This is a genomic window from Aurantiacibacter sediminis, from assembly GCF_016019885.1.
Lineage (GTDB): Bacteria > Pseudomonadota > Alphaproteobacteria > Sphingomonadales > Sphingomonadaceae > Alteraurantiacibacter > Alteraurantiacibacter sediminis.
Map to the genome: position 1 here is coordinate 558,095 of NZ_JAEANY010000001.1, position 111,867 is coordinate 669,961.

Consider the following 111,867-nt stretch of genomic DNA (forward strand, 5'->3'; position numbering starts at 1 on the left):
TCTCACTCACCTCAGTGATGGCCAATGCACTGGTCGACTTCGGCGACGCGGACGAGGTGCAATTCGCCGCAGGCGGCGGAATCGGGCGCAGCTGGATGGATGTGGAGTCCGCCATTGTCGGCGCGAGCGTCGATCATCTCGATGCCAGCGACAATGAATGGGCGTGGCAATTGCTCGCTGAAGCGCGAGTGCCGGTGGCAGAGCGGGTCGATCTGGGCGTGCGCTATCGCTATTTCAGCACGCTGGAATTCGAGGTGGAGGACAGCGCTGGCCGCGCCACCGATTTCGAGCTGCGCACGCATACGCTGACGGCAACGCTGACGGTGCACCTTGGCGGGCGTTCGGATCCGCCCACAGAGCCGGTTAGCGTGCCGCCCGCGCCAGAACCTGCTCCTCCTCCGCCTACGCCGCCAGAAAGGCCGCGTGGGCATCCTCCAGGTTTTTATACCCCCTGTGAACAGGGCCCGTTCATCGTGTTCTTCGATTGGGATGAAAGCGAGATTACTCCCGAAGCCGCGGCGGTTTTGGATGTTGCAATTACGGCCTACAGCCGATGTAATGATGTTCGCGTCATGCTGGCCGGTCATGCCGATACATCAGGGCCAAGCGTTTACAATGTCCGTCTCTCCGAACGGCGCAACGCGGCGGTGCGCGACTACCTCACGAGAGGCGGCCTTCCCGCTTTTGACATCGCATCACAGGCCTTTGGCGAAAGTCGGCCGCGCGTTCCCACCGCCGACGGCGTGCGCGAATTGCAGAACCGCCGGGTGGAAATCACCTACGGTCCGGGCTCGGGCAATTAATCCAGCCGCTCCCGTTCCCAGCGAGCGCGGATCATGTCGGAGGTTTCGCGGCTGCCGTCATGGCTCCAGCCGGGCTCGCGCCATAGATAGGATAGCTTGTGCCGCCACGGCGCGCGCCACACGTCCTTCGCTATCGCCGACCATTCATGGAACACGGCCTTCACGATGTTGAATGTGCCTAGCTGGTTGACGATGCCATAGCGGATCCGGTCGCTGTCATCTTCCGGCGTGAACGTGCCAAACATCCGGTCCCAGATGATGAAAACGCCAGCATAATTGCGATCGAGATAGCGCGGATTGATCGCATGGTGGACGCGGTGATGTGATGGGGTGTTCATTATCGCTTCGAACCAACGCGGCATCCGACCGACGGATTCAGTGTGAATCCAGAACTGATAAATCAGATTGATCCCGCCGCAGGCGATAATCATTGCGGGCTCAAATCCCGCAAAAGCGAGCGGCAACCGGAAAATGAAGCTGGCAGCGAAGAAGCCCGTCCAGCTTTGCCGCAGGGCCGTTGAGAGATTGTAGTGCTGGCTCGAATGGTGATTCACATGGCTCGCCCAGAACCATCGCACGCGGTGGGCGCTTCGGTGAAACAGGTAATAGGCGAAGTCATCCAGCACGAAGCACAGCGGCCACGCCCACCATACCCAACCGATGTTTAAGGGGGTGGAGGCATGCGCCCAGAAAAGCATGGCTGCGAGTGCACCACCGGTGATCGCGCCGACGGCAGTGCTGCCGAGACCGATGAAAAGCGATGTCGCCGTGTCGCGCGATTCGTAGGCTTCGGGTCGGCGGGAACGTGCCCAAAGCACTTCGCCAATGATAAGCGCTACGAAGAGCGGTATCGCAAGGGTGACTGGATCGGGAATCATCGCTGGCTACTTAGCACTAGCCAAGCCTTTCACCCAGTCTGGAGCGCTGTTGTCGAATTGCAACACGAGCGAGCGAGGACCAATCGTTTGGTCTGTGATCGACAGCCGCTTCCCTTCCCAAGCGAAACTTGCCTCATCACCCAAAACCCGCGCGATGAAGGAGCCCCCATGTGCTAGCAGCACTGCCAGCCGACCGTTCGCATCACGTGCCAGCGCACCTGTCCGCTGGTCGTTGATCGCAATATCTAAAGGGGCGAAACCCCCAGCGGCCAAGCGAAAGAATCCCTCTGCATCGCTATCTGTCTGCAGTACTCCGCCGCGTGAAAAGCCAAGAAAATGCACCAGGGCGACGAGCGCCAGAATTGCGAGCAGCGACGCACCAATTGTGATGATCTCTGCGCTCATCTCATCCTCTTGCTCTTCGCGCTATCGGGCGGTCCGCTCGTCCCATTTCGCACCCGTCATTCAACTGCAACACTAAATTATTCGCATCGCCTTCAATTTACGGTTATAAGCCTGCAAAAGAAGTGGCGGGGGAAGTTCGTTGCTTCTGGTTGGCGGAGAGTTCGTCCGCGTCGTCAGCCTGAGTTACAGGACGGGATTGAAGGTTTTTTAGGTTCATGGGTTACGACAGAGGACGTCGCGGTAAGGGGCGCGACAAGCGTGATGGTTTCGGGGAAGACGGTTTCGACCCCTTCGTGGATGGCGGCCCTGCACCGATGGACGGTGGCGGCTGGCGCGATGGCGGCAATGACCGCTTCGGCGGCGGTGACCGTTTCAATGAGGATCGTGGCGGCGGCAACCGGGGCGGTGGCTTCGGTGGCGGCAATCGTGGCGGCGGCGGTGGATTCCGCGGCGGCGGCGGCGGTGGAGCACCGCGCGGTGGCGGTGGCGGCGGAATGCCGGCACAGGTCGTCGGCACCGGCCAGGGCAAGGTGAAGTTCTTCAATGCCCAAAAGGGTTTTGGGTTCATCCAGCGCGATGAAGGGGGCGAGGACGTTTTCGTTCACATCAGCCAGGTTGAGCGCGCCGGCCTCGAAGGTCTGGCGGAAGGCCAGGAGCTACAATTCAACCTCGTGGACCGTGGTGGCAAGGTGTCTGCTGCCGATCTTCAAGTCGTCGGTGACGTGATCGAAGTGCAAAAAGCAGCGCCGCAGCGCGAACTGACCGGCGAAAAGGCTGTCGGTACGGTGAAGTTTTTCAACTCCATGAAAGGCTTCGGCTTCATCACCCGTGATGATGGCAAGGAAGATGCCTTCGTGCATATCAGTGCAGTGGAGCGTTCGGGCCTGCAGGGGATCGAAGAAGGCGATCGTTTCGAGTTTGATCTCGAAGTGGACCGCCGCGGCAAATATTCTGCCGTCAATCTGGTCCCGGCACAGGGTTAAACCTACCGGTCCACAGCTTGGCGGCCTTATGTTTGACCGGCTGCCTGCACATGCATAGAGAAGCACAGATCAGGCGGTCGGACCAGCAAGGCCCGGCCGCCTCTCTCTTGTTCTGCGTTGAAGGATTTTCGCGATGACCATTACCCCGCTGATGCCCGTATACCCGCGCTGCGGCGTGCGTCCGGTGCGCGGTGAGCACTGCCATTTGATTGACGAGGACGGCACGCACTACCTCGATTTCGCATCGGGTATTGCGGTAAATCTGCTTGGTCACAGCCACGAGGGACTAATCAGCGCAATTCAAAAGCAAGCGGAAACGCTGATGCACGTTTCCAACCTCTATGGGAGTCCGCAGGGGGAAGAGCTGGCGCAGATGCTGGTCGATCACACCTTTGCCGACACGGTGTTCTTCACCAATTCCGGCGCCGAAGCTGTGGAATGCGCGATCAAAACCGCGCGCGCTTATCACCAGTATGAAGGCAATGAAGAGCGGTTCGAAATCATCACGTTCAAGAACGCGTTTCATGGCCGCACGATGGCGACGATCAGCGCATCCAACCAAGACAAGATGCACAAGGGCTTCCAGCCGCTGCTACCCGGTTTCAAATATGTCGAGTTCGACGATCTTGAGGGCGCAAAAGCTGCTGTAGGGCCAAATACCGCTGGTTTCCTGGTTGAGCCGGTGCAGGGCGAGGGCGGTATCCGTCCGGCCAGCCAGGAATTCATGCAGGGCCTGCGCACACTGGCCGATGAGCACGATCTGATGCTGGCGCTTGATGAAGTGCAGTGCGGCGTCGCCCGGACGGGCACGCTTTATGCGTACGAGCAGTACGGCATCGTTCCGGACATCGTTGCTTCAGCCAAGGGTCTGGGCGGCGGTTTCCCGATGGGTGCCTGCCTCGCCACGGAGAAGGCTGCGCGCGGTATGGTTTTTGGCACCCATGGCTCAACCTATGGCGGAAACCCTCTTGCCATGGCGGCCGGTGTCGCCGTGATGAAGGCTGTGGCCAATGATGAATTTCTTGCCGAAGTGCGCGCCAAGGGTGAACGCCTGCGCTCTCGCCTCGAGCAATTTATCGGCAATTATCCCGACCTGTTCGAAAGTGTCCGTGGGATGGGTCTGATGCTTGGCATTAAGATGAAGGGCGAACCGCGACCCTTCATGGTCCATCTGCGCGACCATCACGATCTCCTGACGGTTGCTGCGGGCGACCAGACTTTGCGCCTCCTGCCACCGCTGGTGATCGGAGATGCGGAAATGGACGAATTCTTTGACAAGCTTTCTGCCGGCGCTGCCGATTATGTGCAGGAAATAGTTTCCTGAGCTTATGGCGCATTTCCTCGATCTCTCGGATGCGGGTGGCAACGCGATAGCTGCGATGCTGGCGGATGCGATTGATCGTAAAGCCGCACGCATTGGGAAACCGAAAGGTGCTAGTGATATCGACGCGCCCTTGCAGGATCGCGTACTCGCCGTGGTGTTTGAGAAAAGCTCCACCCGGACGCGGGTAAGCTTCGATATCGCTATGCGACAATTGGGGGGGAGTACGCTCGTCCTCGATGCCGGAACATCGCAGCTTGGGCGAGGGGAGAGCATCGCGGACACTGCGCGTGTCCTCAGCCGGATGGCCGATGCGATCATGGTTCGAACCGATAATCACGCCAAGATCGAGGAGATGGCGCATCATGCCAGCGTGCCGGTAATCAACGGACTTACTGATCGTTCGCATCCGTGCCAAATCATCGCCGATCTGTTGACCATCATCGAAAAAGGCAAGCCGTTGCCGGGCCTCGAAGTGGGCTGGTTCGGCGATGGCAACAATGTGCTGCACTCTATTCTAGAAGCTGCCGCATTGATGAAGTTCAAAGTGCGCGTGGCGACGCCCGAAGGGTTCGAGCCCGAGGCTGAATTTGTGGAGATGGCGCGCGATGCTGGTTGCACCATCACATTGACGCAGGACGCTGCAGAGGCTGCGCGCGGTGCGGATGTACTGGTCACCGATACGTGGGTATCGATGGGGCAAGCAGATAGCAGTGCGAAGCTCACCGCCATGCAACCTTACCGTGTGAATGCGGAGCTTATGGGCAAAGCCAAGCCAGATGCGATATTTCTTCACTGCCTGCCCGCCCATGTGGGTGACGAGGTGAGTGAAGGCGTTTTTGAAGGCCCGCAGTCAGTGGTTTTCGATGAGGCGGAGAACCGCATCCATGCGCAAAAATCCATCCTACTGTGGTGCTTCGACAAACTGGGCTGATCTCTTTGATTTGCCTCGATCCGCACCCATATGGCGCGGATGGAAACTTCACACAGCCAGACATTTTCCGATCAGTTGCTCGGATTTACCATACCTGATCGTGATTGCCGCGGACGCGCAGTACGCCTCGGCCCCGTGCTCGACGAAATTTTGAGCGCGCATGACTATCCCGTCCCTCTGCGCCACTGCCTTTCAGAAGCACTTGTGCTCACCGCGCTGATGGGTGGTTTGCTCAAAGGCGAGGGTGATCAGCTGACCATGCAGGCGCAAAGCGAAGGCGGCTTGGCAAATTTGCTGGTCTGCGATTACCGCAATGGTGAGCTTCGCGGATACATCGAGCACGATCCGGCGCAGTTTGCGGACGGCGGTGCGAGTGCCAGCTTGGAGAAGCTTTTCGGCAAAGGCCATCTCGCGATCACTTTCGACATCGCAAAGACAGGCAAGCGTTATCAGGGCATCGTCCCGCTGGAAGGCGACTCGCTTCCGTCAGCAGTAGAAAACTACTTCGCGCAGAGCGAGCAAGTGCCGACCCGCATTCGCACGGCCATTTCTTCCGATTCCACGCGGACTATGGCTGCAGGCTTTCTCGTGCAGCATTTTCCGGATGGAGAAGAAGGGCGAGAGCGGTTGCATGTGCGCCTTGATCACCCTGAATGGGAGCACGTCTCAATTATGGCAGAGAGCCTCAGCCATGAAGAATTATCAGACGAGACGCTTCCGCTCGAAGATCTGATTTGGCGGCTTTACCACGAAGAACGCGAAGTTCGCGTGACCACCGGATACAAGCTCGGGAAAGGATGTCGCTGCACCGAAGCGCATTTCGAAGACGTTCTCGCACGATTTCCCAAGGAAGACCGGCGCGAAATGGCCAACGATGACGGGATCATTGTCGTCGATTGCGCCTTTTGTTCAAAGGCCTTCGCTATTCAAGACTGATCGCTCAAGTCGCGCGCGATTGGTTGTTCAGAATTGTTCTGGTATAGATGGCTGCATCGAAGGATCCGCTTATGCGAATGCAACATATTGCTAAGACACTCATCGCCGGCGCAGTCGCAGCCGTTACGTTCACGCCTGCTGTTGCGCAGGCGCCTGAGCTCGCAATGCTGGATAGGCTTGAGCCGGGCAGCTGGACCTTGCGCATCCGTGATGAAGACCGGACCTCGCGGATTTGTGTGCGTACCGGGCGTGAATTCATCCAGATCCGGCACCGTCAGGCAGGCTGCGAGCAATTTGTCGTGCAGGATGATCGCAACGAAGTAACCGTTCAATATACCTGCCGTGGCAATGGATATGGTCGTACCACGATTCGCAGCGAGGGCAGTGAACTGGTGCAGATACGCAGCCAGGGTATCCGGGCCGGCACGCCATTCTCTGTCGAAGGTGAGGCGCGACGTACTGGCGGCTGCTGACCGCCGCGCTCTTGCCGTAACCGTGCGAACTGCCTAGCGGGCTTCACATGAGCAAAGACAAGCCCATCGCCTCTATCCTGCTGTCCGGCGGACTGGACTCCATGGTCAGCGCCGCCATCGCGCGCGAGCAGGGCTTTCGCCTGCACTGCCTCACCATCAATTACGGTCAGCGTCACGTTCGGGAGCTCGAATCTGCAGAGCGGATCGCGGGCGAGTTGGAGGCGGAAAGGCACATCACACTCGCGCTCGACCTACGACAATTCGGTGGCTCCGCGCTGACGGACGATATTGCCGTGCCGAAAGGCGGCGTCGATGACAGCATTCCCGTCACCTATGTGCCTGCGCGCAACCTGTTGTTCCTAGCGATGACCACCGCATTTGCGGAAAGTTCGGGCTCAAGCGATATCTTTATCGGCGTCAATGCGCTCGATTATTCCGGCTATCCCGATTGCCGTCCTGAGTTCATCGAAAGCTTTGCGGAGACTGCGCGATTGGGCACAAAGCAAGGCGTTGAAGGCTCTCCCTTCCAAATCCACACGCCTCTTCAGCATATGTCGAAAGCGGATATTGCGCGCGAATGTGCGCGGCTCGGCCTCGACCCGGTCTGGAGCTGGTCGTGCTACGATCCGACCCCTGAGGGGCTGGCATGTGGCCTGTGCGACAGCTGCAGATTGCGCCGCAAGGGTTTTGCCGAGGCTGGCGTTACCGACACCACTGCCTACGCCAATCACGCGGGCTAGCTACGCGTAACGATCCCGCATGCAACGCGGCTTCCGGCCGCACCGGCCGGATCGGTGCTGTAATCGTCCGGTCCTTCATGAACCACCAGAGCCGTGCCATCCGCGTCGAAAAGTGCGGCTTCCACCATGCTCCGATTTCCTCGCAGAATGGAACTCACCGTGCCAGCACCGTCGCTCGCTATCGAGACGTTGGGCAAATCGCCGAGGTGAGCGCCGCGAGGATTGAGCGTACCGTGCTCCTGTCCACCGGGGTTGAGATGGCCTCCTGCCGACGTAAAATCATTCGCACTGCAATCGCCTGCCGTGTGCAGGTGGACAGCGTGCAAGCCTGTGGTCAGACCGGTAAAGGAGACATTGATTGTCACCTCCTCGCCAAGTGAATACATCCGCGCTGTTCCAACTTGCTGTCCGGATCGGTTCATGATGTCGGCTTCAGCGATCTGCGTAGCAGCGGCCTCGTAAGCCGTCGCGCATCCGCTTAGCGACAATAGGGCCATTGCGGGGACGGCGAGCTGCTTGAGAATGGTCATGGCGAGAAGTCCTCTGAGAATTGCCTTTACCGGTTAACTCTCCGAGCCTTCTTCGAGTTCCTCAGGCGTTGGGCAAGATTCCTGCTGTTTGCAAAGAGGCGATAAGCGCAGCAATTGCCGCGCGAGCTTCCGCATCCTGCGTGCTGCCGCCGCTGGGTGCCGAAATTGCTGCTGCATAGGTCCAACCATTGTCGAATCTGGCGCTAGCTGATGCCGCAGTATCGTAGACGATCATTCCGCCACTCGGATTAGCAAACAGCCAGTTGCCGGACTGGAAGGACGCGATAGCATTTTCGTGCCCAATCCAATCGCCAGTGGGGGCGGCGCCGACAATCCAGCTTTCGCCATCTGTAGGCGATGAAGGTGGAATATCGGAAACGCCCTCAACAACCGGATGCAGCAGCAAATCTATTCGCGCGAGCGCTTCATTTACGAACACTTCTTTCTGTGCCTGCGCGGCGAAAAGTTTGGGAAGCGAGAACCGTGGAGTGGCGGAGGAAAAGGAAATAGGGTCGGTCATCGAAAACCTCAGTCTATTGTGGTCAGGAGAAGCGGCAATGAGCGGGAGAATGTCCCGATCTGGCGAACCCATAGCGGCTGACCGGGATGGTTCGCCTGCAAGTCGCTGACGGTTGGGGGATCAAGGGTGAACTCGGGTGCCGCCATGGCCCAAACCTTCCGTGGGGTTTCAGGATCGCCAAGTCCGATTTCATAGCTTTCGCTTTGCTCAACAAGCGGTACTTCCACGGTGCCGGACCAGACCCACGAACCGCGCGCGCGGCGTGTCCAAATTAGTGACATGCTGCCATCCACATTGGTCCGCATCTCGCCATGGACGGGAGTCAGCGGGCGAAGCGAGCTGCCTTCACCCCCGATCTCAGCGATGACCGGGGCATCGTCCGCGAGCCCGATCGCGGCAATCCTGTGTGCTTGCGCTATCGCTGCATTATCCAAGCGAATGGGTCGATCATCGAGCAGGATGAATGGCGCGCCCTGAGTGTGGTCAGCGAAGGTCACATGCTCGCTGCCGCCGATGCCGCGCAGCAAGACGGAAAGCCGCCAGCGACCTGCACCGATGTTCTCAGCATTTGCGAATTGCACAATCTCTTCGCCAATGAGCGCGCGGTTTTTCCCGCTGACTAACTCCTCCAACGTGCAGCTTGCGAGCAAGAAATCAGTCGAATCGAGCTGAATTTCGATCGCGTTGTGTCGGTCGATTAGGGCAGGGTGGGCAGGCGAAAGGTCCGAGGTCAGTTCTCCAATAATGCTCCGCCGCGATCCGGTGGTGCCGATTGGTGAAAGCAATTCACCTTGCACCGCATAAAGCGCAGCACCGCTCCAGCCGGCCGAAAAAGAGGAAGCAGCTGCATAAACCCGGCGTTGGTCGGATGGCCCCATGCCATCCCAAGGAAGCTCATAGGCTTCGAGCGAAGTCGCAGTCGCGATGTTGTCGACCTTTGGCAGTGACCGGCCTGTATCGGTGCTGACAGTTGCGGCTTTTCGCTGGGGCATTCGCACGAGATCAAGTTCGATGCCCTGTTCGCGCCATTCCCAAGCATCGATACGCCATTTCCCGTTGCGAGCGGGCACGGAAATGACTTGGCCGGGTGTGAGAGCCGGATCGATCTCTGCAATCCGGTAGGACATACGATCTTGAGACCAGCGCGCCCGCTCTGCCGCATCATCGGCCAGCTTGCGCGCATTGGTGGCAAGGAGCGCTCCGGGAAATTCGATCAGGCGATTACGACCCGGCGTGGCTCTGCCACCCGCTCGCTGCAATCCGGTCTGGAAATCGCGATCAATATCGTAATAGCGCAGGCCTGCCGGGATGCGGGTTTCGTCCGATTTGCGGCGCTCGGTGCGGCCGCTTCGCGCGTCATCTCCGGAGATATCAACCACAGGTTCGGGGAGCGTTTGCAGTGTATCTTCCGTAGGTTCACCGCTTGAAATCGAGAGCAGATTATTCCCTGCATTGCTTGAGATCGGATATACACGGTCGATCGATGAAAGCGTTTCCAATATCGTCCCACCTTCGTCCGAATAGCCTTTCAAGCTTTCAAGCGGGCGACTGACAGTCAAATCGCCGGGGACCGGGCCGAGGATTTCTTCGAGAGCGACATCACGGTCATCCGCAAATATCTCGAAAGTCAGGCTTGGTATGCGGTTACCGAAATCGGCCAATTGCAGCTCTTCAAACACGCAATAAGCAAGGCTGCGATAGGCAGGGCATGCGTTGCCTTCGGCGCTTGCAATGAGGGGATCGGGCAGTTGGTCGCCCTCGCCATTGTAGACCCGCAATTCGCCGCCGACTTTCAAATCACCTGCGGCGCCCCGCAGAAGATTGCCGTCCGCCCAGATGCGTCCAATGCCATTGATGCGGCGGCTCGACAGGGCAACGGCGAATGATCCTGAATAGGAATATGTCGTGACTGTCGGCTGACCCTTCCCGCCGCTTTCTTCGCTTGTTTCTTTGAGATCTGTCGCCCAGATGATGGAGCCGGCAGCCCGTATTTTTCCGAAATGACGCGGTATCGGTGCGCCATAAGAAGAGGTTGTGACTTTCAGCTCTTGCAGCCGCGGTCCTTCGCGGTCCGGTGGGCCAAAGATCATCGCATCGATCTGGCTACCGATAACCGATCCAATGGTCGCGCCGATTGGGCCGCCAATCGCTGTGCCAGCTGCGGAGAGTATGAGAGTGGCCATAATGGCTCCTTGAAATCAGGCGAGGCGCCAGCGGCTCAGCTCTGGTGCAGCTGGCGTCCGCGGTGACTTGACGACGCGGCGCAAGCCCGCATGTGCGTGGATCAGGTGATGGTCGACACTGACTATGCCGATATGGAATTGCCCTGGTGAAGGGTGCAACAGAACCAAGTCGCCGGCCATGTCCGGCTCGTCGGTTCTGGCAAAGCCGAGCTGTGACAGCAGCGGCATGAAGGTTGCGAGCCCCACATTGCGCAAAGTGTAAGCGGGTACTGGCGGCGGTATGCGTTCGATCGCGAGCAACGCACAATGCACGAGGCCTATACAGTCTATGCCCGTCTGCGGGTCCCGGCCGCGAAGCCTGAATGGCGCTCCTATAAGCTGTTCTGCAGCCTCTGCTAGTGCAGCGCCAGCATCGCTCATGATGAGCTGGTCGGATAGCTCGTGAGGAGATCGTTGCCGGGCAAATGGGGTTCGCCCTGAAAGTTTGCGGCATTGCCGAATCGGGCGTTGCAGGTCGCCAAAGTATGATCGCAGCCTTCACGCAAGAAAGCGCGCGTGCCGGCGCCGATATCGCTGGAAATGGGGCGGTCAAACACGATGCCAGCCGCATCTGCATCTATTACTTGCATGGTCATCCCTGCATGCGGCCCGTCGATCCACTTGATGCTGCCATGCAGGATATTTGCCGGAGCAGGTGCTGCACTGAAGCTGACGCGATTATTCTCCAGATCGATGCTGCTGACCTCGACGATGTGGGTGAAGCGCGACGCGCTCAACTGGCATGCCGCATCGCAGAACGCAGCACGGCAGGTCGGGCTGGTGCGCGCCACGACATCCACTTCGAGACGCGCTTTTGCCGAGCGAAGCTCCGCCTCAAAGCTCCCATCGCGCTGCGAAATTGCGCCCAATTCCCCGTGAAAGAGCGACGTATGCTCGAGCGTCTCCCAATCGACCAGGCCAATAGAGATCCGCGCATTGTCGAAGCGGCCTTGCTCCATATCTTCTGCTGAAATCGAATCGTGGGCCAATACGCCTTCTACTTCGACCGTATCGCGCTCAAGCTGCGCTGTGCGCCGGATAGCGGACGGAATCATGCCCGGGGCGGAGCGATAGCGCACGCTGTCGATCACCAGATCACGATTGTGGCTGGTGAAGCCGAGGCACATCCCGTCCCGCCGCTTGATGCTCCAATAGGTGGCAACGCCTTCCAGCTCTGTGGTGAAAAAAACATGGCCGCTCATATGTCTTCGCGCACTTCGATAAGCGGGACGGAAGGAGCATCATTTGCGGCGAAAGTGGCGCCGCTGATGTCCAGCCGATCTTCCGCAAAGCGCACGGGCACATCGAAAAGGAAGCCAGCGCGGATGGCGGCGCCATCGGGCGGCGCATTGGTGAAAGTGATCCTGCCGCCGTCGCCAAGGAGCCAATCGGTTTCGGCCACGCCGTCTACACTGATCAGTATCGTATCGGCGCGAGGCCGCGTGATGTTGCGCAGCTGAGGCTCGTCGATCGCGCCATAGCTTTTGCTCAGCTGGAAAGTCGCGGTCAGGCCGTCGCCCGTGCCGATCAGCTGGTCCATCATGGTGGGTGTCCCGCTCAGCCCGTTGCTGCTGAAATCGAAGGGATCGGCGAGCCTAAATGCGCGTGCAGGGCCCCGGCGAGCGCGGAAAAATTCCAGCAAAACGCCCAATTCTGCCTGTGAGCGAATGCCCGGGCCGACATCGTAATTCAAACGCGCATCGCTCCACTGACTGTTGCGCCGTTCATGACCCGATGCAGTAAGCAAGATCGAAGTCGAAAATTCAGGTGCCACCGATGCATCGCGGCCGAGCGCAAGCGGGTAGAGCACATCATCGAATGATTGCACGTCATTCTCCTCATCAGGCAATCGGACATATCCATCGCGCACGATCTGCGGCAGCGCCCACACGAAAGTGCGCTCCACGCCGCGCGCCTTGGCTTCATCGAGCCCGCCATCAATCAGGCGCCAGTAATCTTCGGCATCCTCGGCATTAAGGACGAAGCCTGCGAGATAATGCTGGCGATCGACCGGATAAGCGAGGCGCGCATCGAGCGCGGCATATCCGCGCTTGCGTTCAGCCTCAGCGCCGGCGGTCAGCCAATCATAATCCTCGACTTGCAAGCGCGTGAAAGCGGGTGAGCTCCACCTGCTGGAAATATTGAGCCGCGCCGCCACGGGATGCGCCGGATCAAAAACCTGCGGAGTGAACAGCAGGATGTAGGTCGAGGTTTCAGACCCGCCCGCTTGCTGAGCCCGTCCGCGCATCGACGTCGCGGTAAAACCCAGCTTGAAAGCGGCGGCATCGATGTAGTCCGAAATAGCGGGGTCGTTCGGGTCGGAGCTGGCGGTGATCTGCGGAACTTGTGGCTGGGATGCGCGCATGTCTGCGTCATAGATGCACGGCTTGCCGCCGGGATTAATCCACCACCAAGGCTCGCCAATTTGAAAATGCGGATCGAGGCCGGTGGCGACTTGCAAAGATACAAGTTCTGTCGTCGCGTCGCGCAAAAAATGTACTGCGGCATTGTTCGCAGGGGAGACAAGCGTCGATGGCGGCACCCATCCGGTCAGCGCAGGATTGCCATCCCAATCCCGCTGCTTCCACGCTTCCGGGCAGTGCTCGTCGAAGAGCTCGAGGGAAAGCGAGAGGATAGGCGAAAGGCCAAGCTGAAGACTGGCTTCGAAAAGATTGCGATGCCATGCGATGCACGGCTCACAAAGCGGTGTGTTCGGATCGACCAAGAGTGTCTGCGTGGCATCGGGCTTGAGCCGGTAATAGTGGCTCATCCCGACGTAATGTACATAAGTTCCGCGATAGCCCAGATGCAGCACATTGCGCAGCATCCGCGCCGGGGTAAGATTGTAGCTGTCATCATAGGCCGTGCACATTCCGACATCGTGAGGCGGCAACAGTGCATCGCCAATCACCAGCATGGCGCGCTCGCCATCTGCCGAGATATCGGACAATTCCACCCATCCATCCGCTCGGGCAGGCAAAAGCTGCGAATTGGCAGGATCATAAGCGGGCGGGACAATCGATATGAACATGCGATCGATCGACGCCGGATGAATAAGAGTGCCATCGCCGGCCCACCCTTCGCGAAGGTCCGAGAAGGGGATGGTGATGCGCGCATCCTCCGGCGTGCCATCGGCGTAATTCCACAGCCGCACGAACCAGGTGCGCGCGGCTCCGGAGGCATCGCGGCCTTCGATCGTCAGTGTGGGGCCATGCACCGCGTCGAGCGGCAAAACGCCTGATGACTGCCAGCGAAAATTGAGCGTCAAGCGGCTGTAGTCACGCTCCGTATCGTAAGACAGCAGCGGATGATCGAACCGGTCTTCGCTTTCCCAGATCAGGCCCGCTAGCGCATCGTGGTGGTGGAACTCGCAATCCACCCGCAATGCGTCCGGCGCTGTCGTGATCACGCTCGCCATCATCGGTCGCGGGAAATCGACCGTCCAGAAAGGCGGATCGAAGCGTTGGATAAAGTCGATATCCTGGCCTTCGCGCTTCTTCGCCAACCAATATGCCATCTCGGATACCTCTCAGTAATCTCTCATGGAACGGGCGATGGCACTGGCGACCTGGCGCGATGATCGTTTGAGAATCACCGGGCTTTGCGTGCCGCGCGGCGTATTGAGATTGATCGACACGCGAACGTCGCGAGCACCGCCCATCTGTCCGTTCGCCTCGACTCGACCGGCGCTCGTCGGCACGAAAAGCTCCGGCCCTCGCTCGCCGACGACATAGGGTGTTCCCGGCGACACCGGCCCCCCGGTCGCGCGGCCGGGCAGTCCGAGGAAAGAGCTGAAAATGCCGTTCAGGATGGAGCCGAAATTGGTGCCGCCACCGATGGGAGACTGACCGCCGAAGATCGCTCCGATACCGCTTTGAAGGGCCTGCGCGGCGATTTCATTCATCGTGCGCAGGGCAATGGATTTCAGCTCGTCAAAGCCCAGCTTGCCGCGCCGGATGGCAGACAGCAGGCTGCGTTCCAGCACATCGCCTGCCTTGGCGAAGCCATCGAGCAGCGATGTGTCGAGCGCACCGCGCATGTCCTCGATATCGGAGCGAAAGCCGCTGGTGCTTGCACGTACCTCCACCATCAGGGTTTCGATTTCATCGTCCATTGTTGTCGCTTTCGATCATGTGCTCGATCTGGCTGCGGGTGATGCCGGGATCGGCCCCATTCGCTTCGTCGAGCAGGATTGCTGCCAGTTCTGCCGGGGTCGCACGCCAGAACCAGTGCGGGGGCCAGCCGAGCAGCCTGCCGCTCGCGCCCGCAAGCCGGCGTGCACCGTCAGCAAATTGCTTCGTCATTCGCCGCCCTGCAGGATCTGCGCGAGAAGCACGCGCAGAGGTGCTGTCGATTTCGCGAGGCCCAACGCCATTACGGCTTCGCCCACATCGTCCCGCGAAACCCTGCTTCGATCAGACAGGCAATGCCAGAACAGGGCGGCGATTTCGGTGAGGCGCAGCTGGCCTTCCGATGCCCGTTCGACCAACGCGAACAGCGGACCGAGTTCGTCCTCAGCCGCGACAAGCGCTGCAAAGCTGGGGCGCAACAGATGCTCCTCGCCAGCGATGCGCAAAACCGCTTCACCGCGGATAGCATTCGCAGTCATGCAGGCAGCACCGCGCCGGAGCTCTCGAGCTGCAGCGTGTAATTTCGCTCGCCATTGAAATCGCCCGCATAATCCAGCCGCTGGACAAGGAAACGACCGTGCAGCTTTTGCCCGTCTTCGAAGGACAATTCGTATTCCTCGATCGTCCCGGCAAGCGCATGGGCGCGGATGGCGGCTTCGGCATTGCTGCCAAGGAAAATGCCCGCCGCGCTGACAGAGACCGAACGCACGCCCGCTCCGGAAAGCAGGTCACGCCAGCCACCCGATTCCTTATGCGTGACGACTACGGCATCGCCATTGATCGACATTTGCGTGGTCCTGAGGCCAGCGACAGTTTCATAGGCAGGGGGCTGCGTGCCATCCCCGATTTTGAGGAGGAAGGCAGAGCCTTTTTGGGCAGTCATATGGGGGTTCTCCGAGTGATAAGCTGGGAATTCCCCTCCCGCTTGCGGGAGGGGCTAGGGGTGGGCATGGGCCCGCAAGGGCCCACCCCGCTGCGACTAGGCTCCTTCGTCACCAAGTCTCGCTCCCCTCCCGCAAGCGGGAAGGGTCAGGCGGCAAGCAATCTGAAACGATATTCGAGCAACACGGCCCGCGTGTTGCGTGGTCGCTGTTCGGCGCGAGCGCGCAGGAATTGACTGGTTACGAGGTGGAAGCCGGTTTGCGCGGCTGTTAGCGCCTCGATCCGGTTTTCGATAAGCGACACCAGCGATGCGGTTTCATCCGCCGCATCACCACGGGTGTGCAGCTCGATGGCGATGCGCACTTCGCGCCCTTTCGTGCCTTTCGTGCTCCAATCCGTGCTCGCGCTTGCGGCAATGCCGAGCCATGGCGGCGCGCTGCGGGATGGGGCTTCCTCGGTCACATCGTTCAGCGCGGCGGACAGCTGCGGGTCGCTCTTCAGCCAATCGACAAGGGCAGTTCTGAGAGTGCTTTCCATCATCAGACATCCCTGCTGGTGAGTGGCCAGAGCAGGCGCGGATTGCGCCAGCGTGATCCGTCCGTCACGCGGCGACGCGCGCGGTTCTCGGCGTAAGCGAGCGCCAGTAGCTTGGCGCGATTGGTCATGCACTGGGCGAAGTTGATGTCGCGCTTCATTTGCGGATCGATCACGCGATCACCATGCCGCGCCAGGGCTGCCACAGCGCCGTCACCGCGGCGGGGGGAGCATTGGAGCCGCCCTCATTGCGCTCGCGATAATGATGCGCGGCCAGCCGGATGATGCCATGACGGAGGCCTTCGGGAAGGCTTTCCCAATCGGGCGCAAGTCCGGCGGTAAAGCGCACCGCGATACGAACGTCAGCAAAGGTGCGCAGCAGGTTCACTCGCCCGCTGCCATTGGCGAGGATGTCGAACAAATAGTCGCCGGGATTGACTGCGCCGCGTGTGCCGTTAGCCGCAATCGTCTCCAGCGTGGTGATCGACTGCACGGGGCTGGTGGCGAGCGAATGCCAGCCTCGGGTAGCGGGCACCACCTCTTCACACAGCGCCTCGATCGGCATGGCGCGGGTGAAGCTCTCGCAGGTGTCGAGACTGGCGCGCAGCAAAGCGCTGAGCGCAGCATCGTCACGCGTCGTTGTGATCGCGAGCCATTCTTTAAGCTCATTAAGGGCCGCTTGTGGCAAGAATGCCGGCGCGACGATTTGCCGCTTCATAAGCGGTCTCCTTCTGGATGAAACAGGTAAGGGCACGCCCGCCCCGCGAGCGGGAAGGGGACTCCAGCGGAGCGGGCGTGCGGGGCAGCTAGCTTACGCCTGCCGCCCGGTTGAGGCGCCGGGGTTCAGCGCAATTTCGGGCGGCGGAGCCGACCGCAAGGCCGAATGGCCGCCCGAGCTTTTGCGAGGAGCCAAGCACACGGATGTGTGCGCCCGGCGCTTGAGGGCTCAAAATTAGACCTCGATTTTCAGCAGTTTGATCGCGTAGCTATCGAGCACCTGGCCGCCCACGCGCTTGGTAGCGTAGAAGTGGACGAAGGGCTTGTTGGTGAAGGGATCGCGGAGCACCTGCGTCGCGGAGCGTTCGGCGATGATGTAGCCCGCCTTGAAATTGCCGAAAGCAATCGGGAACGCGTCTGCCGCGATGTCCGGCATGTCCTCGGCTTCGACCACTGGATAGCCGAGCAGGCGATCGGGCTGGCCTTCGACGAGGCCCGGCTGCCAAAGGAAGGCGCCATCGCTGGTCTTGAGCTTGCGCACTTCGCTGAGCGTGGCGGAGTTCATCACCCAGCTTGCGCCCTGGCGATGTCCGGCCTTCATCGTGTGGACGAGGTCGATCAAACGGCTTTCCGGATTGGCATCGAAACCCTGCGCATCGCCCGAGCCGATATACTGCAGCGAGCCGAAGGGGCGAACCGCGTCTCCCGCAAGCGAGGTTGGCGAGGACAGGAAGCCGAGCGGCTGGTCCGTGCCATTGCCGCCGACGAAGGCGGAACCTTCGGCGCGGGCAAATTCCATTGCCACTTCGCTCGCCAGCCAGCTTTCAAGGTCGAATGCCGCATCGTCCAGCATTGCCTGGCTCGCTGCCGGATTTGCGTAAAGCTCGCCCGAGGGCGGGGCGATTTCGGCGAATTCAGGTGCATCGGTTTCGGGGCGACCGGCAGTTTCGCCCACCCAGCCCGACGCAGTGCCGCCGGTGGTGATGAGCTTGCGATAGCCGGCAGAGCCGACCTGCACGACCTGTGCAAGGCTGCGGATCGGTGAGATCTCCTTCAGCTCGCTGGCGATCATGGCGTCGATTTCGCGCGGGACGGCATAGCCACCATCCTGCGGCACCGCGCCGGAAATCGACTTGATCTCCGCTTCACGGCCACGGCGCAGATAGCCATCGACGAAGCCTTTGACTTCGGGGCTGGCTTCGCTGGTGGCCGAGGCGATTGGCCCAAGGATCGCAGGGCGCGAGGCGGCCTTGCTCACCCGGTCGAGCCGCGCTTTCACTTCATCGACATCGCTGCGCAGCGTGGCGATTTTCTCGTCCGCAGCATCCTGCCGCGCGACAATATCAAAGCTCTCCGTAAGCTGGTCTGTTTCGATCTGTACATCCATAGGGGTATTGGCCTTTCGGTTGGGGTGGGGGTGCTCAAGCGACGCGATGAACCCGGGCGCCGTGTTGCAGGGGGTGGGAGACAAGGCTCACTTCAAACAGGTCGATATCGTGCAGCACGCGGCCATCGGCGGTGCGTTCGTAGCCGCGCGCGCGGTAGCCGAAGCTGAGGCCGCTCACGCGTTTGGCGAGAACATCGGAGACAGCGCGGCTCTCCGGATTGTCGATGCTGGCGATGACACGCAGCCCGCGTGTGTCCTCTTCGGCGAGTTCGACAGTGCCGATCCGCTGGTCCGGATTATGCTGCCAATAGAGCGGGATCGGCTCTGCGCGTTCCGTCAGGGACTTGGCAAAGGCACCGGCGACGATCGTGTCTTTCGCGCCATCGGCAATATCGAACAGCGCGGCATACCCGGCGATCCTCATCGCACAAGCTCCGTCACGCCGAGCCGCACCGCGATGCCGATCAGCAGCAGCGCGCCGATCACTTTCACGATCCAGTCGACCGCAGCTTTCCAGGCGGAGGCTTTTGCAGTCCGCCATGCGCCAAGCAGGTCGCGCAATTCGTCGAGGTCTTCCTGTGCATCGTCATCGCCAAGGCCAAGCTTCTCGACCGCGCGCCGCGCGCCGACTTCGCTGGCTTCCTCGACAATGGCGCGCAATGTGACAAGGTCTGTGCCGCCCGCTTGGGCTTGGGCCATCAGCGCGGCGAGCATGTCTTCGCGGTTCATTGCGTTGCTCCATGATCGAGGCCGAGCAGCGCGCGCTTTTCGGCAGGTTCAAGGAAATCGGCCTCGCTCACCTGCTTCCACAGCCGCTCACGATCTTCGGAAAGTGCAGGCACGCGGTCGAGATCGACACTGAGCTTCGCCTCCGGGAACCACGGCGTAAGGCCTTCGGAAAGGCCCGACAGGATCTTGCCCGCCAGCGGCAGCAGTGTGAGCCGCCACAGCGCGCGATTGGCCTCGCGGTAATTGGCGTAGGTATTGTCGCCCGGCATGCCGAGCAGCATGGGCGGGACACCGAAAGCGAGCGCAATGTCGCGCGCGGCGGCGGCCTTCAGCTCGGCGAAATCCATATCGGCAGGCGAAAGCGAGAGGCTCTGCCACTTGAGCCCGCCTTCCAGCAGCATCGGCCGCCCGGCATTTCCGCCGCCCTGATAAGCCTGCGCCAGCTCGGCCTTCAGCCGCTCGAACTGGTCGGTGGTCAGCCCCGAAGTATCCGCCCCGCCATCATAGACGAGCGCTCCTGATGGCCGCGCCGCATTCTCCAGCAGCGCCCGGTTCCAGCTGGCCGAGGCATTGTGGATCGCCACCGCCTGCTCGGCCGCCGAAAGGCATCCCGCGCCATAGTGATCGTCCGCCGGGTGAAAGCTCTTCAAATGGATGACACAAGGCCAGCCATCCTCATCCTCCACCGGCATTTCCAGCGTGCGATCATTCAGCTTGTAGCGATAGGCGCGCGGCCAGCCATCCTCGCCCGGCACGACCGAAACCCGCTCGGGCCGCAGTGCGAACAGCTCGACCGGCTTGCCGCTGCCATCGCGAGCGACCTGCACGAAGCCGTTGCCATGCAGCAGCAGATGCGCGGCAAGCGTTTCCAGCAGCGACTGCCCGGCACTTGTCGCCTGCACCAGAGCGAGCAGGTCCGGCGCATCGGATTGCACCGGAGCGCCGTCCACTCCCTCCGCGACGATCCGCACCGCGCGCTGCGCCACCGGATTGTCGAGGAACGCGTGGCGAACGGAGTCCCGATACGAAAAAGGCGGCTTCGCGCCGCCATTTTCAAAGGTCCATCCCCAGGGTGACTGAAAGCTGCGCGCCAACGGCACACGAGCCCCGCCATCGCCCTTGAAGGCGGTGCGGAGCGTGTCGATGAAAGACATGCTTGTTTTCTCCTGAATGCGAGTCGTCATTCCCGCGAAGGCGGGAATCCAGCTTTGGATGTTGCCACAGCCACAAGAGCTGGACCCCCGCCTGCGCGGGGGTGACGAGGGTCTAGAAACTGCGAATTGAAGGATGCCCCTTCCGTCCCAGCATCAACTCCGTCAGAGCCCACACCAGAGCATCCGCGCGATCCGGCGACCTGCCCGGGCCTTCATACCCACCGCCGGTCATGATGCCGCAGAGCTGGTCTTCCAGCTTCGGCAGATGCCCGACATGCGCCACGCGGCCGCTTTCGTAGAGGGCTGCGACCGGCTCGGCGCGGGCCACCTTGCCGCGGCTCGCATGGACGAGCTTCACCGGCATCATGCAGTCCGCCGCGCGCAGCACGCTGGCGACCATATCGCCGCCCTGATTGGCTTCGGCGACCACGCGGTCGGCTTTCCATTTGCGCAATGTCACCGCCACCCGCCGGGCCCAGGCCTCCGGGCTGGGCTTGGTGAGCGAGGCGTCTTCTAGAACATAGGCTTTGCCTTCCGCATCCACCCCAGCAACCACGATGCCGCATTCATCGCCGCGCGACGAAGCGGGCGGATCGACGCCGACGACGATGCGCACCATGGTTTCCAGCGTTGCCGGCACCCGGCATTCCTCGAGTAGCAATCGGCTCCACAGCGCGCCTTCGACATCGGCCAGCAGCTCGCCTTCCAACTCCTGCCGACCGAGCGAAGAGCCGCCATATTGCCGCTTCATCGCGGCGAGGAATTCTGCAGGCAGGTTCTCGGCATTGTCGTAGGAGCTGCCGCGCGTCACCACGATGTCGGGATCGCTTCCATCGCCGATGAGCCTGCGCATGAGCGGGACCGCACGCGGCGTGGTCGTTGCCAGCACCTGCGGATGTTCGCCAAGTCGCAGGCCCATTTGCAAATTGTCCCACGCGGTGAGTGCCCGTTCGCCGGCATTGTCCCATTTCGCGATCTCGTCGCACCAGGCGTGCGAATGTTGAGGTCCTCTCAGGCTCTCCGGCTCACCTGCAGAATATAGCGTCGCCTGCGCCCCGCTTGGCCATGTGAGACGGCGGAGCGAGGGCTCGAAATAAGGCCGGTCCTCGCTTCCGTCGCAACACGCGAGAATGCCGCTTTCGCCTTCCACCATCACAGCGCGCGCTTCGCCGATGGACCGGGCAACGAGGGCAATACGCGCCTCGTCGTGCTCCTCTGCGATATGGCGCACCCATTCCGCCCCGGCACGCGTCTTGCCAAAGCCGCGCCCGGCGCAAATCAGCCAGAGCCGCCAATGCGCGGCGGGGGGCATTTGTTCGGCGCGCGCCCACAGCGGCCAGTAGCGTTCCAGAAGGTCGTTTTCGTCATCGCTCAGCTCGCCGAGAAATTTTTGGCGGCGGTCGGTATTCAAACGGAAGAGTGCCGCGCCGCGCTCAATTGCCGTCATGCGCATTGCTCTCCGCCGGCCGAATTCTCCGGTGGCTCGTCAGCTTCCAGCAATTTGTCGGCCGCAGCGCGTCGCTCGCGCATCTTGTCGAGCTTTGCATTCAGGCTGGCGAGCACCGTTGCCCGGTCCCGCTTGCCACGGCGCGCCTTCTCCCGCGCGGCGCTTTCCTTGTGTGCGGCGAGCAAACGCAGCGCGTTGGGAATGTCGAACTTCGCATCGCCCGGCGCGGTGCCAAAGCGCAGCCTTTCGAGCGTTTCCATCTCCAGATTCTCGTAACCTTCAAGGAGTGCGGTGCCCCATTTGCGGCGGAATTCGGGATCTTCCCGGCGGTGCTTGTAGACGTAGGATGTCATTGCGCCGCACTTCGCGGCAGCCTTGGTGACATTCGATGTTTCCGCCAGCTCTTCGAGGAAGATGAATTTCCAATTCTGGGGCAGGTTCTGGTGCTTTTGCTCTTTCCTCGGCTTTACTCTTTTCGCCATGCGTTCGATCCCGTTTTCCTGGCTCGTCCTGCGCTGCGCATCGGGCACGAAAAAGGGCGGCTCCCCTGCGGGACCGCCCTTAAAAACTTCGTGCTGCCGACTCGCTCTATCGCGATGTTCTGCTTCTCTAACCAAATAGTGTCACGATGTCAATATAAAAGTGCCAGATAGGTTATTTTGTTGGACTTGCGGGGAGCTTGCCTGACTGGCGCGGGTGGCATAGAGGCGGCTAAACTCTTCAGCGGGAGATTGACCTTATGATGCGTCTGCTGCGCGGGCTCTATGAATGGACGATGGAAAAGGCGGCCCATCCCAAGGCGGAATGGTGGCTGGCGTTTTTCTGCTTCATCGAATCGAGCTTCTTCCCGATCCCGCCGCATCCGCTGCTTGGTCTCATGTGCTTGGCAGAGCCGAAAAAGGCGATCCGTTTCGCCCTGATCGCGACCATCTCCTCGGTTCTGGGTGCGCTGTTCGGCTATGCGATCGGCTTCTTCCTGTATGAGACTGTAGGCACGTGGATGCTGGGCGTATTGGGACTGACCGAGAGTTTCCCGGTCGCCGCCTGCTACATCCGTGAACAGGGGGCAGCAGCCGTCTTCCTGGCCGCCGGCACGCCCATCCCATTCAAGCTGATGACGATTACCGCGGGCTTCATCGAAATGAACCTGCTGACATTTACGCTCGCATCCATCGCGGGGCGCGCGCTCATTTTCATGGTGGTGGGCATCCTGTTCCAAGTATTCGGTGCGCCGATCAAGGCGATCATCGACAAATATCTTGGCACGGTGACCACGATTTTCGTGGTGCTTGTGGTCGCCGGTTTCGTGGCGATCACCCAGCTAGGCGGAAGCGATGATGCTGCAGATGACGATGGTCACCGCTGCAATAGTGTCACTTCCTTGGAGCAAATCTAGCTCTTCGTGTCCGCGCAATCGGAGAGGAAGCTTCGGCGCGGCCTCTCCAATTAGGCGAATAGTGTCACATCATCATGGTAACGGTCGCGACCGACGTGGTGGCGACAATCGAAAGCAGGGATACGAAAGCGGACACTGTCCCGGCGAGCGTGGTGACGGCGCTACGGTCGGCGCTGGGATCGGCAGCGGCAATGGTGGCGGTCTTTATCATGTGAATTCTCCTTTTGCTGTTGAACTGCGGGAGAATTCGCGGCGACCATCCGATCAGTTACCAGGTCTTTATGCGCAAAAACCGATCACGGTAATCGCCTTGCCACCAGCAGCACCCATGCGAGAAGCCACCCGGCGATCAATTTTCGAACTCCGTCTCAAGAGTGATTTCCGCTGTCAGCAGCTTTGAAATCGGGCAACCCGCCTTGGCTTCGGCAGCCAGCTCTTCGAATTTGATTTGTTCGAGGCCCGGCACCTTGCCCTTGGTGGACAGCGCCGATTTGGTGACAGTGAAGCCGCCGTCATCTTTTTCTAGCGTGACCTCGCATGATGTCGTTAGCGAGCCATCTTCGTGTCCGGCTTCAGCCAGCTTGAAACTGAGCGCCATGGTAAAGCAGCTCGCATGGGCAGCGGCGATCAATTCTTCAGGATTGGTTCCTGCTTCATCTTCGAAACGGGTCTGGAAACCATAAGGCTGCGCGGAAAGCGCGCCGGAGCCGGTCGACACATGACCTTTCCCGCCTTTGCCGAGACCTTCGTAAGTTGCGCTGCCGGTGTTCGTGGTTTTCATGGGAAATCTCCTTTCCCATGAGACGCGCGAGTGGCTGCCGCGTTCCTAGATGATCCCCACGGCCTTTCCGGCGTTTTCGAACATCTGCAGGATCGTCTCGACCTCTTCGCCCGAATGTTCGGCACATAGAGAGCAGCGCAGCAGGGTCATGTTTGCAGGCGTTGCCGGCGGGCGGGCGAGATTGACATAGAGGCCTTCCTCCAGAAGCGCGCTCCACATCGCCGCGCCCTTTTCCAGATCGGGCATGATGACAGCGATAATCGCGCTTTCGGGCTTATCCGTGCCGAGCTTGAAGCCCATTTCGGTGAGCCCGCTGTGCAAGCGCTTTGAATTTTCCCAAAGGTGCGCGCGCTTTTCCGATGCGTCCATCAGTTTGCGGATCGAAGTCGCGGCGGTCGCCACCACGCTGGGCGGCAAGGACGCAGTAAAAACATAGGGGCGACAAACCAGCCGCATGATGTCGAATTTCGGATGGTTGGAAACGCAGAAGCCGCCCACGGTCCCGACGCTTTTCGAGAAAGTGCCGATGATGAAATCGCAGTCGTCGATAACGCCTGCCTCTTCACACACGCCGCGGCCATTTTCGCCGATAAAGCCCATGGAATGCGCTTCGTCGACCAGCACCATCGCGCCGTTTTCCTTGGCGATCCTCACCATTTCCTTCAGCGGCGCGACATCGCCGAGCATCGAATAAACGCCTTCGAGGATGACCAGCTTTCCGGCGCCTTCCGGAATGCGCTTCAGGCGCTTTTCCATCGCTTCGACATCGTTGTGCTTGAACGGTACTACTTCGGCATTGCCCATCGCGCAGCCATCCCAGATGCTGGCGTGGCTATCGATGTCGAGAATGATGTAATCGCCTTTTCCGGCGATGGTAGAGATGATCCCGAGGTTGGCGAGATAGCCGGTCGAAAAGACCATGGCGTGTTCCATGTCATAGAACTCGCGCAGCGCCTCTTCGCATTCCTTGTGGCCCTGGAACGTACCATTGAGAACCCGGCTGCCGGTGGTGCCGGAACCGAAATCGTCAAGCGCCTGTTTTCCGGCCTCGAGCACGTCCGGATCGAAGGTCATGCCCATATAATTATACGTGCCGAGAAGGATGGTGTCGCGCCCGTTACAAATCGCGCGGGTGGGCGAAAGCACCTTTTCCATGACGAGTGAGAACGGGTCCTGCACGCCGCTGGACAGCAGATTTCGCCGCAGCTCAATCGTCTCGTCAAATTTGGAGAACAGGTCCTTGGAATCGCCTTCGAGGGTCTCCGGACGGTCGGACTGCATGATGCCTTCGCTCATAATGGATCAGGCTTCTGTCATCTTGGCGACAGCATCCACAAGCTGGCCGTAAGTCTCGATTTCGGCCTGCTGGTTCATCGAGATGATGATGTCGAACTCGTCCTCGATCGCGGCGACGAAATCCATCACCGTCAGGCTGTCGAATTCCAGATCCCCTGCAAAAGTCGTCGAATCCGTGATGGCGACATCCTTCTTGTTGAAGGGTTCGATGATCGAGCGGATGCGGGTATCGATTTCGGCACGGTCCATAAACGGTCCTGTTCCTTGCTAGAGCTTGTCCTGCTCGCCTCTAGGGCAGGTGCGTGCACGCGGCAAGGGGACGGCGAATGTGTGGACAGCGGCGAGCGGGGCGCGAGTTTGCTCCGGCAGCTGGGAATCAATGCGCGGGCGTTGTGTCTTCAGCCGCATCGACCAAGCCTTTGACCGCCGCCATGAAGGGGCCAATGCTCACTGGCTTCGACAAATAGCCTTCTGCGCCGGAGTCGCGGATGCGCTCCTCATCGCCTTTGCCCGCATAGGCCGTCACGGCCAGCACGGGGACCGAGGCAAGATCGGTATCGGATTTAAGCGTGGCAATCAGATCAAGGCCAGACACATCCTGCAGCTGGATGTCCATGACCACCAGATTGGGAAAGAAAGCGCGCGCGCGCTCGATCGCTTCATTGCCATCTGCAACGGGCTCGACGGCAAAGCCGCCTGCCTGCAGGACATCGCAGAAAAGTTTTCGATTCAGATCGTTGTCCTCGACAACGAGGATTCTCTTCGTCATTGCGCCCCCGAGTCCATCCGTCATAGGTAGCGGAAAGCTACTCTTGGAATACTCCCAAAACGGGAATGCTACAAATGCCGAGCTTTGTAAAATGATGTCTGCGGATGCTTCCGCCCTTGCGCTCGCGGCGCTCGGCTGGATCATGCAGTCGGATGATCGCGCGCATCGCTTCCTCGATCTGACCGGCCTGACGCCCGATGGCCTGCGCGCGGCAATCGGGGATGAAGCGACCCACCGCGCTGTTTTCGAATTTCTCGCAGCTTACGAGCCGGACCTTATCGCCGCGGCAAACGCTTTGAACGTGCAGCCCGAAACCTTTGCGAGAGCCCACAGGGAGATTGGCGCATGAGCCGCCCGCTTGTCATCACCGATTGCGATGAAGTCCTGCTGCACATGGTGCGGCATTTTGCCGACTGGCTCGATACAGAGCATGACATTGCGTTCTCGCTCGATGGCAATCCCTTCGTGCAATCGATGACCCGGCGGCAAAGCAATGAGGTGATCGAAGAGAAAGAAGTCTGGTCCCTGCTCGGCGGGTTCTTCGATACCCAGATGGCTCACCAAACCGCGATCCCCGGCGCGGTGGAGGCCGTTAAAGAGCTACAGCGTGATGCAGACGTTGTGGTGCTGACCAATCTGGTCGATCACCGCAATGAAGCGCGCCGCGCGCAATTGCTGGATGTGGGCATCACAGCGCCGGTCTATACCAATCAGGGGCCCAAAGGTTCTGCACTGCAGGCTATAGTGAAAGAGCATAATCCCAGCCGCGCGATCTTTATCGATGATCTGGCGCAGCATCACGCCTCCGCCGCAGAAATCACGCCGGATGTGCATCGCCTGCATTTCTGTGGAGAGCCTGCCATCGCCCCGCACATCCCCTGTGCGCACAAGGCCGGCCATGCCAATGCGCGGATAGACAGCTGGGCAGAGGCTCTGCCATGGATCCAGAAAACCCTGCATGGAGATGACTGAAATGTCCGTTGAAGCCCGCCTTGCCGAACTCGGCATCACTTTGCCCAAAGCCGCCGCTCCGGTCGCATCCTACGTCCCGGTCGTGGTCACCAACAACATGGCGTTCGTGTCCGGGCAGTTGCCCTTTATCGATGGCGAGCTGGTGACCGGCCGATTGGGCGAGGATGTTTCACTGGAAGACGGGCAAGCCGCGGCGCGTGCCTGTGGCCTGATGATCTTGGCGCAGCTTCGCGCGACCGAAATCCCGCTCGACCGGGTGGAGCGCGTGATCAAGCTGGGCGCTTTCGTCAATTCGACGCCCGCCTATACCGATCAGCCAAAAGTGGCGAATGGCGCTTCGGATCTGATGTTCGAGGTCTTTGGCGAGGCGGGTCGCCACTCGCGCGCGGCTGTGGGCGTTCCGTGCCTCCCGCTGGGTGCCGCAGTGGAAGTCGATGCTATCATCGCGCTGAAAGCTGATTAAGCCGATGGCAGGCGCGCCTGACTGGCTGACGCGCCAGCCCTATGCGCATCGCGGGCTGCACGATGGCGAGCGGCCGGAAAATTCGCGTGCGGCCTTTTCTGCCGCGATTGACGGGGGCTACGGCATTGAATGCGATGTGCGCCTCAGCGCAGATGGCCGCGCCATGGTGTTCCACGATGCCGATCTGGAGCGGTTGACGGGCAATCCGGGCAAGACGGCTGGCAAGCCCGTCGGCGATCTGACCGCGATGATGCTGCTCGGGTCGGATGAGACTATCCCGACGCTGCGCGATGTGCTGGCACAGGTCGCGGGGTCGGTGCCACTCCTCATCGAAATCAAGAGCGACAACAATACCAATATCCAGCGCATGTGTCGCGCAGTGCGGCGCGATCTGGAAGGCTATTCGGAGAACGTCGCGATAATGAGCTTCGATCCGCGTGTCGGACGCTGGTTCGCCAAGGCTATGCCTGATCTGGCGCGCGGGCTCGTTATTACTGAAGAGGATGCGCGAACCCTGTCGGGCGCGGTCAAGCGGCGCATGTCCGTCCGTCATGCAAAGCCGATGTTCCTCGCCTACGATATTCGCGACTTGCCGAGCCGTTTTGCGCGGGCTCAAGCCAAACGCGGACTCCCGTTGCTGACCTGGACCGTGCGCAGCACTGCGCATGTCGAGATGGCAATAAAATGCGGTGCTGTGCCCATTCTTGAAGGGGCCGGGGTGGCGGCATGGGATGCGGCTTCCTAAATCTTTTGAATGGCTGACACAGAGCTTCGCGCGCAGATAATCGGATCGGTTGGCGATATCGCCAAAGCGGACTGGAACGCGCTGGCGGGCGCGGACAACCCCTTCGTCAGCCATGATTTCCTGAGCATTCTTGAGGAATCCGGCAGCGTCGGTCCGGGCACGGGCTGGCAAAGCGCCGCGCTGGTTTTGCGCGATCAGAATAATACCCTGCTGGGAGCTGTGCCTGGCTATCTGAAAGGGCATAGCCAAGGTGAATTTGTGTTCGACCACGCCTGGGCCGATGCCTATGAGCGCGCGGGGGGCTCGTATTACCCGAAATACCAGATCAGTGCGCCATTTACTCCGGCGACGGGGCCTCGGCTGCTCGTGCAGGATGAGGCGTACGCCGCGCCGCTTTTGCAGGCAGTGATGCAGCTTACTGCGAATAATGGCTGGTCGGGCGCGCATGCGACATTTGTCGAGCCGCAACAGGTCCCGCTATTCGAGCAATCGGGCTGGCTGAAACGCGAAGATATCCAGTTTCATTGGAGCAATCGCGATTATGCCAGCTTTGACGATTTTCTCGGCTCGATGACTTCGCGCAAGCGCAAGGATTTGCGCAAAGAACGGCGTGCGGCGAATACCGGCATTACGATCGAAGCGATTTCGGGCGATGACATCAAGCCGGAACATTGGAATGCCTTCTGGCTCTTTTACCAAGACACCGGTGCGCGCAAATGGGGGACGCCCTACCTGACGCGCGAAGCGTTCGATCTATTCGGGCGGCGGATGGGCGACAAGCTCCTGCTTTTGCTCGCCTTTGAGGATGGACTTCCGATTGCAGGGGCGCTGAATTTCATCGGAAGGGACGCGCTCTATGGGCGCTATTGGGGTTGCCTTGCGGACAAGCCCTTCTTGCACTTTGAGCTGTGTTACTACCGCGCAATCGATGCTGCGATCGAGCGGGGTCTGAAAAGGGTAGAGGCGGGTGCTCAGGGCGGCCACAAGCTTGCGCGCGGCTACGAACCGGTCACCACCACCAGCATGCACTGGATCACCGATCCGGGTTTTCGCCAAGCCGTTTCGGACTTCCTCGAAGCGGAGCGGAGCGGCGTGGCGATAGACCGGGATTACCTGTCCCGTCGCATGCCGTTTCGCCGGGGCGATTAAGCTGCTCGGCTGGTTCCGGTCCGAAGCCATTCGCGGGCGCGGCGCTGGGCTTCGCTGATTTCGCGAGCGGTCATTTCGTCCGAGATATCTGCGCGACACCAGCTGGCAGCTTCGTGGCCTTTGGATGCGGCGAGATTGAACCATTTGTGGGCTTCGATCATGTCACAATCCACGCCGTGGCTTCCGGTCGAGAAGGCGACGCCGAGGTCGTAATAGGCGTTGATGTCCCCATCGGCGGCAGCGGCAAGGCAGCATGCGACCATCATGTCGGCGCCGTTGACATCGGCGGCCTCGACTTTGGCAAATTGTTCGATCTTTACGAGTTCCATGATCGTATTCCCCTGTTCGTAGCCGGTGTCTGGATGCCCGGCCTTTCCGATGGGCCGATGTTTTGACGAACGTGGTCAATAATTGGTTAACGCGCCTCCTGCTTTCTTAACACTTCGCAAATGATGGGCGTGAAAATGCGATGATTGCGGGCAATCCGTGTGCTTCGACAGATTGCTCCTTGTGCGCAACTTTCTCGCCCCCTATAGGCCCGCCCGACCACGGCGCTTTTGCAGCCGGGCGCAAACCGATCCGTTCAAGCGGGCAAGCGCTGCTGCAGCAGGAAAAGCGCACCGAAAGGGATTTGGAGTATCTGATGGCAACAGCCATGCATGATGACATAGACGTACTCGCCAAAGCCAAGCGTGCCCTGCCTGCGGATTACACGCCGAGCGAAGATGAAGAGTACATGTCTGCCAGGCAGCTTAATTATTTCAGGGTCTTGCTGCTCGAATGGAAGAAATCCGTCGTCGCAGCGGCAGAGGGCACTTTGCAGAATTTGCAGGATGGCCCAATTCGCGAGCCGGACCTGAACGACCGCGCATCGAGCGAGACCGATTGGGGTATCGAACTGCGCACCCGCGATCGTCAGCGCAAGCTGATCGCGAAGATCGACTCGGCCATGCGGCGGATCGATGAAGGCGAATATGGCTGGTGCGATGTCACCGGTGACCCGATCGGCATCAATCGCCTGATCGCAAGGCCGATCGCCACCATGACTGTCGAAGCACAGCAAGCACATGAACGACGCGAAAAGATTTCGCGCGACGATTGATCCGTTTTGATACAGTTTGACGGGTGAAGCCCCGCATTAACTTTCACTTAGGGTTTTCAGCCCCAACGCGTGGGCATGATTTAGAAATTTGGCCGAGACGGAGCCAGCAGCGCGCGCTTCGCCATGAACGGCCCCGTTTATCGGGAGTTCGAGTGGACGCAATGAGCAATGTCGATACCCGCCAGGTAGGCCGCGATAGCCTGTTCCTGCTCGCCCAAATCCGGGTGGATGGCGAGGACACGCCGGTGCGCGTCAAAGTTCGCAATTTGTCGGCTGGCGGCATGATGGCCGAAGGCAATCTCAACGTCATGCGCGGGGCGCGGGTGGATGTGGAGCTGCGCAATCTGGGCTGGGTCGCAGGTAGCGTCGCCTGGTGCCAAGGCGATCGCTTCGGCATCGCCTTTGTCGACGAAATCGATCCCAAATTGGCGCGCGCTCCGGTGCAGGGCTCCACAGTGAAAACAGACCGGGATGGACGCCCGATGAGCAGCAATGACCGCGATCGCGGACTTCGCAAGCTCTGAACTAGGGTTACGCTCGCGCTGCTTTCGCGCTTTCGGTTGAAGCGGACCCGCTCCGGCCTTATTCGCAGCAGTATGAGCTGGCGCGCAATCTCTTCACGCATTCTCTCGGCAGGCGCAGCCATGCTTCTGTTGGCGAGCTGCGGCGCAGCAAATGATGGCGCTATCGATATTGCTCTAATCGGCGATGAGGATGCGGTGTTTGCAGACAGCCTGCGCTTGTCACCTGGCGCGCAGCACATCCGCGCAGCAACCCAGTCCGGCCTGGTCGCGATGAACAGGCGCGGTGAAGTCGTGCCGTCGCTTGCAGAAAGCTGGGTGCCGACTGAGGACGGGCTGAGCCTCTTCTTCCGCCTGCGCGATATCGACCGCCCCGATGGCAGGGAATTGACCGCGCAAGCCGTGCGTTCCGACTTGCTCGCCACCATCGGCCAGCTTGAGGGAACATCGCTTGGCCAGGACCTGTCCGTGATCGAGGATGTGCGCGCGATGACGGAGCGCGTCCTCGAAATTCGGCTGAGCAGCCCGGAGCCCTATTTGTTACAATTGCTCGCCCAGCCGGAACTTGCCATCCGCCAGCCTGGCGACGGTACAGGCCCGCTCCTGATCGAGCGGACTGAAGATGGAGCGCGGCTGCAATTCAAGCCGCCGCTCGAACGTGGAGAGCCCGAGGATGAGAACTGGCAGGAGGACGTGCGCGAAATAGATGTGCGCGTGGCCGGGCCGCAGGAAGCCATCGCGATGTTCAATGCAGGCGAGGTGCAATTGGTGCTCGGCGGCGATCTTGGCAGCCTGCCACTGGTCGAAACCGGTCCGCTGTCATCGGGCACATTGCGGATCGATGCGGCGGTGGGCCTATTCGGCCTGCTGATCCGCAACGATGAAGGGATGCTTGGCAATTCGGACGTGCGCGAGGGCCTAGCCATGGCGCTTGATCGCGAAGGGCTTCTCGCGGATTTCAATGTCGACGGATTGACCCCGACGACGCGGCCTGTCTCCCCCGGCCTGCCTGGGGATCCCGGCTTCGTGGCCGAGCGCTGGCAGGATATGGCTCTGGAAGATCGGCAGAGCGAAGCCGTCGCCCGCGTGCAGGCCTGGCGGCAACAGTTCGACGAGGGCGACCTGTCGCAGCCCTATACGATCAGCATAGCGATGGGTCGCTACAATGGCTGGGAATTGCTGTTCGATAACCTTGTGCGGCAATTTGCCGGGATCGATATCGAACTTGTTCGCGCCGAAAGCCGCGCGGCCGCCGACCTTGTGCTGATAGACCGTATAGCGCGCTATCCTGCCCCGCGCTGGTTCCTGAACCAGTTCAATTGCTCTGTCCTGCGGACTTTGTGCAGCGAGACAGCGGACGCGCTGGTGGCGGATGCGACCGCACAAACCGATCCCACCCAGCGCGCCACGCTGATGGCGCAGGCTGAGGCAGAGCTGACGCTGGAGAATATCTACATTCCCATCGGTTCGCCCCTGCGCTGGACTTTGGTGCGCGGCAGTGTCGATGGGCTGGAATCCAACGCCTATGCCTTCCATCCCTTGCCCCCGCTCGCGCGCGTACCCAGATGAAGAACGGGAAGGAGCCTGTTGATGGTGGAAAATCGTAAGCCTGTGCCGATGCAGCCGGAGCCGTTTGACGGCCAGGACGCGCGCCCCGGCGCGATGCATTTCGACATGCCGATGGGCAAGGACGTGCATTCGATCCGGCGCCGCATCGAAATGATGGAACAGGTGCTCGAACGCAGCTTCGTCATTCCCGGCATCAATCGCCCGGTCGGCCTCGATTCCATTATCGGCCTCGTGCCCGTGGTCGGCGATATCATTGCGATGGGCATGGGTGCCTACATCGTGTGGGAAGCGCGCAATCTGGGCCTGCCCAAGTGGAAGCTGATGCGCATGGCCGCGAATGTCGGCTTCGATACCGCGGTCGGCGCAGTACCGCTGGTGGGCGACGTGTTCGACTTCATGTTCCGCTCGAACACCCGCAATTTGCGGATCGTTCGCAAGCATCTCGACAAGCATCACCCTGAAACCAAGGTGATCGATCAGTAGCCGCAGCTCTTGCTGCTCACTCTTCCAGTTCGATATCCCAGTACAGCCAATCCCGCCACGTCTCGTGCAGGTAATTGGGCGGGAAGCTCTTGCCCTGTTGCTGCAATTGCCAGCTGGTCGGTTTGATCGGCTTATATTGCAGTTGCATATTGGCCTGCTGCGGGGTGCGACCGCCTTTCTTCATATTGCAGGGCGCGCAGGCGGTGGCGATGTTTTCCCACGTCGTCTTGCCGCCGAGGCGGCGCGGCACGACATGGTCGTAAGTCAGATCCTTTTCGCTCCCGCAATATTGGCAGGCGAAGCGATCGCGAAGAAAGAGGTTGAATCGGGTGAAGGCCGGGAACTGGTTCGGCTTCACATATTGCCTGAGCGCAATGACACTGGGCACTTTCATGTCGAGCGATTGCGAATGCACCGCGCGGTCATAGCTCGCGACGATGTCGACCCGCTCCAGGAACACTGCCTTGATCGCAGTCTGCCACGGCCAGAGGCTGAGCGGATAATAGGATAGCGGCGTATAATCGGCGTTAAGCACCAGAGCCGGGCAGCTTTCCAGCTTGCGCGTGGGATCGTCCTCCGCACTGCGGAAAACAGCGGCCCGTTCCATCAATTCGGCTTTGAACACTTTGGGTGTCCTCCCGTGATTGGCCTGAGTTGTGCATTTGCACGGGAAAGCGTCAAGACTGTTACAGACAGGCTTTCCACAGGGTTGTGAACACAAGCAGCTTTCTGCCATGGCGGCGGGCAGCATCATGATCGTCACGCGCTTCGCCCCAAGTCCTAATGGTTCGCTTCATCTTGGCCATGCCTATTCGGCCATTGTGTCGCATGATCTGGCGCGAGATGCGGGTGGACGTTTCCTGCTGCGGATCGAGGATATCGATGGCGCGCGCTCGCGGCCCGAGCTGGCCGATGAATTCCGCGCCGATCTCGAATGGCTGGGACTTGAGTGGGAGGAAGTTCCCGCACAATCCACCCGGCTGGCGAGCTACGAGCGGGCCGCAGCGCGGTTGGTCGAGATGGGTTTGCTCTACCCCTGCACCTGCACACGGGCTGAGATTGAGGCGCTGGAGCCGCGCATGGGGCCGCAGGGATTTATCTATCCCGGCACCTGCAAAGGGCGCAATTGGGATCCTGACAAACCGGCGGCGATGCGGCTCGACGTCATGGCGGCGATGGAAAAGGCGGGATCGCTGGTGTGGGAGGACGCCATTACGGGCGAGCAGAGCGCCGATCCGCGCGAGTTTGGCGATGTCGTGCTGGTGCGCAAGGATGCGCCCGCCAGCTATCACCTCGCCGCCACGCTAGATGATGCGGCGGACGGAGTTACTCTGGTGACACGCGGCATGGATCTGTTTCACGCCACCCATATCCATCGCCTGCTGCAAGCCTTGCTCGACCTGCCGGTGCCGCGCTGGCATCACCACGATCTGCTGCTCGATACGGACGGGCAGAAGCTCGCCAAGCGGCGGAGTTCTCCGTCGCTGGCGGATCGGCGCATAAGCGGGGAAGATGGCAAAGAGCTGGCGGAAATGCTGCGTATGGGCCAAATGCCGGGTGGAATAAGCCTGTCACGCTACCCACATGGTGTCACATGAACACATTTCTGACTATCGTCATTATCTTCCTGTCCATCATGGTCGTGGTGTCGCTCGTGCGCGGCGTTATTGCCTTTTTGCAGACCACGAAGGTTGATCTGGAGAAAGGCGGCGCGAATTCGCAAGAGCTGCAGATGCGCCAGAACAAGGCAATGTTCGCGCGGATCAAATACCAGGCCGCCGCGGTCGCGGTCGTGGTGATTCTGCTGCTGGTCAATAGCTGATCAGGCGCGACTGTAGGGGGCAGAGATGGTCAAGTTGAACAAGATTTACACTCGCACGGGCGATGACGGCACGACCGGGCTGGTCGACGGCTCGCGCCTGCCGAAGCATGCTCTGCGTATGGAAGCCGTTGGCGCGGTAGATGAGGCGAATTCCGCCATCGGCCATGCCGCAGTGGTGATGCAAGGCGATCACGCCGCTCACATCGAGCGTATCCAAAACGATATGTTTGATCTGGGTGCCGATCTGGCAACGCCGCTGGGAGAAGTTGGCGGCGAGGATTTCGAACCGTCCGAAATGGTGTTGCGCATGGTTTCGGCACAATCCGAATGGCTTGAAGCGCGTATCGATGCGCTCAACGAAAAACTTGAGCCGCTCAGCAGCTTTGTCCTTCCCGGTGGCAGCGAAGCCTCGGCTCGGCTGCACATGGCGCGCGCCTGTGTTCGCCGCGCCGAACGCCGCCTGACCGCCCTATCAGAAGCAGAACCGGTCAATCCGGCTGCTCTGACCTACATCAATCGTCTTTCGGACTATCTTTTCGTTCTGTGCCGCATCATGAATGACAATGGCGCTGCAGACGTGACCTGGACGCCCGGCGCCAACCGCTGATTGCGCCGGAAAAGCCGGAACATCTCCGCAGCCTGAACCGTTGGTCAGGCAAAGGAGATTTCACCATGGCAAACAAGAAAATCGACAGCCCCGAAGAACGTCAGGCCAAGCTTGCGCCCGAAACGCACAATGACGAACAGGACGATCACCGCATGCAGGCTCAGGAGGTGTCCGAGCAGGCGCAGGCGACAACCAGCGAAACCGTAAGCCCGCTTGAAAGCAAGAAGGTGAGCGAATCCATCGGTGTACAAGGCGCATCGAAGCAGGACATGATCGACCAGATGTCTGAAATGGAAAGCTCTGGTCGCATCGATATGGATGCCTATGCAGGCGAGCCCAATCATGACGACAATGTCGACAAATACGGCAAGAACAAAAAGCCGGATGGCCTTCGCGGTGATGGCACCTGATAGCCTAGCTGTCGGATTGCTCTGACAGCCGTTTCAATTCGTACAACAGATCGAGCGCCTCTCGCGGGCTAAGCCTGTCGGCATCAATCGCATCGAGACGCTCACGTAGCGCGTCCGTGTTTTCATCCTCGGGCGCGATTGCGTTTGCGAAGAGGGGCAGTTCGCCAAGACCCGCAGCAAGGCCGCCCGTTTCATTGCGGCTTTTCTCCAGCCGATCGAGCACGCCGCGCGCACGTTTGACAACGGGTGCGGGTACGCCAGCAAGCTTTGCCACAGCCAGCCCATAAGAGCGATCTGCCGCGCCTTTGGCCAATTCGTGCAGCAGGACGAGATCGCCCTTCCACTCCTTGGCGCGGACATGGTGCAGGCTCAGCGCCTCGCAGGTCTCCGCCAGCCGCGCCATTTCATGATAATGCGTCGCGAAGAGGCAGCGGCTCCTGTTCGTTTCATGGATGGCTTCGGCCACCGCCCAAGCAAGCGCGAGGCCATCATAGGTTGATGTGCCCCGCCCGACCTCGTCCAATATCACGAAACTGCGCTCGCTCGCCTGGCTGAGGATCGCGGCGGTCTCCACCATTTCGACCATGAAAGTCGAGCGTCCGCGTGCGAGATTGTCCGCAGCACCAACGCGGCTGAAAAGCTGATCGACAAGTCCGATCCGTGCAGCCTTGGCAGGGACGAAACCGCCCGCCTGCGCCATCAGGATAATCAGCGCATTCTGCCTGAGGAAAGTCGACTTACCGCCCATGTTCGGGCCGCCGACGAGCCACAGGCGATCGGTTTCGCTGAGCGCGCAATCATTGGCGACAAAGCGATCGCCGCTCTGCGCCAGCGCGGTTTCGACCACCGGGTGGCGTCCTGCTTCGATGTCGAGCACAGGCTCTTCGAGGATATCTGGACGGCACCATTCGCCTTCGCTCGCCCGTTCGGCTTGACCCGCGGAAACGTCGAGGCGAGCGAGCGCAGCAGCCGTTTGCGCGATAGGCTCGCGCCGACTGGCGACATGGCTCGTCAAGTCCTCGAAATGCGCCTCTTCAGCGGCAAGTGCGCGGCCACCGGCCTCGGCAATCCGGCCCGCTTCCTCGTGCAGGGTCAGCGAATTGAAACGCACCGCATTGGCCATCGTCTGGCGATGGGTGAAGCCGCTGTCCGCCGCCATCAGCTTGTCGGCATGCTTGGCGGGGACTTCAATGAAATAACCGAGCACGCCATTGTGCTTGATCTTGAGCGAAGGCGTATCGGTTTCCTCACGATAGCGCGCCTCCATCGCCGCAATCGCGCGGCGCGCATTGCCGGACACTTCGCGAAGATCGTCTAAAGCGTGATCGTAGCCGCTTGCGATAAAGCCGCCATTGCTGCGTTCAGTCGGCGGGGAAGGCACGAGTGCGCGGCTGAGCAGATCGGTCAGTTCGGCATGACCGGTCAGCGCGGGTAGCAGTGCGTTCAGCAGAGCTAGGCGGTCCGGCTTGCTCGCCAGCAAATCGTGCACCCGCCGTGCCTCGATCAGGCCATCGCGGATCTGTCCCAGATCGCGAGGACTCCCGCGCCCCGCCACCAGCCGCCCGAGCGCACGCCCGATATCCGGCAAGGCGCGCAAGAGCCCGCGAAGGTCTGCGCGCAGCAGCGGATCGGCGTACAGGTAATGGACCAAAGCCAGCCGGTCCTCGATCGCACCTTTGTCCGCCAGCGGCGCGGAAAGGTCATCCGCCAAGAGCCGTGCGCCAGCACCCGTGACGCAGCGATCAATCGCCGCGATCAGCGAATGCGCGCGGCCGCCCTGCTGGCTGGCAAGAATTTCCAGGCTCGCACGTGTTGCCTCATCCATCGCCATGTGCTCACCCGACTGGCGCGCCTGCGGTGGCAGCAACAAGGGCAGTGTGCCGCGGCCGGCATGGTCGAGATACGCGATCAGCCCGCCTGCCGCCGCCAGCATGGGCCGGCTGAACTGGCCGAACCCGTCGAGTGTTGAAACGCCGTGCACTTTCTTGAGCGATGTCTCGCCCGCATCGCTCGCAAAATCTCCGCGTGGGCGGAACACGGCATCTGAGGGTGCATCGCTCCAATCGTCGGGCGCGACAATTTCGCTGGCGCCTATCCGGGCGAGTACTGCACCGACGCGTTCGGCTGCGCATTCCTCGAGCGTCATCGCGCCAGTGGAGATATCGCACGACGCCACGCCGATCGTGCCACGCAACTCGCATAGTGCCGCAAGGACGTTGGACCGTCGCGGTTCGAGCAGCGATTCCTCGGTCAGCGTGCCTGCCGTCACGAAGCGAACGATGTCGCGCTTCACCAGCGCTTTGGAACTTGGCGTGCCTTCCCGCTTGGCGCGCGTCTTTGCTTCGTCGGGCGTTTCGACCTGCTCGGCAATGGCGACGCGGCATCCGGCTTTTATAAGCCGCGCGAGATAGCCTTCCGCCGAATGCACCGGCACGCCGCACATGGGCACAGGCTCGCCATTGTTCTCCCCGCGCGTGGTGAGGGCGATATCGAGCACACCTGCCGCTTCTTTCGCATCGTCGAAAAACAGCTCGAAAAAATCGCCCATGCGGTAGAACAGCAGGCAGTCCCCGGCCTCGGCTTTTAGGTCGAAATACTGCTGCATCATGGGTGTTGCGGAACCGGCCATCTGGCCACCATCGCTAGCGGGGTTCGTGATGATTCGGAAAGGGCGGGGCGCGAAACTTTCCCCTGCCAAACCCCTATCGCTTTGGCCCAACTCCTTCTATGCGAGGCCGCAATAGAGGAGAATGAGTCTTGGACGAAAAAGAGAACACCAGCTTCACCACTCGCGAAGCGCTTTTCTATCACGAGACCATCCGCCCCGGTAAGATCGAAATCATCGCCTCCAAGCCGATGACGACGCAGCGCGACCTCAGCCTCGCTTATTCACCCGGCGTTGCTGCGCCAGTTGAAGAGATCGCCCGCGATCCCTCGCTGGCCGCGAAATACACCGCGCGCTCCAACCTTGTCGCGGTGATTTCAAACGGCACCGCCATCCTCGGCCTTGGCAATCTCGGCGCGCTGGCTTCGAAGCCGGTAATGGAAGGCAAGGCGGTGTTGTTCAAGCGCTTCGCCGATGTCGATTCCATCGATATCGAACTCGATACCGAAGATCCGGACAAATTTATCGAAGCGGTCGCGCTGATGGAGCCGAGCTTTGGCGGCATCAATCTGGAAGATATCGCCGCGCCTGAATGCTTCATTATCGAGCAAGCCTTGCGTGAACGGATGAACATTCCGATCATGCATGATGACCAGCACGGCACCGCGATCATCGCGGCGGCTGGCCTGATCAATGCCTGCCATCTGACCGGGCGAGAGCTGAAGGATTGCAAGATGGTGGTGAACGGCGCGGGTGCCTCTGCGCTCGCCTGCACCGCGCTCATCAAATCGGTCGGCATTCCGCATGAAAATGTGATCGTGTGCGACCGCTCCGGCCCGATTTACCCGGGCCGCGACAATGTCGATCAGTGGAAAAGCGCGCATGCAGTCGATACGCCGCACAGGTCCCTTGAAGAGGCGCTGGAAGGCGCGGATATTTTCCTCGGCCTGTCGGCTGCCGGTGCGCTAAAGCCGGAATGGGTGGAGAAGATGGCGGATAACCCGATCATCTTTGCCATGGCCAATCCCGTGCCCGAAATCATGCCGGATGAGGCCAAGCGCGTGCGCCCCGATGCGATCATCGCGACCGGCCGCAGCGACTTCCCCAATCAGGTTAACAACGTCCTTGGTTTCCCTTTCATTTTCCGCGGCGCGCTCGACGTCCGGGCGACCACTATCAATGAGGAGATGAAAGTCGCCGCCGCCCGAGCCATTGCGGAGCTGGCTCGCGAGCGTGTGCCCGACGAAGTGGCCGCCGCATATGGCATCGATCACAAGTTCGGCACCGAATATATCATCCCGGCGCCTTTCGATCCGCGCCTGATGGAGCGCGTATCCTGCGCGGTGGCCAAGGCGGCGATGGATTCCGGCGTGGCTCAGGACCCGATCGAGGATTTCGACGAGTATACGCTGCAATTGCGTTCGCGCCTCAATCCGACGTCTTCCGCGCTTACCCGTGTCTATGAGGATGCCAAGGCCAATCCGAAGCGGATGGTGTTTGCCGAGGCGGAGGAGGATGTGGCGCTGCGTGCGGCGATCCAGTTCCGCGATTTCGGCTATGGCGAGCCAATCCTCGTCGGCCGCACAGAGAAGGTGCTGCAAAAACTGCGCGAACTTTCGGTCGACAACCCCGAAGATTTCGAAATCGCCAATTCGGCCAATTACGAAGATATCGAGCCGATGGTGGAGTATCTCTACAAACGGCTCCAGCGGCGCGGCTATACCGAGCGTGATGTGCGCCGCATGGTCAATCAGGAACGTAATGTCTTTGCGGCGTTGCTCGTCGCTCTGGGGCATGGTGACGGGATGATTTCCGGCCTCACCCGCACGTTCAGCCAGACCGCACGCGAAGTCGCGCGCGTTCTCGATCCCAAGCCCGATGCAACGCCGTTCGGCATCCACATGGTGGTGGGCAAGAACCACACGACTTTCCTTGCCGATACGACGATCAATGAGCGGCCCAGCGCCGAACAGCTCGCTTATATCGCCAAGGAAACTGCCGCCGTTGCCCGCCGCATGGGGCACGAACCGCGCGTAGCTTTCATGTCCTATTCCACTTTCGGCAATCCTGCGGGTCAGTGGCTTGGCAATATCCGCGATGCAGTGGCCATCCTCGATGCCGAGGATCCGGGCTTCGAATATGAGGGCGAAGTCGCGCCCGATGCTGCGCTTAACCCTAAGGTCATGGCGCTTTACCCGTTCAGCCGCCTATCCGGCCCCGCCAATGTGCTCATCATGCCCGGCCTGCAGAGCGCCAATCTTTCGGCAAAGCTGCTGCGCGAACTATCGGGCGATGCCACCATCGGCCCGGTTCAGATCGGCATGGAAAAGCCTGTCCAGATCGCGCCGATGACGGCGATTGCACCTGAAGTGCTCACGCTGGCGGTGCTGGCGAGCGCAGGCGTAGTCGGTTAGCCCGGCTTCGCCTCTTCACCCAGCAAGGCGGCAATCACGTCCTTCATGTCGGCATGCCCATCGCGGGCATTGTCGAGGCAAGTCTGCAATTCATCGCCACCCTCGGCATCGCCGACACCTTTGGCCAAAGCTGTAAGAGCTTCGTAGGCGGCAAGTCCGTAATGCGTGATGCGCAAATATTGTGCGACGATCATGGCGTCGCGCGCCTCGTCGGTGTCGAATTGCCGGGCAAAAGCGCGCTCCTCGGCCTCTTTTACCAGCCCCGCCATTCCGGGCGATCGGTTTGCCTCCGGATCGGCGTCATGCCGGTGAAGCGTGGCTGTAACGATGTCGAGACCATCGGAAATACCGCACACGCCATTGGTAAGAGCCTCCACCAGACGCGGATGGCTGGCGGCATCGCGCAGACGCTTGGTAAATTCGAGCGACTGCCGGTCGGCGCTCACCATATCCTGCAGCTGGTCGATATAGATCGAGTTGAAATCGCTCACCACGCAATCTCCGAACCGTCATAGGCGACAAAGCGGTGCTCCGCCTTCGATTGGCCCTCGATCACATCGAGCATACCTGAAACGCTGGTATCGACATCGATCAGTGCATTCGGCCCTCCCAGATCGGTCTGTACCCAGCCGGGGTGGAGCGACAATACGCCCACGCTGCGATCCTTGGCATGCTCTTCAAACAGCGAGCGCGCGAAGATGTTCTGCGCTGTCTTGGACACGCGGTAAAGGTTTGCGCCGCCCGATGAATCATCGATCGAGCCCATCTTGCTGGTGAGCATGGCTATTGTGCCGCCTTCCTTTATCTGCGGCAGTATGGCGAGCGCTGACTGGATCGGCGCGGTGGCGTTGGTGTGGACGATGTCCGCTACATTATCGTGTGCCAGGGCATCGAGCGGCTGCGGTCTTTCGCCCATGATGCCGGCATTCATGACGAGAAGATCGAGAGTGCCCTTTTCAACACGATCGCCGAGCGCTTTCACGCTCGCCATGTCGGTGACATCGCAATTGGCGATTGTGATCGCGCCATCGCTCGCATCGGCGGCAGCGTGCAGATCATCGCTGCGGCTGCGCTCTGTCGCGATAACCTTGTAGCCGCGCTCCACGAGATGCTTCGCGAAACCGAGGCCGATCCCACGCGATGCGCCCACGACGATGGCTGTCTTGTCACTCATGCAAATGCTCCTGATGCTTTAATGTATCAGCGAGCCAAAGCGGCGGTGGTTCCGCCAGTTCTCGCGTGATCAATCCCCTGTACGGCGGAAGCGGAAGTACCAGACTTCGTGGCCGTAAGTATTGCGCGCCTTGTGCTCGTAACGTGTCTCCGGCCAGCCGGAGGGGCGATTGCGGAAACTGTCCGGCCCTTCGGTTACCCATTCGAACTGATCGGTAAACCGCTGCATCACCATCAGCGCATGGCGGACATAGACCGGGTGATCGGTGCCGAAGCGGAACTCGCCGCCTGGCTTAAGCTTATCGGCGATCATCTGCACCGGCCCATCATTCATCATGCGGCGCTTGGCATGCTTGTTCTTGGGCCATGGATCGGGGTGCAGCAGATAGAGCATCGTCAGCGCGCCATCTGGAATGCGGCTCAGCACATCCAAGCCATCGCCGTGAAAAATGCGTACATTGCCCAGGTTCTGGTCACGCACATGGGTGAGCGCCTGCGCAACGCCATTGAGGAACGGCTCGGCACCGATAAAGCCGTGATTGGGCAGCAAGTCTGCGCGGTAGGCGAGATGCTCCCCCCCACCGAAGCCGATTTCGAAATGCAGCGGAACATCCTCGCCGAAGAGCGATTTCGCAGTCACTTCACCTTTCGCAGGCGGTGATATGCGCGGCAGCAAATTGTCGACCAACTCCTGCTGCGCGGCACGCAGCGGCTTGCCCTGGCTGCGCCCATACAGCCGGTTGAGTGTCGTCGGATCGCCTACTTTGAATGCTGACATGGCCGCCCCGCTAATGCGGCGGCGGCGCTCTGTCCAGATTCGTGAAGGGGTTGTGGAGTGGCAGGCCAAGCCCTAGGTCGCGCGCGATATGGAACAGGCACTTGCACTTTTCGAAGCCCAGCCCCTCTGGGCGCAATCGCTGATCGGGCTGATCCTGCTGGCGGTCGCTGCGCTGCTGGTGAATTTCCTGCTGAAGAAAGTGCTGCTGCGACTTGCTGCACCTTTCCTCGATACGCGCACGCTGACGGCAGACAAAGCCGCAGCCCGGCTGGCGACGGTCGCTCCGCTGCTGCTGATTGCGCGCGGAATCTATCAGGTGCCGCATTTGCCGGAGGAAGTCCGGCAGCTGATCGAGAACGTCGCGATGGCCAGCATTATCCTGAGCGTCGCGATGGCGATCAGCAAGGGTCTCGATTACGTCAACGAGATTTACAATCGCACGCCGCAGGCCCGTAATAAGCCGATCAAGGGTTACATCCAGGTCATCAAGATCGTCGTCTATTGCGCGGCCGCGATCCTGGCGATTGCTGCGCTGATCGAGCAGTCACCGCTGCTTCTGCTGTCCGGCCTCGGTGCGATGGCGGCGGTGCTGCTGCTGGTGTTCAAGGACACGATCCTCTCACTTGTCGCCAGCGTGCAGCTGTCGAGCAACGATATGCTGCGGGTGGGAGACTGGATCGAAGTGCCCGGCATGAATGCCGATGGCGATGTCATCGATATCGCACTGCATACGGTGAAAGTGCAGAATTTCGACAAGACGATCGTCAACATCCCGACCTATCGCCTGATCGCCGACAGCTTCCGCAATTGGCGCGGCATGTCCGAAGCCGGCGGGCGGCGGATCAAACGGTCGCTGCCGCTCGACCAGAACTCGGTGCGCTTCCTGTCGGACGAGGAAGTGCAGGGCCTGCGCCGCTTTCGCCTCCTCAACGATTACCTTTCCGCCAAGGATGCTGAGCTGCGCGAATGGAACGCGCGCGAATTGGCGGGCGATACCAATCCGGTGAATGCGCGGCGCTTTACCAATATCGGCACATTCCGCGCCTATGTGATCGCTTATCTGAAAGCCCATCCGGAGCTTTCGACCGAAGCCTTTACCCTGCTTGTCCGACAGCTGGAGCCGACGCCGCAGGGCCTGCCGCTGCAGATCTATTGCTTTACAGGCACGACCGTGTGGGCGGAGTATGAGCGTATCCAGGCCGATCTTTTCGATCACCTGCTGGCAATTCTGCCGGAGTTCGGATTGCGTCTATTCCAAGAGCCGAGCGGCCTCGATTTCACCAATCTGCGGAACGCCAGTTGAGATTAGTCGCAGCGGCTCTCGAGCCAAAGACGAGCGGCCTCGACGTGGTCGGCAACGTCGTCTTCAAAAGGCACATCGGCTGGCACGCCAACATTGTCGAAGGGCTCCTCCGGCAGCCGCATAGACCGGGTCATCGGCCAGCGCAGGGTATAGTCACCCGAAGGCGAGGTCGCCTCAATAACGTTGGAATAATCGATAACCCCGGCGGTGGGTCCGCCGAAGAAGGTGACCTTGTCGCTGAAGCGCGCGTCAATCGCAAATTGGTCGCCGGATGAGCCTGCACCCTCAGCCAGGATGCCGACGCGCTGGGGAAATTCGTAAACTTGCGGATAGGTCTCGATGCTTACGACATCCTCGCCGAGCGGTACATATCGGGCACCGCTTTCCGCGCGCGCCATCACGCTGGCTACCAGATCGCGCACTTCCTGCGGCATGGTCTCGTCCGCGCCGAGTTCGCGTAAATACGCAAGATTGCGCGGCGACGCCCGCAGCTCCGCGCCGACTGTATAGATCGGCCGGGTGTAGAGATACGCCATCAGCGGCGCATAGGTGAGGTCCGATCCGCCGCTATTGCCGCGCATGTCGATGATGAGATTGGGCGTAGACGTAATCGTCTCGTGATGCTCTTCGAGCAGAGCCGCGAATTCGTCCGCCGCCTCCATCTGGAAATGCGGCACGCGCAGAATCACCGTATCCTCGGAAAGTCGCGTGAAAGTGAAGGCATAGGGCAGGTCGAAGATGCGATAGTGCCGCTGCGGACCGGTGTCCGGATAGGGGTCTGGCGGCGAAACGATATTGGACTGGATGGCCAGATGCCCGTCGCCAAACCATTCCAGCAGCGCCGACATCGCATGGATGCGCGCTTCTGGATTTGCGGCAATCCGCTCATTCATCAGCGAAAGCTGCGCTTCGTAATCTTGCCGGTCTGCCGTTTCGAACCCTGCATATTCCCGCTCGATGATACGGGTCAGGAACATGATGTCGCCATCATATCGGGTGGCCTGCGCCATCACTGCGGAAGGTGCGAACGCCAGAATGGCCAATAGAGTCGCGGCGATGCGGGAGAATAGTTCCATGCGGCGCAGCTTATCTGCGCGCACATGAATGGCAAGCGACAAGGGCAAAGGAAAACCCCGGTCGCGGTTTTGCGCGTCCGGGGTTTTCTCGGGTACCCCCCATTCGAAAACGGGTTATCGCAGCCCGGGGTTCAAGCGGGCATTAAAGAGATTCTCGGATCGCCTGCGATCCGCAAGGCCGACCGGCCGTCGCGCGGTTAGCGCCGAATCCAAGCGGGCGGATGTTCGCGCCGGCGCTTGAGGAGAAGATTACGCAGCTTCCTGCTCTGCGTCGGGATCGCGCAGCACGTAGCCGCGGCCCCATACGGTTTCGATATAATTGTCACCGCCGCATGCGCTCGAGAGCTTCTTGCGCAGCTTACAGATGAACACGTCAATGATCTTGAGTTCGGGCTCGTCCATTCCGCCGTACAGGTGGTTGAGGAACATTTCCTTGGTGAGCGTCGTGCCCTTGCGCAGCGAAAGCAGCTCGAGCATCGCATATTCCTTGCCGGTCAGGTGGACACGGGCGCCGTCGACTTCGACAGTCTTGGCGTCGAGATTGACTGCCAGCTTGCCGGTGCGGATGATCGACTGGCTGTGGCCTTTCGAGCGACGCACAACGGCGTGAATCCGGGCAACCAGCTCATCGCGGTGGAAAGGCTTGGTCACATAATCGTCTGCGCCGAAGCCGAAGGATCGGATCTTGCTGTCCATTTCGGCGATGCCCGAAAGGATCAGGACCGGCGTCTGCACCTTGGCGACGCGCAGCTTCTTCAGCACGTCATAGCCGTGCATATCCGGCAGGTTCAGGTCGAGCAGGATGATATCGTAATCATACAGCTTACCCAGATCGAGGCCTTCCTCGCCCAGATCGGTCGAGTAGACATTGAAGCCTTCGGTGGTGAGCATCAGCTCGATTGCTTTTGCCGTTGTCGGCTCGTCTTCAATCAACAGAACGCGCATTATGGGTCCCCTTGTGTCCCCGTTGGTAACCTCCCGATAGGAGGTGTTGCCATGAATTAACCACGGCACTTCTCACCAAAAAAGGTTAATAATTTGTTTCCGGCGTTAACACTTTCTCGGTGAGTCTTTCGGGTGACACCCGGGAACCCGTTAATTTTGGCGGGTTTTGAGGTTGGGGCATCTCAACATTTTCTACCAACCGGCGGCAGGATGGTTAGTCCGACTCCAACGCCTCGACGATCGCCTGCCAGCTGACCAGCTTGAAGTTCTGCGCGGCTGGCGCGTTCAGGCCGTCCTGCGCCACGAAGAGCCCTTGCGGGTAATCCGGGCCGAAATTGCCGAGGGTGAGGTCGATGCCGTCGGTTTCCTCTGCCGAACCTTAGAGCCCCTCGCCAATCGCGAAGCGGCCCAGCGGCGCCATGTCAGGCAGGCGATAGACCGCAAAAGCGTTGTCTCCCTGGCTCGATGCGACGAGGTAGCCGCCATTTGCGCCATCAGGAGCCAGCGAAAGCCCTTCGACATCGGCCACCAGATATTGGTTGTCGATCGGGGCGACCAGCGCGCCTTGCGTCGCCCCATCGGCGAAACGCCAGATGCCCGCCACTTCCTCGCCGACATAAAGCGTTCCGTCGCGATCATCGAAAACGCACCCTTCGGGCTGTGTCGGGACGGAGAATTCGCGAATAAGCGCGGTCTGCGGCACTTGGCCGTCGGCCCATTCCGCTATTTCATATTCGCGTAGCGCGCCGTTTTTCAGCACTGCCAGCACGGTAAGCGCGCCATGGGTGGAAAGGCACAGGCCGTAGCCTTCGCCCGGGCCGCTCGGCACGCGGCCTACAGGCTCCATCTCACCTGCCGAGGTATTGAGCGTGTAGAACACGATATGCGAATTGAGCGGATCGTTCCGGTCGCTCGCAGCGACGAAGACGGTGCCGTCTCCCAGCTCAACGAGGTCGACATTGTTGACTTCTCCGGCGTCGGTGAAGCTCAATATCTCGCCCTCGAGATTGTAGACATAAAGGCCCGCTTTCTTGTCGGTCGCCACAATCAGGCTGGCGGAGGGATCGCTCGGGTTGCGCCAGATCGCCGGATCATCCGCCGCATCATCGTTCTGCGTACCGACAGGTACAGTCTCTGCGTGTGCCGCTACCGGCGCGGGCGGCAGGCCTACCGGCGTGGTTGCACACCCTGCCAGGAGGGCGGACATCGTCGCGATTGCCAGACTGCGCATCAGAAGGTCACCCGCACACCGCCCTTGAAGGTGCGGCCATAGATTTCATACTGGTAATTGTTCTGACGCCCGCCAACGGTGTTGTAAGCGAAATATTCCGCATCGGTCAGGTTCACCGCCTCTACGAAAATCTGGAAGTTCTCCGTGATGCGATAGCGTGCGCTGGCATCGAGCTGGAAGTGACTGTCGACAAAGCGATCCTCTTCCGGCGAACCATTAAGCTCATCCAAGTAATCGTCGCGATATGTGCCTGCCAAACGCAGGCTGATGGGGCAGCGCTCATATCCGATGACGCCGTTGAGCGTGTGCTCCGACGTTGCCGGCAAAGCGATGGTGCGCGTCGGGCCAACAGCGCCCAGTTCGCCCACGCCGCTATCGGGAACATCGCCGCTCGCATCCGTCCAGGTGTAATTCGCCTGCGTGATGATGCCATCGAAGGGCGCTGGCAGCATGTCCCACTGCATGGCAAAGCCCAGTTCGACGCCGAAGATTTCTGCGCTGTCTCCATTAAGCGGGATCACCGCTTCATCGAAGGGAATGCCGTTGAAAACGAGGCGATCGCCATCGCTTTCATACTCGACATTGACGATGTAGTTCGACACATCCTTGTAGAAGATGCCTGCGCTCACCGCGCCATTGCCGCCAAAATAATAGTCGACGCCAAAATCGAGGTTCCAGGCTTCGTAGGGTTCGAGATCGGGATTGCCGAATTCGCCTTCCACCTCGTCATCATCGTTCTGTTCGGTCACGAAACGCGGTGCAAGCTGGGAAAAGCCGGGGCGCACAAGGCTGCGATACGCGGCGGCGCGGAAGACGAGATCTTCCACCGGCTCATAACGGATATTCAGGCTGGGGAGGAAATAGCCGTAATTGCTGCTGGTAAGATTCTGATTGACGATGACGGTATCGTCGGCGGCTATCATGCCATTTGGTAGCGTGCCGTCTTCCTCGATCAGCTGCACGAAATTGCCGACGATATCGGTCTGCGTGTGCTCATATCGCACACCGCCGATCACCAGAAAATTATCGGTTTCCCAGCGGCCCAACAGATAGGCGGCATAAACGTCTTCCTCGACCGCATAATCCTCAGCCGCGCTGTCGAACTGACTGTCGATCGGCTGGAATTCGAACTGGTCGAAATTGGCGAAGAAGAAATCGGTCGGTTCGGTCAGGCCGGGCAGCGGCGAGAGATCAGTGATGCGATAGGTCGGGCCTTCGCCCAGCACATCGGACAGCAGGTAGCCGTCCAATTCGTAAAACGCGATATCGCCATTGAATGTCTTGTCGCGCCAGCGGCCCTTCAGGCCTGTTTGGAGAGTGAAGACACTGCCATCGGACACGAATTCACGCGCCACATCGAATTGCAGCGTGTATTCCTCATCCACGGCGTCCGAAAGCTGCGTCAGCTCGACATCGTTCAGCTCGTAAGTTGACGGATCGAAGAAATCAGCAACGCCGGTGACCGAGTAGAGCGGCACGCGCGGGTTGGAATAGTCGATTGTCGCCACAAGGCCGTCACCTTCGAAATCACGCTCGAAAGTCGTCGGGTCGACACTGTTGTCTTCGCGCTCCGATGATCGGGCATAGCTGCCCATATATTCAACGGTCCATGGGCCGCTTACGGTCTCGCCGCCAAGGCTCAGCGAATAGATTTCCTGCCGCTCGAAGCGGTCCTTCACATCGCGCTCCACGGTGATGCCATATTCCTCGCCCGGATCGGAGGGGTCGAAATCGGCATAGGTCGCGGCATTGCTCGTGCCGCCGACCAGCGCATCGCCGAAATCGAAAGTCAGGCGGCGGCGGAACTCCTGATCGTCGAAGCGCGAATAGAGGCCGCGCACATACCATTCAGTGGTGTCGGAGATAAGGAAATCCAGACCAAGCGATCCGCTGATCCGTTCGCGCTCCACATCGTAGTCGCGATACTGGACTTCCTCGGCATAGACGAGTCCGTCATTACTCTCCCAATCATCCGCTTCGATATTGTCGGTTTCGAAGAAGCGGTTGTAATAGGAAAGGCCGCCCGAAATGCCGATGCTGTCGGTCAGGCGATAGGCAAAGTTCGCACTCGCCTTCGGGTTCAGTTCTTCGGAATATTCATTGTAGCTGCCCTCTGCCGAGAGGGTGAGGAAATCGCCGCGGCGATCGAACGCGCTGACCGTGTTGATCTCGATACTGGCGCCGATCGTGTCGGCATCCATGTCCGGCGTGAGCGATTTGCGCACCTCGATGCTTTCGATGATGTCGCTGGCAATCACGTCCAGCGCGACGGCGCGGATATCGCCTTCGGGCGAGGGAACGCGTACGCCGTTGATCGAGGTGGCATTCAGGTTCGGGTCAAGACCCCTCACGGCCACAAAGCGGCCCTCGCCCTGATCGTTCAGCACGTTGATGCCCGGCAGGCGGCGCAAGCTTTCCGCCACGTTCTGGTCCGGGAACTGGCCGATGGCATCGCGGCTCAGCACATCGACGATGGTGTCCGACGCATATTCGCGCGCAAGCGCATTCGACTGGTTGGCGCGCTGGCCGTAGACGAGGATGCTGGAGGCATCGTCACCGCCGAGCAGGAAGTTCGCGGTGACCGTGCCCGTTTCCGGCACGATAATGGTCTGGCTCTCACTCGGCACGCCCTGGAAGCGTGCTCGCAGCGTGTAAGTGCCTGCTGGAACGTCAGCGATGCGGAAGCTGCCATCGCGCTCCGTCACCACCTGCCGGCCAAGCTCGACAATGCTGACGACCGCGGATTGCAGCGAGACGGTTTCGGTCTCATCGACGACGACGCCGACGACGTCCCCGGCAAGGGCAGGCGTGGCGATTAGTGCGAGAGCGGATGCGCTGGCACTGGCGAGCAGGCGAGTGGATTTCATGATGGACCTCCCAGAAAAGATGGGAGGTGATTAGGCCGCGCGTGTGTCCGTCCGATTGCGGATCGGTGACAGCCGAATGGCAATTCTGCGACTTGTTTGTCACGTTGCACGGCGGCAACATCGGGCGGCGCGACTGATTTAGTCCGCCGCGATCCCTACGACGGCCACCCGCGTCCCATCAGGACTCACCGCGATACGCGTCGCGCTGGCGAGGCCGTGGTGGGCGAGGTCGGCGATCACCTCCCAGCCCTCTGCCCCCTCGCGCCAGCGGTGGAGCTGCGTGCCTTCGATCTGCAGGATCGAGCCGTCGGGCGCCCAGGTGTAATTGGCATTGGTCCCGGCAATCGGCGTGATCGGGCGCACGGCGCGGCTTTCGGGATCGACCGCCTTGATCCACACCTCCTCATTGGTCTGCCGGTGAACGAAGCTGAATTCAGAGGTGCCCGGGATCAAATGCGGGGAAGCGGGCACGGCATGGCCGCTGACGAAATGATACGCCTGCTCGCCCGCATGGCTAAGCGCGACGTTGAAGCCATAGCGCGACCAGAACAGCACGTCGCCGCTCGCATGGTTGCGCGCGAAATAGCCGACCGGCTCGTCCACCCCTGCTGTTTCGAGCAGCCACACGGGATTGCCGGGATCGGCGCGGTCCACTTGCCAGATCGAGCGGTTGCGCTCGAACACGACAGAGATCGTGCGATTGTCGGGCGAAGGCGTGGGCGAATATTCGTTCTCCGGCGTGCGGGTGATCTGTGTGTGCGTGCCGGAGGCAATGTCATACTCCCACACATCGGTCTGCGCGCCATCGCTGCGCGAGTAGACGAAACTGTCGCCGCCCGGCGTGAAGAACGGTTGGTTGTCGTAGAGCGTGGGGCGATTGGTGGTGTTGATGCCGCCCGAAAGCGCGTCGTCCGAGGCGGAGGCATCGTAGGCAAAGAGGAAAATATCCGGCTGCGGCTCGGGCACGTCTTGCGCGAGGGCGGGGGTGGCGAGCGCTAGGCTGCCGAGGATGGTTAGGGGTGGGCGGTTTGACATGAAATTTTCGGTCAATCGTACTTTTTGAGGAAATATATCGATTGATCGAACCTGCGTTCGGGGGAAAGATTCTCAATTCCTGCACCAAGTATGATTTTGTCAACGACATCGCGTGAGATCCGAGGCCTATATGCGCATTCATTTGTCATATATCTTCGCGTCACCGTGCCGTTGACTGCAAAATCTTTATCGCTTTGGTGTCCGTAGGTCATCCCAGAGTAGATATCATCGATCGAAGGCTTTCCTGATTTCGCAAACTCAAGGAAATACCTAGCTAGGCGAAGCGCGCTTCGCGCAGGTCGGCGGATCGACTTCGTTCCCACAGAACCCGCAGCTTGATCGCAAATCAACCTCGCTAATCCAAAATTGCTCCATACAAATAGGTCAAAAGCTTTTTCAGAAAGTGCTGGAGACTTACCTTGGGTTTTCCAGATTGGCTGAAGAACAAGCGGGATTTGATCCTTCCAAGAAGCGCGTTCGAATTCCTGAAGGCAACCAATCGCATCAGGCAGTATTGAAAGCGCCTCGACTTCATTGCCCCAGTCTTTCACACCGTTAAGACGGTGAACGAAAATCTTTTGTAATTCTCGAGCGCTTAGACTGCTATTAGCAGCCATCGACATAGCGCAATACTTGCTAGTAGCTGGGCGAATTACCAGTTCTGGCCCCCATTCTGTCTCTGATCGCTTGCACGTCGTGTGATCTGGAACCACCGTCAGTTTCACTTCTAGAGCGCGATATTGTTTATCTTCCACGACTTGATGGTCAGCGCTCTTTTTGGCCCTGGATACCACGAGATCCACGCGCTCCAACGGACCATAGATTGTATTTGAATAGTCCTCAAACCGACCTTCGAAATTGAAATAAAGTTGATCAGGAGCCGTTTTCGTACCGAAAACTTCATCGATACTGATCGCCCTATTTAGGAACTTTTTCTGCGGTCCGATGCACAGGTACATCGCGTCAATTGATTGCGCTCGCATGTGGCAAGCAAGTGATGCAGGGAATGTGCTGTTAAACTGATTCTTCCCCCACAAATCAGCGCCCTCACGGTTTGAATTTGTGATACCAAACAGCCCGCCTTGGAAATCAGGTTTCCCCATCCACATCGCCCTGTGCAAAATCATCCACTTCGGATGCATCTAGTTGGTAATGCACAGCCTGTCACTTGTTTGTGCGGCTCAGGCGGGTATTGTGCTTGTCGTATGAGGCAATCGCTTTTTCACAGCACGCAGCCAAGACGTTCCAAGAACGGAGAGCTTTTATGAAAATCGTCGATCTTTTCTGTGGTTGCGGCGGTTTGTCCCTTGGCTTGGAACGCGCAGGATTCGAAATACTGTGGGCGTGCGACAACTGGGACAAGGCTGTAAATGTATATGCTGATAATTTCAGCCATCGCGTTGAAGAAATGGATGTCAGCAATGTCTTTAAGACAGCCAATAAAATACGTCCCCTTGGCGTGGACGGAATCGTGGGCGGGCCTCCGTGTCAAGATTTTTCGACAGCTGGCAAGCGTAGCGAAGGTGATCGGGCCAACCTAACCAGAAGCTTCGCAGATGTGATCGCTGCAATTCGACCCACGTTCTTCATCATGGAGAATGTCGCGCGTGCGAAGTCGAGCAGGGCTTACGCCGAAGCTAGCGATTTTCTTAGGAGTCAAGACTACGGGCTCACAGAAGTAACTTTGAATGCCAGTTTGTGCGGGGTTCCGCAGCGCCGGAAGCGATTTTTCTGTATTGGGATACGGGACTTGCCAGACCAATTCTTGGAGGATGTGATTCAACGCAATCTGGCTGCGAAAGAGATGACGGTCCGGGATTATATGTCGGATGAAATCGATTTCGAATTCTATTACCGGCATCCACGCAACTACAATAGACGAGCAGTCTACACGATTGATGAACCGGCTGCGACGGTTCGTGGAGTGAATAGACCCGTACCAAGTGGTTATCCTGGTCATCGTGCGGATGCAGCTCCGATTGATCAAAGCATCAGAGCGCTTTCAACATCGGAGCGTTCACGACTGCAAACTTTCCCGAGAGGTTTCACTTGGGATGCTGCCAAAACTCATCTGGAATTGATGATTGGAAATGCGGTGCCCGTCGAGCTTGGTCACTATGTCGGACGATGCTTAATGGAGGGCCTTGGATGCGCTGCCAGTCATGATGGAAAAATTGCGTCCTTTGGCTAGCCGAAATGCGCGCAGGCCGTCATTAATCACCCTACTGGAGGGGTCGTTCATTTTAGCTTGAGGGCTACTTCGATTCTCATCCCATAGCCGCCAGCTTCTTCGCCCGCCTCCGCTGAACGCTCGACCCAATCCCGATCGCCTCGCGGTATTTCGCCACGGTGCGCCGCGCGAGGTCGAAGCCTTCGGCTTTGAGCAGGTCTACCAGGGCATCATCGGACAGGATTTTCTTCGGGTCTTCGCCGCCTCGGCTCTCTGGCGTCCCTCACCCCACAGCCATCTCGCCCCCAGCCTTCTCAATCCCGAACGGCAGTCTGCCCCACACCCGTTCGTGGATAAAATACAGGATCAGCTTGGTGAAAATCTCCAGCCCGCCGATTGATAGGGCGGTTGCGGCGTTGCCGGTGAAGAACCACGCGAGCAGAAAGGTGTCGAGCGAGGCGATGGTGCGCCACAGGGCGGTTTTCACCGTCGTGCGCCGCATCGTTTCGCGGCTGCGTTCGCTCGCGGGGTTCTTGCCCCACTGGATCGCCTGCCACGCGCGTTCGTGGAGGAAATAGAGGATGAGCTTGGTCGCGACTTCGGTCGCGGCGATCAGGCCGGCGGTCTTGACCGCGTCTTCCTGCGCCAGCTCCATACCGAAAAACGGGCCGAGATAGGTGATCAGCAGGTAGGAAAGGATCAGCGTGTCGAGCGTTCCGACCGCTCGCCACGATATGGCCTTGGCGACCGAGCGCCAGCGCTTGATGCGTGGGTGCTTGTGCGGGGCGAGCGACGGGGCTTCGGGCCCGAAGAAGGGTTGTTCGGCGTGTTCCCTCAACTGCTCCGCGCCTCGGCCTTAGCCTTGTCCGCCATGCGGTTGCGGCGTTGCTGTTCGGACTTCGCATCGGCAAGGCTGGTGTAGCGATAATCGCCCACCCGGTATTCGAGGACCCATCTGGCGCTCACGCCCTTGGGCATGCCATCCGGCACGGGAGGGGGTGCAGTGCTGCCGCCTTCGTTTTCCCATTCATTGGTGCCGAAGGGGCTGGAGCGCAGGCTGTCTTGCTCGATATTCATGGGGTGACCTTTGCAGCGGGAGGCGTTTGCACGGTGAGCGTTTTGGTCCCACCGTGCCTTTCGGGCCGTTGGTCATCCTCAGCGTGGCCGGGCCAGCCCACGGTCGGCAGGCTATGGCCGCTGCGCCAGTCGGCGATCCGCTGGGCGAAAAGATGGCTCCGGTCGCGCAGGTCCAGATCGCCCTCGCCAAGCGCCGCATGCTGCGCGCGCAGTATGGCGAGCTGATGATCGTAGAGCAGTTCGTTCATGGACATGGGGGCCTCCTTCAAGGAGCCGGAGGATCGGGGCAGGGACCCGGTCGGCACCGCAAGCATTGCTGCCCTCGGTGCCGCGCCGGTTTCTTCAACCCTGATCAGCCCTGCTGATTGCGGGCCTGTTTCTCATGGGAGGACTCGTCGGCCTGCATTTGCAGGTTGGTGGCGCGCTTGTGCCCGCCGTCAACTTCGGCTGTCTCGTAAGAGAAGCGCTGGTCGACCTTGGGAGCCTGAGCTTCCTGCTGCAGGTCTTTCTTCTTGAAAGGCAGGGCATCACCGCCCTTTTCCGGGACGATCGTGCCGGTACCCTTGTCCTGATTGTAGGATTTGATGTTGCCGAAATGGGCCATGATATTTCCTTCCTGGAGAGTGCAGCGCACCAGTATTGGCCACGGCTGCGGCTAGGAGGCTCAAAGGATGGAAAAAGGGGCGCGTTCTGGCGCCGGTCAGACCGTCTATTGCGACTGGTAGCTGATCTATAGATGGTGGCGAGGGGCCTGAATTACAATGGCTCTCAACAGATTAACTCATTGCCGCCAGCTTCTTCGCCCGCCGCCGCTGGACGCTTGAGCCAATCCCGATAGCCTCGCGGTATTTCGCCACGGTGCGCCGCGCGAGGTCGAAGCCTTCGGTTTTCAGCAGGTCCACCAGCGCATCGTCGGACAGGATCTTCTTCGGGTCTTCGGCGTCGGTCAGTGCCTTGATGCGGGCTTTTACCGCTTCGGCGCTCGCGCCTTCGCCGTCTGCGGACGCGACGCCGCTGGAGAAGAAGTATTTCAGCTCGAACGTGCCGCGGTCGCAATGGAGGAACTTGTTGCTCGTCACGCGGCTGACGGTGCTTTCGTGCATTTCGATGGCTTCGGCCACTTTGGCGAGAGTGAGGGGTTTCAGCTCACTCACGCCCTTGCGAAAGAAACCGTCCTGCTGCTTCACGATCTCCGCGGCGGTTTTGAGGATGGTCTTCTGCCGCTGGTCGAGCGCCTTGATCAGCCAGTTGGCATCGGCGAGCTTTTCATTGAGCCAGCTTTTCGCGTCTTTGCCCGGGGAGCCCTCCTTCAATTCAACGTAATAGCTGCGGTTGACCACAAGGCGGGGCAGGGTCGCTTCGTTCAGCTTGATGTCCCATGCTGCCTCACCTTTGCCTTCGGTGATCAGCACATCGGGCACCACCGCGCTGGCGCCGCTGCCGCCGAACGCCAGGCCGGGCTTGGGATTGTAGCTGCGCAATTCGGACAGCATGTCTGCCAGATCCTCGTCATCGACGCGGCAGATACGCTTGATCTGAGCGAAGGCACCCTTGGCGATCAGATCGAGGTTGTTGATCATCACTTCCATGCACGGATCGTAGCGATCGGCCTCCTTCGCCTGCAGCGCGAGGCATTCGGAAAGATCGCGCGCGCCAACGCCCGTCGGGTCCATGCTCTGCACGCATTCGAGCGCGCGCTCGACATCGGCGAGCGGGACGTTCAGCGCGTTTGCGACGTCCTGCAATTTGGCGGTGAGATAGCCTGCCTCGTCCAGCTGGGCGATCAGGTGATGGGCGATGAAGGCGGTATGCTGGCACGGCGCGCAGGTACCGACCTGCTGCTCGAGATGATCGGCGAGGCTGAGCGCAACATCCTCGCGGTTTTCGAGGTCGAAACCCGAATTCTCGCCGCCGCCCGATGCCATGGCTTCGGACCAGTCGCCGGTGTCGCGGTCCCGGTCGAGTGCGCTCTCGTCGATATCAAGGGCGCGCTCACCATCGCCGGGAGTGGAGTCATGCAAGTCGGGTTCGGCAGGTTCTTCGCCGTCGCGCTCGCGCATTTCGCCCGCTTCCAGCAGCGGATTGCTTTCCAAAGCATCGCCGATGAAGGCCTCGATCTCGAGGTTGGACAGCGCCAGCAGCTTGATCGCCTGTTGCAGCTGCGGCGTCATCACCAGCGATTGCGATTGCCTGAGGTCGAGTCTCGGGCCGAGAGCCATGGGATTACCTAACCAGCATCACAGCTCGAAATTGTCGCCGAGGTAGAGGCGCTTCACATTCTCGTCAGCCACCAGTTCCTGCGGGCTGCCCGCGAAGAGTACCTGGCCGCCGTAAATGATGCAGGCGCGATCGACGATGTCGAGCGTTTCGCGCACATTGTGATCGGTGATCAGCACGCCAATGCCGCGCTGTTTCAGGTCTTTCACAAGATCGCGGATATCGCTGATCGAGAGCGGGTCGATCCCGGCAAAGGGCTCGTCCAGCAGCATGATCGACGGATTCGCTGCAAGCGCACGGGCGATTTCGCAGCGGCGGCGTTCACCGCCGGACAGCGCCATGGCCGGGCTTTCGCGCAGGCGGGTGAGGCCGAATTCGTCGAGCAGGCGTTCGAGCTCGCTGGCGCGCACGTCCTTGTCCGGCTCGACCATTTCAAGCACGCAGGAAATGTTTTGCTCCACCGTCATGCCGCGGAAAATGCTGGTTTCCTGCGGGAGGTAACCAAGGCCGAGGATCGCGCGACGATACATGGGCAGCTTGGTCACATCGACACCGTCCATCATAATGCGGCCGCTATCGGGCTTCACCAGCCCCATGATCGAATAGAAACACGTCGTCTTGCCCGCACCGTTGGGGCCGAGCAGGCCGAGCACTTCGCCCTTCGCCACCGTCAGCGAGATGTCAGAGAGCACGCTGCGCTTGTCATAGCTCTTGGCGATGGAGACGACTTCCAGCCCGCCGCTTTCGGGCAGGTCCGGCGCGGCGTTGGAGGGCGCTTCGGCCATGGATTCGGCCAGCGCTTCCTCATCGATCAAATCGGTTTCGAGCGAGCTCATAGCCTCTCCATAGGCACAGGTGAGCGGCGTTTGAAGGGTGTTTGGCAAGATTCCTGCATGCCGCCTGTCATTCCGCCCCGCTGCTGAACATTTGGTTGATGCGCTTGCAACTATGCCCCGCTTGGGACTAGGCTCCTGATTCTCTGGAGAGGGAGACGCGCAATGGCAAAGGCGCTTGCCGATACTTCGCACACGCAAAAGCGGGCGGAACAGGCAGAGCACAGCGGCACCGCATGGCACCGCAAAGCAAGCGATCACATCGCTTATGGTCTGCTGGTGTATACCGGCATGCATATTTTCTGGACGATGACCCAGCTGAAAAGCAGCGGCGGCTCTGTGCTGCCCTATTTCGCGCTGGTCGTGCTGGTGATCGCCATCATTCCGGGCTGCCGCTATCTGGAGCGGCGGTGGGAACAGCTGGCTGCAAGCGGGGTTGATGATGCGACCCTGGCGCCGATGTTCAGGAAGGAGATGGGCTTATTCTGGCTTTGCGCGATTGGCTTGCCGATTGGCCTGACACTTCTGTTCAAGGGCGTGGCAGCGCTCTTCTGAGGTTCTTTTCCATTCTACTGATGGGCGTTCTGCTCGCGCTGGCTGCGCCGGTTATGGCTGCGGTGCCAGCTGCCGATGCGCCTGCTGAGGAAGTTGATGCCGCCGCCGCGCCTGAGCCGCGCTCTATGGAAACAGAGCAGACGGAGGGCGAGGATGAGCGCATTACCGCGCGTCTCAGCGAAATCTTTGCCAATGTACCGAGCCTCTCGGATGTGACGCCCACGGTCAGCGAGGGCGTGGTAACTTTGTCCGGCACCGCGCCGGACGATGCAGCAATCGCCCGCGCAGAGGCGATTGCATTGGGCTTCGATAGCGTGGTGACAGTCGAAAATTCGATCGAGCGCGATGTGTCGGTTGATCTCGGCGAAGGGATCGGCGGAATAGAGGACCGCGTTGCTGACATCTGGCGCATGCTTCCGCTGGCGGGGCTAGCCCTGGCCGTGGCGATTGCAATCGCGCTGCTGGGCTATCTTCTCGCATCCTTCCGCCCGCTATGGAATCGCATCACTCCTAATGCCTTTCTGGCCGAATTGATCGTCAGCGCGATCCGCTTCGTCTTCGTCGTGCTCGGCATTGTCATTGCGCTCGACATGATCGGGGCGGGCGCGCTGATGGGGGCGGTTCTCGGCGGCGCAGGCGTGATCGGGATCGCGCTGGGCTTCGCGATGCGCGATACCGTGGAGAATTACGTCGCCAGCCTGATGCTCTCGCTTCGCCAGCCATTCCGCGCGAATGATCATATCGTGATCGACGGTACGCATGAAGGCCGCGTCATCCGCCTGACCAGCCGCGCGACCGTGATCCTGACGCTGGACGGCAACCATTTGCGCATTCCCAATTCCACCGTCTTCAAAGGCACGATCCTCAATTACACCCGCAACCCTCAACGAAGGTTCGACTTCGCGCTGGGCGTGGATGCGGATGACGATGCGGAGGCAGCGCGCCAGCTGGGCCGCGATACGCTCGCAGGGATGCCGTTCGTGCTGGACGATCCCGCACCCGAAGTCCGCATTAGCGAAGTGGGCGATTCCAACGTCGTGCTGCAATTCTTCGGCTGGATCGATCAGGGCAAGGCGGATTTTTTCAAGGCTAAAAGCCGCGCAATCGCGATTGCGAAAGTTGCGCTGGAAGAGGCCGGCTTTGCCTTGCCCGAACCGATTTATCGCCTGCGCTTCGATCAGCGCACCGCAACCCTCCCATTCCAGAACGTGGGCGAGCGAGGCGATCGGCCAAAACCTGCACCCGCGCCATCGCCTACCCCGTCACCGACGCCCAAGCACACCGACATTAACGCAGATGTTGCCCCGGAAGACGAAGTTGCACGCATGGTAAAGGAAGAGCGCGACCACGCAGGAGGCGATCATGCTGACGACCTTCTCGATTCCTCCCGCCCGGTAGAGTGAGGCGGCAGGCCTAGCGACCCCGCATGTCACCCAACTGGGCGACTGCACAATTTCACAGCGACCACTAGAAGCCCGGCTTTTTCAGAAGCTGGTGTATCACAATGTCTCGAGACGATCCGAAAACTGCGATCACGCAGATTGGAGCCGCGAGCGCTCAGCCGGAGCGCACGCCGACGGTGTTCGCCATTATCGATAGTGACGCAACGCGTGGTCAATTCATCGCGCAAACGGTGATGGATGCCGGGTATCAGGCGAAAATCTACGATAACAGCCGCGCCTATTTTGCTGCCTATGCCGAGCCGAATGTACTCTTCGCGCATGATGAAGGCTCCACCATGGGCGTCTGGGTCACGGAAATGGTCCGCTCCGGGCTAAGGGCGCCGCGGCTGGTCGCCTATTCGGAGAAACCTTCAGCAAGGAAAATCCTCGCAGCACTTGCAGCGGGGGCTTGCGACTATGTGAAATGGCCGTTCGGAGACGAGGCGGTGAATGCAATTGCGACCCGCCGCGTCGAGCCATCGAATTTCCTGTGGCATATCGCACATGGCGCGGTGAATGCACGCGAACGGGTGGCCAAGCTTTCCCAGGTGGAGCGCGACGTCCTACGCTGCCTCACCACTGGCAGCACAAATGAGGAAGCCGCCCAGCAGCTGGGAATGGAGCCCGAAACAGTCAAAAGCCACCGCGCGCGTCTGATGGCGAAAATCGATGCTCATTCGATCTCCGAGCTGACCAGGCTGCAGATCGATCTGGAAAATTACGATCGCCTGGCAGAATGGGGCGAAACCGCCGAAAACTGAGCTGGCGATCGTCCTCTTGGGCCCCCAAGAGGGGGCACCCTTTCGCCATCGCCGATTGCGCGCTACACTCGCCGCGGGGCAAGGAGGTGTGCGAAGGCCATGTACCGCATTATCGCCGCGATCGATAAAAGCACCGACCCGGCTGAGGTTCTGCAGGTGGTCGGCCAGGGCGCACGAATCTATGGCGCAATCAGGCACAGCTACCATTTCACTCCGATTTTTGAGCGGCAGACATCAAGCAAGGCGATCGTGGAGGCGTCCGGCTTTCCGGAGAAATGGATTGCGATCTATGACGATTTCTCTTTCCGGAAAAACGATCCGATCCCCGAAACCATCATGGATCGCGGCAAAGTCACCACATGGGAACAGGTGCGCGAGCAATTGCGCCTTACCAATGAAGATGCGCGGGAGTTTTTCGGCGCGCTCGATGCAAGCGGCTTGCTGCACGGCATAGGCATACCGCTTTACGGCCCGCGCGGGCGCAATGCCTATTCTTCGTTTGGTTTTGCCGAAGCGCTTGCGCCGGATTCTGATGGAATTGTCGCCGCCTTGCAGACAATTGCGCAGGCAGCGCATCGCAGGATCTGCATGTTATTGGATGCAGACGCGATGCAGGATGTCAGGCTCTCCGATCAGGAAACCAACATCATGCACTGGATCGCCCAAGGCAAATCCAATACCGATATCGCGACCATTCTCGACATTTCGCCCAATACGGTTTCGACGCATACGAAGCGGATTTTCCGCAAGCTCGATACCTCGGATCGGGTCACTGCGACTGTGAAGTCGCTAAAGCTTGGGCTCATCTCTGCATGAGCCAGAGATCAGGCAAGAAGACCGAGCGTGACTGAGGCGACAACTCCCCTTCAGCGGCTCGACGTTCTGATCGACAAACAGGGCGCCACGCTCGCTGCTATCGGGCGCGAGGCTTTGCGCGCGGTCGTCAAGGCCATGCCGACCGCCAATCGTATCGTCGATGAAAGCGACGGGTTGCTGCGCATCCATCACACGCCCGGGATGAGCCTCGATCACACCATCGTGACCGTCAGCTTTCACGGATATTGGGTGACCTATGATTTCCCGCAGGGTGACCGGATGATCGATTACGATGAATTGCTGCGCCGCGCGAGCAAGGGCATGTATCACTATGTGATAGAAGGGCCGGGTGATGTGAAAGATCGCGAAGTCGAATGGCTGCTGAATGAGGCAGCCGACCGCGCCGATCCGCCGCCCAATCCGGAGAACCATTCGCGGTTGTTTTTCATCGAGGATTTAATAGCAAAACGCCCGGACGCTTAATCAAGCATTCGGGCGTTTTTCTGTCAGAAATTCAATTAGCCGTTTTTCGCGCGCTCTATCGCTTCGACGACAACACGCTTGGCTTCTGCTGCATCGCCCCATGCGCCGATGCGGACCCATTTTTCGGCTTCGAGATCCTTGTAATGGGTGAAGAAGTGCTCGATCTGCTGGAAGATGATGCTTGGCAGATCCTTGGTTTCGCCAACGTCCGAATAGTAGGGGAACGTCGTGTCGACCGGCACGCAGACGAGCTTTTCATCGCCGCCATGTTCGTCTTCTAGATTGAGCACGCCAATCGGGCGAGCGCGGACAACGCAGCCGGCCATGAAAGGCGAGCGGGCGATCACCAGCGCATCCAGCGGGTCGCCATCGGGCGAAAGCGTGTGCGGAACGAAGCCGTAATTGGCCGGATAGCGCATCGGCGTGTGCAGGATGCGGTCGACAAACAGTGCGCCCGACTGCTTGTCGAATTCATACTTCACCGGCTCGCCGCCCGTCGGGACTTCGATGATGACATTCAGACTCTCCGGCGGATTATCGCCCGTCGGGATATGTTCGATACGCATGGAATGCTCCGTTCCTTAAGGAATCTGGTGGCACCCCCTCCCAAAACTGGGCGAGCGCCTAGCCGATAGCTTATGGTTTGGCGAGAGGGATTTGCGAATTAGACGAAGGTGGGTAAGGGCAGCGGTCATGGCAAAAGGCAACACACCGCAGGCGATCCGCGGAACGCAGGATATTTTCGGACCCGAGGCGGAGGCATTCGCTTTCGTCGTCGAAACATTCGAGCGCGTGCGCAAGCTCTACCGCTTCCGCCGCGTGGAAATGCCGGTTTTCGAGAAGACCGAGGTTTTCAGCCGCGCGATTGGTGAGACGACCGATGTTGTCTCCAAGGAAATGTATTCGTTCGAGGATCGCGGCGGGGACTCTTTGACCCTGCGGCCCGAGTTCACGGCCGGGATCGCGCGCGCTTTCCTCACCAATGGCTGGCAGCAACATGCGCCGCTCAAAGTCGCAACGCACGGCCCGCTGTTCCGCTACGAGCGCCCGCAGAAGGGCCGCTATCGCCAGTTTCACCAGATCGACGCCGAGATCATTGGCGCCGCAGAGCCGCAGGCCGATGTCGAACTGCTGGCAATGGCCGACCAGGTGATCCGCGAACTGGGCATCGAGGGCGTGACGCTGCACCTCAACACGTTGGGCGATGGCGACAGCCGCGAAGCATGGCGCGCGGCGCTGGTGGAGTATTTCAGCGCGGTGAAGGGTGAGCTTTCCGAAGATTCGCAGGAGCGGCTGGAAAAGAACCCGCTGCGGATCCTGGACAGCAAGGATCGCCGCGATCAGAAGTTTGTCGCCGATGCTCCCAAGATTGACGCCTTCCTGTCCGCCGAGGCCAAGGCTTTCTTTGACGCGGTGACGAGCGGGCTCGATGCGGCAGGTGTCAAATGGAAGCGCGCCGAAAGCCTCGTGCGCGGCCTCGATTATTATCGTCACACGGCGTTCGAGTTCATCCCGGACGAAGGCTCGGCTGCCGCCGATGCGCTGGGCAGCCAGAGCACGATCTTGGGCGGCGGTCGCTATGACGGGCTGATGGAAAGCCTCGGCGGCGCACCGACGCCTGCTGTGGGTTGGGCTGCGGGGATCGAGCGGCTGGCTATGCTGGTGGGTGACCATCAAGAAAGCCAGACTGATGTCGTCGTCGTAGTGGAAGACGATGAAATGGTTTCGCAAGGTCAATCCGCCGTCAGCGCCATTCGCGATGCTGGCCTGTCCGCTGAGTTCATCGCCTCGGGCGGAAAGAAGAAGCGTTTCGACAAGGCCGTAAAAGTCGGCAGCCGCGTGATCATCGCCATGAGCGACGGTGAAAGGCGCGTGCGCTATGATGAGGGTTCTCCCGATCTCGAAAGCCTCGCCGCGACATTGCGCTCTCTCGATCTCGACGCATGACCATCCCTGCCGAACGTCTTCGCCAGATCGCCAATCGCTTCGCCGAGCTCGAGGCGCGGATGGCGTCTGGGCAGTTGGAAGGCGAGGAATTCGTCCAGGCTTCGCGCGATTATGCCGAGCTGGAGCCGGTGGCGAAGTCGGCTGCCGAAGTGCAGGCCATGCGCGAGGAGATCGCGGGGCTCACCGAAATGCTCGCCGATCCGGAAATGAAAGCCATGGCGGAAGAAGAGCTGGAAACGCTCAAAAAGGCGCTTCCGCAGGCCGAGCGCGCACTGTCCATCGCCATGCTGCCCAAGGATAGCGCCGACCAGCGCCCTGCCATGTTGGAAATCCGCGCGGGCACGGGCGGGGACGAAGCGGCGCTGTTCGCGGGCGATCTTTTCCGCATGTATGAACGTTACGCGGCGGAGAACGGCTGGAAGGTCGAGCCGGTCAGCATGAACGCAGCCGAAGTTGGCGGGTTCAAGGAAATCGTGGCGAACGTTACCGGGCAGGGCGTGTTCGCCAAGATGAAGTTCGAGAGCGGCGTCCACCGCGTGCAGCGCGTGCCCGTCACCGAGAGCGGCGGTCGCATCCACACCAGCGCGGCGACCGTTGCGGTGTTGCCGGAGCCGACCGAGGTCGATGTCTCGATCGACGACAACGATCTGCGGATCGACATCTACCGTTCCAGCGGTGCAGGCGGTCAGCATGTGAACACGACCGACTCAGCCGTGCGCATCACCCACGTGCCCACCGGCATCGTGGTCGCGATGCAGGACGAGCGCAGCCAGCACAAGAACCGCGACAAGGCGATGAAAGTGCTTCGCGCGCGGCTCTATGAAAAGCGCCGCGAGGAAGCCCACGGAGCAGAGGCAGAGGCGCGCAAGGCGATGGTCGGCTCGGGCGACCGTTCCGAACGCATTCGGACATACAATTTCCCGCAAGGTCGGGTGACCGATCACCGGATCGGACTAACGCTGCACAAGCTCGATGAAGTGCTCGCCGGCCCTGGTCTGGGTGAGCTGACCGATGCTCTGATCGCCGAAGACGAGGCCAAGCGGCTTGCTGCGCTGGCGGACTGAAGGATTCCGCTCATGCTGAGCTTGTCGAAGCATCGCTTTATCTTCTAGCGCAGTCCCGGAAGTGAAGGACGACCCTTCGACAAGCTCAGGGTGAGCGGTATTGTTAGTGTCCCAAGCAATAAGAGAGGCCGCCGCGCGCCTCGCCGAGACGTCCGACACCCCGCGTCTGGATGCCGAATTGCTGATGGCGCATGCGCTTGGCTGTTCGCGTTCGGACCTGTTGCTGCGGCATCAGGACACAGCCGCGCCTGCTGCGTTCGCGGAGCATCTCGATCGCCGCATGCAGCACGAGCCGGTCGCTTACATCATCGGCGAACAGGAGTTTTACGGGCGACCGTTTCGTGTCACTCCCGATGTCCTGATCCCGCGCGCTGACAGCGAGAGTGTCGTCGACGCGGCGCTGAGCGCAGCACCAGAAGCGCGGCGCGTGCTCGACCTTGGCACAGGCTCCGGCGCGTTGCTGCTTACGCTTCTGGCCGAGCTGCCCGAGGCGCAGGGTATAGGGATCGAACGCTCGCAGCCTGCTCGCGCAATTGCCGTGCGCAACGCCGATCAGCTTGGCGTTGCTCACCGCGCCGAAATCCGCTCAGGCGACTGGACGCAAGCGGGATGGGCCGACGGGCTGGGCCGCTTCGACCTCATCATCGCCAATCCGCCCTATGTCGAGACCGATGCCGATCTCGCGCCCAATGTGCGCAATTTTGAGCCTGCCGAAGCGCTGTTTGCTGGAGCAGATGGACTCGATGATTACCGGATATTGATACCGCAACTCCCCGATCTGTTGACAGAAAATGGCGTCGCTGTGCTCGAAATCGGCGCGTCTCAGACAGGACAAGTATCTGAAATATCGAACAATAATGGCTTTTCCGCACAAGTCCGCCTGGATCTGGGCGGGCGTGATCGTGCGGTGATCTTGCGATTAAGGCTTGGCAAAGGCGAATCGACTAGTTAACTCTCGAATCAGGACGGAAAAGCAGTTCGATTGCTTTCCGCCTCAACTCCGACATTTGTTGGCTGGAGCGGATGAGCCGCCACAGAACTATGCAGATGAAGGGCTAACACGCACCCGTTTGGGTGCCTTGCGCAAAAGCGCAAATCCGCCAGGCCAGGTGGCCGGGGATCGCAACAAGGAAGCGAAGTTCCTTTGAATAGTAATCGCAATAACAATCGTCGTCGTGGTGGTGGTGGTCGCAACAACAATCGTGGCGGCGGCAATCCCATGCAGAACAACCGGATCGACAGCCGCGCGCGTGGCAATGCCCCGCAGCTGCTCGACAAGTACAAGAAGCTGGCGCAGGAAGCGCAGCTGAATGACGACCGGGTGCAGACCGAATATTACCTGCAGTTCGCCGATCACTACTTCCGCGTCATTGCTGACAGCAAGGCACAGAAGGAAGAGGCGCAGGCGAAGAAAGCTGCCGAACGTCAGAACGATCAGGGGCAGGATAATTCCTCTGATGATGATGACGATCGCCAGAATGACAGGAAGCCCCGCGGCCGGAAAAACACGCGCCCGCGCAAAGGTGATGCCGATCAGGACAGCGGTCAGGAAGGCGAAAGCGGCGATCAGGGGGAGGATGACAATCCCTTAAACCGCGATGATGAGAAGCCGAAGAAAGAGCGCAAACCGCGCCAGCCGCGCAAGAAAAAGGATGAAGGCGCTGGCGAGAGCAATCTCGATCCCGGCGTGCTGCCGCCCGCTATCGCGCGCGGTGACGATGATGCCGCTGGCGATGACGCTCCGAAAGCTCGCAGGGGCCTGAAGCCGCGCCGCAAGCCGAAGGATGACGGCGAAGAAGCGCTCGAGGCCGTAGGCTAACCACGCGGAAGTCTGGCGGGTAGGGAGCAGGAAAGCTCAGGCATGACGGCTCCTGCTGCACAGGCTTCTCACCGGCGCTACCCGATAATCGACGCGATGCCGCGCCGGGCATGGGCGTGGTCGATCGGCCTTGGTCTCCTCGCTGCGACGGGGTTTGCGCCGCTCGGACTGTGGCCGGTCGCGCTCATCGCGATGGGTCTGTTCGCCGTAATGATTGCGCGCAGTGCAAGCTGGAAGCAGGCGCTCTGGATCGGCTGGCTGTTTGGCTGGGCGCATTTCACCTACGGCAATAACTGGATCGCGACTGCATTCACCTATCAATCGGAAATGCCCGCTTTTCTCGGCTGGCTGGCGGTGCCGCTGCTGGCGATCTACCTCGGCCTCTATCCCGCGCTCGCTGGCCTTGCCGCGCGGCTTGTCGTCCGGAGTGGGCCGGGCTGGAGCTTCGCGCTGGTGCTGTCAGGTGCGTGGATCATTGCCGAATGGCTACGCAGTTGGGTCTTTACAGGCTATCCGTGGAACCCCTTTGCGATGGCGCTGCTTGGCCCGTTCGACCGGCCGGGGCTCGCCGCGCTTTCGCCGATCATGGGCACCTATGCGCTATCGGGGATCGGGGTGCTGCTGGGCACGGCGCTCGTGCTGCTGGCGGCAGAAAGGCGCTGGCGCGTTGCCGTGCTGGTGAGCGTTCTGCTGGCCGCAGGCATGTACTGGCCTGCCACCACGACGCGCGAAGGCACCCAGGTTGTCACTATCGTGCAGCCACAGATTGCGCAGCCAGACATCTCCGATCCGCGCCGCTACGAAGCCAATTTCCTAGAGCTCGCTGGGCTTTCCGCACGCGCAGCCGATCAACCATCCGGTCCGCGCGTGGTCCTCTGGCCCGAAAGCGGCATGGCGGACTACCTGCGTCCCGGCTATCCGCAGCGCTATTACGATGCGACCACCGCGCTCGGCAGTCCCGAATTCGCGCGCCGCCGAATTGGCGCCACGGTGGGCGAAAACAGCGTACTCCTCACCGGCGCGATCGATCTGGAAATCGGAGAGGATGAAACGGGCTATGTGCGCGCGCTTGGTGCTCGCAACGCCGTAACTGCGCTGTCGCCCGAAGGTGAAATCCTTGCCGGATATGCCAAGGCGCATCTGGTGCCCTATGGCGAATATCTCCCCATGCGCGGATGGCTGGAGCCGATTGGGCTGAGCCGCCTTGTGGCCGGCTCTATCGATTTCTGGCCTGGGCCGGGTGCGCAGACGCTCGACCTGCAAGAGTTCGGAAGCGTCAGCCCGCAGATATGCTTTGAGATCATCTTCTCAGGGCAAGTCGTCGACCGCGATGCGCGTCCCGATTACATTTACAACCCGTCGAGCGAAGGCTGGTTTGGCTCCAACGGTCCGCCGCAATTCCTCGCTCAGTCACGCATGCGCGCGATTGAGGAGGGGCTGCCCGTGCTGCGCGCGACGAATAATGGCTATAGCGCCGTGATCGATCCGCGCGGCGTGGTGCGCGCCTATCTCAGGCCGAGCGAAGAAGACCGGATCGACGCGGTAATCCCGCCTCCCGCCAGCCCCACACTGTTTGCCCTAATGGGCAATATACTCCCGATTTTATGGGCAATCTTGCTCCTCGGCCTCGGTATCGTTGCAAGAGGGCGGAGAGCCAGTTAGAGCCGCCGGCTGAATATCCTATTCGATTTAATGAGAAGGCAATCTCCAACATGCGCCAATCCTACCTGTTTACGTCCGAAAGCGTCTCCGAAGGCCATCCGGACAAGGTTTCCGACCAGATCTCCGATGCCATTGTCGATATGATGCTGGCGAAAGACCCGGAGGCCCGCGTGGCCTGCGAAACTCTCACTGCGACGCAGCGGGTCGTGCTGGCCGGTGAAATCCGCTGCAAGGGCGTTTATGAAAAGGGACGCGAAGAGTGGAAGCACAACGATTATTGGGCACCGGGCGCAAAGGAAGAGATCGAACAAATTGCCCGCATGACGGTGAAAGAGATCGGTTACGAGCAGGATGGCTTCCACTGGGAAACGCTGACTTTCGAGAACCACCTTCACGGGCAGAGCGCGCATATCGCGCAGGGTGTCGATTCCAGCGGCAACAAGGATGAAGGCGCGGGCGACCAGGGCATCATGTTCGGCTTTGCCTGTGACGAGACGCCTGACCTGATGCCGGCGACGCTCGATTACAGCCACAAGATCCTGCATCAGATGGCGACCGACCGTAAGAACGGCACCGCGCCCTTCCTGGAGCCGGACAGCAAGAGCCAGGTCACGCTACGCTACGAAAAAGGCAAGCCGGTGGAATGCACGGCTGTTGTCGTCTCCACCCAGCATGCGCCGGGATACGACGAGGGCGAGAAGGAAGCCGAACTGCATTCTTACGTGAAGGGCGTGGTTCGCAATATCCTTCCTGATGGTTTCATCACCGACAACACCGTGTGGCACATCAACCCAACAGGCAGCTTCGAAATCGGCGGCCCCGATGGCGATGCCGGCCTGACTGGTCGCAAGATCATCGTCGACACCTATGGCGGTGCGAGCCCGCACGGCGGCGGCGCGTTTTCGGGCAAGGACCCGACCAAGGTGGACCGCAGCGCGGCCTATATCACCCGCTATCTCGCCAAGAATATCGTTGCCGCTGGCCTTGCCACCAAGTGCACGATTCAGCTTGCCTACGCCATTGGCGTGTCCCGGCCGCTGTCGCTTTATGTCGACACGCATGGCACGGGCACGGTGTCCGATGACAAGATCGAAGATGCGATCCGCTCCATTGCCAAGCTGGGAGACCTGACCCCGCGCGGCATCCGCACGCACCTCGGCCTCAACAAGCCGATCTATCGCCAGAGCGCGGCTTACGGTCACTTCGGCCGTTCGGCAGAAGGCGATGCCTTCCCATGGGAACGCACCGATCTGGTGGACGACCTCAAGGCGGCTTTGGCCTGACCTGACACGAGACGGGCGGTGAGCACGCAAGACACTTCGCTCACCGCCGCTCCTGCGAGAAAGCGGATCGAGGCGCTCGACGCGCTGCGCGGGCTGGCGGTGATCGGCATCGTGCCGATGAATGTCATCGCTTTTGCGATGCCGCCCGCTGCCTATTTCAACCCGCGCGCTTTTGGAGGGCATGACCTGCTGGAAAGCGCGATCTGGGCGGTCAGCTTCGTTCTGATCGAGGACAAGTTTCGCGCGCTTTTCGCGATGATGTTCGGTGCTGGCGTTGCCATCCTGCTTGGCAAGGCGAGCGACCACCCGCTGCGCGATCACTATGCCCGCATGATGGTGCTGTTCGCCATCGCGATAGTTCATGCGGTGCTGCTGGCGAACAATGATGTGCTGCGCGTCTATGCCGTGGCAGGGCTGCTATTGCCGATTGTAGTGTGCTGGCGGGCGCGGACTTTGCTGGTGGCGGCTGGTTTGCTGATGCTTGCGCAGCTCGCGGTTTCCGGCTGGTATGCATGGGATTGGGTGGCCTATGCGCTGGAAAGGGCGAGCGGCGCGCTGGTCGATCCCGCCCCGCAGGAACAGGCAGAGGCGCTTTACGGCTTCAATCCGCAGGTGGTTGAGGAGGCGATCGCGCGAAATAGCGGCTCCCTGACGGACCGTATCGCAATGCGGCTGGACACTCTGCCGCAGCAGGTGACCTTTATTGCGGCATCGCTCCCGTCAGCCCTCGCGGCAATGCTTGTTGGGATGGCGTTCTGGAAAAATGGCCTGCTTGCCGGGCATTGGGAGCGGGCGAGGCTGATGCGGCTCGCGCGTTGGTGCGGTCTGCTGGCGCTGCCTCCGCTTGTCGCGCTGTCGGTATGGACACTTCGCTCCGGCTTTGATCCTATCTTCACGACAGCCAACGCGCTGGTGTGGAGCGCGCCTCTCGACCTGTTGCTGGGCGTCGGCTGGGCGGCGCTGGGCATGGCGATTTTCGCGGGCGGTGGGGGGCTGACCCGACGGCTCGCCGCGGTAGGGCGAATGGCGCTGACGAATTATCTCGCTACCAGCGTGATCCTCGCGGCCATTTTCGCGGGCTGGGGGATGGGACTGTTTGCGCAAGTCTCGCGCGGTGAGGCGTTGCTGATCGGCCTCATTCCCATCGCGCTGATGCTGATTTGGTCGCCGCTCTGGCTCGCGTGTTTTCGGCAGGGTCCAGCGGAGTGGGTGTGGCGCTGCCTCGCAGGCCTCAGGCTGCTGCCCTTGCGCCGCTGACACGCGCCATATCGCTGCGCAAATGCCGCGCGGCGAGAAAGTAGAACAGGGCTGCCAGCAGATAGAACGCCCCGCCAATCGCCATCGCAATGGCGAGGCCCTGGCCTGCTCCATATTCCCGGCTGAGATTGTCGCTCAGCAAGCCGATCAGCGTCGGTCCGACGCCGCCGGCGAGCGTGTAAATGCCATTGAGCGTAGCCGAGGCAGTGGCACGCATGCGCGGGTGCATCAGGTTCTGAATGGTCGCGAAAGTGATGCCGAGATAGCTGAGGGTGAAGAAAATCGACCCGCCAACGCACACCAGCAGGAGCGTCAAATCACCTTGCATGATGCCGAACGCGCCCAGCGGCCCGCCGATCGCCAAGCCGACGCCGGGTATCAGCGCATATGCCGCAGGATTGCGCTCCCCCAGCCGATCCCCCAGCCAGCCTGCGCCGACAATGGAGAGCGCGGCGGGGAGGCTCGCCAGCACGCCGGTGTAAAGGCCCGCCTCGGCCAGACCCATGCCGAATTTGCGCACCAGCAGCGATGCGAAGAAGAAGTTGAGTGCGTAGCTGAGCGCGGCCGCGATGAAGCTGCCGAGGATCAGGTAACGCGCGCTCGGCAGAGACCAGATCCGCTCGATAAAGGCGCTGATCGGCGGCACGTCATCGCCTTGCTCTGCGTCGAATTGCCCACGCTTGGGTTCGCCCACGAACACATAGGCTACCAGTCCCAGCACAAAGCCCGGAATAGCCGCGACAAGGAAGGTCGCTTCCCAGCCGAAATTCTGCGCGACATAGCCGCCGCCGACAAAGCCGATGAAGGCACCCAGTGGCGGAGAAAGCAACAGTATCGAGATTGCGAGACCGCGCTTGTTCGCGGGAAAATAATCGGAGATCACCGACTGGTTGGGCGGCAATCCGATGGCTTCGCCAAGGCCCACACCCATGCGCGCTGTGAGCAATTGCATCCAAGTCCCAGCCAGCCCGCAAGCAGCGGTGAATAGCGACCAGATGGTGACCCCGCCTGCGATCAAAGTGAGCCGCCTCACTCGCTCGGCAAAGCGCGCGGTCACAAATCCGCCCAGCACGTTCAGCGCCGCAAAAGCCCATGTCAGCATGGAGACTTGCGTATCGCTAAGGCCGAATTCCTGCTTGATCGGCTCGACCAGCACATTGACCACAATGCGATCGATAAACCCGACAGTCGCAATCGCAGCGAGGATGCCCAGCGCGAGCGAAGGCGAATTGCGGCGGGTTTTCATGGGAGCTGGTCTAGCAGTAATGTAGCTGAGCGGAAGGCGCTCTGGCGTTTTTTAAGTCAGCCCACCCCGCTGCGACTAAGCCCACCCCGGAACATGTCCGGGATGGGCCAAGTCTCGCTCCCCTCCCGCAAGCGGGAGGGGGTGGGGGTGGGCTATCGAGGAATGAGCCTCAATCCGCGAGGGCGAGATCACCCTTTTGTTCGCGCACCCAGCGGCCGACCTTGCGGCCGTATAGGGCAATCGCGCGCATGTTGAAGAAGTGCCAGCAGCCGAGCACCAGCACGGCGAGGCCGACCTTGGTGGCGACGAAGCGAATTGCCTCGGCATAGGTGGTCGGCTCGCTGCCAAGGCTGATGGTCAGCAGGATGAAGCCGATATTGACGAGGTAGAAGCCGACGACAAGCAGGTGATTGGTGCTGCGCGCCAGCACTTCATCGTGGCCGAAGCAATCGACCAGGAACACCTCGCCATTGACGCTGAGCGTACGCGCCACCCAACCGGTCATGGCAATGGCGATGATGAGATAGGCGAAATAGCTGGCTTCGATCATGGGACTTCTCCTTGGTTAGTCCGCTTGGGGTTGGTTGGTCGGGGGTTCAGAACAACAGGTCGTGGATGGGGTTGGCGGGCGCGTCTTTCACTTCTTCGCGCACCCTCTTGAGCCGCATGCGATGTCGCCCCCATGTGAGGCTCGCACCTGCGCCGCCCAGCACGCTGAAAATCGCAAAAAGAGGGTATTCGGTGAGTTCGCCGCTCAGAATGAGCACGAACAGCAGAGCGATAATCGCGCCTCCGATCGCGCCAACTGCCAGATAGGACAGGATGCTTTCACGAGAGATGTGATGCAGTACTCGGGTTGCGCCCAGCCCGACTGTCAGCATGCCGAGCAACGCAAAGGGTGCTCCAAAAAGCAACGGGGCAAGCATCACTCTTATCGCATCCAGCAGACCGATGGTTCCAAGACGATCAATCGCCAGTGGGATTGAGAGCAAGAGCCATGGCCCGCCACCTCCCATCGTCCCGGCAGCCACTGCCGCACAAAACGCCTTGAGGTGCGACGGCAAATCCTGTCCTTTCGGTAATTTCTGAAATGCAGGGGTGTGAGGAGGTGGTGGCGTGGTCTGCATGGCTTGCTCCTGCGAAGAGGCCTTAGTGCTTCGTCTGGTTGCGGACGGGGATGAAGCGGGCGACTTTGCCGCCCATTTTCATCAGCGCGACCAGCGTGGATTTGGGCAGGCGGCGGACATCTTCGTACCAGCCTGACAGCGTGCCCATGAAATCATGCATCCGGCCAATGCGCTCGCGCACATATGCAGGCACGTCATCGCGCGCGGCCATCTGGTCGGTGAGGTCGCTGAGAGTCTGGATGGTCGGATCGATCTCACGCTTCTTGCGCTCGATCACGATTTTCATCAGCATGTCCCATAAATCGGTTTCGGCAGCGAAGTGGTCGCGCCTGTCACCGATGATATGGGTGCGGGTGACTATGCCATATCCCTGTAATTCCTTGAGCGCGGTCGAAACATTGCTGCGCGCGAGGCCCAGCGTCTCGCAGATCTCCTCGGCATGCATCGGCTCTTCGCTGAGATAGAGCAGTGCATGTACTTGGCTTACCGACCGATTGACGCCCCAATGGCTGCCCATTTCCCCCCAGTGGAGGATGAAGGCGCGGGCTTCGGGAATATCGATTACCTTGGTCATCAAACGCGACTCGCTCGCTCATTTCTCAATTTCTGTAATTTCAGAAATACAGGAATGCACGAGGGGGTCAAGCTTTTCGTTTGGTGCGTTTCGACTGGCGCGCTATCCCACGGCTTGGTTTCTAGGAGGTCACCTGCAGTGATGTCGCCCCGCATCTCTCTGCTGCTTTCGGCAAGCGCGCTGCTGGCGGCCTGTGCCACTACGCTGAATGCGCCAACCTTACCTATGGTCGATACCCACGCGGCACGCACAATGGTCGCAGTGCATGGAGAGGCGCTGTGGCCCGGCTGGGCCGAAGATGATCGGGCGGTGCTCCTCGTCGCCAAAGAGGCCGAATATCTTCTCTGCGCGCCGCAGCAACAAGGCTTCGTGGCGGTCGGGACGGAACCCGTGACCGGGTGCAGCCGCCAGACGCGGCCCGTGCAGACTCCAGCGGATATTGCGGCACCGTCGGAGATCGGCGACGTGCTGGTCGCCTCCATCGGTCTTCCTGACGCGCTGGGTGCGGACGGGATCGATTGGCAGCTGACGCTTGCGCACGAACTGTTCCACAGCTGGCAGGACCGTATGCCGGGCTACAACGCAGCAGTAATGGAAGTCACGTCGCGCCTGGCTCCTGCCGATGCCGGCGATGCCGGATGGATGCTCACCTATCCCTTTCCTTATGCCGAAGCTGCAACAGCCGAAGCCTTCGCGCCCATGGCGGCTGCGGCGCACACCTATCTGGCAGCCACCGACCAGGCGGCGCGACGCGCCGCGATTGTCGATTACCTTGCAGCGCGGCACGCAGCGGAAGCGCAGATCGGCCACGAGGACTGGCTGTATTACGAGTTTCAGGCAGGGCAGGAAGGGGTTGCCCGCTGGACCGAATTGGCATTGGCGCAGCGCATGGCGCAGGACGATCCACGCTATGTTGACGCTTTCACAGAGCGGCGCGGAGGCCTCGCCACGTCGCTGCGCGCCATCGATCGGCAGGGTATCGGCATGTGGCGGCGCAACGTGTTCTACGTTTACGGCGCGATCGAGGCAGACATGCTCGATACGCTCGATCCGGTGTGGCGCCTCGATTATCCGGCACGGCCTTTCGCGCTGGGCGAACATTTGCAGCAGCGCCTGGACTAGTCCTTCACCATCCCCAAGCCCGCCCGACCAGAGCAACCGACCCCCGCCAGCTAACTTGCTGAAATCTTCGGTTGAGGCTTGACCATTAAACCTTCTTGCCATCAGATCGCAGTCGACCTTCCGGGGAGCAACCACACTATGTCCGCAGCCGCGATGGCCTTTGACGGGGTCACAAAGCAATTCGGCGATTTTACCGCCGTCGATCATCTGAGTTTCGCCGTGCCTGAGGGGACGATATTCGGCTTCCTCGGCGGCAATGGCGCGGGTAAAACAACTTCGCTGCGCATGGCACTCGATATCCTGACGCCCACCGGTGGCCGGATCGATGTGCTGGGCAATCCGCCCAGCCGAGAAAGCGCGAGCGATATTGGCTTTCTCCCCGAAGAGCGCGGGCTCTATAAAAAAATGAGCGTGCTCGACACGATCGTCTATTTCGCGCGGCTGAAGCGGATGGAAGCTGGCCCTGCCAAGCAATCTGCCATGGCGCTGCTCGAACGGCTGGAGCTGGCCGACTGGGCCAAATCCCCGGTCGAGAAACTTTCCAAGGGCATGGCGCAAAAGGTGCAAGTGGCAACCGCGCTGGTGAATTCGCCGAAGCTGCTGATGCTGGACGAGCCTTTCTCCGGTCTTGATCCGGTGAACCAGAAAATGCTCGAAGACCTTATCGCCGATGCCGCTAAGGATGGCGCGACGGTGATCTTCTCAACCCATGTCATGCAACATGCCGAGCGGCTGTGCGACAGGCTCCTGATGCTGGCGCGCGGCAAGAAGGCGTTCGACGGCACGCAGGATGAAGCGCGCGCTGCTCTGCCTGCGCGCCTCGAACTGGCGAGCCGGACTGCCCCTGATGCTTTGCCCGGCGTCGAAAGCGCCGAAGCCATCGGCACGGCCGAGGATGGCTGGATCAAATACGATGTGCGGCTCAATTCCGGGGTCACGCCCGAGCAGCTGCTGGAACATTGCACCACGAACGGTTTCGGCCTGCGCAGCTTCGATGTGCAAACACCTAGCCTGCATGAGGTGTTCATCCACTTCGTCGGTGCCAATGAGGAGATCGAGCGATGAGAGAAGTCATGCTTGTCGCCATGCGCGAAATTCGCCAGGTCCTCGGCACGAAAGGCTTCTGGTTCATGATCGCTGCAGTACCGGTGGCGCTTGCCGTTTCGGGCTTCGCCAGCAACCAGCTCGCGCCCGAACGCTCGGTCGCTTACAGCGTGGTCGATGAGACCGGCCTGTATGAAGATCGTATCACCGCGCGGCTCGAATACGATTATCAGGCAAGCGAGCTGCGCGATCTCGCCGAATATGTCGAGCGCTGGGAATTGCAGGATGCGGTCCCCGATGCGCCTTGGGCAAGCCGCCAGAGCTGGCTGTTCCCTGCCGAAGTCGAGCGCTTCGCCGATATGGGCGGATCCGAGGCCGCCATCGCTGCGCTGGAGCCGTTCCGCGAGGAAGGCGTACCCGAATTCGAGCCCGATGACCGCTCCTACGAACAAATTGCCTTTCCCGATGATTTGACATTGCCTGACGCAGGTGAGGAGCCGGACGAAAAGCTGATCGCGGCGCTGGAAGGCGATGTCGATGTAGAGGATCGCGAGCTGCCTTTTGGCGCGGTATTGCAAATCCCTGCAAACTTCGGTGAACCGGGCGCCGAGGCGCGGATATTCACCAACGGCCGATCGAACACCGGGTTGATCCGCGTCATCCGCGAAGAGCTTTCCGGAAGCCTGCAAGATGGTGCTTTTGCCGCGCAGGGCATCGCGCCGGATACGGCACTCGCCATCCAGGGATTGCAGGCGCCGGTCTCCGTAATCGAGCCGCCGCCCGGTGCAGGCCGCAGTGTTGTCGCTACCCGTTCGGTGGTGCCGATCGCCCTTGTCTACCTCCTGTTGATCACTGCGGTCACAACCGGTTCGCTGATGTTGCAGGGCGTTGTAGAAGAGCGCTCCAACAAGCTCGTCGAAAGCGTGCTCGCCTGTATCAAGCCCGATGCCCTCATGCAGGGCAAGCTGCTGGGGCTTGGCGCGGTAGGCTTCATGATCATTATTGTTTGGGCTGGCACGGGGATGATCGGTGCGCTCTATTTCGAAGGCTTCGCCGCCGATGTGCTGCGGCCTTCGCTGGAAGCGTTGGACGATCCGCTGCTGATCTTTGCCATGCTGTTCTACTTCGTCACCGGCTACATCGTGCTCGCCATGATGTTCCTTGCGATTGGCGCGGTCAGCGAGAGCATGCAGGACGCGCAGAGCTATCTCACCCCGGTGATCCTGCTCATCATGATCCCGGTCCTGATTGTGATGCAGGCCGCGATCAGCGGGCCGGACCAGCTCGTGGTGAAGGTGCTGTCATGGATCCCGATCTATACGCCGTTTGCGATGCTGGCGCGGCTGGGGACGGGCGTTGCGACATGGGAGATAATCGGCACGATGGTGCTGATGGTCATCTTCGTCTGGATTGAACTTCGCCTGCTCGGTCGCCTCTTCCGCGCAAGCTTGCTCAATGACGGCAAGCCGACATGGAAGCGGATGGTAGGTTGGTTGAAATCGAGCGAAGCTGGGCGGTAAGTCATACGCCATTCAGCGAGAAAGGCATTAATATCCTCGGTTGCTGACAAGGGGCGCGTCGATGGACGACAAGCTGATCTCGATCGCTGCGATCATTGGCATTCTGTTGGGCGCGGGCCTAATATTGGGTTTGCTCGACAGGCGGAATTTTCGTTTCGGTTGGCTGCTGGCCGCAGGCGGGCTCATCTTCACAAATGATGCGCTGCTGACCAATCTCTACGGCATCCTGCCGCGCGTCGCGCCGGGCCTGGACTGGAATTGGCAGGGCAAAACACTCGCGCTTCTCGCAACGCTTGCCATCGCAGCGCATCCCGCATTCGGCTGGAAACGATCGGGCCTGACGCTCGCACAAGCGCCGGGCAGCATGCGAACCGCTTTGCCGGTCGCCATCCTATACGGCCTGTTCTTCCTCGCCCTCGCGCTGGTATTCCCAAATCAGGAAGCGTCAGCGGAAACCATAGCTTTCCAACTCACCATGCCCAGCTTTGAGGAAGAACCGTTTTACCGAGGCATACTCCTGCTCGCCCTGTACGAGGCGTTTTGTGGCAGGGTGCGATGGCTGGGCATCGATTGGAGCTGGGGTGCGCTAATTGCCTGTATCGCCTTCGGGCTGGCGCATGCATTCAGCTATTCCGACGGATCGGTTGCATTCGATCCGATTTATTTCGCGCTGACCGCCGTTCCATCGCTGCTCGCAATCTGGGTGCGGATGCGGACCGGCAGCCTGCTGCTGCCTGTGCTCATGCATTCCTTCGGCAACACCATCATGGTGCTGGTCTAACCCGTCCGGAAATCTTCGATAATCTCACCGCTCGCGCCGACTTCGGTTTCATGGCTGGGCTCGCGCCAGCTTTCGGCGAGGGCTTCTGTTTCCCATTGCTGCATGGCGGGGTGAGCGAGGATCGCATCGACCCAAGTTTGCGCACCGCCCACGTCCAGCCCATGGGTGCGGATGCGGAAGGCGACGGGGGCGTAGAAAGCGTCCATGGCGGTGAAATCGGGTCCGGCCAGCCATGGGCCGCCGAACCGGTCGAGACCTTCTCCGAAGAGCTCAGTCAGCCGGGCGACATCTCTGGCGAGCGCGGAATCGTGAGGCGCCATTTTGACGCGCACGCCGACATTCATGGGGCACTGGTTGCGCAGCGCGGAGAAGCCTCCATGCATTTCCGTGACTGCGCACATGGCGAATGCGCGAGCGTCCTCGCCTTCGGGCCAGACCCCCTCGTGCCTCTCAGCAAGGTAAAGGACGATGCCGAGCGAATCCCACACGGTCCGCACGCCATCCATCAGCACGGGCACCTGTCCGGTGGGCGAAAAAGCGCGGAAGGCTTTGTAGTTCACCGCCTCCGTGAACGGCTCGATCCGATCCTCGAAGGCGATGCCGAGCGCCTTCATCAGCAGCCAGGGTCGCAGACTCCAGCTGGAGTAATTACGATTGGCGGTGATGAGGGTGTAGGCGCTCAATTAAAGCGCAACCTCGTAAGCCGCGGTCGTTTTCTCCGCCACGTCCTCAGCCGTCACGCCGGGAGCAAGCTCGATCAGGCGGAAGGGGCTGTCATGGTCTTTGCGATGGAAAACACACATGTCGGTAATGATCATGTCGACCACATTGGTGCCGGTCAGCGGCAGGGTGCATTCGGGGATGAATTTGGGGTCACCATGCTTGCTGGTGTGCTCCATCACCACGATGATTTTCTTCACGCCCGCGACCAGATCCATCGCGCCGCCCATGCCCTTCACCATTTTGCCCGGGATCATCCAGTTGGCGATATCGCCATTCTCGGCGACTTCCATCGCACCCAGCACGGTCAGGTCGATATGTCCGCCGCGGATCATGGAAAAGCTGGTTGCGCTGTCGAAATAGGCGCTGTGCGGCAGTTCGCTGATGGTTTGCTTACCGGCATTGATCAGGTCCGCATCCACCTCGTCCGGATAGGGAAAGGGGCCGATGCCGAGCATGCCGTTCTCGCTCTGCAGCGTGACCTGCATGCCTTCCGGGATGTGGTTCGCAACCAGCGTCGGGATGCCGATTCCAAGGTTTACATAATAACCGTCTTCCAGCTCCTGCGCAGCGCGGGCGGCCATTTCATCACGGGTCCATCCTTGGGCATCGTGGGGCATAAAAGGTTTCCTTCAGTCGATGGGAGTGGGAATCAAGAACCAGCCTTGGCCGATCATGGGCTCAAGCCCGGCGGCAAGGGATGGGTCGCGAATGTAGGTGTAAAGGTCGTCGAAATCGGCGCGCTCATCTCCGGCAATGGCAAGCACGCAATGTGTTTCCAGCAGCGCCTGGCGGCGCTCCTGCTTCGTCTCTCCCGGGTAGCGCTGGACAAAAAGGGGGTCGCGGCCGGTGGGATCGAGGCGTGCCTGCTGCAGTAGTCCTCGGATGATGCCCGCATCGGTAGGCTCACGATCCGTAATCCAGGCGATGGCGATGCCTTCGCGGCGGAAGCCTTCCACTACTGCCACAAGCGATGGATCCGTCACCGCGCCATTTCCCAACGGCAGGACGCTTTCGGCAGGATCAAGGTCGATGAGGACAGCCGGCACAGATGCTTCGCATGGCGCGCGACTGGGCGTCAGGGAAGTCGGATCTTCGAGCAAGGCGGATCGTGGTGCAGCTTCCGCATCGGGCTCCGCGGCACTCGCAGCCAATTGCTCCATGCCGCCGCTGACGAAGCTTCCCAAAGCCGCGAAACTCCCGCTGAGGGATGTGGACATCGTCGGCGCAGGCAGCACGCCGGTGGGCAGCAGCGCATATTCCCCGAAGCTTCGTTCGCCAATCGTATCGGGGTCGATATCGGTGCCTACCGCAATCGCTTGCGCGGTGCGTTCTCCGAAAACCGCATTCCCCGCAATCGCCCCGCCAGCCGCCAAGGGAATGGCAGCTGCAGCCAGAAGGCAGCCCTGCAGGCTGAAAGCGGCAACAAGCAATAGGAGGGCGCGGGCGGCGGACAAGGCTTAGGCGGCCTCGCGTTCCCGGGTCGTGGTGAATTCGATCTTCTTGTCGTAGGGTGCGCCGATGATCATGCGCTGCACGAAGACACCGGGCAGGTGAATGCTGTCGGGATCGAGCTCGCCCGCTTTCACCACTTCCTCGACTTCGACGACGCAGACCTTGCCGCAAGTGGCGGCGGGCTGGTTGAAATTGCGCGCCGTCTTGCGGAACATCAGGTTGCCCGTCTCATCCGCCTTCCACGCTTTTACAATCGATAGGTCGGCAAAGATGCCCTTTTCAAGGATGTAGTCCTCCGGGCCATCGCCGGTATCGAACTGCTTCATTTCCTTACCCTCGGCCACCTGCGTGCCGACGCCCGTCTTGGTGTAGAATCCGGGGATGCCAGCACCGCCAGCGCGCATGCGCTCGGCAAGAGTACCTTGCGGGCAGAATTCGACTTCCAGCTCGCCTGCCAGATATTGCCGCTCGAACTCTTTGTTCTCGCCGACATAGGAGCTTATCATCTTGCTGACCTGCTTGGTGCGCAGCAGCTTGCCGATGCCTTCATTGTCGATACCGGCATTGTTGCTGGCGAAAGTGAGGTTCTTGACCCCGCTATCCTGGATCGCGCCGAGCAGACGTTCCGGAATACCGCACAGGCCAAATCCGCCAGCGGCGATCAGCATGTCATCGCGCAGCAATCCATCAAGAGCGGCGGCGGCATCGGGGAAGAGCTTCTGCATGCGAACGATCCTTTTGTCGAAATCCAGCTATATGGCGCGGGAATAGAGGGTGATGCTGTCTGTGTCACCCCGCGAGTGCGCGATGGTGCGTTGCAACATGAAAAATCGTTCAACTTTCGATTTAAATACGTGTTTGTAGTTCTCTCCAATCCTCGTGCGAGCTAATTTATTAAGCAATTACAGCGTGAAAAGCATGTGTTGCATGCGATGCAACACGCGATGACCTTTTCGCACTTGCGAAATCACGGTCCCGCTTGCATATGTCTCCCTGCCTTTCAGGCATCCTCTCCCAAAACTTCCATGGCCCGGTCGGCAACGACCGGGCCTTTTTCTTTTCTGGCACCAATGTGCGCCAAGCCAGTTTGTAATCTGGAAGGGGGCTTCCTAGGTCTCCACTCACATGCAAACGGCAAGAAGGTCCGCACTGAATGGCGCAGGAAGACGCAGCTATAGTCGAAGAGAATACGGTAAGGCTGCAAGTCGCAGCGGCGCGGCAGGAAGAATCGGGACGCGGCGTCGTCCGCATGCCACGCAGCGCCTTTCAGGCGCTGGGCATCACCGAAGGCGATGTGGTCGAAATCGAAGGCAAGCGTGCCACGGTCGCGATTGCCGCCCCGGCTTATGATGAAGACGAAGCGCTTGATGTCATCCGCTTGGATGGCTTGCAGCGCGGCAATGCCGAAACATCCTCTGGCGAACACGTTGTGGTGCGCCGTGCAGACAGCAAGCCCGCCACCCGTGTTGTCTTCGCTCCCGCGCGTAAGGAAATGCGCCTGCAGGGGCCGACCGAAGCGCTGAAGCGTGTTTTCTTCCGCAAGCCCGTGACCGCTGGCGATCTGGTCGCGACGCATGGGCAGCAGCCGGTGCAGAATGTGCCGCCCGAAGTGCGCCGCATGTTCAACGCGCCCGCCTATGCGCTGACGCAAATCCGCCTGCAGGTGATCTCCACCAGCCCCAAGGGCATCGTCCATATCGACGAGAATACCGAAGTCGAGCTGCGCGCCGAATTCGAAGAACCGCGCGATGCCCGCGGCATGATCAACTATGACGATGTCGGCGGGATGGAAGATACCATCAAGGCGCTGCGCGAGATGGTGGAACTGCCGCTGCGCTATCCCGAACTGTTTACCCGCCTCGGTGTCGATCCGCCTAAGGGCGTGCTTCTGCATGGCCCGCCCGGAACCGGCAAGACACGTCTGGCGCAGGCAGTGGCAAACGAATCCGATGCAGAATTTTTCACCATCAACGGGCCGGAGATCATGGGCAGCGCCTATGGCGAATCCGAAAAGCGCCTGCGCGAAGTCTTTGAAGAGGCGGAGAAGAGCCAGCCCGCGATCATCTTCATCGATGAGATCGATTCGATCACGCCCAAGCGCGAGCGCACGCAGGGTGAGGCGGAAAAGCGTCTTGTCGCGCAGCTCCTAACGCTGATGGACGGATTGCAAGCGCGCACCAATCTGGTGGTGATCGCCGCGACCAACCGGCCCGATGCGATTGACGAGGCGCTGCGCCGCCCCGGTCGTTTCGATCGCGAGATCGTGGTTGGCGTGCCCGATGACAGCGGCCGCCGCGAAATCCTCGCCATTCATACGCGCGGAATGCCTCTGGGCGAGGGCGTCAATTTGGCTGAATTAGCGCGTTCCACGCACGGATTCGTCGGCGCGGATCTCGCCGCCTTGACGCGCGAGGCGGCGATTGAAGCCGTTCGACGGATGATGCCGCGTATCGATCTCGACGCGCAGGAAATTCCCGCCGATGTGCTCGATGAATTATGCGTCGAAAAGGAAGACTTTCGTGAGGCGCTGAAGCGCGTGCAGCCGTCTGCCATGCGCGAAGTCATGGTGCAGGCACCCACCGTCGGGTGGAAAGATCTCGGCGGCCTCGATGACGCAATCGACAAGCTGAAGGAAGGGGTAGAGCTGCCTCTGAAGAACCCCACAGCATTCGAGAAGATTGGCATTCGACCAGCCAAGGGCTTCCTGCTTTATGGCCCTCCGGGAACCGGCAAGACCTTGCTCGCCAAAGCTGTCGCGAAAGAGGCGGAAGCCAATTTCATTTCGATCAAGAGTTCGGACCTTCTTTCCAAATGGTATGGCGAGAGCGAGCAGCAGATCGCGAAAATGTTCGCCCGCGCCCGCGCGGTGGCGCCATGCGTGATCTTCATCGACGAGATCGACAGCCTCGTTCCCGCCCGTGGATCGGGCGCAGGCGAGCCGCAGGTGACGGCGCGTGTCGTGAACACGATCCTTGCGGAGATGGACGGCATGGAGGAGCTATCCTCCATTGTCGTCATCGGCGCGACCAACCGCCCGGTCCTTGTCGATCCGGCATTGCTTCGCCCCGGGCGCTTTGACGAGCTGGTCTATGTCGGCGCTCCCGATGCTCCGGGCCGCGAGCACATTCTCAAAATCCACACGAAGAACATGCCGCTTGCAGACGATGTCGATCTCGCCGCGATTGCCAAGAAGGCGGAGCGCTTCACCGGCGCCGATCTGGAAGACGTGACGCGCCGTGCGGGCCTGATCGCCATTCGCCGAAGCGACGGCGTGCCCGATACGGTAACCAAAGACGATTTTGAAGCGGCAATGAAAGACAGCCGCCCGACTGTGACCGCCAAGATGGAAGCCGAATACAAGAAGATGAAAGGCGAACTGAAAAAGCGGGCGCTGGAAGTCAAACCGATCGGCTTCATCACCGATGGGATGGTGGAGAGTACGCGAGATAGTAAACACTGATTGAGTTTGCGAAGCCGCCTCCGCGGCTTCGTCCTCGCTAGACGCGCTCCGCTTTGCTGCATGCCCGCTGCGGACGGCCGTTCGGCCTTGCGGGCCTTTCGGCCCGTTTCGGACGGTATAGATTTAGCCTTGGCTTGGCGCAAGCCCCGGCTCGGCGGCTTCCCAGATCGCTTCGGCGGCGGAGGTTACGCGGCGTACTGCAACGGCTTCGGGCATTTCTGCGCGAATAAATGCGAGCATTTGCTCGCGGATTTCGCAGCGCAGGTCGAAAAGCGTGCCTGCATCTTTCGCGCTCATCAGCAGCCGCAATTCCAGTGCATCGAGGCTGGTCCCAGTTACCTTGGCATTCTGCACGCGGCGATCCCATAGACCGTTCGCCGTGACCAGCCGCTCGAATTCGGCGCGCAGGCGGTCGATATCGGCCATCGGATCGAGATGCAGGAATACCGAGCCGAGCAGTTCTGATCCGGAGCGCGTCCAGTTCTCGAAACTTTCCTCTAGAAATTTGTTGGATGGGACAATCAATCGCCGCTCGTCCCAGATTTTGACCACGACATAGCTGGTGCGGATATCCTCGATCCGGCCCCATTCGCCTTCGATGATCACGACATCGTCGATGCGGATGGGCTCGGTCAGCGCCATTTGCAGCCCGCCGATCAGTGCCTTCAGAGCCGGCTGCGCAGCCGCGCCAACCGCCAATGCGGCGAGCCCGGCGGAGGCCATCAGCGTTACCCCGATGTCACGCACACCGGGGATGGAAAGCAGCATCAGCGCGATGGTCACGAAGATGATGATGAAGGTGCCGATGCGGCTGAAAATCGCCAGGCGCGTCTGGCGGCGGCGGGCCTGGAGATTGTCCGCCACCCCAATGTCGGCTTTGACCTGCAGCGCATGAACGAAAGCGCGCATGATCGCGAGCGCCATCCATCCGATAAGCGCGGGCATCAGAAAGCCGGAAATTCGCTCCCACACATCTTCGAGCATCGGCGTCTCGCGCGCGGCGAGCACGAGCGCAAGTGCGACCAGCGCCCAGCGGGTAGGGCGCCTGATGTTGCCGACAACGATATCGTCGGTCTCGGTCTCGCTGGCGCGCGAGAATTTGCGCAGGAGGCGAAAGATGATCCAGTGCAGCAATAGCGCGAGAGCAACTGCGATTCCGCCAACCAGCGCGGCCTCCGCCCAATGTGCATATGCGCTCGGCAAGGCCTCATCGATAGGTGCGATGGCGGCTTCGATCGTCAATGCGCGTCATCCCAGCTGGGCCCGGTACCGATTTCGATGCCAAGCGGCACGTCGAGCGTGACAGCGGGCTGCGCGGCCTCGGCCATGACGCGTTCGATCACCGGGCTGGCCTTTTCGACATCGTCTTCGGGCAGTTCGAATACCAGTTCGTCATGCACCTGCAGCAGCATGCGTACATCGTTCAAGCCTTCGGCCTCCAATGCGTGAAGCATGCGGGCCATGGCGCGCTTGATGATATCGGCGCTGGTGCCTTGGATCGGTGCGTTGATCGCCGCGCGCTCGCTGCCCTGCCGCTCGGCCTGGTTCTTGGAATTGATCCGCGGGAACCACGTCTTGCGGCCGAACAGCGTCTCCGAATAGCCCTTTGCCCGGACGCTTTCGAGCGTCGAGTGGATGTAGGACTGAATGCCCGGGAAGCGCTGGAAATAGGTGTCGATCTTCTCCTGCGCCTCGTCCGGCTCGATGCCCAGCCGCCCGGCAAGACCCCAGCGCGAAATGCCGTAGAGGATGGCGAAATTGATCGTCTTGGCAGCGGCGCGCGTGTCGCGGTCTACTTCGCCATACATTTCCTTCGCCGTGCGCGAGTGAATGTCTTCGCCCTGTTCGAAGGCCTCCTTCAGTTCGGGCACATCGGCCATGTGGGCTGCAAGGCGGAGCTCGATCTGGCTGTAGTCGGCGGCGAGCAGGACATTGCCGCTTTCGGGCACGAAGGCCTTACGGATCTGCCGCCCGATTTCGGTGCGGATCGGGATATTCTGCAAATTGGGATCGGTTGAGGAAAGGCGGCCCGTCTGCGCGCCCACGAGGCTGTAGCTCGTATGCACGCGCCCAGTCCGCTCATTGATCGCTTCCTGCAGCGCGTCGGTATAGGTGCTCTTGAGCTTGGAGAGCTGGCGGTATTCGAGGACCTTGTCGGCAATCGCATGGCCCTCGCCTGAAAGGCGCTCCAGCACGCTTTGGTCGGTCGAGTTTTGGCCGCTCTTGCCCTTTTTCCCGCCCTTGTAGCCGAGCTTGTCGAACAGCACTTCGCCCAGCTGTTTCGGGCTGCCGATGGTGAATTCCTCGCCTGCGTCCTTATGGATTTCCTTTTCCAGCCGCCCGATGGTCTCAGCAAAGGTCTCGGAGAGGCGAGATAGCTCGGCGCGGTCCACCTTGATGCCTTCGCGCTCCATCTTCGCGACCACCGGGATCAGCGGGCGGTCGACGCGCTGGTAAATCCGCGTCGCGCCTTCATCTGGCATCCGGCGCGCGAGATGCGCGTGGAGCCGCCACGTCACATCGGCATCTTCGGCAGCATATTCGGTCGCTTTGCCCAGCGGCACTTCGCCGAAGGGGATCGCCTTCTTCCCCGTGCCGCACACATCCTTGAACTTCATCGTGGTGTGGCCGAGGTGACGCTCCGCCAGCTCGTCCATGCCGTGACCGCCGCCGATCCCTTCCTGAGAGCGGCCCGCATCGAGATCGAAGCTCATGATCATCGTATCATCGACAGGGCCCATCGCGATGCCGTGGCGCGCGAGCACGTTGATATCGTATTTGATATTTTGCCCGATCCTGAGGACGGAATCGTCCTCCAGCAGCGGTTTCAGCAGCGCGATGGCAGTAGCGAAATCGACCTGCTCCGGCTTCTCATCGAACATGTCGCTGCCGCCGTGGCGCAGCGGGATATAGCACGCATCGTTCGGGCCAAGGGCGAGGCTGACCCCGACAAGATCCGCCGCAATCGCATCGAGGCTGCTGGTCTCGGTATCGACGGCCACCACACGCAAATCGCGCGCGCGAGCGATCCATTCCTTCAGCGCATCTTCGGTCTGCACCGTGGTGTAGGCGCTGCGATCAACATCGGGCCATTCGGGCAGCGGCTGGATATTGCCATCCGGCGTGCCTTCATCACCTTTGGTATCGGCTTTTTCCGGATTGAGATTGGTGGTGCGGCCGGGGCTGCCAGTGCCGGCCTCAAGCCGTTTGAGCAGCGAATTGAAACCGTGCGTTTCGAGAAAATCGGCGAGCGGTTCGGGCGGAATACCATCCAGCTTCATGTCCTCGATGGCGATGGGCAGCGGACAGTCGCTTTTCAGTTCCACCAGCTCGCGGCTGAGTTCCGCCATCTCGCGCCCTTCGAGCAGGCGTTCCTTGAGCTTCGATTTTTTCATGTCGGGCGCAGCATCGAGCGCGGCGGCAAGCGAGCCATTTTCGCCGATCAGCTTTGACGCGGTTTTGGGGCCAATGCCGTAGATGCCCGGAATGTTGTCGACGCTATCGCCCATCAGCGCGAGCACATCGCCGACCAGCTCGGGCGCGACGCCGAATTTCTCCTGCACTTCTTCGATATAGATGCGGGCGTCCTTCATCGTATCGAGCATGTCGATTTTCGCGCCGTCTTTCTCTCCTACCAGCTGCATCAAATCCTTGTCGGAGGAGACGATGGTAACATCCCATCCGGCATCCTGCGCGGCGTAAGCATAGGATGCGATCATATCGTCCGCCTCGACATCGGGCTCTTCCACCATAGGGAGGGAAAAGGCCCGAGTCGCATCGCGAATCAGCGGGAATTGCGGGACAAGGTCCTCGGGCGGATCGGGGCGGTTTGCCTTATATTCCGGATAGATATCATTGCGGAAAGAATGGCTCGATTTGTCGAGCACCACGGCAAGGTGAGTCGGCCCATCAGCATCGTCTAGATCCTGCGCCAGCTTCCACAGCATGGTCGTATATCCGTAAACCGCGCCCACAGGCGTTCCCTCCGGATTGGTGAGGGGGGGGAGACGGTGATATGCGCGGAAGATATAGGCCGAACCATCGACCAGGTAGAGATGCTGTTTTTCGGCCATATCAGGCTTGCTAGCATGCAAAACGGGCCCGGTCAGCATGGATTGAGGCCAAATATCCACGGCTCTGTTTATGGCAGTTTTACGGATAGACGCGCCGCAATTGCGCCCAGTTTCCGCCCTATTTATGCCATAATTTGCTTGCGCGGCCTCAAATGTGGCCTTATTTAGGCAGTGAGCCGACCGGATGGGAGGCTTGGGATGAGGACGTTTCCTCTCTCAATTATTCGCAGATTAAGGGGTTCAAACCTATGCGTAAGATTGCTCTCGTTGCTGCTGCTTCGGCTGCCGCACTCTCGCTCGCCGCTTGCTCGGAAGGTACCGAAGAAGCCGCAGAAGACACCGCTGAAGGCGCAATGGCTGACACCGAAGCCAACGCTGAAGCTGCTGGCGATGCCGTAGACACCGCTGTTGACGATGCCGAAGCCGGCATGGAAAACATGGAAGAAGGCATGGAAGCCGAAGTCACCGAAGAAATGAACGAAGCTGAGTAATCCTCGCTTCGGTCTTCGGACTGATAAAGAAAAGGCGTGGCCAGCGATGGCCGCGCCTTTTTCTTTTGTCTGTTGATGGAGCCGCGTTTTCGCTCCGTGGATTTACGAGGCGAGCTTATCAGTTTCCGTTGTAATTCGCGCTGGCGTAGTTGCGGTTCGCTTCAAGCTCAAATCCGTCGTAGAGGCCGCGCGCGATCGAAGCGATACGCGCTTCACGATTGCGGCGCGTCGTATTGCCGGTGACGTAAATCGCAACAGCAATCGAACGGCCATCAGGCGCAGTCAGAATGCCGATATCGCTGGACGTATTGTTGAGCGATCCGGTCTTATGCGCCACGGTGACATTATCGGGCATCAGCGCAGGGATACGCCGCGTGCCTGTCCGGCAACGCTCCATGGCATCGATGATAACGTTGCGGCTCGACGGGGTAAGCCAACGGCCCTGATAAATCCCGGCGAGCAGCTGCACCATGGTCTCAGGCGTCGCGCTGTCGCGCATGTCGATATAGGTTTCGGGATCGAATTCGCCGTCATCACGCACCAGAGTGGCGATGTCGCGGTTGAGACTAAAGCCGTTAAGGCCGGCACGCCGTGCCCAATCGTTCACAGCATCGGTTCCGCCCAGCGCTGCAAGCAGCGCATCGGTAGCGGGGTTGGAGCTGCGCGTGATCATCAGATCGATCAGCTCCATCGCGCTCATGTATTCGCCCTGGCGTACAGGCGCAGCGGCGGAGGAGAACGGGCGTGAGCGGACCGGCCACAACAGCGGCCATTCGCTCGTCAGGCTCCAGCGGCCCTGATCGACACCTTCCAAGTAGGCAGCCGCGATGGCAATCTTGCTCGTGCTCGCCATCGGGAAACGCTGATCGCCAAGGATCGAAACAGACTGACCGGTGGACAAATCGACTGCAGCAACACCGATGCGCCCTTCACTGCCATCGGCAAGCTGGGCGATGCGATATTCAAGCTGGTTGTCGAAGTCAGGCGAATAATTGCGCGGGCTGCGGACTTCGGTGCCAAAGGCGCTATCGAAGGACGACTCGAAGTCCTGAAACTCATCGCCCGTCCCGGCGAGGGCCGGAGAGGCGGCGAGCGGCGCTGCTGCAAGAGCGAATGCGGAAATGAAACGACCGAGCTTTGAAATCATCATAAAACCAAACATGTGAGGAACGTGGTTTTCAAATGCTTAATATTTCATGAGGTGACGAGATGCGCGCGACGAAACGCGCCGAATTATCGCCAAACCGAAGTGGAAAGATCAAAAACGCAGGAACCAAGGCAAAAGCGATCACCCTTCTTGGAAGACTGCCTTTCTATTCCGGCTTAACGAAACGCCACGCAATTTGATCGGTCTGGCCGCGAATTTCGTCATCGAAGACATTGGCAGTCAGCGGATCATCGGGCTGGGAATAAATATCGCTCTCCGCCTCGCTGACAAAGCCCGCAGCGGTCAACGCGTCCATCGCCATTTGCGGATCGAGCCGGTGCAGCGTGTTTGCAGCTTCAACGCCCCCGCCTTCGCTGGCCACATGGTCGATCAGTATCAGTGTCCCGCCGGGCTTCAATGCATCATAGAGATTGCCGATCGCCTGTTCAGCAGTTCCTTCAGGAAATTGATCCAGATAGAGATCGTGAAAATTCATGACGGTGATGATCGTATCGAGCTGCTCGGGCCAGCCCGGCTCCACCAGCGGACCGCGCACTGGGAAGATGTTGATCGGGTTGCCATCGTTATCGGAATAGCGGCGGACGGTTTCGTCCTGCTCGGTCGCATATTCGGGGCGGAAAGCGATAAATTCTTCGGGCTGGAAGGCATACACCTTGCCGTCCGCACCAACGGCTGTTGCGAGCAGCCGCGTCACGTAGCCGCCACCCATGATGAAGTCCCCAACCACATCGCCGCGGTCGATCTGCGCGAAAGCGAGCAATTCCCCGGGCTTACGCGCCGCGTCCTGCTCCTGATCGTCCAGCCGGCCGATATCGTTGATCGCCTGCATGTATTGGCGCGCATTGTATTCGCTCGCCGCCTCCTCACCCGGCGCCTCTTCCGAACCGCTACATGCGGTGAGCGCAAATGCGGATACGGCGATGGCTGTGGCAAACAGACGGTGCATGATGACGTTCTCCCTCAATGGCCCTCATCGAACCTAGTCCTCCGTTGGCAGACCGCAATCCCTATCCCGTATTGACCGAAGCGGGCAGATACGCTTGATGCGCGAGACAAAATATCACGTGAAGGGACCGCCTGATGAAATTGAAGAGTTCGACGCCGCTTTCATTATCTTTTGCCGCCATGCTTCTGGCAACCACCGCCCCTGCATTGGCGCAGGATGTGCAGATCGTGCAGCCGGGCGCGCCAGGGCAGGGCGCGCGTGCCCTTTCGGAAGATGAGGCGACCCAGCTTGCTCGCGTGAATTACCTGCCCGCCGATATCGATTTCATGCAGGGCATGATCGTGCACCACCAGCAGGCTGTTGAAATGGCCGCGCTTGTCGATGGCCGCACCAATAACGAAGCGATCCAGACGATTGCAGAACGCATCGCTGCGTCCCAGCAGGATGAAATCAGCTTTATGACCGAATGGCTGGCAGGCTACGGTCAGCCCGCTGCCATGGCAGGCATGGGCCATATGCACCACGTCGATATGGCTGGCATGGCAAGCGCCGAAGACATGGCCGAATTGCGCGACGCGCGCGGCGTGAATTTCGACCGCAAGTTCCTGCAGCTGATGATTGCCCACCACAATGGCGCACTAACGATGGTGCGCGATTTGTTCTCGATCCAGGGTACTGCGACCGATCCGGTGCTGTTCGATTTCACTAGCGAAGTCCGCAACGATCAGCAGGCCGAAATAGACCGTATGTCGGTTGAGCTGGCCTCGCTTTCGGAAGATCCCCGTTCCGGCCTTGCAGGCGGCCTGTTCGACGCTGAGGAAGCGATCAGCAATCTGCGCCACGTTGCGTTTCTTCGCAAACCCGCCGGTTTCTTCGATCCCGCCAATCCGGCTGGCGGCCGCATGGTCCTTCCGCCGGAAGAAGAGATGGAAGAGGAAGAAGAGGTTGAGGAAGCAGCCGATGCGCATGCAGGCCACAACATGGCGGCCGCTGAAATGCCCGAAGGCGAAGAGGATGTCGAAACCGAAAGCGGCGATGGCGAAGAACCGGCAGAGGAAGCTGCCGAACCCCCGGTGCGCTACGCCCAACGCGGCGGCCTGCTGAGCTTCGCCAATACCGACATGGCGTTCTCGGACGACATGATGATTGCCGGCAATTATCACGGCTTCAACGCCTATATGCTGGGCGATGATGGGGTTCCCGAACTCGTCAGCTCGGTTGTTTGCCCCGGCGGACAGGGCGACGTCTCTGTCGTCGGCGACATCCTCATCATGAGTGTCGAGCAGACGCGTGGCCGCGTCGATTGCGGACGTGACGGTGTAGCCGAAGATGTAAGCGAAGATCGTTTCCGCGGCCTGCGCGTGTTCGACATTTCGGACATTCGCGCTCCGGTGCAGGTCGGCCTCGTGCAGACCTGCCGCGGCAGCCACACGCACTCGGTCGTCGATGCCAATGAAGAGCGGATCATCGTTTACAACTCCGGCACCGCCGGCGTTCGCGATGGTGAAGAACTCGAAGGCTGCGTCGGCTATATCCCGGGCGATGATCGCACCGCGCTGTTCAGCATCGATGTGATCGAAATCCCGCTGGCCGATCCTTCGCAGTCGCGCATTACCTCATCCCCTCGCGTTTTCGCCGATGATGATGGCAATATCGCAGGCCTGTGGCTCGGCGGTGACCATGGCGATGGCACGCAGACGACCAGCCAGACGAACCAGTGCCACGATATCACTGTCTTCCCGTCGCTGAACCTCGCCGCTGGCGCGTGTTCGGGCAACGGCATCATCATGGATATCTCGGACCCGTATAACCCCGTCCGCCTCGACGCGGTGACCGATCCGGGCTTTGCTTATTGGCACTCGGCCACGTTCAACAATGATGGCTCTGTCGTGCTGTTCACCGATGAATGGGGCGGCGGTGGCCGTCCGCGTTGTCAGGCAGCCGATCCGACCACCTGGGGCGCCAATGCCTTCTACGGGATCGAGGATGGCGAGCTGGTCTATCGCGGAACGTTCAAGATTCCGGGCGCGCAGAGCGACATGGAAAACTGCGTAGCGCACAACGGCTCGATCATCCCGGTGCCGGGGCGCGATATCTTCGTGCAGGCATGGTATCAGGGCGGCCTCTCGGTGATCGACTTCACCGATCCGACCAATCCGTATGAAATCGCGTTCTTCGATCGCGGTCCGGTGGATGAAGACCAGCTGGTGACCGGCGGTTACTGGTCCGCCTATTGGTATAACGGTCGCATCTACGCGACCGAGATCGCCCGCGGCATCGATGTTTTCGCGCTGGAGCCGAGCGAGTACCTGACCGCAGAAGAAATCGCCGCTGCCGAGGCTGCTGAAATGGGTGACACGTTCAACCCGCAGACGCAGGTCCCGGTGACGTGGAGCGAAGAAGCCATGGAAGCCGCAGAGCGCAGCCGCATGGGCGGCTAAGGCCAGCTTCTGCCATAACGAAAATGGGGCGCTTCACCGATTGTGGAGCGCCCCTTTTTCGTGTCAGAACCAGGTGCGAAGGCCGACGAGAAAGACGAAGCCGCCCGGATCCTCTCCTGCCGCGCGGATAATGTCGGCAGTGCCGCCAAAGGCGCTTTCGTATTCCACTCCGATATAGGGGGCAAATTCGGGCACGAACTCGTATCGCAGCCTTGCACCTAGCTCGGCCTGGACCAGACCTGCGGCAACGCCCCGCTCAGGGATATCCTGCGCAGCGAGATCGAATTCGATGCGCGGTTGAAGCACCAGCTGCTGGGTCAGGCGCATATCGTGTTCAGCTTCGACGCGGGCGGTCAGATCTCCCTCGTCGGAGAGGAAGACTGCGGCATCGACATGGATCATATAAGGCGCGAGGCCTGATACGCCCACGGCGAGATGCGCGGTTGTTTCCGGCTCTACATCTAGGCGTACGCCCGCCTGCAAATCGAACCATGGGCCGATCGCATGGCCCCAGAGCAATTGCAGCTCGGCATCGTCCACACCGCCGCCGAATTCACCTTCGCCCTCGCTTTTGAAAACGACTTTCTCGGTCCCTGTTCCGTACCAACCGGACAGGTCCCAGAGATATTCATCATGGCCTTCGCCGATGCGCGCCTCGAAGCGTTCGCCAAAGATGACGCCAAACCGCGCATTGCCATGCGTCGCCCGGTTGTATCCGCGCGCGGCCACCATCGCATCCTCGCCCCAGATCTCGTCTGCGGCGTGTGCCGGGCCTTCGAAAGCCTCGGCAGGTGGCGGGCCAGAGGGGATTTCGGCATCCATGCCGCCATGGTTCATCTGCGAATGATCCATCTGGCCATGCTGGGAATGGTCCATCGCGCCATGATCCATCTGGCTATGGTCCATCTCGCTATGATCCATCGCGCCGTGGTTCATGCCCTCATGGCCTGAGTGATCCATCTGCGCATGATCCTGCTCGGCTGCCATCTCGTGGGCCGAATGATCCATCGCCTGATGCGTGGAATGATCCGTTTCTGCGCCAGCTTCGGCCTCTTCCGCCTGCTGGTGAGCCGAATGGTCCTGATGCTGCGCGTGGCCTGCGTGGCCCGAGTGATCGCCATGATCCTGCGCCATGGCGGGGGTCGCGATCAGGGCGGCGCCTGCGAGGAAGATCGCGCGCATCAACCTTCTCCCTCGATCGGGAAGGGGCGCACTGTGACGGTCTGCATCATCCCTGCATGCATGTGATAGAGCAGGTGGCAGTGAAAGGCCCAGTCGCCCGGCTCGTTTGCGGTCAGGTCGAAAGTCGCAGTGCCACCCGGCTGCACGACGACCGTGTGCTTCAGCGGCTGGTGCGTATGGTCCGCACCATTCACCAGCTCGAAGAAATGTCCGTGCAGGTGGATCGGGTGCGCCATCATTGTGTCATTGACCAGCTTCACCCGCACCCGCTCATCATAGGCGAAGCGGATCGGATCGTCCGTCACCGCGCTGAACTGGCGGCCATCGAATGACCACATGTAGCGTTCCATATTGCCGGTGAGGTGAATCTCCAGCTGGCGCGTGGGCATGCGGTGCGGGTTCGCGCGTCTGGCGCGCAGATCGGTGTAGCGCAGCACGCGGTGATCGACAGTGTCGAGACCGAGACCGGGGAAGTCCATGCGGTCCATCGGCATCGGGCTGACCATGTCGACGCCCGCATTCACTTCGACATCGGGGGGCAGCAGCGAGGTATCACGCATATTGTGATCCATTGCCATGTCGCTTTCGCCGGACATATCGTGTCCCATCGCGCCGTGGTCCATGCCGCCGTGATCCATGCCGCCCATTCCCATATCGACCATGGTCAGGTTCACCGGCTCGCGCAGCGGCGGCGGGGTGGCGCGGTGTCCGGCATGCGAGGTGAGGCTGGCAACGCCCATGCCGGATCGGTCCATCGCCTCTGCCACCAGCGCGTGGCTGCCATCGGGCGGGGTCACGATAACGTCGTAAGTCTCGGCCACGCCGATCTGGAATTCATCGACCTCGACATCGTCCACGTCGATGCCGTCGGCGGCAATCACTGTCATCGGTACGCCGGGAATGCGGACGTTAAAGAAAGTCATGGCCGAACCATTGATGATGCGCAGGCGAATGCGCTCACCCGGCTGGAACTGGAATTGCAGGTCGTCCGCCGGACCGTGGCCATTGATGAGATAGGTATAGGTGGAGGCGGTAACATCGGAAATGTCGCGCGGGTTCATCCGCATCGCGCCCCACATCAGCCGGTCTTCAAGGCTCATCGAACCATCGCCAACGGTCTGCATGGAGCGGTTGAAATAGTGCTCCCCTACCGCCAGCATCCGCGCGATTTCATGCGGGTGGCGCGGCGTGAATTCGCTCAGCAAAACGACAAGGTCGCGGTCATAGCGCGGATCGGGCTCCGCAGCATCAATGACCAGCGGACCGTAATGCCCCGCCTGCTCCTGCAAGCCGCTGTGCGAATGCCACCAGTATGTGCCGTTCTGGCGGATCGGGAAGCGGTACTGGAAAGTCTCGCCCGGCTTGATCCCGGGGAAGCTGACGCCGGGCACGCCATCGAACTGGAACGGCAGCAGCAGGCCGTGCCAATGGATCGAGCTGTCCTCATCGAGGTTATTGGTGACGTTGAGCGTCACATCCTGGCCTTCGCGCAGGCGAATAAGCGGACCCGGTACACTGCCATTCACCGCGATGGCATGGCCGCTACGGCCGCCCGTGGTGAAGTGGTGATTGTCGATCGTCAGGTCGATGCTCTCGCCCGAGACCTCGCCAAAACCATTGCGCGCATGGCTGAGCGATTGACCGCGAGCCCAGGCCGGGATTGCGAGACCGGCGGCTGCCAGAGCGCCGGTTCCTTTCAGCAGCGTGCGGCGGGAAAGGGCGGGGGAAATGATCTTGCCATTGCTCATGGTGAAGCCATATATATACCCCCATAGGGTATTGAAACAGGTCTTTTGTCCATGCCAGCCACCGCCAGCGCCAAAACCACGGTGAACCGCCTGAACCGCATCGCGGGGCAGGTGCAGGGCGTTGCACGCATGGTCGAACAGGACCGCTATTGCATCGATGTGCTGAACCAGATGCAGGCGGTGAAGTCTGCCTTGGCCAAGGCTGAAAGTGAAATCCTGAAGCGTCACGCGGCCTGCTGCGTTTCCGAGGCCATCGCTTCGGGCGACAGGGAAGAGCAGGAACAGAAATTTGCGGAGCTCGTCGACCTTCTGGAAAGGACGCGCAAATGAGCAAGACCGCCACACTTTATCGCATGGTCATGGAAAACCACACCTGTCCCTACGGCCTGAAGTCGAAATGGCTGCTGGAAAGCAAGGGATACACTGTCGAGGATCATACGCTCGAGACGCGCGCCGAGACCGACGCTTTCAAGGAAAAGCACGGGGTGAAGACCACTCCGCAGGCCTGGATCGGCAATGAGCGGATCGGTGGCTATACCGATTTGCGCGCGCATTTCGGCAATCCGGTCAACAAGGACGGCACGAGCTATTGGCCCGTCGCCGTGCTGTTCATGATGACTGCGCTGATGGCGCTGAGCGGAGCCTTCGTGGCCACCGGAGAGCCGCTCTCGATCCTGTCTGCCGAATGGTTCGTCAGCTTCTCGATGTGCGTGCTCGCCTATCTCAAGCTCCGCGATATCGAGAGCTTTTCGAGCATGTTCCTCAATTACGACCTGCTCGCCAAGCGCTGGGTGCCGTATGGCTACATTTACCCATGGGCCGAGGGCCTCGCGGGCGTGTTGATGACCGCGCATGTGCTGAACATCGTCTCTATTCCCGTCGCGCTGCTCATCGGCACCATCGGGGCGGTGAGTGTGTTCAAGGCAGTTTATATCGATAAACGCGAACTAAAATGCGCCTGTGTCGGCGGCGACAGCAACGTGCCGCTGGGCTTTATCTCGCTCACCGAAAATCTGTTCATGGTCGGCATGGCGATTTGGATGCTGGTAAAGCCTGCGGTCATGTAAAAAGGCCGGAGACACGTCCCCGGCCTTTTCCCGAATTGGTTGAGGTCGCCTAGCCCTCCTGCAAGCCAGCCTTCCACAATTCCACACGCCGTTCGAGGATCGAGAGCGGCATGGAACCGCCATTGAGAAGCGTATCGTGGAAGCCGCGAATGTCGAAATCATCGCCCAGCTCTTGTTCGGCCTCGGCACGCAGTTCCTGGATGCGCATCATGCCGATCTTGTAGCTGGTCGCCTGACCCGGCAGCACGAAATAGCGCTGCACTTCGCTGCGTGCGACAGTCTCCGGATTGGGCGAGTTTTCGAGACAGTATTGAACAGCCTCGTCCTCGGTCCAGTCTTTGGCGTGGATGCCGGTGTCGACCACGAGGCGGATCGCGCGCCACATCTCGCTTTGCAATTGGCCGAACTCGGAATAGGGGTCTTCATACCCACCCATTTCCTTTGCCAGCACTTCGGAATAGAGCGCCCAGCCTTCGACATAGGCGGTCTGGTAAGCGCCCTGCGTGCGGAAGCGCGGAATGCCTTCGAGTTCCTGGCTGATGCTGATCTGCATGTGGTGACCGGGATTGCCTTCGTGATAGGCGATCGCCTCCAGCGGCGGGATCGGCATGGCCGTCATATCCGAGAGATGCGCGTAATAAACGCCGGGTCGAGCGCCATCTGGCGTGCCGGGGCGATAGTGCTGCGCGGCGCCATCCTGTTCGCGGAATGGCTCCACCCGGCGAACTTCAAGCGCGGCGCGTGGCAGGCGGCCGAAGAATTCGGGCAGCCGCTCTGTCAGCTCGTCGATATGCATGGTGGCACGGTCTATATAGGCCTGCGCGCCTGCCTCATCATTCGAGAAGAAGAACTGCGGATCGGTGCGGATGAAGACGAAGAATTCGTCGAGCGTGCCCTCGAAGCCGACTTCTTCCATGATCCCTTCCATCTCGCCGCGGATGCGGGCGACTTCGGACAGGCCGATTTCGTGGATTTCGTCGGCGGTCAGCTCGGTCGTGGTGCTCTGTTCGAGCATATAATTGTAATAGGCCTCACCACTGGGCAGCGCGCCGACGCCTTGCGCCACTTCAGCCGTGTTGGCGATATCTTCGCTGAACCAGTCGACCACGCGCTGATACGCTGGGGCCATGCTTTGGGTAAGAGCAACGCGGGCATCTTCGCGTAGCTCATCGGCGCGGGCCTGCGTGATCGTCCCTGCCTCGACCAAAGATGCGAGCCGTTCTTCTGTCCCGGTCCAGAGAGCGGATGGCGCGCCGCCGTCAAAAGGCGCACCGGAGATAAGCCCCTGCGATTCTGCGATTACCGCCTCGTAGGAGAAGCGCGGCGGGCGCGTGCCGGCAGCGGCATTATTCTGCGCGCGGGTCAGCAGCTGGTCCATGGCCGGGCCCATTGCTTCAAGCCGCGCATTCCACGCGATCATATCCGCTTCGCTCTCAACCGTATGCTGACTGAGCAGGAAGCTCGGAAAGTAGGCGTGAGCGCCCTGCATCTGGTGGAGGATGTATTCGTTATCGAGATAATCCATCCGTCCGGCAGAGCTCTCCGCCAGGTAGACCATCATATCGTATGATTGCTTGGCCTCATCATCCAGCGCGTCGTAATCGAAGTTCGCTTCCATGTCGGCGCGGGCCTGCTGCAGCCACGCATTCTGTTCCCGAATGCCTTCCACGCTGAAATCGCCCAGCTTGTCATAGTCCGTCTTGATCCCGAGGCTGGTCTGCTGGATCGGGCTGAAAGCGAGAAATTCCTCGAACTTTTCCTCGAAGAAGGCGTCGATGCACTCGGTTTGCGTGGAGGCACAGGCGATTGTCGCCGTGTCGGCTTCGGTTGTCTGACACCCGGCCAGCGCGGCCGATGCCAGCAGAAGTGCTGCGTAGCGTTTCATGTTGTGATCCCCTCTTCAGGTCTTCGATGCGTCTCGATGGCAGCAGGTATGAAGGGCGAGCAGGCAAAAGAAAAGGCCCGGCAGGATCGCTCCCGCCGGGCCTTTCGTACTTCGTCGGTGAGACGAGCGGTGGTGCTTAGAAGCCCATTCCGCCCATGCCGCCGCCCATGCCGCCCATGTCGGGCATTGCAGGAGCGGAGCCCTTTTCTTCCGGCACTTCGCTGATGGCAGCTTCGGTGGTGATCAGCAGACCGGCAACCGATGCCGCATCCTGCAGCGCGGTGCGCACGACCTTGGTCGGGTCGATCACGCCGGCCTTCACGAGGTTTTCGTAAGTGTCGGTTGCAGCGTTGAAGCCCTGGGTCTCGTCGCCTTCGCGCAGGAGGTTGCCCGAAACCACGGCGCCATCGTGACCGGCATTCGATGCGATCTGACGCACCGGTGCCATGATGGCCTGACGCACGATGTCGATACCGCGGATCTGGTCATTGTTCTCGCCTTCCACACCGGCAAGAGCCTTGGTGGCGTAGAGCAGGGCAGTACCACCGCCCGGAACGATGCCTTCTTCAACCGCAGCACGGGTAGCGTGCAGCGCATCGTCGACACGGTCTTTGCGTTCCTTCACTTCGACTTCCGAAGCGCCGCCAACCTTGATCACGGCAACACCGCCAGCGAGCTTCGCCAGGCGTTCCTGCAGCTTTTCACGATCGTAGTCCGACGTGGTCGTTTCGATCTGCGCACGGATCTGCTCGACGCGGGCCTTGATGTTTTCCGCATCGCCTGCACCGTCGACAATGGTCGTGTTATCCTTGTCGATGGTGACGGTCTTGGCTTCACCGAGCATGCCCAGCGTGACGCTTTCCAGCTTGATGCCGAGGTCTTCGCTGATCATTTCGCCATTGGTGAGGATCGAGATGTCCTGCAGCATGGCTTTGCGACGATCGCCGAAGCCCGGAGCCTTCACGGCTGCGACCTTCAGGCCGCCGCGCAGCTTGTTGACCACGAGAGTGGCAAGCGCTTCGCCTTCGATATCTTCAGCGATGATGAGCAGCGGACGCCCGGCCTGCACCACAGCTTCCAGCACAGGCAGCATGGCCTGCAGATTGGACAGCTTCTTCTCGTGGATCAGGATGTAGGGGTTTTCCAGCTCGACCGTCATCTTCTCCGGATTGGTGACGAAGTAGGGCGAGAGATAGCCGCGGTCGAACTGCATGCCCTCAACGACATCAAGCTCGAATTCGAGACCCTTGGCCTCTTCCACGGTGATTACGCCTTCCTTGCCGACCTTTTCCATGGCTTCGGCGATCTTTTCGCCGACTTCCTTGTCGCCATTGGCGGAGATGATGCCGACCTGGGCGATTTCGTCCGAACCGGACACGTCCTTCGAACGGCTCTGCAGGTCTGCGACAACCTTGTTCACGGCAAGATCGATGCCGCGCTTCAGGTCCATCGGGTTCATGCCGGCAGCAACGGCGGTCATGCCTTCGCGCACAATGGCTTGGGCCAGCACGGTTGCGGTCGTGGTGCCGTCACCGGCGGCATCGTTTGCCTTCGATGCGACTTCGCGCAGCATCTGCGCGCCCATGTTTTCAAACTTGTCCTTGAGCTCGATTTCCTTGGCGACGGTAACGCCGTCCTTGGTGATGCGCGGTGCGCCGAAGCTCTTGTCGATCACGACGTTGCGACCCTTGGGGCCGAGCGTGACTTTGACGGCATTGGCCAGCGTATCGACACCCTTGAGGATGCCTTCGCGGGCGGTGCGGCCGAATTTTACGTCTTTAGCAGACATTGGATCTTCTCCTGGATTGGGTTGTATTGGGAAGCGTTATCAGGGGGCTCAGCCGAGCACGCCCATAATGTCGCTTTCCTTCATGATCAGCAGGTCTTCGCCGTCGATCTTCACTTCGGTGCCACCCCATTTGCCGAACAGCACGCGGTCGCCGACTTTCACGTCGAGAGCGGTGACGGTGCCGTCTTCAGCCTTGGAGCCGTTGCCGACAGCGACGATTTCGCCTTCGCTCGGCTTTTCCTTGGCGCTGTCGGGGATGATGATGCCGCCAGCCGTCTTTTCTTCGGCTTCGATGCGGCGGACCAGTACGCGGTCGTGCAGTGGACGGAATGCCATATTTATGACCTCTTCCAATTGAGTGGTTAAACGTGATTGGCACTCTCCGACCGAGAGTGCCAGTGCGGCGCATTTGGGTGCGCGTTCATTCAGAGTCAATGGGTGTCTCAGCGAAAAAGTTGCATGCAATCAGCCAGGGCGTGGCATGGGGGCGTCCGCTCAGGAATTGCGCTGCGTCAGCCCCAGCTTTTCGCGCGCATTCCAGCGCCAGAGGAGCAGGGCGGCGGCGAAGGTCAGTCCTGTTGCAAGGCCGATCCAGACACCAGTGCCGCCAAGCTGCGTGCCGAGTCCAAGACCGGCAGCGAGGCCGAAGCCAGGCAGCCAATAGCTGAAGATAGCAATCCACATCGGGATGCGCGTATCCTTGAGACCGCGCAGCGCGCCAGCCGCCACGGCCTGCACCCCGTCGGACAGCTGGAATGCGGCGGCAATCATCAGGAAGCCGGTTGCAGCAGCGAGCAGCTGTGCGTTCGCTGGATCGCCAATATCGATATATACTGAGAGCAGCGCGTGTGGCATCGTGACCATGGCGATTGCGGTCAGCGCCATGAAGCCGGTTCCCATCACAATACTCGCCCAGCCTGCGCGGCCCATGCCCACAGCATCGCGCGCGCCATAGAAATAGCCAACGCGGATGGTCGCCGCCTGTCCCACGCCGAAAGGGACCTGAAAGGCAAAGGCAGCAAGATTGAGCGCGAGTGTATGCGCGGCCAGTTCCAGTCCGCCGACGCGGCCCATCAGGAATGCCGCTGCACCAAACACGCCCGCTTCTGCCAACACGGTGATGCCGATAGGCGTGCCGATGCGCAGCATTTCCCAAAAGCGCGGCCAGTCCGGTCGCCAGAAAAAGCCCATGATGTGATAGCGGTGCAGGCGCGGGTCGACCCGAATGATTGCGGCATACATGGCAAGGATCGCGAGTGAGGTGATTAGTGTCGCGACCGCTGCACCGGGCAGGCCCATGGCAGGTGCGCCCAGATTGCCGAAGATGAAGGCGTAATTCGCCAGTGCGTTCACGCCGATACCCACGCCGGTTATTGCTGTTGCAATGATCGGTTTGCCCAGCGTCGAGACATAATTGCGCAAAACGCCCGCGATCACCATCGGCGCGACCGACCACAGCAAGACCTGCATGTATGATACGGCGAGCGCCGTAATGTGCGGCTCTTGCCCTGTCAGCCGCATCAGCGGGCCTGCGAGCGCGCAGAGACCCATGCCGATAGCCGACACGATGATGCTGAGCCACAAGGCCATACGCACCGAGCGGCGAACAGGGCGCAGCGCCGGTCCGCGCGCCCCGGTTTCTGCCGCCATGATCGGAGCGACCGCGCTGGTGAGCGCCTGCAAGCCCCAGACGATCAACCCGAACAGGGCGATGGCGAGCGCCGATGCGGCGAGTTCATCCGGACCCAGCCGCGCGATAAACATCACGTCGATCGCATAGGTGAGCATTTGCAGCAGATTGGCGAGCGCCAGCGGCCCCGCCAGCTTCAGCGTTTCGCGCGTCTCGACTGTCCAGTCGGGCGTTTCGGGGTGGGCAATCGGCCGCATGGTATCTCATGCTGCCCCCGCGAAAATGCGCCGGACAGCCGCACCGGATAGGCGCGTCGTGCTTTCCTGCAAAGGGGAAATAGGCTGTATATCTGCGAAGTGCGGCCTGCGCGTCACACGCGTGCATCGGGACTAAGGCATTGGCGCTGCCGGAGCGCAGCTGCCTTCGCGCTCTGCGGAGATTGGCCACAGGCTATCGAGCCCTTCGCTCGAATAGTCTTCGAACGCGAAATGGCCATCGCGCACGTCGATACGGTAGACCCCGCTGCGCGGGTTGCCGATATAACCGAACAGATCCCACTCGGGCTCGGTGACGACGCTAGTGGGCTGCGCCCATATCTCTACAGGCGGCTGATCTTCGAAACCAACCGAAACGCGGGTTTCGGCAATTTCGCGCCATGGCGCAGTCATCGTGCGTTGCGCGTCACATTCGCGGATGTCGAACGCGCCTTCTCCGAGCAGATGGCCGTATGACCCTGTGTCGATATAGTAATTGCCGATACGGTTTTGCGTGCGCATCCGGATCAGCGGCTTGCGTCCGGCTCCCATCAGCATGTTGGCCTCGGCGCGCGGCCGCGGGTCCCGCCTAATCAGACGCACCACGTCCCGATTGTAATCAAATTCGATGACTTCGAAGAAGGGCCGCAGCGCATCGAGCCCCATGATGATATCATAACGCCCGACAATCTGATCCATGCGCTCGAACTTGGCCTGATCCTCAGGCGTTTCAGGCGGCAGTCCTACAGACGCGGCCACATTGCGAAGCGTGATGTCACCGATCGTCAGACTGCCGACCAGCGCGTGATGCTTGGTTGCGACGATGTCGAATGCGGGCAGCGCGTAAGTTTGCGGCGCCGAGCCATCGGTTTCGAGCAAGTCGATGAAGTCGCGGTGCACACCGACCCCAGGCGCGCCTGTATCGAACGCAATCTCGATATCCACGCCATTGAGCTGCGCAGGAATGCGAAGCCCATCAAAAGGCACTTCGGTCACTTCGACGCCATTATAATCGACAGATGCATCGGGCCAATTGGCGTAGGGCCTTGCGAAGTCTGCAAGATTGGTCATGCCATTCGCTTCAGAAGCAGCGGCCACGTCAGCCCAGCGATGCTCCGCAATCAATTGGCCTGCGGCGATAAAGAACATGCGGTCCTTCAACTCGCCAGCAGGCATCGACCGTACGATTTGCATCATAGCGTCGGCACTCCCTTCACGGCGGTCCATTAGGCCGAGGAACGCGGCGGCCACGCGGTCGGACTGCGCCATCGTTCGCAACCTGTCTCGCTCGATGGTTAGAAACGCATCAAATGCCTCTGCCGCTGCTTCCTCTGAAATGGCCGTCGGTAGTGGACGCTCAGCGCTCGTCTGGGCTAACGATGTCGACGCCGCGCAGGCCGGAAGTAGGGCGAGGGCGGCGATTGAGGCTGCGGCCATCAGATGCTCAGTAAATGTCTGTCGTGGGTGAGATGGGGCTGTGTTCTGCATGCCGAAGCTTATGGACCAACCTCACACGCAATCGGGCAAAATTTGCTGAACGGACACTTTTGGTGCCTGAACGGACCGCATGGATAGTTCGACTAACCGGCTTCCCGGTGATCACATAGCATAAGAACGGATCAGCCGTGCGCCAGAGCGGCTGGTATTGAGCGATGAGCCGTCATTGAGATGAACCGTCATGCGACCGCCGCCGGCCGGTTCAACCGAAACAAGCTGATCGAGATTGATGATCGCCGATCTGTGAATGCGCACGAAGCTTTCCGGCAGCTGCTCTGACAGTTCTTTCAGACTTCGCCGGGTCGGGAATGAGCGCGTGGCAGTGAAGACCTTCATTTCATCGTCGACCGAGCGGATGGCAACGATATCCTCAAGCTCGACACGCGCAATCTGATCGTCATCACGCAGCAACAGAGCCTTTGGCGTGTCTGAAGCGGCGATTCCCTCCGTATCTTGAGAACCACCTTTCGCTTCCGCAAGGCGATGAGTAGCGCGCACGAGAATAATCAGGAGAAGCGCAATCACGATCCCCTGGAACATCTGCCAGCGGAATGCAGGGCCTGAAAATGGAATGATCATCCCGCCAGCAACAAACCCTGCATCAACCCATCCATGAAGTGACGTAATCAACACGTACCAGATGAGCGTGAAGGCAATGCTGAAAACGGCGAGCGAGGCAAATTGTAGCGCTTGATTTGGCAGGGAAAGGATCGGTCGCAAGAGTGGGAAAGATGCGATACCCAGAAGGTACAGCGAGATCACATTGATCAGGCAATCGGTCACGACTTTCGCCGAGAGGATGCCTGCGTCACTGAGAAAAACTGCGAGATAACCGAGCCCGAGCAGCGCGCAGATCATGATCCAGTCACGATGCGGCGGGGTGAGTTTTGCAAAGATGCGGGAGACACGCGCTGGCATTACGCTTTGACTGCCAAACTTCATCCCGGCTGCCAAGATATTCCGTAAGGCGCGCAGCGGCGACCAGCAAAAAGGGCGCCACCATCGCTGGTGACGCCCCCTTGGTGATCTCTCGGAAGAGATCGAAGTGTAAGCTGATCCCCGCTTGCGCGAGGACAGGCGCTTACTTCAGTTCGACGGTACCGCCGGCTGCTTCGATCTTGCCCTTGATCTCTTCGGCTTCTGCCTTGTTCACGCCTTCCTTGAGCGGCTTCGGCGCGCCTTCGACGAGGCCCTTTGCTTCGGTCAGGCCCAGGCCGGTGATGGCGCGGACTTCCTTGATCACCTGGATCTTCTTGCCACCGTCGCCGGTGAGAATGACGTCGAATTCGTCCTTCTCTTCAGCGGCAGCTTCACCAGCACCGCCACCAGCGGGGCCAGCAACAGCAACTGCAGCAGCGGCGCTAACGCCCCACTCTTCTTCCAGTGCCTTGGCGAGTTCAGCTGCTTCCATAACGGTCAGCTTCGAAAGGTCTTCAACCAGCTTGGCAATATCAGCCATGATGTATCACTCCAATTGTTGGGGCATTCCGTTCCTTCGGTCGGCCCCGAGTATGTTTCGTATCTCTTGCGAGAAAGCGTCTCTTACGCAGCGTCCTTGGCGCCATAGGCACCGAATACGCGAGCGAGCTTGGCTGCCGGTTCGTTGACAACGCGGGCGATTTTCGTCGCCGGGGCGTTGAGCAGACCAACAATGGTGCCGCGCAGTTCGTCGAGGCTGGGCATCGAAGCCAAAGACTTGATACCTGCTTCGTCGAGAACCTGCGTGCCCATCGAGCCACCGACGATTTCCAGCTTGTCGTTCGACTTGGCGAATTCGACAGCAGCCTTGGCGGCTGCGACAGGGTCTTCCGACCATGCCAGTGCTGTCGGACCGGAGAGAAACTCTTCGATGCCGACATAATCGGTGTCTTTCAGGGCGAGCTTGGCGAGACGGTTCTTCGCGACCTTGTAGGACGCACCGGCTTCACGCATCTTCGTACGCAGTTCGGTGGACTGGTCCACCGTCAGGCCGAGGTTGCGGGTCACGACGACCACGCCAACTTCGTTGAAGACTTCGTTCAGCTGGGCGACCGCTTCGGTTTTTTGCGAACGATCCATGCCGTACTCCTTCACTATGGCCGACCGCGGGTTCGCGCGGACGACCGGCTCAAATCACCCCGCCGCTCATGCGACAGGGCAAAAGTCCGTTTCTGGGGAAGGAGGTGCGTGACGCATCACGCTGATTGCGAGGCCATGGTGGCCGCGCGAAAAATCTCGTTTCCCCGTCTAGGCTGGAAATTAAGATGACCCCATTGCCACCACCAACTGTCTCGGACGGATGAATGCCCCAATCCGTATGGATCAAAGCAATCGGGGCGGGCCCTTAAAGGCCACGCCCCGAGAGTCAAGCAAAACTGCTTAAGTGGATTGGCGCCACTTACTGGTCGTCAGCGGTTTCTTCCAGCATTTCGGCTTCTTGCTCAGCTTCCATCATGGCGCCTTCATTGCCCATTTCTTCAGCGAGCTCGGCTTCGGCTTCTGCAACACCAGCTTCGGCGTCCATCACTTCAGCTTCCATTTCAGCGACATCTTCTGCCTGCTCTTCGGCATCTTCAGCAGGTTCCTGGCAAGCAGCGACCAGCATGAGGGCGGGAGCGGCGGCGAATGCGATAATCTTTTTCATAATGAATCCTTCCTGTAGTGCGACCGGAATTGCCCGGTATCACCTCGCCAACCGCTCTCGACAGCGTCGGTTCCTCGTTTTGCCATTTTTTTGCCGCAATTTATTCGCCATAGGTCAGCAAGTCGCCCGGCTGGCATTCCAGCTCCCGGCAGATCGCTTCCAGTGTGCTGAAGCGGATGGCCTTGGCCTTGCCCGTCTTGAGGATGGAGAGGTTGGCGAGGGTGAGGCCCACGCGCTCTGCCAACTCGGTCAGCGTCATGCGGCGTTCGTGGAGAAGGTCGTCCAGTTTGACCATGATCCTGGTTCCTTCGCTATCTGATGTGGATTTGGGTGGCATCACACCGTTCCTTCCAGATCATCGCGCATTTCCGCGCCGCGTTTGAACACCCGGGCCAGGATGAAGAGAACGATGACCATCAGTATGCCGGTCAGATCGAGGCCTGCATCGACAGTGATGTCCTCATGCCCGACTTCGTCCGCCCATTTGGCAACGGTCAGGCCTGCACCGGAAATGGGTATCATGAGCAATTGCACTACAAGCAAAAGCCAGCCCATATTGCCGAGGCGACGCGCATTTTGCGGAGCGAACGGATCGCCATGGCCGACCGTATTGATGATGCGGCGCAACTGGTCGAAGAAGGCAAAGACCAAAGCGACTACCATTAACGCCATCACCAACAATGCGATGATTGTAGGAAGCGGGAAATCAGTGATTTCCTGGCCCAGCTCTGCGGTCAATTCCGCGGCGATATCGGCCTGGTAGAAGAGGAGGACGGGAATCGTGATGAGAAGCGCGAATGCAGCGATGCTCATGAAAATCTGCATCAGGATTGTCAGCGCCTTGCCGGACACCAGCAGCAGATCATTCGGCCGTGTTGAAGTACTCATTGGAAATCTCCTGACAATCCGGCTTACGCCAGCAGCGTCGATGTGACGGCAATGGGTTGCGGGTCGACCGGCACGCTGGTGATGGCAGCGAAGCTGGTCGTGGCGAAAATCACGGCTGCAAGAGCAGCGAGAGTTTTGGTGGCGAAGCGTTGCATTTATCGATCTCCTATATCGTGTTTGTTGAAAAACGATATGGACGAGTCGATTCTTATTGTCAATCAACAATATTGAAAAACGATATGCAGTGCGAAGCTTAGCTGCTGGCAGTATGGCAAGGCGTCTCGCCGGCCTTCGCGTGACAAGTGCCATGACACTGCAATATTGACCGGGGAAAGCACTTCGGAGGATCGGAGACCGTCACAATGAGCCACCGCATTATCAATCGCCGCCTCGCGCTTTCGCGCCGCAATCTGCTTCGGGGGTTTGGTGCGAGCGCCATAAGCGTTTTCGGCATAGCGCTTTCACCTGTTCCGCTGCTCGCACAGCCGATCTTCCGCGCATATCCTTTCCAACTGGGCGTGGCTTCGGGAGAGGCAGAGCCCGATGGCTTTGTCATCTGGACGCGCTTGGCGCCCGAACCGCTTGAATACGGATATGGCATGCCGCGCGCCGCGGTCGAAGTGGATTGGGAAGTCGCTGCCGATCGCGGTATGAGCGAGATTGTCGCAAGCGGAACAGCCATCGCCAGGCCGGAGCTCGGCCATTCCGTCCATGCCGAAGTCGCGGGATTGCAGCCCGGTCGGCCCTATTGGTATCGCTTCTCGGCTGGACGCGAGCGCTCGATGCGTGGCCGCGCGGTGACTGCGCCCAGCTTTGGCGCGCCGGTTGACCGGGTGCGCTTCGGCATCGTCGGATGCCAGAATTACGAGCACGGCTTTTACACTGCACACCGCTATCTGGCGGAAGAAGAGCCGGACTTCGTCTTCTGCTATGGTGACTATATATATGAGGGGCGCTCACGCCGCGTGTGGAACAGCCCCAATGGGCCACGCGAAAATCCGCGGCAGGTCACGGGCGATGAGACGTACTCGCTGGACGATTATCGCCGTCGCTATGCCGAATACAAAATTGACACGGACCTGCAGGCCGCACATGCCGCTGCGCCATGGTTCGTAACCTGGGACGATCACGAGATCGATAACAATTGGGTCGATGACATCGATCAGGATGGCGTGCCGCCGCGGATCTTCGCCCTGCGCCAACAGGCTGCGATGCAGGCCTATTATGAAAATATGCCGCTGCGCGCCTCGTCATTGCCAACCGGGCCGCGCATGCAGCTGTTCAGGCAAGCGCGCTATGGCGATCTGCTTGATCTGAACCTGCTCGACACCCGGCAATACCGAACCGATCAGGCGTGCGGTGACAGCTGGGAGCCCAATTGCGACGACCTCAACCGCGAGGCCGAGGTTTTGGGACAGGCGCAGGCCAGCTGGCTTGAAGACAAGCTGCGCGACTCGCAGGCGATCGCCCAGCAAGTGATGATGATGGATCTCGATCGGCTTCCGGGTGAAGGCAGCGTCGTCAATCCCGATAGCTGGGCAGGCTATCGCGATCCGCGCCGCCGTGTGCTGGAAACGCTGTCGAGCCTGCGCGATGCCAACCCGGTCGTGCTTACCGGAGACGAGCACCAGAACTACGCTGGCGAGCTGCATTTCGATGGTCAGGACCCGGGCCCTGCACCCATCGCGCCTGAATTCGTGACGACGTCGATCACCTCAAATGGCGATGGCGAATTCCAGCGCCGCGATACCACCGCGATTGCCGCGGAAAACGACCAGCTGAAATGGCACAATGCGCAGCGCGGATTCGCGCTATGCGATGTGACGCCAGAGCGCTGGCAGACCGATTTCCGCGTAGTAGATCGTGTAACGACAACGGGCGGCGAGATGCGCAGTGCGCTGGTGGCAACCGTGGAGGCGGGCTCGACAAGGGTCAATCTGGGGTGATCCATCCACCCATTGACCGAATCCTACACGCTTCCTATATGGCCCCCATCGCCGAAGAGCTTCGAGCAAGGTACGCCTTTACGCGGGGGCGCATCCAGGAACGGAAGTTTCGGCATCTGCGTGAGACATGATTTGATCAAGGCTGCGATGCGGCACCGGTAGCGGTGCGCTCATCGTCGGCCTTTTCTGCGTCTCGCGCGATATTCCCGCTCACGAAAATTTTCGCGCCCGCAAAACTTGCTGGCGCACACACGCGAAGAAGAGGCCCGTCCACATTATGGCGACCAAGGCGAAAGCTCCTGAAGTTCAGGGTTCCAAGAAGAAGCGCATCCGCAAGATTTTCGGCGACATCCACGAAGTGGTGCAGATGCCGAACCTGATCGAGGTGCAGCGTGAGAGCTACGAGCAGTTCCTGCGCTCCGATCCTTCGATCGATTATGTCTCCGGTCTGGAAAAGACGCTGCGCAGCGTTTTTCCGATCCGCGACTTTGCCGGTACCGCCGAACTCGATTTCGTGAATTACGAGCTTGAGCCGCCGAAATACGACACGACCGAATGCCGCCAGCGCGGCATCACCTACGCAGCCCCGATGAAGGTGACGCTGCGCCTGATCGTGTTCGAAGTCGACCAAGAAACCGAATCCCGCTCCGTGCTCGATATCAAGGAGCAGGACGTTTACATGGGCGACATGCCGCTCATGACGAAGAACGGCACCTTCATCATCAATGGCACCGAGCGCGTGATCGTGAGCCAGATGCACCGTTCGCCGGGCGTGCTGTTCGATCACGATCGCGGCAAGACGCACTCTTCGGGCAAGTTCCTCTTCGCTGCCCGCGTCATTCCGTATCGCGGTTCGTGGCTCGATTTCGAATTCGACGCCAAGGACATCGTCAATGTGCGTATCGACCGCAAGCGCAAGCTGCCGGTCACCGCACTGCTGTTCGCGCTTGGTCTCGACCAGGAAGAAATCCTCGATCACTTCTATGACATGGTCACGTGGAAGCGTGCCGGTGGCAAGAAGAAGGGCGGCGAAGGCTGGGAAATCCCGTTCGTCGCCGAACAGTGGCGCGGTGCGAAGCCCGCTTTCGCGCTGGTTGATGCCAAGACGGGTGAGGAAGTCTTCCCCGCTGGCCAAAAGGTGTCCCCGCGCGCTGCCAACAAGGCCGAAAAGGACGGTCTCAAAACCCTGCTGATCCCGACCGAGGAAATCTTCGGCCGCTATGCCAGCAAGGATTTGATCGACGAAAAGACTGGCCGCATCTACATTGAAGCGGGCGAAGAAGTTTCGCCGGAAAACCTCGAGAAGCTTGATGCCGCAGGCGTCGACCAGCTCGAACTGCTCGATATCGACCACGTCAACACCGGTGCGTGGATGCGCAATACCCTGGCTGTCGACAAGGCGGAGAACCGCGAAGAAGGCCTCGAGGCCATCTATAAGGTCATGCGCCCGGGCGAGCCGCCGACCAAGGAAACCGCCGAAGCTCTGTTCGAAGGCCTGTTCTTCGATGGTGAGCGTTACGACCTGTCCGCGGTTGGCCGCGTGAAGCTCAACATGCGCCTTGGACTCGATGCCGAAGACACCGTCACCACGCTGCGCAAGGAAGACATCCTTGCCGTGGTCAAGGAACTTGTCGACCTGAAGGACGGCAAGGGCGACGTCGACGACATCGACAATCTCGGCAACCGCCGCGTGCGCTCGGTGGGCGAGCTGCTGGAAAACCAGTACCGCGTCGGCCTGCTGCGCATGGAGCGCGCCGTGAAGGAGCGCATGAGCTCAGTCGATGTATCGACCGTCATGCCGAACGACCTGATCAATGCGAAGCCTGCGGTTGCCGCAGTGCGCGAATTCTTCGGTTCTTCGCAGCTTTCGCAGTTCATGGACCAGACCAACCCGCTGTCGGAAGTCACCCACAAGCGCCGCGTTTCGGCACTTGGCCCGGGCGGCCTCACCCGTGAGCGTGCTGGCTTCGAAGTCCGCGACGTTCACCCGACGCACTATGGCCGTATCTGCCCGATTGAAACGCCCGAAGGCCCGAACATCGGTCTGATCAACTCGCTGTCGACCTTCGCCCGCGTGAACAAGTATGGCTTCATCGAAACGCCTTACCGTTCGGTGAAGGATGGCAAGGTGTCGAGCGAGGTGAACTACCTCTCGGCCATGGAAGAGCAGAAGCATACCGTGGCACAGGCCTCGGCTGCCACCGACGGCAAGGGCCAGTTCGTGGAAGAGCTCGTCTCCGCCCGTCAGAACGGCGAATTCGTGATGAGCCCGAACGAGCAGGTCACGCTGATGGACGTCAGCCCCAAGCAGCTCGTCTCGGTCGCTGCATCGCTCATTCCGTTCCTGGAAAACGATGACGCCAACCGCGCGCTGATGGGATCGAACATGCAGCGTCAGGCTGTGCCGCTGGTCAAGGCCGAAGCGCCTTGGGTCGGTACCGGCATGGAAGAAACCGTGGCCCGCGATTCGGGCGCTGCCATCGCCGCAACGCGGGGCGGCGTGATCGACCAGGTCGATGCGACCCGTATTGTTATCCGCGCCTCGGGCGAAGTCGATGCCGGTAACC

General features: G+C 60.3%; 117 protein-coding genes and 2 pseudogenes (2 of these 119 only partly in view). 47 read left to right on the forward strand and 72 right to left on the reverse strand.

The genetic code is table 11. The features are described 5' to 3' along the window. Positions 1-803, forward strand: the 3' portion of a protein-coding gene (locus I5L03_RS02910; protein WP_197920187.1) for an OmpA family protein. It extends 349 nt beyond the left edge of the window; 803 of the gene's 1,152 nt are visible here — the last part of the coding sequence; its start codon lies beyond the left edge, outside the window; its stop codon occupies positions 801-803. Here I5L03_RS02910 and I5L03_RS02915 read toward each other — a convergent pair. Together I5L03_RS02915 and I5L03_RS02920 are read right to left on the reverse strand one after the other, a co-directional pair. Then, entirely contained in the window at positions 800-1,681 is an 882-nt protein-coding gene (locus I5L03_RS02915; RefSeq protein WP_197920188.1) for a sterol desaturase family protein, read from the reverse strand. The genes I5L03_RS02910 and I5L03_RS02915 overlap by 4 nt on opposite strands. 6 nt (positions 1,682-1,687) lie before the next feature. After that, a complete protein-coding gene (locus I5L03_RS02920; protein ID WP_197920189.1) occupies positions 1,688-2,086 on the reverse strand; it encodes a hypothetical protein in 399 nt (132 codons plus the stop codon). Between the two features lie 215 nt (positions 2,087-2,301). Here I5L03_RS02920 and I5L03_RS13580 point away from each other — a divergent pair, with 215 nt between their 5' ends. From I5L03_RS13580 to queC, 6 genes are all read left to right on the forward strand, one after another. Then, a complete protein-coding gene (locus tag I5L03_RS13580; protein WP_197920190.1) occupies positions 2,302-3,069 on the forward strand; it encodes a cold-shock protein in 768 nt (255 codons plus the stop codon). 133 nt (positions 3,070-3,202) lie between these two features. Further along, positions 3,203-4,393 (forward strand): aspartate aminotransferase family protein, encoded by a 1,191-nt coding sequence (locus I5L03_RS02930; RefSeq protein ID WP_197920191.1) that lies wholly within the window; start codon positions 3,203-3,205, stop codon positions 4,391-4,393. Positions 4,394-4,397: 4 nt separating this feature from the next. Next, positions 4,398-5,324, forward strand: coding sequence for an ornithine carbamoyltransferase (gene argF / locus I5L03_RS02935; protein WP_197920192.1), 927 nt, complete (start codon positions 4,398-4,400; stop codon positions 5,322-5,324). 39 nt (positions 5,325-5,363) lie between these two features. Then, positions 5,364-6,260 (forward strand): Hsp33 family molecular chaperone HslO, encoded by an 897-nt coding sequence (hslO, locus tag I5L03_RS02940; protein ID WP_197920193.1) that lies wholly within the window; start codon positions 5,364-5,366, stop codon positions 6,258-6,260. 77 nt (positions 6,261-6,337) lie between these two features. Beyond that, positions 6,338-6,733, forward strand: coding sequence for a DUF3617 domain-containing protein (locus I5L03_RS02945; RefSeq protein WP_197920194.1), 396 nt, complete (start codon positions 6,338-6,340; stop codon positions 6,731-6,733). Between the two features lie 47 nt (positions 6,734-6,780). Continuing rightward, positions 6,781-7,473, forward strand: coding sequence for a 7-cyano-7-deazaguanine synthase QueC (queC, locus tag I5L03_RS02950; protein ID WP_197920195.1), 693 nt, complete (start codon positions 6,781-6,783; stop codon positions 7,471-7,473). Here queC and I5L03_RS02955 read toward each other — a convergent pair. The 19 genes from I5L03_RS02955 to I5L03_RS03045 all read right to left on the reverse strand — a co-directional run bounded on the left by I5L03_RS02955 (position 7,470) and on the right by I5L03_RS03045 (position 22,207). Next, positions 7,470-8,003, reverse strand: a complete 534-nt coding sequence (locus I5L03_RS02955) for a superoxide dismutase family protein (protein ID WP_197920196.1) — start codon at positions 8,001-8,003, stop codon at positions 7,470-7,472. The genes queC and I5L03_RS02955 overlap by 4 nt on opposite strands. Before the next feature lie 61 nt (positions 8,004-8,064). After that, on the reverse strand, positions 8,065-8,523 hold the full coding sequence (locus tag I5L03_RS02960; RefSeq protein ID WP_197920197.1) for a DUF2793 domain-containing protein: 459 nt from the start codon (positions 8,521-8,523) through the stop codon (positions 8,065-8,067). 8 nt (positions 8,524-8,531) lie between these two features. Continuing rightward, positions 8,532-10,706, reverse strand: a complete 2,175-nt coding sequence (locus tag I5L03_RS02965) for a phage tail protein (protein ID WP_197920198.1) — start codon at positions 10,704-10,706, stop codon at positions 8,532-8,534. 15 nt (positions 10,707-10,721) lie between these two features. After that, on the reverse strand, positions 10,722-11,126 hold the full coding sequence (locus I5L03_RS02970) for an NlpC/P60 family protein (protein ID WP_197920199.1): 405 nt from the start codon (positions 11,124-11,126) through the stop codon (positions 10,722-10,724). Then, the gene (locus I5L03_RS02975) at positions 11,123-11,947 is read right to left on the reverse strand and encodes a DUF2163 domain-containing protein (RefSeq protein ID WP_197920200.1); all 825 of its coding nucleotides are present in this window, start codon (positions 11,945-11,947) and stop codon (positions 11,123-11,125) included. The genes I5L03_RS02970 and I5L03_RS02975 overlap by 4 nt, the downstream gene beginning before the upstream one ends. Beyond that, positions 11,944-14,262 carry a DUF2460 domain-containing protein gene (locus tag I5L03_RS02980; RefSeq protein WP_197920201.1) on the reverse strand — a complete coding sequence of 773 codons (2,319 nt, stop codon included), beginning with the start codon at positions 14,260-14,262 and terminating at the stop codon, positions 11,944-11,946. The genes I5L03_RS02975 and I5L03_RS02980 overlap by 4 nt, the downstream gene beginning before the upstream one ends. Positions 14,263-14,274: 12 nt before the next feature. Beyond that, entirely contained in the window at positions 14,275-14,859 is a 585-nt protein-coding gene (locus tag I5L03_RS02985) for a phage tail tape measure protein (RefSeq protein WP_197920202.1), read from the reverse strand. Beyond that, the gene (locus I5L03_RS02990) at positions 14,849-15,049 is read right to left on the reverse strand and encodes a phage tail assembly chaperone (protein WP_197920203.1); all 201 of its coding nucleotides are present in this window, start codon (positions 15,047-15,049) and stop codon (positions 14,849-14,851) included. Before I5L03_RS02990 ends, I5L03_RS02985 begins: the two co-directional genes overlap by 11 nt. Further along, the gene (locus tag I5L03_RS02995) at positions 15,046-15,354 is read right to left on the reverse strand and encodes a gene transfer agent family protein (protein WP_197920204.1); all 309 of its coding nucleotides are present in this window, start codon (positions 15,352-15,354) and stop codon (positions 15,046-15,048) included. The genes I5L03_RS02990 and I5L03_RS02995 overlap by 4 nt, the downstream gene beginning before the upstream one ends. Beyond that, entirely contained in the window at positions 15,351-15,758 is a 408-nt protein-coding gene (locus I5L03_RS03000; RefSeq protein ID WP_197920205.1) for a phage major tail protein, TP901-1 family, read from the reverse strand. The genes I5L03_RS02995 and I5L03_RS03000 overlap by 4 nt, the downstream gene beginning before the upstream one ends. Positions 15,759-15,904: 146 nt before the next feature. Then, positions 15,905-16,297: a DUF3168 domain-containing protein gene (locus I5L03_RS03005; RefSeq protein ID WP_325100056.1), complete on the reverse strand. Its 393-nt coding sequence runs from the start codon at positions 16,295-16,297 to the stop codon at positions 15,905-15,907. Next, on the reverse strand, positions 16,297-16,467 hold the full coding sequence (locus tag I5L03_RS03010; RefSeq protein ID WP_197920206.1) for a hypothetical protein: 171 nt from the start codon (positions 16,465-16,467) through the stop codon (positions 16,297-16,299). Before I5L03_RS03010 ends, I5L03_RS03005 begins: the two co-directional genes overlap by 1 nt. Then, positions 16,464-17,009: a head-tail connector protein gene (locus I5L03_RS03015; protein WP_197920207.1), complete on the reverse strand. Its 546-nt coding sequence runs from the start codon at positions 17,007-17,009 to the stop codon at positions 16,464-16,466. Before I5L03_RS03015 ends, I5L03_RS03010 begins: the two co-directional genes overlap by 4 nt. A 234-nt stretch (positions 17,010-17,243) precedes the next feature. Further along, the gene (locus I5L03_RS03020; protein WP_197920208.1) at positions 17,244-18,395 is read right to left on the reverse strand and encodes a phage major capsid protein; all 1,152 of its coding nucleotides are present in this window, start codon (positions 18,393-18,395) and stop codon (positions 17,244-17,246) included. 34 nt (positions 18,396-18,429) lie between these two features. Next, entirely contained in the window at positions 18,430-18,819 is a 390-nt protein-coding gene (locus I5L03_RS03025; protein WP_197920209.1) for an HK97 family phage prohead protease, read from the reverse strand. Further along, on the reverse strand, positions 18,816-19,124 hold the full coding sequence (locus I5L03_RS03030; RefSeq protein WP_197920210.1) for a DUF6127 family protein: 309 nt from the start codon (positions 19,122-19,124) through the stop codon (positions 18,816-18,818). Before I5L03_RS03030 ends, I5L03_RS03025 begins: the two co-directional genes overlap by 4 nt. Further along, positions 19,121-20,278, reverse strand: coding sequence for a phage portal protein (locus I5L03_RS03035; protein ID WP_197920211.1), 1,158 nt, complete (start codon positions 20,276-20,278; stop codon positions 19,121-19,123). Before I5L03_RS03035 ends, I5L03_RS03030 begins: the two co-directional genes overlap by 4 nt. A gap of 112 nt (positions 20,279-20,390) precedes the next feature. Continuing rightward, positions 20,391-21,731, reverse strand: coding sequence for a DNA-packaging protein (locus tag I5L03_RS03040; RefSeq protein WP_407647593.1), 1,341 nt, complete (start codon positions 21,729-21,731; stop codon positions 20,391-20,393). After that, positions 21,722-22,207 carry a hypothetical protein gene (locus I5L03_RS03045; protein ID WP_197920213.1) on the reverse strand — a complete coding sequence of 162 codons (486 nt, stop codon included), beginning with the start codon at positions 22,205-22,207 and terminating at the stop codon, positions 21,722-21,724. The genes I5L03_RS03040 and I5L03_RS03045 overlap by 10 nt, the downstream gene beginning before the upstream one ends. Positions 22,208-22,467: 260 nt before the next feature. On the opposite strand from I5L03_RS03045, the gene I5L03_RS03050 reads away from it, so the two are divergent. Then, entirely contained in the window at positions 22,468-23,121 is a 654-nt protein-coding gene (locus I5L03_RS03050; protein ID WP_197920706.1) for a YqaA family protein, read from the forward strand. Between the two features lie 64 nt (positions 23,122-23,185). Here the strand turns inward: I5L03_RS03050 and I5L03_RS03055 are convergent, their stop codons facing one another. From I5L03_RS03055 to I5L03_RS03075, 5 genes are all read right to left on the reverse strand, one after another. Then, positions 23,186-23,332 (reverse strand): hypothetical protein, encoded by a 147-nt coding sequence (locus tag I5L03_RS03055; RefSeq protein ID WP_197920214.1) that lies wholly within the window; start codon positions 23,330-23,332, stop codon positions 23,186-23,188. Between the two features lie 138 nt (positions 23,333-23,470). Continuing rightward, on the reverse strand, positions 23,471-23,902 hold the full coding sequence (locus tag I5L03_RS03060) for an OsmC family protein (RefSeq protein WP_197920215.1): 432 nt from the start codon (positions 23,900-23,902) through the stop codon (positions 23,471-23,473). Between the two features lie 45 nt (positions 23,903-23,947). Next, a complete protein-coding gene (spt, locus tag I5L03_RS03065; RefSeq protein ID WP_197920216.1) occupies positions 23,948-25,198 on the reverse strand; it encodes a serine palmitoyltransferase in 1,251 nt (416 codons plus the stop codon). 6 nt (positions 25,199-25,204) lie between these two features. Continuing rightward, a complete protein-coding gene (locus tag I5L03_RS03070) occupies positions 25,205-25,447 on the reverse strand; it encodes an acyl carrier protein (RefSeq protein WP_197920217.1) in 243 nt (80 codons plus the stop codon). Between the two features lie 127 nt (positions 25,448-25,574). Further along, positions 25,575-25,967, reverse strand: a complete 393-nt coding sequence (locus I5L03_RS03075) for a response regulator (protein ID WP_197920218.1) — start codon at positions 25,965-25,967, stop codon at positions 25,575-25,577. A gap of 91 nt (positions 25,968-26,058) precedes the next feature. On the opposite strand from I5L03_RS03075, the gene I5L03_RS03080 reads away from it, so the two are divergent. The 5 genes from I5L03_RS03080 to I5L03_RS03100 are packed head-to-tail and all read left to right on the forward strand — an operon-like array spanning position 26,059 to position 29,296. Then, entirely contained in the window at positions 26,059-26,316 is a 258-nt protein-coding gene (locus tag I5L03_RS03080; RefSeq protein WP_197920219.1) for a DUF3572 family protein, read from the forward strand. Next, positions 26,313-26,939 carry an HAD family hydrolase gene (locus I5L03_RS03085; protein WP_197920220.1) on the forward strand — a complete coding sequence of 209 codons (627 nt, stop codon included), beginning with the start codon at positions 26,313-26,315 and terminating at the stop codon, positions 26,937-26,939. Before I5L03_RS03080 ends, I5L03_RS03085 begins: the two co-directional genes overlap by 4 nt. Before the next feature lies 1 nt (position 26,940). Then, positions 26,941-27,402, forward strand: a complete 462-nt coding sequence (locus I5L03_RS03090) for a RidA family protein (protein ID WP_197920221.1) — start codon at positions 26,941-26,943, stop codon at positions 27,400-27,402. Between the two features lie 4 nt (positions 27,403-27,406). Beyond that, positions 27,407-28,147, forward strand: a complete 741-nt coding sequence (locus I5L03_RS03095; protein WP_197920222.1) for a glycerophosphodiester phosphodiesterase family protein — start codon at positions 27,407-27,409, stop codon at positions 28,145-28,147. A 9-nt stretch (positions 28,148-28,156) separates the two neighbouring features. Next, positions 28,157-29,296 (forward strand): GNAT family N-acetyltransferase, encoded by a 1,140-nt coding sequence (locus tag I5L03_RS03100; RefSeq protein WP_197920223.1) that lies wholly within the window; start codon positions 28,157-28,159, stop codon positions 29,294-29,296. On the opposite strand, the gene I5L03_RS03105 is transcribed toward I5L03_RS03100, so the two are convergent. Then, positions 29,293-29,625 (reverse strand): sel1 repeat family protein, encoded by a 333-nt coding sequence (locus tag I5L03_RS03105; RefSeq protein WP_197920224.1) that lies wholly within the window; start codon positions 29,623-29,625, stop codon positions 29,293-29,295. The genes I5L03_RS03100 and I5L03_RS03105 overlap by 4 nt on opposite strands. Before the next feature lie 314 nt (positions 29,626-29,939). Between I5L03_RS03105 and dksA the strand changes: the two genes are divergently transcribed. The 4 genes from dksA to I5L03_RS03125 all read left to right on the forward strand — a co-directional run bounded on the left by dksA (position 29,940) and on the right by I5L03_RS03125 (position 32,971). Next, on the forward strand, positions 29,940-30,398 hold the full coding sequence (dksA, locus tag I5L03_RS03110; RefSeq protein ID WP_197920225.1) for an RNA polymerase-binding protein DksA: 459 nt from the start codon (positions 29,940-29,942) through the stop codon (positions 30,396-30,398). A 161-nt stretch (positions 30,399-30,559) separates the two neighbouring features. Next, on the forward strand, positions 30,560-30,922 hold the full coding sequence (locus I5L03_RS03115; protein WP_197920707.1) for a PilZ domain-containing protein: 363 nt from the start codon (positions 30,560-30,562) through the stop codon (positions 30,920-30,922). A 72-nt stretch (positions 30,923-30,994) separates the two neighbouring features. Continuing rightward, entirely contained in the window at positions 30,995-32,488 is a 1,494-nt protein-coding gene (locus I5L03_RS03120; RefSeq protein WP_197920226.1) for an ABC transporter substrate-binding protein, read from the forward strand. A gap of 93 nt (positions 32,489-32,581) precedes the next feature. Continuing rightward, on the forward strand, positions 32,582-32,971 hold the full coding sequence (locus I5L03_RS03125; protein ID WP_197920708.1) for a DUF4112 domain-containing protein: 390 nt from the start codon (positions 32,582-32,584) through the stop codon (positions 32,969-32,971). Positions 32,972-32,987: 16 nt separating this feature from the next. On the opposite strand, the gene I5L03_RS03130 is transcribed toward I5L03_RS03125, so the two are convergent. Then, positions 32,988-33,596: an HNH endonuclease gene (locus I5L03_RS03130; protein ID WP_197920227.1), complete on the reverse strand. Its 609-nt coding sequence runs from the start codon at positions 33,594-33,596 to the stop codon at positions 32,988-32,990. 127 nt (positions 33,597-33,723) lie between these two features. On the opposite strand from I5L03_RS03130, the gene gluQRS reads away from it, so the two are divergent. From gluQRS to I5L03_RS03150, 4 genes are all read left to right on the forward strand, one after another. Further along, positions 33,724-34,569: a tRNA glutamyl-Q(34) synthetase GluQRS gene (gene gluQRS, locus I5L03_RS03135; RefSeq protein WP_197920709.1), complete on the forward strand. Its 846-nt coding sequence runs from the start codon at positions 33,724-33,726 to the stop codon at positions 34,567-34,569. After that, complete coding sequence (locus I5L03_RS03140; RefSeq protein ID WP_197920228.1) at positions 34,566-34,793, forward strand: HIG1 domain-containing protein; 228 nt, start codon at positions 34,566-34,568, stop codon at positions 34,791-34,793. Before gluQRS ends, I5L03_RS03140 begins: the two co-directional genes overlap by 4 nt. 25 nt (positions 34,794-34,818) lie before the next feature. Further along, positions 34,819-35,400: a cob(I)yrinic acid a,c-diamide adenosyltransferase gene (locus I5L03_RS03145; protein WP_197920229.1), complete on the forward strand. Its 582-nt coding sequence runs from the start codon at positions 34,819-34,821 to the stop codon at positions 35,398-35,400. Between the two features lie 65 nt (positions 35,401-35,465). Continuing rightward, on the forward strand, positions 35,466-35,810 hold the full coding sequence (locus I5L03_RS03150; protein WP_197920230.1) for a hypothetical protein: 345 nt from the start codon (positions 35,466-35,468) through the stop codon (positions 35,808-35,810). Positions 35,811-35,814: 4 nt separating this feature from the next. On the opposite strand, the gene mutS is transcribed toward I5L03_RS03150, so the two are convergent. After that, on the reverse strand, positions 35,815-38,439 hold the full coding sequence (gene mutS, locus I5L03_RS03155; RefSeq protein WP_197920231.1) for a DNA mismatch repair protein MutS: 2,625 nt from the start codon (positions 38,437-38,439) through the stop codon (positions 35,815-35,817). Between the two features lie 128 nt (positions 38,440-38,567). Between mutS and I5L03_RS03160 the strand changes: the two genes are divergently transcribed. Further along, positions 38,568-40,829: an NADP-dependent malic enzyme gene (locus tag I5L03_RS03160; protein WP_197920232.1), complete on the forward strand. Its 2,262-nt coding sequence runs from the start codon at positions 38,568-38,570 to the stop codon at positions 40,827-40,829. Here I5L03_RS03160 and I5L03_RS03165 read toward each other — a convergent pair. From I5L03_RS03165 to trmB, 3 genes are all read right to left on the reverse strand, one after another. Next, positions 40,826-41,320, reverse strand: a complete 495-nt coding sequence (locus I5L03_RS03165) for a DUF892 family protein (protein WP_197920233.1) — start codon at positions 41,318-41,320, stop codon at positions 40,826-40,828. The genes I5L03_RS03160 and I5L03_RS03165 overlap by 4 nt on opposite strands. Then, positions 41,317-42,003 carry an SDR family NAD(P)-dependent oxidoreductase gene (locus I5L03_RS03170; RefSeq protein ID WP_197920234.1) on the reverse strand — a complete coding sequence of 229 codons (687 nt, stop codon included), beginning with the start codon at positions 42,001-42,003 and terminating at the stop codon, positions 41,317-41,319. The genes I5L03_RS03165 and I5L03_RS03170 overlap by 4 nt, the downstream gene beginning before the upstream one ends. A 69-nt stretch (positions 42,004-42,072) precedes the next feature. Then, a complete protein-coding gene (gene trmB, locus I5L03_RS03175) occupies positions 42,073-42,780 on the reverse strand; it encodes a tRNA (guanine(46)-N(7))-methyltransferase TrmB (RefSeq protein ID WP_197920235.1) in 708 nt (235 codons plus the stop codon). Between the two features lie 88 nt (positions 42,781-42,868). On the opposite strand from trmB, the gene I5L03_RS03180 reads away from it, so the two are divergent. Further along, positions 42,869-44,083 carry a mechanosensitive ion channel family protein gene (locus I5L03_RS03180; protein WP_197920236.1) on the forward strand — a complete coding sequence of 405 codons (1,215 nt, stop codon included), beginning with the start codon at positions 42,869-42,871 and terminating at the stop codon, positions 44,081-44,083. 2 nt (positions 44,084-44,085) lie between these two features. On the opposite strand, the gene I5L03_RS03185 is transcribed toward I5L03_RS03180, so the two are convergent. The 6 genes and pseudogenes from I5L03_RS03185 to I5L03_RS03210 form a co-directional block, all read right to left on the reverse strand. After that, a complete protein-coding gene (locus I5L03_RS03185) occupies positions 44,086-45,159 on the reverse strand; it encodes a S41 family peptidase (RefSeq protein ID WP_197920237.1) in 1,074 nt (357 codons plus the stop codon). Between the two features lie 249 nt (positions 45,160-45,408). Continuing rightward, complete coding sequence (gene ctrA, locus I5L03_RS03190; RefSeq protein ID WP_197920238.1) at positions 45,409-46,104, reverse strand: response regulator transcription factor CtrA; 696 nt, start codon at positions 46,102-46,104, stop codon at positions 45,409-45,411. Positions 46,105-46,318: 214 nt separating this feature from the next. Then, positions 46,319-47,335, reverse strand: a pseudogene (locus I5L03_RS03195) (phytase). Then, positions 47,335-50,202: a TonB-dependent receptor gene (locus I5L03_RS03200; protein WP_197920239.1), complete on the reverse strand. Its 2,868-nt coding sequence runs from the start codon at positions 50,200-50,202 to the stop codon at positions 47,335-47,337. The pseudogene I5L03_RS03195 and the gene I5L03_RS03200 overlap by 1 nt, the downstream one beginning before the upstream one ends. Before the next feature lie 138 nt (positions 50,203-50,340). Continuing rightward, on the reverse strand, positions 50,341-51,237 hold the full coding sequence (locus I5L03_RS03205) for a TolB family protein (RefSeq protein ID WP_197920240.1): 897 nt from the start codon (positions 51,235-51,237) through the stop codon (positions 50,341-50,343). 11 nt (positions 51,238-51,248) lie between these two features. Then, positions 51,249-52,340 carry a HindVP family restriction endonuclease gene (locus tag I5L03_RS03210; RefSeq protein WP_197920241.1) on the reverse strand — a complete coding sequence of 364 codons (1,092 nt, stop codon included), beginning with the start codon at positions 52,338-52,340 and terminating at the stop codon, positions 51,249-51,251. A gap of 161 nt (positions 52,341-52,501) precedes the next feature. Here I5L03_RS03210 and I5L03_RS03215 point away from each other — a divergent pair, with 161 nt between their 5' ends. Then, positions 52,502-53,428 (forward strand): DNA cytosine methyltransferase, encoded by a 927-nt coding sequence (locus tag I5L03_RS03215; protein WP_197920242.1) that lies wholly within the window; start codon positions 52,502-52,504, stop codon positions 53,426-53,428. A gap of 76 nt (positions 53,429-53,504) precedes the next feature. Here I5L03_RS03215 and I5L03_RS03220 read toward each other — a convergent pair. The 7 genes and pseudogenes from I5L03_RS03220 to lptB form a co-directional block, all read right to left on the reverse strand. Beyond that, positions 53,505-53,666 (reverse strand): annotated as a pseudogene (locus tag I5L03_RS03220) (RNA polymerase factor sigma-54); the annotation flags it as partial. A gap of 24 nt (positions 53,667-53,690) precedes the next feature. Next, positions 53,691-54,245: a DUF2061 domain-containing protein gene (locus I5L03_RS13395; protein ID WP_234035000.1), complete on the reverse strand. Its 555-nt coding sequence runs from the start codon at positions 54,243-54,245 to the stop codon at positions 53,691-53,693. After that, positions 54,242-54,484 carry a hypothetical protein gene (locus I5L03_RS03235; RefSeq protein ID WP_197920243.1) on the reverse strand — a complete coding sequence of 81 codons (243 nt, stop codon included), beginning with the start codon at positions 54,482-54,484 and terminating at the stop codon, positions 54,242-54,244. Before I5L03_RS03235 ends, I5L03_RS13395 begins: the two co-directional genes overlap by 4 nt. Further along, a complete protein-coding gene (locus tag I5L03_RS03240) occupies positions 54,481-54,738 on the reverse strand; it encodes a hypothetical protein (RefSeq protein WP_197920244.1) in 258 nt (85 codons plus the stop codon). Before I5L03_RS03240 ends, I5L03_RS03235 begins: the two co-directional genes overlap by 4 nt. Before the next feature lie 98 nt (positions 54,739-54,836). Next, positions 54,837-55,088, reverse strand: a complete 252-nt coding sequence (locus I5L03_RS03245; RefSeq protein ID WP_197920245.1) for a cold-shock protein — start codon at positions 55,086-55,088, stop codon at positions 54,837-54,839. A gap of 172 nt (positions 55,089-55,260) precedes the next feature. Beyond that, the gene (gene rpoN / locus I5L03_RS03250; RefSeq protein ID WP_197920246.1) at positions 55,261-56,703 is read right to left on the reverse strand and encodes an RNA polymerase factor sigma-54; all 1,443 of its coding nucleotides are present in this window, start codon (positions 56,701-56,703) and stop codon (positions 55,261-55,263) included. Positions 56,704-56,721: 18 nt separating this feature from the next. Further along, a complete protein-coding gene (gene lptB, locus I5L03_RS03255; RefSeq protein WP_197920711.1) occupies positions 56,722-57,486 on the reverse strand; it encodes an LPS export ABC transporter ATP-binding protein in 765 nt (254 codons plus the stop codon). Between the two features lie 213 nt (positions 57,487-57,699). Here lptB and I5L03_RS03260 point away from each other — a divergent pair, with 213 nt between their 5' ends. The 5 genes from I5L03_RS03260 to I5L03_RS03280 all read left to right on the forward strand — a co-directional run bounded on the left by I5L03_RS03260 (position 57,700) and on the right by I5L03_RS03280 (position 61,591). Continuing rightward, positions 57,700-58,089: a hypothetical protein gene (locus I5L03_RS03260; protein ID WP_234035001.1), complete on the forward strand. Its 390-nt coding sequence runs from the start codon at positions 57,700-57,702 to the stop codon at positions 58,087-58,089. A 20-nt stretch (positions 58,090-58,109) separates the two neighbouring features. Then, positions 58,110-59,492: a mechanosensitive ion channel family protein gene (locus I5L03_RS03265; RefSeq protein ID WP_197920247.1), complete on the forward strand. Its 1,383-nt coding sequence runs from the start codon at positions 58,110-58,112 to the stop codon at positions 59,490-59,492. Positions 59,493-59,593: 101 nt separating this feature from the next. Next, positions 59,594-60,292, forward strand: a complete 699-nt coding sequence (locus tag I5L03_RS03270) for a response regulator transcription factor (RefSeq protein WP_197920248.1) — start codon at positions 59,594-59,596, stop codon at positions 60,290-60,292. Positions 60,293-60,391: 99 nt separating this feature from the next. Then, positions 60,392-61,108, forward strand: coding sequence for a helix-turn-helix transcriptional regulator (locus I5L03_RS03275; RefSeq protein WP_197920249.1), 717 nt, complete (start codon positions 60,392-60,394; stop codon positions 61,106-61,108). Between the two features lie 27 nt (positions 61,109-61,135). Next, positions 61,136-61,591 (forward strand): hypothetical protein, encoded by a 456-nt coding sequence (locus I5L03_RS03280; RefSeq protein ID WP_197920250.1) that lies wholly within the window; start codon positions 61,136-61,138, stop codon positions 61,589-61,591. Between the two features lie 35 nt (positions 61,592-61,626). Here I5L03_RS03280 and ppa read toward each other — a convergent pair whose 3' ends face one another. Further along, entirely contained in the window at positions 61,627-62,157 is a 531-nt protein-coding gene (gene ppa, locus I5L03_RS03285) for an inorganic diphosphatase (RefSeq protein WP_197920251.1), read from the reverse strand. Positions 62,158-62,284: 127 nt separating this feature from the next. On the opposite strand from ppa, the gene hisS reads away from it, so the two are divergent. The 7 genes from hisS (at position 62,285) to I5L03_RS03320 (ending at position 70,623) form a co-directional block, all read left to right on the forward strand. After that, on the forward strand, positions 62,285-63,538 hold the full coding sequence (gene hisS, locus I5L03_RS03290; RefSeq protein ID WP_197920252.1) for a histidine--tRNA ligase: 1,254 nt from the start codon (positions 62,285-62,287) through the stop codon (positions 63,536-63,538). Further along, the gene (gene prfA, locus I5L03_RS03295) at positions 63,535-64,602 is read left to right on the forward strand and encodes a peptide chain release factor 1 (protein WP_197920253.1); all 1,068 of its coding nucleotides are present in this window, start codon (positions 63,535-63,537) and stop codon (positions 64,600-64,602) included. Before hisS ends, prfA begins: the two co-directional genes overlap by 4 nt. 100 nt (positions 64,603-64,702) lie before the next feature. Continuing rightward, on the forward strand, positions 64,703-65,554 hold the full coding sequence (prmC, locus tag I5L03_RS03300) for a peptide chain release factor N(5)-glutamine methyltransferase (RefSeq protein WP_197920254.1): 852 nt from the start codon (positions 64,703-64,705) through the stop codon (positions 65,552-65,554). 192 nt (positions 65,555-65,746) lie between these two features. After that, a complete protein-coding gene (locus I5L03_RS03305; RefSeq protein ID WP_197920255.1) occupies positions 65,747-66,421 on the forward strand; it encodes a DUF4167 domain-containing protein in 675 nt (224 codons plus the stop codon). A 42-nt stretch (positions 66,422-66,463) separates the two neighbouring features. Continuing rightward, a complete protein-coding gene (gene lnt / locus I5L03_RS03310) occupies positions 66,464-68,083 on the forward strand; it encodes an apolipoprotein N-acyltransferase (protein WP_234035002.1) in 1,620 nt (539 codons plus the stop codon). 50 nt (positions 68,084-68,133) lie between these two features. Next, positions 68,134-69,366: a methionine adenosyltransferase gene (gene metK / locus I5L03_RS03315; protein ID WP_197920256.1), complete on the forward strand. Its 1,233-nt coding sequence runs from the start codon at positions 68,134-68,136 to the stop codon at positions 69,364-69,366. Positions 69,367-69,384: 18 nt separating this feature from the next. Continuing rightward, a complete protein-coding gene (locus I5L03_RS03320) occupies positions 69,385-70,623 on the forward strand; it encodes a DUF418 domain-containing protein (protein ID WP_325100059.1) in 1,239 nt (412 codons plus the stop codon). On the opposite strand, the gene I5L03_RS03325 is transcribed toward I5L03_RS03320, so the two are convergent. The 4 genes from I5L03_RS03325 to I5L03_RS03340 form a co-directional block, all read right to left on the reverse strand. Then, on the reverse strand, positions 70,598-71,869 hold the full coding sequence (locus tag I5L03_RS03325) for a spinster family MFS transporter (protein WP_197920257.1): 1,272 nt from the start codon (positions 71,867-71,869) through the stop codon (positions 70,598-70,600). The genes I5L03_RS03320 and I5L03_RS03325 overlap by 26 nt on opposite strands. Before the next feature lie 169 nt (positions 71,870-72,038). Beyond that, the gene (locus I5L03_RS03330; RefSeq protein WP_197920258.1) at positions 72,039-72,419 is read right to left on the reverse strand and encodes a hypothetical protein; all 381 of its coding nucleotides are present in this window, start codon (positions 72,417-72,419) and stop codon (positions 72,039-72,041) included. Positions 72,420-72,465: 46 nt separating this feature from the next. Further along, on the reverse strand, positions 72,466-72,933 hold the full coding sequence (locus I5L03_RS03335) for a hypothetical protein (RefSeq protein ID WP_197920259.1): 468 nt from the start codon (positions 72,931-72,933) through the stop codon (positions 72,466-72,468). A gap of 85 nt (positions 72,934-73,018) precedes the next feature. Beyond that, positions 73,019-73,570, reverse strand: a complete 552-nt coding sequence (locus I5L03_RS03340; RefSeq protein WP_197920260.1) for a GbsR/MarR family transcriptional regulator — start codon at positions 73,568-73,570, stop codon at positions 73,019-73,021. 138 nt (positions 73,571-73,708) lie between these two features. Between I5L03_RS03340 and I5L03_RS03345 the strand changes: the two genes are divergently transcribed. From I5L03_RS03345 to I5L03_RS03360, 4 genes are all read left to right on the forward strand, one after another. After that, positions 73,709-74,692: a hypothetical protein gene (locus I5L03_RS03345; protein WP_197920261.1), complete on the forward strand. Its 984-nt coding sequence runs from the start codon at positions 73,709-73,711 to the stop codon at positions 74,690-74,692. A 138-nt stretch (positions 74,693-74,830) separates the two neighbouring features. Beyond that, entirely contained in the window at positions 74,831-75,757 is a 927-nt protein-coding gene (locus I5L03_RS03350) for an ABC transporter ATP-binding protein (RefSeq protein ID WP_197920262.1), read from the forward strand. Then, entirely contained in the window at positions 75,754-77,256 is a 1,503-nt protein-coding gene (locus tag I5L03_RS03355; RefSeq protein WP_197920263.1) for an ABC transporter permease, read from the forward strand. Before I5L03_RS03350 ends, I5L03_RS03355 begins: the two co-directional genes overlap by 4 nt. A 61-nt stretch (positions 77,257-77,317) precedes the next feature. Beyond that, a complete protein-coding gene (locus tag I5L03_RS03360; RefSeq protein ID WP_197920264.1) occupies positions 77,318-78,037 on the forward strand; it encodes a CPBP family intramembrane glutamic endopeptidase, BDIM_20840 family in 720 nt (239 codons plus the stop codon). Here I5L03_RS03360 and I5L03_RS03365 read toward each other — a convergent pair. Genes I5L03_RS03365 through I5L03_RS03380 form a run of 4 tightly spaced genes read right to left on the reverse strand, consistent with a single transcriptional unit; the run spans position 78,034 to position 80,937 of the window. Further along, positions 78,034-78,720: a glutathione S-transferase family protein gene (locus I5L03_RS03365; RefSeq protein WP_234035003.1), complete on the reverse strand. Its 687-nt coding sequence runs from the start codon at positions 78,718-78,720 to the stop codon at positions 78,034-78,036. The two genes, I5L03_RS03360 and I5L03_RS03365, sit on opposite strands and share 4 nt — an antisense overlap. Beyond that, on the reverse strand, positions 78,721-79,377 hold the full coding sequence (locus tag I5L03_RS03370) for a CoA transferase subunit B (RefSeq protein WP_197920265.1): 657 nt from the start codon (positions 79,375-79,377) through the stop codon (positions 78,721-78,723). Positions 79,378-79,389: 12 nt separating this feature from the next. Continuing rightward, a complete protein-coding gene (locus I5L03_RS03375; protein WP_197920266.1) occupies positions 79,390-80,214 on the reverse strand; it encodes a hypothetical protein in 825 nt (274 codons plus the stop codon). 3 nt (positions 80,215-80,217) lie between these two features. Further along, a complete protein-coding gene (locus I5L03_RS03380; protein WP_197920267.1) occupies positions 80,218-80,937 on the reverse strand; it encodes a CoA transferase subunit A in 720 nt (239 codons plus the stop codon). Positions 80,938-81,365: 428 nt separating this feature from the next. Between I5L03_RS03380 and I5L03_RS03385 the strand changes: the two genes are divergently transcribed. Then, positions 81,366-83,672, forward strand: a complete 2,307-nt coding sequence (locus I5L03_RS03385) for a CDC48 family AAA ATPase (RefSeq protein WP_197920268.1) — start codon at positions 81,366-81,368, stop codon at positions 83,670-83,672. A gap of 123 nt (positions 83,673-83,795) precedes the next feature. Here the strand turns inward: I5L03_RS03385 and I5L03_RS03390 are convergent, their stop codons facing one another. Together I5L03_RS03390 and polA are read right to left on the reverse strand one after the other, a co-directional pair. Next, positions 83,796-84,914 (reverse strand): mechanosensitive ion channel family protein, encoded by a 1,119-nt coding sequence (locus I5L03_RS03390; RefSeq protein WP_234035004.1) that lies wholly within the window; start codon positions 84,912-84,914, stop codon positions 83,796-83,798. Next, a complete protein-coding gene (gene polA / locus I5L03_RS03395) occupies positions 84,911-87,745 on the reverse strand; it encodes a DNA polymerase I (RefSeq protein ID WP_197920269.1) in 2,835 nt (944 codons plus the stop codon). The genes I5L03_RS03390 and polA overlap by 4 nt, the downstream gene beginning before the upstream one ends. 248 nt (positions 87,746-87,993) lie before the next feature. Between polA and I5L03_RS03400 the strand changes: the two genes are divergently transcribed. Further along, the gene (locus I5L03_RS03400) at positions 87,994-88,236 is read left to right on the forward strand and encodes a hypothetical protein (RefSeq protein ID WP_197920270.1); all 243 of its coding nucleotides are present in this window, start codon (positions 87,994-87,996) and stop codon (positions 88,234-88,236) included. A gap of 118 nt (positions 88,237-88,354) precedes the next feature. Here the strand turns inward: I5L03_RS03400 and I5L03_RS03405 are convergent, their stop codons facing one another. Both I5L03_RS03405 and I5L03_RS03410 read right to left on the reverse strand, forming a co-directional pair. After that, on the reverse strand, positions 88,355-89,386 hold the full coding sequence (locus tag I5L03_RS03405) for a serine hydrolase (protein ID WP_234035005.1): 1,032 nt from the start codon (positions 89,384-89,386) through the stop codon (positions 88,355-88,357). A 163-nt stretch (positions 89,387-89,549) separates the two neighbouring features. Next, entirely contained in the window at positions 89,550-90,350 is an 801-nt protein-coding gene (locus tag I5L03_RS03410; RefSeq protein WP_197920272.1) for a class I SAM-dependent methyltransferase, read from the reverse strand. Between the two features lie 134 nt (positions 90,351-90,484). On the opposite strand from I5L03_RS03410, the gene I5L03_RS03415 reads away from it, so the two are divergent. Beyond that, the gene (locus I5L03_RS03415) at positions 90,485-92,791 is read left to right on the forward strand and encodes a DUF305 domain-containing protein (protein ID WP_197920273.1); all 2,307 of its coding nucleotides are present in this window, start codon (positions 90,485-90,487) and stop codon (positions 92,789-92,791) included. Between the two features lie 63 nt (positions 92,792-92,854). Here I5L03_RS03415 and I5L03_RS03420 read toward each other — a convergent pair whose 3' ends face one another. Both I5L03_RS03420 and I5L03_RS03425 read right to left on the reverse strand, forming a co-directional pair. Then, positions 92,855-93,973, reverse strand: coding sequence for a copper resistance protein B (locus I5L03_RS03420; RefSeq protein WP_197920274.1), 1,119 nt, complete (start codon positions 93,971-93,973; stop codon positions 92,855-92,857). Further along, positions 93,973-95,721: a copper resistance system multicopper oxidase gene (locus tag I5L03_RS03425; protein ID WP_197920275.1), complete on the reverse strand. Its 1,749-nt coding sequence runs from the start codon at positions 95,719-95,721 to the stop codon at positions 93,973-93,975. The genes I5L03_RS03420 and I5L03_RS03425 overlap by 1 nt, the downstream gene beginning before the upstream one ends. Before the next feature lie 51 nt (positions 95,722-95,772). On the opposite strand from I5L03_RS03425, the gene I5L03_RS03430 reads away from it, so the two are divergent. Together I5L03_RS03430 and I5L03_RS03435 are read left to right on the forward strand one after the other, a co-directional pair. Continuing rightward, positions 95,773-96,051, forward strand: coding sequence for a metal-sensitive transcriptional regulator (locus tag I5L03_RS03430; RefSeq protein WP_197920276.1), 279 nt, complete (start codon positions 95,773-95,775; stop codon positions 96,049-96,051). Beyond that, a complete protein-coding gene (locus tag I5L03_RS03435) occupies positions 96,048-96,788 on the forward strand; it encodes a MauE/DoxX family redox-associated membrane protein (protein ID WP_197920277.1) in 741 nt (246 codons plus the stop codon). Before I5L03_RS03430 ends, I5L03_RS03435 begins: the two co-directional genes overlap by 4 nt. Positions 96,789-96,837: 49 nt before the next feature. Here I5L03_RS03435 and I5L03_RS03440 read toward each other — a convergent pair whose 3' ends face one another. The 12 genes from I5L03_RS03440 to I5L03_RS13515 form a co-directional block, all read right to left on the reverse strand. Continuing rightward, the gene (locus I5L03_RS03440) at positions 96,838-98,673 is read right to left on the reverse strand and encodes a DUF885 domain-containing protein (protein WP_197920278.1); all 1,836 of its coding nucleotides are present in this window, start codon (positions 98,671-98,673) and stop codon (positions 96,838-96,840) included. 136 nt (positions 98,674-98,809) lie between these two features. Next, positions 98,810-100,462, reverse strand: coding sequence for a chaperonin GroEL (groL, locus tag I5L03_RS03445; protein ID WP_197920279.1), 1,653 nt, complete (start codon positions 100,460-100,462; stop codon positions 98,810-98,812). Between the two features lie 48 nt (positions 100,463-100,510). Then, a complete protein-coding gene (gene groES, locus I5L03_RS03450; RefSeq protein WP_197920280.1) occupies positions 100,511-100,798 on the reverse strand; it encodes a co-chaperone GroES in 288 nt (95 codons plus the stop codon). Positions 100,799-100,957: 159 nt separating this feature from the next. After that, positions 100,958-102,349, reverse strand: a complete 1,392-nt coding sequence (locus I5L03_RS03455; protein WP_197920281.1) for an MATE family efflux transporter — start codon at positions 102,347-102,349, stop codon at positions 100,958-100,960. 132 nt (positions 102,350-102,481) lie between these two features. Then, positions 102,482-103,615, reverse strand: coding sequence for a retropepsin-like aspartic protease (locus I5L03_RS03460; RefSeq protein ID WP_197920282.1), 1,134 nt, complete (start codon positions 103,613-103,615; stop codon positions 102,482-102,484). A gap of 330 nt (positions 103,616-103,945) precedes the next feature. Continuing rightward, positions 103,946-104,761 carry a LytTR family DNA-binding domain-containing protein gene (locus I5L03_RS03465; RefSeq protein WP_197920283.1) on the reverse strand — a complete coding sequence of 272 codons (816 nt, stop codon included), beginning with the start codon at positions 104,759-104,761 and terminating at the stop codon, positions 103,946-103,948. Between the two features lie 163 nt (positions 104,762-104,924). Next, positions 104,925-105,302, reverse strand: coding sequence for a 50S ribosomal protein L7/L12 (rplL, locus tag I5L03_RS03470; protein ID WP_197920284.1), 378 nt, complete (start codon positions 105,300-105,302; stop codon positions 104,925-104,927). 83 nt (positions 105,303-105,385) lie between these two features. After that, positions 105,386-105,901 carry a 50S ribosomal protein L10 gene (gene rplJ / locus I5L03_RS03475; protein ID WP_197920285.1) on the reverse strand — a complete coding sequence of 172 codons (516 nt, stop codon included), beginning with the start codon at positions 105,899-105,901 and terminating at the stop codon, positions 105,386-105,388. A gap of 319 nt (positions 105,902-106,220) precedes the next feature. After that, positions 106,221-106,466, reverse strand: a complete 246-nt coding sequence (locus I5L03_RS03480; protein WP_197920286.1) for a hypothetical protein — start codon at positions 106,464-106,466, stop codon at positions 106,221-106,223. 100 nt (positions 106,467-106,566) lie between these two features. Continuing rightward, positions 106,567-106,803 carry a helix-turn-helix domain-containing protein gene (locus I5L03_RS03485; protein WP_197920287.1) on the reverse strand — a complete coding sequence of 79 codons (237 nt, stop codon included), beginning with the start codon at positions 106,801-106,803 and terminating at the stop codon, positions 106,567-106,569. Beyond that, on the reverse strand, positions 106,803-107,354 hold the full coding sequence (locus tag I5L03_RS03490) for a DUF2975 domain-containing protein (protein WP_197920288.1): 552 nt from the start codon (positions 107,352-107,354) through the stop codon (positions 106,803-106,805). Before I5L03_RS03490 ends, I5L03_RS03485 begins: the two co-directional genes overlap by 1 nt. A gap of 23 nt (positions 107,355-107,377) precedes the next feature. Continuing rightward, a complete protein-coding gene (locus I5L03_RS13515; RefSeq protein ID WP_267904185.1) occupies positions 107,378-107,509 on the reverse strand; it encodes a hypothetical protein in 132 nt (43 codons plus the stop codon). 207 nt (positions 107,510-107,716) lie between these two features. Here I5L03_RS13515 and I5L03_RS03495 point away from each other — a divergent pair, with 207 nt between their 5' ends. Further along, positions 107,717-109,300, forward strand: coding sequence for an alkaline phosphatase D family protein (locus I5L03_RS03495; RefSeq protein ID WP_197920289.1), 1,584 nt, complete (start codon positions 107,717-107,719; stop codon positions 109,298-109,300). Positions 109,301-109,577: 277 nt separating this feature from the next. Beyond that, on the forward strand, positions 109,578-111,867 hold the 5' portion of the coding sequence (gene rpoB / locus I5L03_RS03500) for a DNA-directed RNA polymerase subunit beta (protein WP_197920290.1). It continues 1,901 nt past the right edge of the window; only the first 2,290 of its 4,191 coding nucleotides appear in the window; it begins with the start codon at positions 109,578-109,580; the stop codon falls past the right edge of the window.

Excerpts from the sequence above, each read along its gene's own strand:
- I5L03_RS02915 (WP_197920188.1), bottom strand. The coding sequence starts at position 1,681 with ATGATTCCCGATCCAGTCACCCTTGCGATACCGCTCTTCGTAGCGCTT.
- I5L03_RS02920 (WP_197920189.1), bottom strand. The coding sequence starts at position 2,086 with ATGAGCGCAGAGATCATCACAATTGGTGCGTCGCTGCTCGCAATTCTG.
- I5L03_RS13580 (WP_197920190.1), top strand. The coding sequence starts at position 2,302 with ATGGGTTACGACAGAGGACGTCGCGGTAAGGGGCGCGACAAGCGTGAT.
- I5L03_RS02930 (WP_197920191.1), top strand. The coding sequence starts at position 3,203 with ATGACCATTACCCCGCTGATGCCCGTATACCCGCGCTGCGGCGTGCGT.
- argF (WP_197920192.1), top strand. The coding sequence starts at position 4,398 with ATGGCGCATTTCCTCGATCTCTCGGATGCGGGTGGCAACGCGATAGCT.
- hslO (WP_197920193.1), top strand. The coding sequence starts at position 5,364 with ATGGAAACTTCACACAGCCAGACATTTTCCGATCAGTTGCTCGGATTT.
- I5L03_RS02945 (WP_197920194.1), top strand. The coding sequence starts at position 6,338 with ATGCAACATATTGCTAAGACACTCATCGCCGGCGCAGTCGCAGCCGTT.
- queC (WP_197920195.1), top strand. The coding sequence starts at position 6,781 with ATGAGCAAAGACAAGCCCATCGCCTCTATCCTGCTGTCCGGCGGACTG.
- I5L03_RS02955 (WP_197920196.1), bottom strand. The coding sequence starts at position 8,003 with ATGACCATTCTCAAGCAGCTCGCCGTCCCCGCAATGGCCCTATTGTCG.
- I5L03_RS02960 (WP_197920197.1), bottom strand. The coding sequence starts at position 8,523 with ATGACCGACCCTATTTCCTTTTCCTCCGCCACTCCACGGTTCTCGCTT.
- I5L03_RS02965 (WP_197920198.1), bottom strand. The coding sequence starts at position 10,706 with ATGGCCACTCTCATACTCTCCGCAGCTGGCACAGCGATTGGCGGCCCA.
- I5L03_RS02970 (WP_197920199.1), bottom strand. The coding sequence starts at position 11,126 with ATGAGCGATGCTGGCGCTGCACTAGCAGAGGCTGCAGAACAGCTTATA.
- I5L03_RS02975 (WP_197920200.1), bottom strand. The coding sequence starts at position 11,947 with ATGAGCGGCCATGTTTTTTTCACCACAGAGCTGGAAGGCGTTGCCACC.
- I5L03_RS02980 (WP_197920201.1), bottom strand. The coding sequence starts at position 14,262 with ATGGCATATTGGTTGGCGAAGAAGCGCGAAGGCCAGGATATCGACTTT.
- I5L03_RS02985 (WP_197920202.1), bottom strand. The coding sequence starts at position 14,859 with ATGGACGATGAAATCGAAACCCTGATGGTGGAGGTACGTGCAAGCACC.
- I5L03_RS02990 (WP_197920203.1), bottom strand. The coding sequence starts at position 15,049 with ATGACGAAGCAATTTGCTGACGGTGCACGCCGGCTTGCGGGCGCGAGC.
- I5L03_RS02995 (WP_197920204.1), bottom strand. The coding sequence starts at position 15,354 with ATGACTGCGAATGCTATCCGCGGTGAAGCGGTTTTGCGCATCGCTGGC.
- I5L03_RS03000 (WP_197920205.1), bottom strand. The coding sequence starts at position 15,758 with ATGACTGCCCAAAAAGGCTCTGCCTTCCTCCTCAAAATCGGGGATGGC.
- I5L03_RS03005 (WP_325100056.1), bottom strand. The coding sequence starts at position 16,297 with ATGATGGAAAGCACTCTCAGAACTGCCCTTGTCGATTGGCTGAAGAGC.
- I5L03_RS03015 (WP_197920207.1), bottom strand. The coding sequence starts at position 17,009 with ATGAAGCGGCAAATCGTCGCGCCGGCATTCTTGCCACAAGCGGCCCTT.
- I5L03_RS03020 (WP_197920208.1), bottom strand. The coding sequence starts at position 18,395 with ATGGATGTACAGATCGAAACAGACCAGCTTACGGAGAGCTTTGATATT.
- I5L03_RS03025 (WP_197920209.1), bottom strand. The coding sequence starts at position 18,819 with ATGAGGATCGCCGGGTATGCCGCGCTGTTCGATATTGCCGATGGCGCG.
- I5L03_RS03030 (WP_197920210.1), bottom strand. The coding sequence starts at position 19,124 with ATGAACCGCGAAGACATGCTCGCCGCGCTGATGGCCCAAGCCCAAGCG.
- I5L03_RS03035 (WP_197920211.1), bottom strand. The coding sequence starts at position 20,278 with ATGTCTTTCATCGACACGCTCCGCACCGCCTTCAAGGGCGATGGCGGG.
- I5L03_RS03040 (WP_407647593.1), bottom strand. The coding sequence starts at position 21,731 with ATGCGCATGACGGCAATTGAGCGCGGCGCGGCACTCTTCCGTTTGAAT.
- I5L03_RS03045 (WP_197920213.1), bottom strand. The coding sequence starts at position 22,207 with ATGGCGAAAAGAGTAAAGCCGAGGAAAGAGCAAAAGCACCAGAACCTG.
- I5L03_RS03050 (WP_197920706.1), top strand. The coding sequence starts at position 22,468 with ATGCGTCTGCTGCGCGGGCTCTATGAATGGACGATGGAAAAGGCGGCC.
- I5L03_RS03055 (WP_197920214.1), bottom strand. The coding sequence starts at position 23,332 with ATGATAAAGACCGCCACCATTGCCGCTGCCGATCCCAGCGCCGACCGT.
- I5L03_RS03060 (WP_197920215.1), bottom strand. The coding sequence starts at position 23,902 with ATGAAAACCACGAACACCGGCAGCGCAACTTACGAAGGTCTCGGCAAA.
- spt (WP_197920216.1), bottom strand. The coding sequence starts at position 25,198 with ATGAGCGAAGGCATCATGCAGTCCGACCGTCCGGAGACCCTCGAAGGC.
- I5L03_RS03070 (WP_197920217.1), bottom strand. The coding sequence starts at position 25,447 with ATGGACCGTGCCGAAATCGATACCCGCATCCGCTCGATCATCGAACCC.
- I5L03_RS03075 (WP_197920218.1), bottom strand. The coding sequence starts at position 25,967 with ATGACGAAGAGAATCCTCGTTGTCGAGGACAACGATCTGAATCGAAAA.
- I5L03_RS03080 (WP_197920219.1), top strand. The coding sequence starts at position 26,059 with ATGATGTCTGCGGATGCTTCCGCCCTTGCGCTCGCGGCGCTCGGCTGG.
- I5L03_RS03085 (WP_197920220.1), top strand. The coding sequence starts at position 26,313 with ATGAGCCGCCCGCTTGTCATCACCGATTGCGATGAAGTCCTGCTGCAC.
- I5L03_RS03090 (WP_197920221.1), top strand. The coding sequence starts at position 26,941 with ATGTCCGTTGAAGCCCGCCTTGCCGAACTCGGCATCACTTTGCCCAAA.
- I5L03_RS03095 (WP_197920222.1), top strand. The coding sequence starts at position 27,407 with ATGGCAGGCGCGCCTGACTGGCTGACGCGCCAGCCCTATGCGCATCGC.
- I5L03_RS03100 (WP_197920223.1), top strand. The coding sequence starts at position 28,157 with ATGGCTGACACAGAGCTTCGCGCGCAGATAATCGGATCGGTTGGCGAT.
- I5L03_RS03105 (WP_197920224.1), bottom strand. The coding sequence starts at position 29,625 with ATGGAACTCGTAAAGATCGAACAATTTGCCAAAGTCGAGGCCGCCGAT.
- dksA (WP_197920225.1), top strand. The coding sequence starts at position 29,940 with ATGGCAACAGCCATGCATGATGACATAGACGTACTCGCCAAAGCCAAG.
- I5L03_RS03115 (WP_197920707.1), top strand. The coding sequence starts at position 30,560 with ATGAGCAATGTCGATACCCGCCAGGTAGGCCGCGATAGCCTGTTCCTG.
- I5L03_RS03120 (WP_197920226.1), top strand. The coding sequence starts at position 30,995 with ATGAGCTGGCGCGCAATCTCTTCACGCATTCTCTCGGCAGGCGCAGCC.
- I5L03_RS03125 (WP_197920708.1), top strand. The coding sequence starts at position 32,582 with ATGCATTTCGACATGCCGATGGGCAAGGACGTGCATTCGATCCGGCGC.
- gluQRS (WP_197920709.1), top strand. The coding sequence starts at position 33,724 with ATGATCGTCACGCGCTTCGCCCCAAGTCCTAATGGTTCGCTTCATCTT.
- I5L03_RS03140 (WP_197920228.1), top strand. The coding sequence starts at position 34,566 with ATGAACACATTTCTGACTATCGTCATTATCTTCCTGTCCATCATGGTC.
- I5L03_RS03145 (WP_197920229.1), top strand. The coding sequence starts at position 34,819 with ATGGTCAAGTTGAACAAGATTTACACTCGCACGGGCGATGACGGCACG.
- I5L03_RS03150 (WP_197920230.1), top strand. The coding sequence starts at position 35,466 with ATGGCAAACAAGAAAATCGACAGCCCCGAAGAACGTCAGGCCAAGCTT.
- mutS (WP_197920231.1), bottom strand. The coding sequence starts at position 38,439 with ATGGCCGGTTCCGCAACACCCATGATGCAGCAGTATTTCGACCTAAAA.
- I5L03_RS03170 (WP_197920234.1), bottom strand. The coding sequence starts at position 42,003 with ATGAGTGACAAGACAGCCATCGTCGTGGGCGCATCGCGTGGGATCGGC.
- trmB (WP_197920235.1), bottom strand. The coding sequence starts at position 42,780 with ATGTCAGCATTCAAAGTAGGCGATCCGACGACACTCAACCGGCTGTAT.
- I5L03_RS03180 (WP_197920236.1), top strand. The coding sequence starts at position 42,869 with ATGGAACAGGCACTTGCACTTTTCGAAGCCCAGCCCCTCTGGGCGCAA.
- I5L03_RS03185 (WP_197920237.1), bottom strand. The coding sequence starts at position 45,159 with ATGGAACTATTCTCCCGCATCGCCGCGACTCTATTGGCCATTCTGGCG.
- ctrA (WP_197920238.1), bottom strand. The coding sequence starts at position 46,104 with ATGCGCGTTCTGTTGATTGAAGACGAGCCGACAACGGCAAAAGCAATC.
- I5L03_RS03200 (WP_197920239.1), bottom strand. The coding sequence starts at position 50,202 with ATGAAATCCACTCGCCTGCTCGCCAGTGCCAGCGCATCCGCTCTCGCA.
- I5L03_RS03205 (WP_197920240.1), bottom strand. The coding sequence starts at position 51,237 with ATGTCAAACCGCCCACCCCTAACCATCCTCGGCAGCCTAGCGCTCGCC.
- I5L03_RS03210 (WP_197920241.1), bottom strand. The coding sequence starts at position 52,340 with ATGGGGAAACCTGATTTCCAAGGCGGGCTGTTTGGTATCACAAATTCA.
- I5L03_RS03215 (WP_197920242.1), top strand. The coding sequence starts at position 52,502 with ATGAAAATCGTCGATCTTTTCTGTGGTTGCGGCGGTTTGTCCCTTGGC.
- I5L03_RS03235 (WP_197920243.1), bottom strand. The coding sequence starts at position 54,484 with ATGAATATCGAGCAAGACAGCCTGCGCTCCAGCCCCTTCGGCACCAAT.
- I5L03_RS03240 (WP_197920244.1), bottom strand. The coding sequence starts at position 54,738 with ATGTCCATGAACGAACTGCTCTACGATCATCAGCTCGCCATACTGCGC.
- I5L03_RS03245 (WP_197920245.1), bottom strand. The coding sequence starts at position 55,088 with ATGGCCCATTTCGGCAACATCAAATCCTACAATCAGGACAAGGGTACC.
- rpoN (WP_197920246.1), bottom strand. The coding sequence starts at position 56,703 with ATGGCTCTCGGCCCGAGACTCGACCTCAGGCAATCGCAATCGCTGGTG.
- lptB (WP_197920711.1), bottom strand. The coding sequence starts at position 57,486 with ATGGCCGAAGCGCCCTCCAACGCCGCGCCGGACCTGCCCGAAAGCGGC.
- I5L03_RS03260 (WP_234035001.1), top strand. The coding sequence starts at position 57,700 with ATGGCAAAGGCGCTTGCCGATACTTCGCACACGCAAAAGCGGGCGGAA.
- I5L03_RS03265 (WP_197920247.1), top strand. The coding sequence starts at position 58,110 with ATGGGCGTTCTGCTCGCGCTGGCTGCGCCGGTTATGGCTGCGGTGCCA.
- I5L03_RS03270 (WP_197920248.1), top strand. The coding sequence starts at position 59,594 with ATGTCTCGAGACGATCCGAAAACTGCGATCACGCAGATTGGAGCCGCG.
- I5L03_RS03275 (WP_197920249.1), top strand. The coding sequence starts at position 60,392 with ATGTACCGCATTATCGCCGCGATCGATAAAAGCACCGACCCGGCTGAG.
- ppa (WP_197920251.1), bottom strand. The coding sequence starts at position 62,157 with ATGCGTATCGAACATATCCCGACGGGCGATAATCCGCCGGAGAGTCTG.
- hisS (WP_197920252.1), top strand. The coding sequence starts at position 62,285 with ATGGCAAAAGGCAACACACCGCAGGCGATCCGCGGAACGCAGGATATT.
- prfA (WP_197920253.1), top strand. The coding sequence starts at position 63,535 with ATGACCATCCCTGCCGAACGTCTTCGCCAGATCGCCAATCGCTTCGCC.
- lnt (WP_234035002.1), top strand. The coding sequence starts at position 66,464 with ATGACGGCTCCTGCTGCACAGGCTTCTCACCGGCGCTACCCGATAATC.
- metK (WP_197920256.1), top strand. The coding sequence starts at position 68,134 with ATGCGCCAATCCTACCTGTTTACGTCCGAAAGCGTCTCCGAAGGCCAT.
- I5L03_RS03325 (WP_197920257.1), bottom strand. The coding sequence starts at position 71,869 with ATGAAAACCCGCCGCAATTCGCCTTCGCTCGCGCTGGGCATCCTCGCT.
- I5L03_RS03330 (WP_197920258.1), bottom strand. The coding sequence starts at position 72,419 with ATGATCGAAGCCAGCTATTTCGCCTATCTCATCATCGCCATTGCCATG.
- I5L03_RS03340 (WP_197920260.1), bottom strand. The coding sequence starts at position 73,570 with ATGACCAAGGTAATCGATATTCCCGAAGCCCGCGCCTTCATCCTCCAC.
- I5L03_RS03350 (WP_197920262.1), top strand. The coding sequence starts at position 74,831 with ATGTCCGCAGCCGCGATGGCCTTTGACGGGGTCACAAAGCAATTCGGC.
- I5L03_RS03355 (WP_197920263.1), top strand. The coding sequence starts at position 75,754 with ATGAGAGAAGTCATGCTTGTCGCCATGCGCGAAATTCGCCAGGTCCTC.
- I5L03_RS03360 (WP_197920264.1), top strand. The coding sequence starts at position 77,318 with ATGGACGACAAGCTGATCTCGATCGCTGCGATCATTGGCATTCTGTTG.
- I5L03_RS03370 (WP_197920265.1), bottom strand. The coding sequence starts at position 79,377 with ATGCCCCACGATGCCCAAGGATGGACCCGTGATGAAATGGCCGCCCGC.
- I5L03_RS03380 (WP_197920267.1), bottom strand. The coding sequence starts at position 80,937 with ATGCAGAAGCTCTTCCCCGATGCCGCCGCCGCTCTTGATGGATTGCTG.
- I5L03_RS03385 (WP_197920268.1), top strand. The coding sequence starts at position 81,366 with ATGGCGCAGGAAGACGCAGCTATAGTCGAAGAGAATACGGTAAGGCTG.
- polA (WP_197920269.1), bottom strand. The coding sequence starts at position 87,745 with ATGGCCGAAAAACAGCATCTCTACCTGGTCGATGGTTCGGCCTATATC.
- I5L03_RS03400 (WP_197920270.1), top strand. The coding sequence starts at position 87,994 with ATGCGTAAGATTGCTCTCGTTGCTGCTGCTTCGGCTGCCGCACTCTCG.
- I5L03_RS03405 (WP_234035005.1), bottom strand. The coding sequence starts at position 89,386 with ATGATGATTTCAAAGCTCGGTCGTTTCATTTCCGCATTCGCTCTTGCA.
- I5L03_RS03410 (WP_197920272.1), bottom strand. The coding sequence starts at position 90,350 with ATGCACCGTCTGTTTGCCACAGCCATCGCCGTATCCGCATTTGCGCTC.
- I5L03_RS03415 (WP_197920273.1), top strand. The coding sequence starts at position 90,485 with ATGAAATTGAAGAGTTCGACGCCGCTTTCATTATCTTTTGCCGCCATG.
- I5L03_RS03420 (WP_197920274.1), bottom strand. The coding sequence starts at position 93,973 with ATGCGCGCGATCTTCCTCGCAGGCGCCGCCCTGATCGCGACCCCCGCC.
- I5L03_RS03425 (WP_197920275.1), bottom strand. The coding sequence starts at position 95,721 with ATGAGCAATGGCAAGATCATTTCCCCCGCCCTTTCCCGCCGCACGCTG.
- I5L03_RS03430 (WP_197920276.1), top strand. The coding sequence starts at position 95,773 with ATGCCAGCCACCGCCAGCGCCAAAACCACGGTGAACCGCCTGAACCGC.
- I5L03_RS03435 (WP_197920277.1), top strand. The coding sequence starts at position 96,048 with ATGAGCAAGACCGCCACACTTTATCGCATGGTCATGGAAAACCACACC.
- I5L03_RS03440 (WP_197920278.1), bottom strand. The coding sequence starts at position 98,673 with ATGAAACGCTACGCAGCACTTCTGCTGGCATCGGCCGCGCTGGCCGGG.
- groL (WP_197920279.1), bottom strand. The coding sequence starts at position 100,462 with ATGTCTGCTAAAGACGTAAAATTCGGCCGCACCGCCCGCGAAGGCATC.
- groES (WP_197920280.1), bottom strand. The coding sequence starts at position 100,798 with ATGGCATTCCGTCCACTGCACGACCGCGTACTGGTCCGCCGCATCGAA.
- I5L03_RS03455 (WP_197920281.1), bottom strand. The coding sequence starts at position 102,349 with ATGCGGCCGATTGCCCACCCCGAAACGCCCGACTGGACAGTCGAGACG.
- I5L03_RS03460 (WP_197920282.1), bottom strand. The coding sequence starts at position 103,615 with ATGGCGCAGTCCGACCGCGTGGCCGCCGCGTTCCTCGGCCTAATGGAC.
- I5L03_RS03465 (WP_197920283.1), bottom strand. The coding sequence starts at position 104,761 with ATGCCAGCGCGTGTCTCCCGCATCTTTGCAAAACTCACCCCGCCGCAT.
- rplL (WP_197920284.1), bottom strand. The coding sequence starts at position 105,302 with ATGGCTGATATTGCCAAGCTGGTTGAAGACCTTTCGAAGCTGACCGTT.
- rplJ (WP_197920285.1), bottom strand. The coding sequence starts at position 105,901 with ATGGATCGTTCGCAAAAAACCGAAGCGGTCGCCCAGCTGAACGAAGTC.
- I5L03_RS03480 (WP_197920286.1), bottom strand. The coding sequence starts at position 106,466 with ATGAAAAAGATTATCGCATTCGCCGCCGCTCCCGCCCTCATGCTGGTC.
- I5L03_RS03485 (WP_197920287.1), bottom strand. The coding sequence starts at position 106,803 with ATGCCACCCAAATCCACATCAGATAGCGAAGGAACCAGGATCATGGTC.
- I5L03_RS03490 (WP_197920288.1), bottom strand. The coding sequence starts at position 107,354 with ATGAGTACTTCAACACGGCCGAATGATCTGCTGCTGGTGTCCGGCAAG.
- I5L03_RS13515 (WP_267904185.1), bottom strand. The coding sequence starts at position 107,509 with ATGCAACGCTTCGCCACCAAAACTCTCGCTGCTCTTGCAGCCGTGATT.
- I5L03_RS03495 (WP_197920289.1), top strand. The coding sequence starts at position 107,717 with ATGAGCCACCGCATTATCAATCGCCGCCTCGCGCTTTCGCGCCGCAAT.